Source organism: Mucilaginibacter ginsenosidivorax (assembly GCF_007971525.1).
GTDB lineage: Bacteria > Bacteroidota > Bacteroidia > Sphingobacteriales > Sphingobacteriaceae > Mucilaginibacter > Mucilaginibacter ginsenosidivorax.
The window spans coordinates 7,313,054-7,428,396 of the sequence record NZ_CP042437.1 but is presented as its reverse complement, the minus strand read 5'-3'; the positions used below and the strand labels follow the sequence as shown (position 1 = coordinate 7,428,396).

At 42.9% G+C, this 115,343-nt stretch carries 86 protein-coding genes, 2 tRNA genes and 2 other RNA genes (2 of these 90 running past the window's edge); 46 read left to right on the top strand and 44 right to left on the bottom strand.

Translation table 11 applies throughout. From position 1 onward, the window contains the following. The 5 genes from FSB76_RS30495 to FSB76_RS30475 form a co-directional block, all read left to right on the top strand. Nucleotides 1–1,615 carry the end of a PKD domain-containing protein gene (locus tag FSB76_RS30495; protein ID WP_147060279.1) on the top strand. It extends 2,513 nt beyond the left edge of the window, so 1,615 of the gene's 4,128 nt are visible here — the last part of the coding sequence; its start codon lies off the left edge, out of view; it ends in the stop codon at nt 1,613–1,615. 30 nt (nt 1,616–1,645) lie between these two features. Next, nucleotides 1,646–2,656, top strand: coding sequence for a PorP/SprF family type IX secretion system membrane protein (locus FSB76_RS30490; RefSeq protein ID WP_262713494.1), 1,011 nt, complete (start codon nt 1,646–1,648; stop codon nt 2,654–2,656). A gap of 43 nt (nt 2,657–2,699) precedes the next feature. Continuing rightward, entirely contained in the window at nt 2,700–3,146 is a 447-nt protein-coding gene (locus FSB76_RS30485; protein ID WP_147060275.1) for a hypothetical protein, read from the top strand. Between the two features lie 217 nt (nt 3,147–3,363). Then, nucleotides 3,364–3,996, top strand: a complete 633-nt coding sequence (locus FSB76_RS30480; protein ID WP_147060273.1) for an RNA polymerase sigma factor — start codon at nt 3,364–3,366, stop codon at nt 3,994–3,996. Further along, nucleotides 3,993–5,402 carry a hypothetical protein gene (locus FSB76_RS30475; RefSeq protein ID WP_147060271.1) on the top strand — a complete coding sequence of 470 codons (1,410 nt, stop codon included), beginning with the start codon at nt 3,993–3,995 and terminating at the stop codon, nt 5,400–5,402. The genes FSB76_RS30480 and FSB76_RS30475 overlap by 4 nt, the downstream gene beginning before the upstream one ends. 100 nt (nt 5,403–5,502) lie before the next feature. Here the strand turns inward: FSB76_RS30475 and FSB76_RS30470 are convergent, their stop codons facing one another. Both FSB76_RS30470 and FSB76_RS30465 read right to left on the bottom strand, forming a co-directional pair. After that, complete coding sequence (locus FSB76_RS30470; protein WP_147060269.1) at nt 5,503–6,099, bottom strand: 2OG-Fe(II) oxygenase; 597 nt, start codon at nt 6,097–6,099, stop codon at nt 5,503–5,505. Between the two features lie 355 nt (nt 6,100–6,454). Further along, nucleotides 6,455–7,135, bottom strand: a complete 681-nt coding sequence (locus FSB76_RS30465) for an NAD-dependent epimerase/dehydratase family protein (RefSeq protein WP_147060267.1) — start codon at nt 7,133–7,135, stop codon at nt 6,455–6,457. A 176-nt stretch (nt 7,136–7,311) separates the two neighbouring features. Here FSB76_RS30465 and FSB76_RS30460 point away from each other — a divergent pair, with 176 nt between their 5' ends. The 8 genes from FSB76_RS30460 to FSB76_RS30425 all read left to right on the top strand — a co-directional run bounded on the left by FSB76_RS30460 (nt 7,312) and on the right by FSB76_RS30425 (nt 16,832). After that, complete coding sequence (locus tag FSB76_RS30460) at nt 7,312–8,139, top strand: glycosyltransferase family 2 protein (RefSeq protein ID WP_147060265.1); 828 nt, start codon at nt 7,312–7,314, stop codon at nt 8,137–8,139. Nucleotides 8,140–8,154: 15 nt separating this feature from the next. Next, the gene (locus tag FSB76_RS30455) at nt 8,155–9,567 is read left to right on the top strand and encodes an oligosaccharide flippase family protein (RefSeq protein WP_147060263.1); all 1,413 of its coding nucleotides are present in this window, start codon (nt 8,155–8,157) and stop codon (nt 9,565–9,567) included. Between the two features lie 76 nt (nt 9,568–9,643). Further along, nucleotides 9,644–11,308 carry a hypothetical protein gene (locus tag FSB76_RS30450; RefSeq protein ID WP_147060261.1) on the top strand — a complete coding sequence of 555 codons (1,665 nt, stop codon included), beginning with the start codon at nt 9,644–9,646 and terminating at the stop codon, nt 11,306–11,308. Further along, entirely contained in the window at nt 11,298–12,266 is a 969-nt protein-coding gene (locus tag FSB76_RS30445; protein ID WP_147060259.1) for a glycosyltransferase family 2 protein, read from the top strand. Before FSB76_RS30450 ends, FSB76_RS30445 begins: the two co-directional genes overlap by 11 nt. Next, the gene (locus FSB76_RS30440) at nt 12,263–13,333 is read left to right on the top strand and encodes a glycosyltransferase family 4 protein (protein ID WP_147060257.1); all 1,071 of its coding nucleotides are present in this window, start codon (nt 12,263–12,265) and stop codon (nt 13,331–13,333) included. The genes FSB76_RS30445 and FSB76_RS30440 overlap by 4 nt, the downstream gene beginning before the upstream one ends. 1 nt (nt 13,334) lies before the next feature. Beyond that, the gene (locus FSB76_RS30435) at nt 13,335–14,468 is read left to right on the top strand and encodes a DUF1972 domain-containing protein (protein WP_147060254.1); all 1,134 of its coding nucleotides are present in this window, start codon (nt 13,335–13,337) and stop codon (nt 14,466–14,468) included. Further along, nucleotides 14,440–15,756: an O-antigen ligase family protein gene (locus FSB76_RS32590; protein ID WP_147060252.1), complete on the top strand. Its 1,317-nt coding sequence runs from the start codon at nt 14,440–14,442 to the stop codon at nt 15,754–15,756. The genes FSB76_RS30435 and FSB76_RS32590 overlap by 29 nt, the downstream gene beginning before the upstream one ends. Nucleotides 15,757–15,869: 113 nt before the next feature. Beyond that, nucleotides 15,870–16,832 (top strand): hypothetical protein, encoded by a 963-nt coding sequence (locus FSB76_RS30425; protein WP_147060250.1) that lies wholly within the window; start codon nt 15,870–15,872, stop codon nt 16,830–16,832. Between the two features lie 12 nt (nt 16,833–16,844). Here the strand turns inward: FSB76_RS30425 and FSB76_RS30420 are convergent, their stop codons facing one another. The 6 genes from FSB76_RS30420 to FSB76_RS30395 all read right to left on the bottom strand — a co-directional run bounded on the left by FSB76_RS30420 (nt 16,845) and on the right by FSB76_RS30395 (nt 23,665). After that, nucleotides 16,845–17,723: a DMT family transporter gene (locus FSB76_RS30420; RefSeq protein WP_147060248.1), complete on the bottom strand. Its 879-nt coding sequence runs from the start codon at nt 17,721–17,723 to the stop codon at nt 16,845–16,847. Nucleotides 17,724–18,061: 338 nt separating this feature from the next. Next, nucleotides 18,062–18,877, bottom strand: a complete 816-nt coding sequence (locus FSB76_RS30415) for a class I SAM-dependent methyltransferase (RefSeq protein ID WP_147060246.1) — start codon at nt 18,875–18,877, stop codon at nt 18,062–18,064. Continuing rightward, nucleotides 18,874–20,346 carry a B12-binding domain-containing radical SAM protein gene (locus FSB76_RS30410; protein ID WP_147060244.1) on the bottom strand — a complete coding sequence of 491 codons (1,473 nt, stop codon included), beginning with the start codon at nt 20,344–20,346 and terminating at the stop codon, nt 18,874–18,876. The genes FSB76_RS30415 and FSB76_RS30410 overlap by 4 nt, the downstream gene beginning before the upstream one ends. A 4-nt stretch (nt 20,347–20,350) precedes the next feature. Further along, the gene (locus tag FSB76_RS30405) at nt 20,351–21,400 is read right to left on the bottom strand and encodes a radical SAM protein (RefSeq protein ID WP_147060242.1); all 1,050 of its coding nucleotides are present in this window, start codon (nt 21,398–21,400) and stop codon (nt 20,351–20,353) included. Between the two features lie 3 nt (nt 21,401–21,403). Beyond that, nucleotides 21,404–22,153: a class I SAM-dependent methyltransferase gene (locus FSB76_RS30400; RefSeq protein ID WP_158643016.1), complete on the bottom strand. Its 750-nt coding sequence runs from the start codon at nt 22,151–22,153 to the stop codon at nt 21,404–21,406. A 12-nt stretch (nt 22,154–22,165) separates the two neighbouring features. Next, the gene (locus FSB76_RS30395; protein WP_147060238.1) at nt 22,166–23,665 is read right to left on the bottom strand and encodes a B12-binding domain-containing radical SAM protein; all 1,500 of its coding nucleotides are present in this window, start codon (nt 23,663–23,665) and stop codon (nt 22,166–22,168) included. 179 nt (nt 23,666–23,844) lie between these two features. Between FSB76_RS30395 and FSB76_RS30390 the strand changes: the two genes are divergently transcribed. Genes FSB76_RS30390 through FSB76_RS30380 form a run of 3 tightly spaced genes read left to right on the top strand, consistent with a single transcriptional unit; the run spans nt 23,845 to nt 26,866 of the window. Then, a complete protein-coding gene (locus tag FSB76_RS30390) occupies nt 23,845–24,582 on the top strand; it encodes a class I SAM-dependent methyltransferase (RefSeq protein ID WP_147060236.1) in 738 nt (245 codons plus the stop codon). Then, entirely contained in the window at nt 24,582–25,751 is a 1,170-nt protein-coding gene (locus FSB76_RS30385) for an amidohydrolase family protein (RefSeq protein ID WP_147060234.1), read from the top strand. Before FSB76_RS30390 ends, FSB76_RS30385 begins: the two co-directional genes overlap by 1 nt. Before the next feature lie 2 nt (nt 25,752–25,753). Beyond that, nucleotides 25,754–26,866 carry a glycosyltransferase family 4 protein gene (locus FSB76_RS30380; protein WP_147060232.1) on the top strand — a complete coding sequence of 371 codons (1,113 nt, stop codon included), beginning with the start codon at nt 25,754–25,756 and terminating at the stop codon, nt 26,864–26,866. On the opposite strand, the gene FSB76_RS30375 is transcribed toward FSB76_RS30380, so the two are convergent. The 3 genes from FSB76_RS30375 to FSB76_RS30365 form a co-directional block, all read right to left on the bottom strand. Further along, nucleotides 26,852–27,907 (bottom strand): glycosyltransferase family 4 protein, encoded by a 1,056-nt coding sequence (locus FSB76_RS30375; protein ID WP_147060230.1) that lies wholly within the window; start codon nt 27,905–27,907, stop codon nt 26,852–26,854. The two genes, FSB76_RS30380 and FSB76_RS30375, sit on opposite strands and share 15 nt — an antisense overlap. Then, on the bottom strand, nt 27,900–29,576 hold the full coding sequence (locus FSB76_RS30370) for an ATP-binding cassette domain-containing protein (protein WP_147060228.1): 1,677 nt from the start codon (nt 29,574–29,576) through the stop codon (nt 27,900–27,902). The genes FSB76_RS30375 and FSB76_RS30370 overlap by 8 nt, the downstream gene beginning before the upstream one ends. A 161-nt stretch (nt 29,577–29,737) precedes the next feature. Continuing rightward, complete coding sequence (locus tag FSB76_RS30365; RefSeq protein ID WP_147060226.1) at nt 29,738–30,271, bottom strand: OmpA family protein; 534 nt, start codon at nt 30,269–30,271, stop codon at nt 29,738–29,740. A gap of 323 nt (nt 30,272–30,594) precedes the next feature. Here FSB76_RS30365 and FSB76_RS30360 point away from each other — a divergent pair, with 323 nt between their 5' ends. Then, on the top strand, nt 30,595–31,605 hold the full coding sequence (locus tag FSB76_RS30360; RefSeq protein WP_147060224.1) for a fatty acid desaturase: 1,011 nt from the start codon (nt 30,595–30,597) through the stop codon (nt 31,603–31,605). A 147-nt stretch (nt 31,606–31,752) separates the two neighbouring features. Here the strand turns inward: FSB76_RS30360 and FSB76_RS30355 are convergent, their stop codons facing one another. The 3 genes from FSB76_RS30355 to FSB76_RS30345 form a co-directional block, all read right to left on the bottom strand. Further along, on the bottom strand, nt 31,753–32,640 hold the full coding sequence (locus FSB76_RS30355; RefSeq protein ID WP_147060221.1) for an Rpn family recombination-promoting nuclease/putative transposase: 888 nt from the start codon (nt 32,638–32,640) through the stop codon (nt 31,753–31,755). A 199-nt stretch (nt 32,641–32,839) separates the two neighbouring features. Continuing rightward, nucleotides 32,840–33,733, bottom strand: a complete 894-nt coding sequence (locus FSB76_RS30350; RefSeq protein ID WP_147060219.1) for an SAM hydrolase/SAM-dependent halogenase family protein — start codon at nt 33,731–33,733, stop codon at nt 32,840–32,842. Nucleotides 33,734–33,949: 216 nt separating this feature from the next. After that, complete coding sequence (locus FSB76_RS30345; protein WP_147060217.1) at nt 33,950–34,390, bottom strand: Hsp20/alpha crystallin family protein; 441 nt, start codon at nt 34,388–34,390, stop codon at nt 33,950–33,952. 135 nt (nt 34,391–34,525) lie between these two features. Here FSB76_RS30345 and FSB76_RS30340 point away from each other — a divergent pair, with 135 nt between their 5' ends. Next, on the top strand, nt 34,526–34,972 hold the full coding sequence (locus tag FSB76_RS30340; RefSeq protein WP_147060215.1) for an acyl-CoA thioesterase: 447 nt from the start codon (nt 34,526–34,528) through the stop codon (nt 34,970–34,972). Nucleotides 34,973–35,088: 116 nt separating this feature from the next. Here FSB76_RS30340 and FSB76_RS30335 read toward each other — a convergent pair whose 3' ends face one another. Further along, the gene (locus FSB76_RS30335) at nt 35,089–36,486 is read right to left on the bottom strand and encodes an FAD-binding oxidoreductase (protein WP_147060213.1); all 1,398 of its coding nucleotides are present in this window, start codon (nt 36,484–36,486) and stop codon (nt 35,089–35,091) included. A gap of 1 nt (nt 36,487) precedes the next feature. Then, nucleotides 36,488–36,847 (bottom strand): dihydroneopterin aldolase, encoded by a 360-nt coding sequence (gene folB / locus FSB76_RS30330; RefSeq protein ID WP_147060211.1) that lies wholly within the window; start codon nt 36,845–36,847, stop codon nt 36,488–36,490. A gap of 353 nt (nt 36,848–37,200) precedes the next feature. Here folB and FSB76_RS30325 point away from each other — a divergent pair, with 353 nt between their 5' ends. The 3 genes from FSB76_RS30325 (at nt 37,201) to FSB76_RS30315 (ending at nt 42,794) form a co-directional block, all read left to right on the top strand. Then, nucleotides 37,201–38,382, top strand: a complete 1,182-nt coding sequence (locus FSB76_RS30325) for an acyl-CoA dehydrogenase family protein (RefSeq protein ID WP_147060209.1) — start codon at nt 37,201–37,203, stop codon at nt 38,380–38,382. Nucleotides 38,383–38,467: 85 nt separating this feature from the next. After that, nucleotides 38,468–40,588 carry a tetratricopeptide repeat-containing sensor histidine kinase gene (locus tag FSB76_RS30320; protein ID WP_147060208.1) on the top strand — a complete coding sequence of 707 codons (2,121 nt, stop codon included), beginning with the start codon at nt 38,468–38,470 and terminating at the stop codon, nt 40,586–40,588. Nucleotides 40,589–40,715: 127 nt separating this feature from the next. Beyond that, complete coding sequence (locus FSB76_RS30315; protein WP_147060206.1) at nt 40,716–42,794, top strand: tetratricopeptide repeat-containing sensor histidine kinase; 2,079 nt, start codon at nt 40,716–40,718, stop codon at nt 42,792–42,794. On the opposite strand, the gene FSB76_RS30310 is transcribed toward FSB76_RS30315, so the two are convergent. After that, nucleotides 42,766–44,169, bottom strand: coding sequence for a GH1 family beta-glucosidase (locus FSB76_RS30310; RefSeq protein ID WP_147060204.1), 1,404 nt, complete (start codon nt 44,167–44,169; stop codon nt 42,766–42,768). The two genes, FSB76_RS30315 and FSB76_RS30310, sit on opposite strands and share 29 nt — an antisense overlap. A 418-nt stretch (nt 44,170–44,587) precedes the next feature. Here FSB76_RS30310 and FSB76_RS30305 point away from each other — a divergent pair, with 418 nt between their 5' ends. The 10 genes from FSB76_RS30305 to FSB76_RS30260 all read left to right on the top strand — a co-directional run bounded on the left by FSB76_RS30305 (nt 44,588) and on the right by FSB76_RS30260 (nt 51,498). After that, nucleotides 44,588–45,034 (top strand): DinB family protein, encoded by a 447-nt coding sequence (locus FSB76_RS30305; protein WP_158643015.1) that lies wholly within the window; start codon nt 44,588–44,590, stop codon nt 45,032–45,034. 45 nt (nt 45,035–45,079) lie between these two features. After that, on the top strand, nt 45,080–45,481 hold the full coding sequence (locus tag FSB76_RS30300; protein ID WP_147060200.1) for a hypothetical protein: 402 nt from the start codon (nt 45,080–45,082) through the stop codon (nt 45,479–45,481). Next, nucleotides 45,482–46,126 (top strand): SCO family protein, encoded by a 645-nt coding sequence (locus FSB76_RS30295; protein ID WP_147060198.1) that lies wholly within the window; start codon nt 45,482–45,484, stop codon nt 46,124–46,126. It abuts the gene before it with no gap. Next, nucleotides 46,123–46,539 (top strand): c-type cytochrome, encoded by a 417-nt coding sequence (locus tag FSB76_RS30290; protein WP_147060196.1) that lies wholly within the window; start codon nt 46,123–46,125, stop codon nt 46,537–46,539. Before FSB76_RS30295 ends, FSB76_RS30290 begins: the two co-directional genes overlap by 4 nt. 133 nt (nt 46,540–46,672) lie before the next feature. Next, an RNA gene (gene rnpB, locus FSB76_RS30285) (RNase P RNA component class A) lies at nt 46,673–47,060 on the top strand. 123 nt (nt 47,061–47,183) lie between these two features. Continuing rightward, on the top strand, nt 47,184–48,563 hold the full coding sequence (locus tag FSB76_RS30280) for a sigma-54-dependent transcriptional regulator (protein ID WP_147060194.1): 1,380 nt from the start codon (nt 47,184–47,186) through the stop codon (nt 48,561–48,563). A gap of 189 nt (nt 48,564–48,752) precedes the next feature. Continuing rightward, nucleotides 48,753–48,824: transfer RNA gene (locus FSB76_RS30275), tRNA-Phe, on the top strand. Nucleotides 48,825–48,831: 7 nt separating this feature from the next. Further along, nucleotides 48,832–48,914 (top strand) — tRNA-Ser (locus tag FSB76_RS30270). Nucleotides 48,915–49,054: 140 nt separating this feature from the next. After that, nucleotides 49,055–49,516: a hypothetical protein gene (locus FSB76_RS30265; RefSeq protein ID WP_147060193.1), complete on the top strand. Its 462-nt coding sequence runs from the start codon at nt 49,055–49,057 to the stop codon at nt 49,514–49,516. 347 nt (nt 49,517–49,863) lie between these two features. Continuing rightward, nucleotides 49,864–51,498, top strand: coding sequence for a hypothetical protein (locus FSB76_RS30260; RefSeq protein WP_147060191.1), 1,635 nt, complete (start codon nt 49,864–49,866; stop codon nt 51,496–51,498). Nucleotides 51,499–51,500: 2 nt separating this feature from the next. On the opposite strand, the gene FSB76_RS30255 is transcribed toward FSB76_RS30260, so the two are convergent. From FSB76_RS30255 to dinB, 5 genes are all read right to left on the bottom strand, one after another. Beyond that, entirely contained in the window at nt 51,501–52,367 is an 867-nt protein-coding gene (locus FSB76_RS30255) for a fructosamine kinase family protein (RefSeq protein WP_147060189.1), read from the bottom strand. A gap of 280 nt (nt 52,368–52,647) precedes the next feature. Continuing rightward, entirely contained in the window at nt 52,648–53,352 is a 705-nt protein-coding gene (locus tag FSB76_RS30250; RefSeq protein WP_147060187.1) for a LytR/AlgR family response regulator transcription factor, read from the bottom strand. Continuing rightward, nucleotides 53,349–54,380, bottom strand: a complete 1,032-nt coding sequence (locus FSB76_RS30245; protein ID WP_147060185.1) for a sensor histidine kinase — start codon at nt 54,378–54,380, stop codon at nt 53,349–53,351. Before FSB76_RS30245 ends, FSB76_RS30250 begins: the two co-directional genes overlap by 4 nt. A gap of 118 nt (nt 54,381–54,498) precedes the next feature. Continuing rightward, nucleotides 54,499–55,743, bottom strand: coding sequence for an acyltransferase family protein (locus FSB76_RS30240; protein ID WP_147060183.1), 1,245 nt, complete (start codon nt 55,741–55,743; stop codon nt 54,499–54,501). 213 nt (nt 55,744–55,956) lie between these two features. Then, nucleotides 55,957–57,141, bottom strand: a complete 1,185-nt coding sequence (dinB, locus tag FSB76_RS30235) for a DNA polymerase IV (RefSeq protein WP_147060181.1) — start codon at nt 57,139–57,141, stop codon at nt 55,957–55,959. 72 nt (nt 57,142–57,213) lie between these two features. On the opposite strand from dinB, the gene FSB76_RS30230 reads away from it, so the two are divergent. The 13 genes from FSB76_RS30230 to FSB76_RS30170 all read left to right on the top strand — a co-directional run bounded on the left by FSB76_RS30230 (nt 57,214) and on the right by FSB76_RS30170 (nt 72,007). After that, entirely contained in the window at nt 57,214–57,843 is a 630-nt protein-coding gene (locus FSB76_RS30230; protein ID WP_147060180.1) for a 2'-5' RNA ligase family protein, read from the top strand. Nucleotides 57,844–57,854: 11 nt separating this feature from the next. After that, nucleotides 57,855–58,475, top strand: a complete 621-nt coding sequence (locus FSB76_RS30225; protein WP_147060178.1) for a 2'-5' RNA ligase family protein — start codon at nt 57,855–57,857, stop codon at nt 58,473–58,475. Between the two features lie 7 nt (nt 58,476–58,482). Beyond that, nucleotides 58,483–59,055: a 2'-5' RNA ligase family protein gene (locus FSB76_RS30220; protein WP_147060176.1), complete on the top strand. Its 573-nt coding sequence runs from the start codon at nt 58,483–58,485 to the stop codon at nt 59,053–59,055. A 101-nt stretch (nt 59,056–59,156) separates the two neighbouring features. Next, nucleotides 59,157–59,690, top strand: a complete 534-nt coding sequence (locus FSB76_RS30215) for a hypothetical protein (RefSeq protein ID WP_147060174.1) — start codon at nt 59,157–59,159, stop codon at nt 59,688–59,690. A gap of 234 nt (nt 59,691–59,924) precedes the next feature. After that, nucleotides 59,925–60,023: signal recognition particle sRNA small type (gene ffs / locus FSB76_RS30210), an RNA gene on the top strand. A gap of 133 nt (nt 60,024–60,156) precedes the next feature. After that, nucleotides 60,157–61,128: a YpdA family putative bacillithiol disulfide reductase gene (locus FSB76_RS30205; RefSeq protein WP_147060172.1), complete on the top strand. Its 972-nt coding sequence runs from the start codon at nt 60,157–60,159 to the stop codon at nt 61,126–61,128. 568 nt (nt 61,129–61,696) lie between these two features. After that, nucleotides 61,697–64,834: a SusC/RagA family TonB-linked outer membrane protein gene (locus FSB76_RS30200; protein ID WP_147060170.1), complete on the top strand. Its 3,138-nt coding sequence runs from the start codon at nt 61,697–61,699 to the stop codon at nt 64,832–64,834. A 61-nt stretch (nt 64,835–64,895) separates the two neighbouring features. After that, nucleotides 64,896–66,713: a RagB/SusD family nutrient uptake outer membrane protein gene (locus tag FSB76_RS30195; RefSeq protein WP_147060168.1), complete on the top strand. Its 1,818-nt coding sequence runs from the start codon at nt 64,896–64,898 to the stop codon at nt 66,711–66,713. An 18-nt stretch (nt 66,714–66,731) separates the two neighbouring features. Continuing rightward, nucleotides 66,732–67,436, top strand: coding sequence for a DUF3823 domain-containing protein (locus tag FSB76_RS30190; RefSeq protein WP_147060166.1), 705 nt, complete (start codon nt 66,732–66,734; stop codon nt 67,434–67,436). A gap of 24 nt (nt 67,437–67,460) precedes the next feature. Continuing rightward, complete coding sequence (locus FSB76_RS30185; protein WP_147060164.1) at nt 67,461–68,609, top strand: hypothetical protein; 1,149 nt, start codon at nt 67,461–67,463, stop codon at nt 68,607–68,609. A gap of 86 nt (nt 68,610–68,695) precedes the next feature. After that, nucleotides 68,696–69,697: a family 43 glycosylhydrolase gene (locus tag FSB76_RS30180; protein WP_225976359.1), complete on the top strand. Its 1,002-nt coding sequence runs from the start codon at nt 68,696–68,698 to the stop codon at nt 69,695–69,697. A gap of 5 nt (nt 69,698–69,702) precedes the next feature. Further along, the gene (locus FSB76_RS30175) at nt 69,703–70,707 is read left to right on the top strand and encodes a family 43 glycosylhydrolase (RefSeq protein WP_147060162.1); all 1,005 of its coding nucleotides are present in this window, start codon (nt 69,703–69,705) and stop codon (nt 70,705–70,707) included. 28 nt (nt 70,708–70,735) lie between these two features. Beyond that, entirely contained in the window at nt 70,736–72,007 is a 1,272-nt protein-coding gene (locus FSB76_RS30170) for a glycoside hydrolase family 71/99-like protein (protein ID WP_147060160.1), read from the top strand. 367 nt (nt 72,008–72,374) lie between these two features. On the opposite strand, the gene FSB76_RS30165 is transcribed toward FSB76_RS30170, so the two are convergent. From FSB76_RS30165 to FSB76_RS30130, 8 genes are all read right to left on the bottom strand, one after another. Beyond that, on the bottom strand, nt 72,375–73,631 hold the full coding sequence (locus FSB76_RS30165) for a glycoside hydrolase family 71/99-like protein (RefSeq protein ID WP_147060158.1): 1,257 nt from the start codon (nt 73,629–73,631) through the stop codon (nt 72,375–72,377). A 149-nt stretch (nt 73,632–73,780) separates the two neighbouring features. Continuing rightward, nucleotides 73,781–75,991, bottom strand: a complete 2,211-nt coding sequence (locus FSB76_RS30160) for a GH92 family glycosyl hydrolase (protein ID WP_225976358.1) — start codon at nt 75,989–75,991, stop codon at nt 73,781–73,783. A 140-nt stretch (nt 75,992–76,131) separates the two neighbouring features. Next, the gene (locus FSB76_RS30155) at nt 76,132–78,681 is read right to left on the bottom strand and encodes a Kelch repeat-containing protein (protein ID WP_147060154.1); all 2,550 of its coding nucleotides are present in this window, start codon (nt 78,679–78,681) and stop codon (nt 76,132–76,134) included. A gap of 354 nt (nt 78,682–79,035) precedes the next feature. Next, nucleotides 79,036–81,180 (bottom strand): DUF5703 domain-containing protein, encoded by a 2,145-nt coding sequence (locus FSB76_RS30150; protein ID WP_147060152.1) that lies wholly within the window; start codon nt 81,178–81,180, stop codon nt 79,036–79,038. 180 nt (nt 81,181–81,360) lie between these two features. Then, the gene (locus FSB76_RS30145) at nt 81,361–82,437 is read right to left on the bottom strand and encodes a YncE family protein (protein WP_225976357.1); all 1,077 of its coding nucleotides are present in this window, start codon (nt 82,435–82,437) and stop codon (nt 81,361–81,363) included. A 269-nt stretch (nt 82,438–82,706) separates the two neighbouring features. Beyond that, nucleotides 82,707–83,693, bottom strand: a complete 987-nt coding sequence (locus tag FSB76_RS30140) for a 3-keto-disaccharide hydrolase (protein ID WP_225976356.1) — start codon at nt 83,691–83,693, stop codon at nt 82,707–82,709. Nucleotides 83,694–84,150: 457 nt separating this feature from the next. Further along, nucleotides 84,151–85,329, bottom strand: a complete 1,179-nt coding sequence (locus FSB76_RS30135; RefSeq protein ID WP_225976355.1) for a formylglycine-generating enzyme family protein — start codon at nt 85,327–85,329, stop codon at nt 84,151–84,153. Between the two features lie 26 nt (nt 85,330–85,355). Next, nucleotides 85,356–86,981, bottom strand: coding sequence for an arylsulfatase (locus tag FSB76_RS30130; RefSeq protein WP_225976354.1), 1,626 nt, complete (start codon nt 86,979–86,981; stop codon nt 85,356–85,358). Nucleotides 86,982–87,484: 503 nt separating this feature from the next. Between FSB76_RS30130 and FSB76_RS30125 the strand changes: the two genes are divergently transcribed. Then, nucleotides 87,485–89,248 carry an SMP-30/gluconolactonase/LRE family protein gene (locus tag FSB76_RS30125; RefSeq protein WP_147060150.1) on the top strand — a complete coding sequence of 588 codons (1,764 nt, stop codon included), beginning with the start codon at nt 87,485–87,487 and terminating at the stop codon, nt 89,246–89,248. A 31-nt stretch (nt 89,249–89,279) separates the two neighbouring features. Here the strand turns inward: FSB76_RS30125 and FSB76_RS30120 are convergent, their stop codons facing one another. From FSB76_RS30120 to FSB76_RS30090, 7 genes are all read right to left on the bottom strand, one after another. Further along, a complete protein-coding gene (locus FSB76_RS30120) occupies nt 89,280–89,906 on the bottom strand; it encodes a M15 family metallopeptidase (RefSeq protein ID WP_147060148.1) in 627 nt (208 codons plus the stop codon). 180 nt (nt 89,907–90,086) lie between these two features. Beyond that, entirely contained in the window at nt 90,087–91,229 is a 1,143-nt protein-coding gene (locus FSB76_RS30115; protein WP_147060145.1) for a VWA domain-containing protein, read from the bottom strand. Then, a complete protein-coding gene (locus tag FSB76_RS30110) occupies nt 91,219–93,480 on the bottom strand; it encodes a DUF5682 family protein (protein ID WP_147060144.1) in 2,262 nt (753 codons plus the stop codon). Before FSB76_RS30110 ends, FSB76_RS30115 begins: the two co-directional genes overlap by 11 nt. 156 nt (nt 93,481–93,636) lie before the next feature. Continuing rightward, the gene (locus tag FSB76_RS30105) at nt 93,637–94,713 is read right to left on the bottom strand and encodes an ATP-binding protein (RefSeq protein ID WP_147060142.1); all 1,077 of its coding nucleotides are present in this window, start codon (nt 94,711–94,713) and stop codon (nt 93,637–93,639) included. Nucleotides 94,714–94,724: 11 nt separating this feature from the next. Beyond that, nucleotides 94,725–96,206: a DUF5691 domain-containing protein gene (locus FSB76_RS30100; protein ID WP_147060140.1), complete on the bottom strand. Its 1,482-nt coding sequence runs from the start codon at nt 96,204–96,206 to the stop codon at nt 94,725–94,727. After that, entirely contained in the window at nt 96,206–97,513 is a 1,308-nt protein-coding gene (locus tag FSB76_RS30095; protein ID WP_147060138.1) for an SWIM zinc finger family protein, read from the bottom strand. The genes FSB76_RS30100 and FSB76_RS30095 overlap by 1 nt, the downstream gene beginning before the upstream one ends. 99 nt (nt 97,514–97,612) lie before the next feature. Beyond that, the gene (locus FSB76_RS30090) at nt 97,613–98,263 is read right to left on the bottom strand and encodes a fibrobacter succinogenes major paralogous domain-containing protein (protein ID WP_147060136.1); all 651 of its coding nucleotides are present in this window, start codon (nt 98,261–98,263) and stop codon (nt 97,613–97,615) included. A gap of 332 nt (nt 98,264–98,595) precedes the next feature. Between FSB76_RS30090 and FSB76_RS30085 the strand changes: the two genes are divergently transcribed. Beyond that, nucleotides 98,596–101,985, top strand: a complete 3,390-nt coding sequence (locus FSB76_RS30085; protein ID WP_225976353.1) for a DEAD/DEAH box helicase — start codon at nt 98,596–98,598, stop codon at nt 101,983–101,985. A 131-nt stretch (nt 101,986–102,116) separates the two neighbouring features. On the opposite strand, the gene FSB76_RS30080 is transcribed toward FSB76_RS30085, so the two are convergent. From FSB76_RS30080 to FSB76_RS30050, 7 genes are all read right to left on the bottom strand, one after another. Beyond that, nucleotides 102,117–107,426 carry an Ig-like domain-containing protein gene (locus FSB76_RS30080; protein WP_147060134.1) on the bottom strand — a complete coding sequence of 1,770 codons (5,310 nt, stop codon included), beginning with the start codon at nt 107,424–107,426 and terminating at the stop codon, nt 102,117–102,119. 283 nt (nt 107,427–107,709) lie between these two features. Further along, on the bottom strand, nt 107,710–108,549 hold the full coding sequence (locus tag FSB76_RS30075; protein WP_158643014.1) for a glycoside hydrolase family 16 protein: 840 nt from the start codon (nt 108,547–108,549) through the stop codon (nt 107,710–107,712). A 154-nt stretch (nt 108,550–108,703) separates the two neighbouring features. Then, entirely contained in the window at nt 108,704–109,759 is a 1,056-nt protein-coding gene (locus FSB76_RS30070) for a family 16 glycosylhydrolase (RefSeq protein WP_147060130.1), read from the bottom strand. 7 nt (nt 109,760–109,766) lie between these two features. Further along, nucleotides 109,767–110,663: a PKD domain-containing protein gene (locus FSB76_RS30065; protein WP_147060128.1), complete on the bottom strand. Its 897-nt coding sequence runs from the start codon at nt 110,661–110,663 to the stop codon at nt 109,767–109,769. A gap of 12 nt (nt 110,664–110,675) precedes the next feature. Then, nucleotides 110,676–112,772 carry a phage tail protein gene (locus FSB76_RS30060; protein WP_147060126.1) on the bottom strand — a complete coding sequence of 699 codons (2,097 nt, stop codon included), beginning with the start codon at nt 112,770–112,772 and terminating at the stop codon, nt 110,676–110,678. Between the two features lie 27 nt (nt 112,773–112,799). Continuing rightward, nucleotides 112,800–114,302, bottom strand: a complete 1,503-nt coding sequence (locus FSB76_RS30055; RefSeq protein WP_147060124.1) for a RagB/SusD family nutrient uptake outer membrane protein — start codon at nt 114,300–114,302, stop codon at nt 112,800–112,802. A gap of 23 nt (nt 114,303–114,325) precedes the next feature. Continuing rightward, nucleotides 114,326–115,343, bottom strand: the 3' portion of a protein-coding gene (locus FSB76_RS30050) for a SusC/RagA family TonB-linked outer membrane protein (RefSeq protein ID WP_147060122.1). The gene runs 2,105 nt beyond the window's last position; the window shows 1,018 of its 3,123 coding nt (coding positions 2,106–3,123); its start codon lies beyond the right edge, outside the window; it ends in the stop codon at nt 114,326–114,328.

The following is a 115,343-nucleotide window of genomic DNA, read 5'->3' as shown; positions in this document are numbered from 1 at the left end:
TACATCTAAACCAATAAACAGCGTTTTTTTGTGGGACTTTGGCGATGGTTCAACAGACACTGGGATTAATCCGCAACATACATTTTTGGCAAAAACAGATGGGCGCGATACTGTTTATCACATCAGCTTAAGTATTGTAAGCAATTGTAATATAGCTCCTCCCTATCTCGATTCGGTAAAGATAAGCCCTCAAAAACCTGTTGCAAGGCTAATTCCAGATAGAGTTGAAGGTTGCTCTCCATTTATTGTAACCGGCAAAAACTCATCGCCCGGCAAAAACTTACAATATACCTACTACCTGTACGATGGCCCCTTAATGCTGGAGTCAAAGGTGTATACCGATAAAAGTGATTTTAAATTTAACACCCCATTAAATACCACCCGTACAAAGCAATACACCATATTTATGGTTGCCCAGGATTACTGTGGTAATACCGATACTACCCTGAAACGTACCATAACGGTATCGGCGCCTACCATTACACCAGACATGTTTTTTCTGAATAATAAAAACAGTGGTTGCGCTCCTTTAAATTTAACGCTTGTAAATAATTCATCGGGCGGCGATACATTTTATTATACCATTTATGATGATAAATACGGTGTAGTAACCAATGTAGCAGCCGGTACCGATAATTTGCCCTATGTGTTTACAAAACCAGGCTTGTATTACGTAACCATTACGGCTTCAAGTAAATGTTCGTCAGGCGTCGAGTCATCAAAATCAACAAACCGGGTTATGGTATATGACATACCAAAGGCCGGCTTTCAAGCATCTGATACTACAGGTTGCCGAAGCGTTACAGCATCGTTCACAAATACAACCTATGCCGACCCTAATACGCAGCCGGTAGCCTTATCCTATACATGGTATTATGGTGACGGGACCACAGCAAACGGATTTACGCCGCCGCCACATACTTACAGTTTTAAAAAATCGCCATACACGGTTAAACTTGTAGCTATTAATCCGCTAACCGGCTGTGCAGACAGTTTGGTAAAAAAGGATTATATAAAAGTAACAGCGCCCCCAGGCACTGCCTTTACAGCAAACCCGGATACAATAACCAGTATACCAAATTATCAGTTTCAGTTTGTTGACCAAACAACGGGAACACCCGCCAACTGGGCCTGGGATTTTGGAGACGGAACTTTAAGCACCCGCCCTAACCCAACCCATACTTATGCCGATACCGGAAAATATAAGGTAACACTAATAACCAGCACTAAAGATTTTTGCGATAGCGCAATAACACACTACGTACGCATAACCGGTATCCCTGGCGAACTGTATTTACCAAACGCATTTATGCCAACCAGCGGTACAACCGAGCTAAGAAAATTTGCAGCTAAAGGATCGGGTATTAAACAATGGCACCTGCAAATATTTAATGGCTTTGGCCAGTTAATTTGGGAAACCACAAAACTATCGGCCCCTAAAGGCACCCCGGTTGATGGCGACGGCTGGGATGGTACTTTTAAAGGTGCACCGGTAGAGCAGGGCGTTTATGTATGGCAGGCTTCGGCAACGTTTATAAATGGCAGCGAGTGGAAAGGCATGTCGTACAACAATTCATTACCCAAACGAACGGGTGTTGTTCATTTAATAAGATAAATAATGCGCGTTTTGCTCAAAAGATATATCTTGTGGTTATTAATACTGTTGTGTGGCAAACTGGCTGTTGCCCAGGACCACATGTACTCGCAGTTTTTTAATTCGCCCGTGTATCTTAATCCTGCATTAAACGGGCAGTTCCAGGGCGATTTGCGGATGAACCTGATTTATCGCAATCAATTTACCTCGGTGCCCGGCGGGTTTAATTATCTTACTGCATCGGTTGATTACAATATTCCGCAATTTGGCGGCGGAATTGGTTTAATATTTACCCGGGGCAATGAGGGTACTGCCGGGCTCACAAAAAACAATATAGCCGGTATTTATTCTTATAGCGTTGGTTCTGATGATTTTGTATTGTCGTTTGGTGTACAGGCGGGAGTAACCAACCGCACAGTAGATTATGGTAAATTGGTATTTAGCGACCAGATTGACCCGCGTTTAGGATACATCCCCGGGTCGCCAACAAATGCCGAGTCGCCACGGTTCGACAACCGGTTTTATTTTGATGCCGGCGCCGGGGTAAACCTCGCCCTGAGCGATTTTAATATTGGCGGCGCGTTACAACATATCAATCGCCCAAATGAATCATTTACGGGTACACCCGCAAAACTGCCTATGCGCGGCACAGCACACGTAAGCTATCGATGGGACCTTAATAAAGATGAGAATCTTGATGAGGACGAGAAATCATTTTTCATTCCATCGGTTGTTTTTTATAAGCAGTCAACGGCACAATCAATAAATATTGGACTGCAATATAAAAGGCATAACCTCAATGCCGGTTTATGGGTACGTACTGCCGGATCGGGCGGGCCATCGGCTATTACATTTTCGTTAATATTCGATTTGTTTTTAAACAAAGAGAGCGGAGAGAAATTCAGGCTCGGTGTAAGCCACGATGCGCCAATTTCGGGACTCAATTACAGCAATACCAGTGGTACAACCGAAGGAAGTATTGGTTATGAAACCACCCTGCCCTCGCGCACTGATGCCTATCACAAATTTGAGGGGGCAAGGCGTTGTTATGATTTTTATTAAGAATTTTATTTATACCTTTATCAGTTATATATCCTGAATTACGATGGAGAAAATCTATCACAAAGCGAGACCTGACCAGTCTTATCTTAAAGACAAGCAACATAAAAAGAAAACAGCCATGATAGGTGTATGGATGTTGGTGCTTTTTGGAATTATTTTTATGATAGTGGTAATAAAATTTGCTACGTCTGGAGGCTCGTCTGATATGCTTACATTTACAATGTTCCCAAACAGCGATGATGCTTACCAGGTGGCCAAACAGTACATTGCCCCTACTATCAAATCGAGCAATCTTGCTTTTGCCGAAGACCGTTACCAGTTTGCAAAAAAGTCCGACTCGGTATTTGTCATCAAATCTTACGTAACATCAATTGATGAAAAGGGAGCAAAAGTAAAAACCAACTTCCAGATCACGTTAAAATACGACGGAGGCCCCAAAGCGGTACAGGATAACTGGACAATGATTGATATGAATGAGGTAGCAGAATAGCATTTCATTATTCAGGACAATTTGCGATATACAAAACATCTTAATAAAATCTTTTATACGGTTATTTTACTTTTCATCAGGTTAAAAAAGACAAAAGCGCCTTATATTTAAGGTAAATAAGCCATTCGAAAAAAAAGTTAAATACACAGGCAACCCTTTGCGCTATAAATACGTGTTAGCTGCAAACAGGAATTAATTAAAAAGGTAGCCCGTATATATGGGAGAAGCAGAACTACAACAATTAATTGCGGGCTGTTTACAGCAAAGCCGGAAAGACCAGAAAATGCTATATAAGGCATTTTATGGCTTTGCTATGAGTATATGCCTGCGATACGCCGGCAATAGGTATGAAGCTGCTGAAATCATGAACCAGGGCTTTTTAAAGGTGTTTACAAACCTTCAAAAATATGATACCAGCCGCCCTTTTATTGCGTGGGTTGGCAGGATTATGATGAACACATCTGTTGATTATTACAGAAGCAACCTGAAGCTATCGCTCACCGATGACCTTGACACCGCCGAAGACATCGGGCATAATGAACTCCCCGATCAGAAGTTAAATTACGATGATCTTATTGGCATGGTGCAACAACTGCCCAATGCTTACCGTACGGTATTTAACCTGTTTGCCATTGAGGGATTTTCGCACGAGGAGATAGCGTCGAAACTAAATATAAGTACAGGTACATCAAAATCAAACCTGTTTAAAGCGCGTGAAAAATTAAAAAATATGGTAATCAATTCCGGCAGGTTGCCGGAGAGTAATTCCGGCAGCGGTCAACATACTATTGTGGCTATTGGCACTATAAGCATCAGCATGTCGGTATTGATAGAATTAATAATGAAATGAAAGAGAAGCACGAAAATAAACTGGATCAATTGTTCAGGGACGGCTTAACCGGTCCTGAAGACCACTTTGCTTTTCGTGAGGAGGATTGGGAATCAATGGAACAGCTGTTGGATAAAAAATCCAACAAAAAGGCAGGGTTTATCCGCATCATGTATTATGCATCCGGTATTGCAGCATTATTGCTGCTTGCTTTGGGCTTATACTTTTACAATAAAACCGATAAAATAGATCCAACCAAATTACAGCAAGGCAACGCTAACGTTAAAACAAGTAACGATAAAAAGCTTATCGACCCGGCAGGTCAGCGGCAAGGCAACGGCACGATAAGAGATACAACTACAGGCCTTGCTGCAACCATACCGGCTACTGACACTAAGCGTGCGCAAGGGGGTACTTTATTTGGCAAAACAAAAAATATGGTGGTAAATGAGAGTATTGCTAAAAAGCAATCTTCAAAAATTAACACAGCTGCAGGTGGCAGGCTTTACAATAAGGCTGCAAACATGGCTTTCAATAGTGCTGTACCTGGAAACGCTTCGCCTAAAATTGAAACAAGTAACAAAGTTATGCAGGCTGACAATGTAACCCAGTTGGCCGCAAACAAAACACAACCTTTAACTCAACCAACCAAAAACAAAACGGCTGGCATTGATACACTTTTTGATGGCGGTAAAATAGCATCGGCAAATAATCAGGTAAAAAGCGTTATAACAACAAATCAAAATACGGATACGCTTACCGGTAAGGCTAAGGAGCAGGAAGCAAAAAAGCAAATGGCAATTGTTAAAGCATCAGCAATAAAAAACAGGCCACAGTTTTCTATCAGCGTGTTAGCCGCGTCTGACGCTAATGCGGTAAATTCATTTGGGCATAGCCAAACAGGCACTAATTATGGATTGCAGCTTTCGTTACGCCTTACAAAAAAGTTAACTATAAGCACAGGGGCAGCATACGCTATTAAGCCTTATTCATCAACACCTGCCAGTTATTCGTCTGCGTCTTACAATCCATCAATAACGCCTACTAATATCCAGGCAAACTGTAAGGTACTTGATATTCCTTTGAACCTCAGCTACCAATTGTATTCAAAAGGAAGCAATACGATTGGTGTGGGCACAGGATTATCGTCATATTTTATGCTTAAAGAAGATTACAGGTTTGATTATTCGGCCGAAAGCGGTTGGAAACCACATAACCTGGAAGTACGGAATCAAAACACTCACTTATTTGGCGTGCTGAACATAAATGTTAATTATCAGCGGAGAATAAACTCAAAATTTAGCGCGGTTTTACAGCCTTACATGAAACTGCCACTTACCGGTATTGGCAATGGCAAAGTTGATCTTAAATCAACCGGCGTTGCGCTTGGTGTAAACTGGAACATTGGCTCGGGCTTTAAGCCATGATAGATAGGCCGAGGTATTAAGTACTAAGTCGGATACTTTAAGTTGTAAACAATTTGGGGGCCTTGGAATTAGAACTTAATGCTTTTGACTTCAGACTTATTTAATGGTCAACCTTTAACCAGCCAGTAATGCTCATCCTGGATGTTTGTGTACATAAAACTTCGTGTACCAGTTCGTTACTTTTAAAGAATACCGTGCGGCCGTTTTCGGGGCCAATATTCTGCTCGTGATTTGCATGATGTATCCGCAATTCACCCCCATCAGCAGCTAACCAGCCAGTATTTAAATACATGATCATTGAATATTTACGGCTATCGTTATTCCTGAACTGATCAAGATGTTTTTTGTAGAAAGCCCCTTTTTCATACAACGTATAATGAAATTCATAACTTGTAATACCTGTATAACAGGTTTTATTGAGATAGGTAACAAAACTATCCATTAGGTCGAAAAAGTCATTTTCGCATGGAGTGTTATGTTTGCGGTCGAGCCAGTAAATATGGTCTCCCCTAACCTTGGTGTCGTGGTTCACGGTTTTATCGTTACCAGTTCCGGCAGATAACAACAAGCTTGATTTAACAAGAGCCAGCAGGTTTAGTTTAAGATCGGCAGCAAGCGTGTCGTTTAAAAAATGATCAGCAATGCCAACCTTATCAGCAAGATAACTATCGATAAGGCAATTGAATGAGTCTTCCAATAAAGGTGGGTTAGCATGTTATCCGGCTAATGCAGGCATGTTGTTAAAGATACTGTTTTCGGTTGGTCTTTCGGCAATATTACTTGGTCAACGCAGGTCAAACGCATAGAATTGGGTTAACATAACTTAACACATTTCAGATAAAATATTTATAAATTATTGATTATTAATAATTTATAAATAAACATGGTTAACACTAAACCGATGGGGAAATTTAGGCGCTTCCAAATACTTGTGCCCGTTGTTGGCAAATACATGTCTCTTTGGTAATTCGATCATTAACCAGGATCAGCCAATAAAATAAGATGTAGTTTAATGCTTATATCTTCCCGATGCTATAAGCTCACTCCTTTATCTATTTAGATACCTTTGCGCTATTAGCCAGCGCTATAATATCCTTTCCTTCTATCACTTTTTTGGGGTATGGGTGATCAACTACGTTTATCATGGCGGCAGCCAATTCCTCTAAAGTACAAAACCCGGCCGGGTAAAGGGCACGACCAACCGGGAACAACCAGTTGATATATTTATAAAAACTGTGGGCATTTTTCAGTCCCTTTATTGGTTTTATAAACCCTGGCCTAAATGCGTAAACCTGTTTAAAGGGCAGTTTCATCAGGTCGTTTTCTGTTTTACCTTTTACCGCGGCCCAGCCGTTGCCTTTTTCATTAGTATCTGTGCCCGCGCCCGATACATAGCAAAAAGTCATTTCCGGATCCTGTTTTGCCAATATTTGGGCTACATGCATGGTGAGTGTATACGTAAGCTTATAATATTCGTCTGCCTTTTTACCAACGGAAGTAACACCCAGGCAAAAAAAGCATGCGTTATAACCGGCAAGCTGATTGCTGATTGGCGAGAGATCAAAAAAATCGGCATGAATGATCTCCTTTAATTTGGGATGCGACACTTCCGACGCTTTCCGGTTAATCACTAAAACCTGGTCAACATCCGGGCTTTGTAAACATTGGTGCATAAGCCCCTCGCCTACCATTCCTGTTGCGCCTGTAACTATTGCTCTTATTCCTGTTTTCATGTGGTAAAATGTATTCGTATAAAATTAATGCTTTAAAATGAGGCCGGCGCCCGCTTTTGAAAATAAGTTTTTGGTACCTGGGCAACCCTCTCGCCTAAAATAACGATATAGTTAATAGATGCCCGTTGCTTCTTGTATCAATTGAAGCGAAAGACACCGGCTAACACTACTATAACATGAATCCAATTTCTGTTGTGATCATTACCAAAAACGAGGCTGGTACCCTTGTTAAAAGTATACCGCTGCTGAAACAGATCAGCGACGACATTATTGTGATTGACAATAACAGTACCGACCAAACCGTGACGATAGCTAACGCATATGGCTGTAAAGTATTTCAAAAAGCATGGATTGGCTATGGCGCCAACAAAAATAAAGGCATTCAACTGGCGCGATATAACTGGATATTAAGCGTTGATGGCGATGAGATACCCGACCAGGCCCTCATTGACTCAATAAAGGGAATGGCCCGGGATAATGATAAAACTGTTTACGATATAGCCTTTAAAACATATTTTGGCAAAAAGCTTATCCGCTTTGGTAACTGGGGTCGAGATCATCATATCCGCCTGTTCAACAGGCAGCATGTTAAATGGAACGAAACGCCGGTACATGAAACGCTGCAACTGCCGCAAAATGTTATCATAAAAAAACTGGAGGGCAACCTGCACCACTATTCAGTAAAAAACCGTGCGGAATATGAGAAGAAGACAATACACTACGCTCAATTAAGCGCCATAAAGTATCTGAAAGCCGGAAAAAAAGCGAGCGTGGTAAAGCTTTACCTGGCGCCGGTATTTCATTTTGTGAAAACCTACCTGTTTTTATTGGGCTTTTTGGATGGCAAAGAAGGCTTCATCATCTCGCGGACGGTATTTAAAAATACCTGGCTAAAATATTATTACCTTAGTAAAGCTACACAAAGCCTAAGGGATAAGCCGATATACCAGCATGACGTACCTGCGGTGGCATATAAACTTAATCCCCATGCACGTGTTGAATAAACCACAGCATTGTTCATGAAAAAAAAACTGGTAATTGATCTTTCGGCAAATACATTGCAGCTTGTCATCAACCAGTTGTTTGGCGTGGTTATTTTTTATGTATTATCTGTAAATTTGGATAAAAACAGCTTTGGCCAGGTTAATCTTGCCTTAGCCGTGCTGCTATCTGTATTCAACATCCTTTCTTTTGGTATCGATCAGGTAATTATTAAAAAAGTAGCACACGGCGATGATGCCCAAACTGTTTTGTCGCTTTATGCTTTCCATGTATTGTTTACAGGCGGCCTGTTTTATGGTATCCTGTTATTAGGCCGGGCGTTTTTTATACACGATAACGAAGTATACCGGCTGATACTGCTCCTGGGCCTGGGCAAGCTCATGATCTTCTTCTCTACGCCTCTAAAACAGGTTTCAAGCGGCATGGAGCAGTTTAAATCACTGGCTTGTATGTTGGTCGTATCTAACGTGACAAGGGGCACCGGTCTGCTTGTTTTGGCTCTTTTGCATCAAGTAAGCATCGGCACAATAATATGGGCATTTATTGGTGGCGATGTACTTGAATTAGCGGTATCCTTTTACCTTTTCAAGCGTTATGTGAGGGTGCCGGTACTTCCGGCTTGGAGAAAGTTACCGTATGTTGCCTTACTGCGCCAATCAATACCACAGGTTGGGGTAGTATTAATTACATCGGCCCTGGCAAGGTTTGATTGGCTGTTTATTGGGTTTATGGTATCGGCAGTTAGTTTGGCCGAGTATAGCTTTGCTTACAAAATATTTGAAATCTCTACCCTCCCATTGTTGGCTATCGCTCCTTTAATTCTTCCCCGTTTTACTAAATTATTTAAAACGGGTCACCATAGGCAGTTCGATTTTAAATTAATCATCAGAATAGAACTTGTCATAGCCGCATTTACTGCTTTGATTTTAAACATGTGCTGGAACCCTGTAGTTGACAAACTAACGCATGGCAGGTATGGCGCGGTTAATATAACCACCATTTTTATCCTCTCGCTTTGTTTGCCCTTTATGTATCTGAATAACTTTTTGTGGACTATTTTTTTTGCGCAAAACAGGTTAAAAATGATCTTTCAATCATTCCTGGTCACTTTTGCTGTAAACGTAGTTGGCGACCTGGTATTAATCCCTTTTTATAAAAACGAAGGAGCGGCACTTGCCTTTTTATTGGCCTGTCTGGTGCAGGCTGTTTTCTATCTCGCCAATCACAAATCGGGACTTAAAGGATCTTTTTATACACTCGTCATATGTACATCATGCGCCTTTTTTAGCGGCCTTACAGCCAAATCCTTGTTCCAAAACACATGGCTGGCCACAACTACCGCGGTAGCGTTTTATGGCTTGTCGCTATTAATTACCATGCAGTTAAAGCGGGGCGACAAACCAGGTATAACCAGGCTGCTAAACTGGTAAAATAAGACATCTTCTTGTTTTACACAGGCAACCAATGCGGTTTTCAGGTCGTAATGACTTTAAATGCCTCAGGATAATGTTGGTTAACAAAGCAATCTTTTATATCAATAAATTAAAGCAAAAAGTGGATTGGAAGCTACTGGCATTTTTGCTTTTGTTTTTAAATGTAAAAATCGGCATCAAAATTCCGGTTATCCTGCTGTTCACACTCCTGCAATTTAATTTCAAATTCGGTTTTCGTTTCAAAAACTCCCGGTTGCCCCTGTTTTATCCATTGGTAATAGCTATAGCGGTTATTAACTGGTTTATCGGCAAAAATTATACACAACTTAACTATACCGTTATGTTATTGGCCGGCATAGGGTTTTGGATATTATGCATCCTTGCCATTCACCAGGTAAAGCTGGCTGTTGAGCAAAACCAACCTGCCGTAATACATCAAACCATCTTTATTTTTTTTGTTATCAATGCATTATTCTCGGCTGGCAACCTGGTCGCCATATTTTTAGAGACCCACACTATAAACCCTTACACCTACCAGGGCCAGCTGCAAAAGTATTTTTTAAACACCGGCGATTACATAAGGGGAGTAACTTTTGATACCTCCACAACCAATGCTATGCTGAATGCTTTTGGCGTAATTTACTTTTTAACGCGCAAAAACGCCATTATGCTTTTTGTGTGCATGGCTACGCTTTTGTTCACGGGGAGTAATTTTATCAATATTGTTATAGTTCTTGTTTTTTTACTGCTATTTGTTTTCAAAACAGATCGTTATCAAAAAAGCCTGATTGTAATTTGCCTGGTTTTTTTAGGTGTGTTTATGGCGAAAATTTCGCCTCAAAATAACCAATATACAGCTAATGCAATTTCCATCTTGCTGCATAAAGATCCCAGCCCGCCCAAGCCCTCGGTGTGGGCAAATGTACCCGTTAACGGAAGGCCGGATAATGTATTAAGCTTTGATGAACGCCGTCAAAAGCAGGCCATCATTTTCAGGGATAGTATTTATAAGGCAACCCATCCCCAAAAAACTGTGATAATAAAGCCACAAAGCAAACCTTACGAAACCGAAGGTGGCCGGATAGCCATTAAGGGCCCGGATATCAATTCGGCACCTTATCAAAGCAGTACCCAAACCCCTCCCGAGCAAAAACAACTGGTGCAGTTTATTGATGAACACAAGGCGGCATTACCGGTTGCGGGGCAGGAAATTGTAGCGCCCAGGCAGGATAGGCCCGGCAAGCTTATTGGCTTTTTACAAACAACCAGCTTTTTGCATCACCATATTAATAAAATAATAACCGGCACGGGTATCGGCAATTTTTCATCGAAGCTGGCTTTTAGGGCCACCGGGCTTGGGTTTGCGGGCGGCTATCCGCATAAGTTTACCTATATCGGTCATGATTTTATGGTAAATCATCTCGACTTGTATCTCAACTATTTCAGCAAAAGGGCGGGCTTCCATTCGTTAACCAATAGCCCGTTTTCGGTTTATGACCAGTTGTTGGCCGAATATGGTCTTATTGGTTTAATCATATTTGCCGTTTACTACCTTGGTTTTTTTGCCAGGCATTATAAAGCTTTAACCTACGGCCTGCCCCTTTTGCTGTTAATGCTTGCCGCGTTTTTTATCGAATACTGGTTTGAACAGCTTTCGGTTATCGTGTTTTTTGAACTGTTGCTGTTGCTAAACATCAAGGAATCCCAATCACCTAAACCTTTGGCAAATGAATTTTAGCATCCCACAAATAACGGTACTGATGCCTGCCTACAATGCGGGCAAATATATCGGCGATGCTATAACATCGGTACTGGAACAAACTTTTACCGATTTTGAATTACTTATAATAAATGATGGCTCCACAGACGATACCGTTGACGTTGTCCGTTCGTTTGACGACCCACGGATTGTGGTAATTTATCAGGATAACAAAGGTATTGCCGGTGCACTCAATAACGGGTTGAAATATGCCCGCGCCCCTTATATAGCGCGCTTTGACGCCGATGATATTTGTTACCCCGAGCGGCTGCAATTACAATATGATTTTATGATAGCCAATCCGGAGTACAGCGTAATCGGGTCGGCCGCTGATTATATTGATATGGAGGGGCACTTTTTGTTTACCCATAAGCCCCCTGCTTTTGATAACAACGAGATTCAGCAGTTAAAATATTCGGTTTGCCCGTTCATTCACTCCTGTGTTTTTTACAAAAAAGATATGGTGATTAGCAAGGGCGGCTACAATGAGCATGCCTATACTTTTGAAGATCATTTTTTATGGGTTAATATTTTAAAAGATCAAAAGGCCTGTAACCTTGCCCAGCCTTTAATTAAAGTAAGATTAAACCCCGAATCGATCACTATTGACGAAAAATGGAGACCACGTAAATTCAGGGATATTAAATACGCCACGCTTAAAAGCCGCGTAATAAGCAAACGGGAAGGCAGTTTACTGGCAGAAATAGGCGAAAAACAATATTCAGCAAAAATAAAACATGGTTCTTATTATGCCATTTGCGGTAAAAAATTGCTGATTAATAATTTTCAGCCGCAAAAGGCCCGCGTTCACGTGGCCAGGGCTATCAGCATCTCGCCTTTAAGGTTAGATAATTACCTGCTATATATTGTAAGCTACCTTCCGGAACGAGTAATTAACTGGCTGCATAAATTGGTATCAGGAGGTGCCGCAATATGAAAGTTGCATTCGTCACCCGGTCAACCCTATATGCCGTGCCTGGCGGCGATACCGTACAGGTGGTACAAACTGCGCGCCATCTTACTTTTATGGGCATTACAACCGAAATAAAGCTGGCAAACGAGCGCATTAATTATAGCAATTACGATTTGCTGCACTTTTTTAACCTCACCCGCCCCGCCGATATTTTATACCACAGCCGCAAGGCCGAAAAACCATTTGTAATATCAACAATACTGTGCAATTACAGTGAATATGATCAGCATTATCGCAAAGGTTTGGGCAGACTTTTCAAATATCTGCCGGCAGATGGTGTAGAATACGTTAAAACCATGGTCCGGTACCTGCTTGGCCGCGACGAGCTGGCCAGCTTAGCCTACACCTGGAAAGGACAACGCAAAAGCATATTGGATATTTTAAGCCGCACAGCTATGATATTGCCCAACTCCAGGTCGGAGTATCAACGGGTATTAAACAATTACCCGGGCGAAGTAAAGCATATGGTAGTACCAAACGGCACCGACCAGCATTTGTTTAAATATAATGCATCGGTTACAAAAGATGATAAACTGGTAATTTGTGTTGCCAGGATAGAAGGTATTAAAAACCAGCTGAACCTGATAAAAGCGCTAAATAACACGCCTTACCGGTTGTTGCTTATTGGCACCCATGCTCCCAACCAGGCCGCTTATTACCGGGAATGTCGTAAAACGGCTGCAGATAACATCACATTTATTGATCAGTTACCGCAATACGAACTGGTAAAATATTATGAGCGGGCCAAGGTACATGTATTGCCAAGTTGGTTTGAAACCACTGGCCTTAGCTCGATAGAAGCTGCCCTGATGGGTTGCAGCGTGGTAATAAGCGACAAAGGCGATGTAAGGGAATATTTTGCCGGCGACGCATTTTATTGCGACCCGGCAATACGGCAAAGCATTTTGGCCGCCGTTGAAAAGGCCAGCCTGGCTCCTGTAAACGAATGTTTACGCGATAAAATTTTACAAAAATACACCTGGAACCAGGCTGCAACTCAAACTTTAAAAGCATATCAATCTGTATTATAACATGAAACTACGCATAGCCATATTAGGGATAAGGGGTGTACCGAATTATTACGGCGGGTTTGAACATATTTCAGAATATGTATCGGCCGGCCTGGTAAAGCGGGGCCACTCGGTAACTGTTTATAATTCGCATAATCACCCTTATCAGCAGGATAGCTGGAACGGTGTGGAAATAAGGCACTGCTACGATCCTGAGTACCTGGTTGGTACCGCCGGCCAGTTTATTTATGATATGAACTGCCTGTTAGACGCCCGCAAACGAAATTTTGACGTGGTAATGCTCATGGGGTATACCAGCAGTTCGGTTTGGGGGCAGCTTTACCCTAAAAACAGTACCATTATTACCAATATGGACGGCATGGAGTGGAAGCGGACTAAGTATGCTAAACCGGTACAGCAATTTTTGAAATATGCCGAAAAGCTGGCAGTTAAACACAGCGACTACTATGTTGCCGATTCAAGGGTGATAAAGGCGTACCTGAAGGATAAGTATAACATCAATAGTAAATATATTCCCTATGGGGCAGATATTTTTACTGATTTTGAGCGCGAGCAATATGACGTGAACGAAGCGCTTAAAGAGGACTATTTTTTGCTGATGGCGCGCATGGAGCCCGAAAATAATATTGAAGCCATCCTGGAGGGTTTCAACCAGAGCAATTCGGGGAAAAAATTTAAAGTTTTGGGCGATACCGGCAATCGTTTTGGCAAGTTCATCACCAATAAATTTGCCAACGATGAGCGCATACAATTTAAAGGTGCCATTTTTGATACACCTAAAGTACGGTCGTTACAAAATAACTCTTACCTCTATTTTCACGGGCATAGCGTTGGCGGCACCAATCCATCGCTGTTGGAGGCCATGGCCAGTGAAGCCCTGATAGCTGCGCATAATAACCCTTTTAATAAATCGGTATTAAATACAGATGCATTTTACTTTTCAAACGCCGCCGAAGTTACCCACCTGGTTGAGAATGTACAGCGTAAGGCGCCTGAAAAAAATATGGTAATGAATAACCTGTATAAAATTCAATACCAGTTTAACTGGGAACGGGTAATTGACCAATACGAGGAGTTTATCATCGAAAGCTATAAACATAAAAACTATGAAGCAATTATTGCTGATAAACGATAGTAACGTTAATAAGGTAAGTTACTATCATATCATGTTGCTGATGGCGAGCCTGCCGTTTGACCGGTTTTACAGCCATATTATACTTATTAGTTTTATTGTGCATACGCTTATCCATTTGCGAAAGGATAAGCTAAGGGCTGTTTTTACATTAAAAACCGCATTACTGCAGTCTGTTTTTTTTGTTACGCTTATTGCCACGGTTTACTCCCGGTACCCCGCCCAAGCTTTTAACGAATGGGTGTTGCGTTTACCGGTATTGGTTTTTCCGGTAATTCTGCTGCTTAATAACCTCGATATAAAAAAATACAGGGCTAATCTTTTATTGGCCTTTGGTTTAGTTTGTACGGCAACCATCATCTATCTGTATGTTGATGCCCTCATTACTATTAAATATTATCATTTGCCGTTTAAAACAATTTTTTCGCCGGCATTTACCAATCACAATTTCTCGGAGCCACTTGATATACATGCCACTTTTTTTTCCTTACAGCTGGTTGTAGCATTGGTGTACCTGTTAACATTATTGTTTAAACCGCTGCCATTACCTGTTAAATTAATTTACGGTGTTTGCAGCCTCATTTTGTTATGCGGGCTTATCCAGCTAAGCTCAAAATCAATACTGGCAGTTTTGTTTATAGTTATTAACCTGGTGCTGCCCTATTGCCTGCTCAACGGTAAAAACAGGCTGAAGTTTATAATGGGCGGCATTGCTATATCCGGGTTGGCTTTTATAATAGTTTTAAATGAACCTTCGTTCAAAGAACGCTATCTAACCAGCTTGACAGATGATTTTTCGGCATTCAAACCGGGCGAAAGTTCCGACTCGCGCCTGGCCCGCTGGCACGTGGTAGCCAAACTTATTAAACAGAAGCCTTTAATTGGTTATGGCTCCGGTGCTGAGCAGCCGTTGTTACACGAAGAATTTTTTAAGGCTAAAATGTACGACTCTTTTTTAGCCAATTTGAATTCGCATAACCAATACCTCAGCTTCCTGGTAAAATCGGGCATTTGGGGGCTGCTTGTTTATTTGGTAACACTTGGGTATGGTTTTAAAATAGCCATCCAAAAAAAAGATGTGGTATTTATCAGTTTTATGCTGCTGATTACCATTGTTTCACTTTCAGAAAATGTGTTGGATGCCGATAAAGGTGTTATGTTTTACAGTTTGTTTTTTGCATTCCTGTTGTTTTCTGGCGGTGAAGAGAAGCCCACAGAGATCGTCAGGAATAAAAGCCCCGAATATTTAGATGAAGTGGCAACCAACAGTTTAGCGATTACGTCATACTAATGTTGTGCCGCCTGTGAAATGGCGGATAGTTCTTAGTCGAAGGTCCTAAACTATAATCTGGTATAGGCGAGTTTAGGCTCAAGACTCAGAACTTACGACTTAATACTATAAATATGCAGATCAGGTCCGTTTTTAATCAACCAAGCTTCAATACCGTGTCAGAAATTAAAAAGAACATATTAACTACGCTGGCCTATTTTGACGCATTTAACTATCCGCTCACCCGCGAAGAGGTATGCTTGTTTTTGCCGGTGAAATTTGAGCGCAAAACGTTTGACGATGCCATGACCTGCCTGATTGAAACCCGGATGGTGTATCGTTTTGATAAGTTTTACTGTTTAAAAAATGATCAATACCTGGCACAGCGCCGCAATAAAGGCAACCAAAAGGCTATTGAAATGATTAGTACAGCACGCAAGGTTGGTAGCTTGCTTATTAATTTCCCTTATGTGCGGGGTATCGCTATTTCGGGCTCGCTATCTAAAAATTATGCCGACGACCAATCAGATATCGACCTTTTTATCATTACCGCGCCAAACCGCCTTTGGATAGCGCGTACGCTGATGCATTTTTTTAAGAAGCTAACCTTCCTGGTGAACAAACAACATTGCTTTTGCATGAACTATTATGTAGATGAACAAGCACTTGAAATAGCCGAAAAAAATATCTACACCGCTACAGAAGTTGTTACACTTATACCTATCCAGGGCGATACTACCTTTGCTGATTTTTTTGCAGCCAACGCCTGGACACGTAAATACCTGCCTAATCATATTATGCGGGTATCAACGGCTAAATCACTTAAAAAGAATTGGTTAAAAAGCCTGGTTGAATTTTTACTTAATAATAAACTGGGCGATTTATTAGACGATGGTTTCATGAATATCACATCGCGCAGGTGGAATGAGAAAACCAGGCAGCAAAAACTTAACGACCATGGCATTTTATTGGCCATAGTTGCCGAAAAGCATTGCGCAAAACCAGATCCGGGAAATTTTCAATCAAACCTGATTAAGCGCTTTCAAAATAAAGTAACCCAATTGCTTGCCGAAGACCATCATAGCGTAGCCAATTGATATACTATACAATTACTCTGAAACCTGCTGTACAGCCTTTATTTTAGATACCACAAGCCCGGTCACTACCAAAATTGTTCCGGCAATTGCATAAACCGATATTTGTTCACCAAGTAAAAGGTAACCAAAACCGTATCCAAATACAGGCGTAAGGTAAAGCCAAGTACCGGCAGTAACGGCATCCTGCCCAACAAGGTATAGCCACAATTGGTTGGCGATAAATGAGAGTACCACAATTAGCCAAAAAAGGGATAAAAACAGGTTGACGTTAATGTGGTGTACATGCTGTTGCCCAAATAGCGGGCAAAACGGCAACAAAATTATGCCACCAACAAATACCTGCCAGATATTGAACGATACATTAGGTAAGCTGATACTTAAGGTTGAGAAATAAACACTGCTTGATGCATAGGCAAAAATGTAAATAAGCAGCAATATAATGCCCAGCGGTTTTATGCTGGCATTAGGCAAAGCCGCTGCCGAAGCCAGCACCAGGCCGGTAAATGCTATCAGCATTCCAATAACTTCAAACCGGGTAAGTTTCCGTTTAACAATTATTGACGAAAATAAGGCGATTAGTAAGGGAGCAACCGCTATAAACAACATACTGATGCCAGCCGATGCGTATCGCTGGGCGGCAAAGAATGAGCCCAATGTTAAGGTAGTACATAAAAAGCCGTAAATGACGATGCTTTTCCATTCATTTTTTAACGGCCAGAAACGTTCTTTTCTTACCAGGCCAAAAAAGGGTCCGAATATGAAGCCTGTGGCAATAAACCGGATGCTGGCCAATATCAATGCATCTGCCGAGCGAATTCCGAATTTTACAGCGACAGAACCGGTTGCCCAAAGAATACTAAACAATAAACCGGGAAGGATTTTTTTTAACATGGGCGTATAATATGGCCGCAAAGGTAGAATAAACGCCAATTTAGACACACGAATGCGCACGTATTTTTTCGAATTTCGCCAATTACATGGATGGGTCCCGGGCTACCCGAATAGATGTTATAGACAATGAACGCTAACGTAAATAGTTAATTCTCAGGTTTAGGGCCTAATTGTGCAGGCGGGGCAAACGCATTTAAAGTAGGTTAACATAACTTAACACATTTCAGAGATGATGGTATATAACTATCTGATAATTAATATCTTGTATTTTAACAAGGTTAACATTAAAATGACGTAAATTCGTGAAATTCGCATAAATCCATTCAAATCCGTGTGTACTATTTTTTCTCCAGCGAAATGATAAAGTAATCGCCGATATACTTCCAGGGCCAGGTGCTTTTTAGCCGGTCTTCTTTGTTCCTGAAAAAATCATAAGCTTTGGGATGCTTTTCGGCAAAGCCCTCTATGTATGATGGCGGTACTATAGTACACAGACCCTCAACGCCTAATACCTTAAATGAATTTTGTAAGGTATTGATAATGAATGATGGCTTATAATAAAAACACTTAAAGTAAGCGCCTTCGATATGGGCCGATCTACCTTTGTTACTAAAAAAACGCCTGAATGCCGTTTTAAACCGTCCTTTAAAAACAAGCAATGTTTCCCACAGGCAAAATGGCGATATAATAACTAAAGTTACCTTACCGCCGGGTTTTAAAAGACTATCAAATGCTAACAAAACCTTTTCCAGCTCGCCGGTACAATTCAAGCCGCCGAAGTTGGAAAATATATGGTCATACGGGCCTCTTTGTTTTAGCTGATCCAATTGGGTAAATGAGCAAATTTCGGTGCTTACATTATCTTTATAAGGCATAGCTTTTTGCCTTAATTCATGTTGCATCCCAGTTGATATATCTGTAGCGTGAACGTGATACCCCTGTTGGGCAAAAAACAGGGTATCCTCCCCTGTACCGCTGTTCAATTCAAGTATGCTGCCTGCCGGCTTTAAATATTGAAGTACATGTTCCCTTACCCTGGCCCTTTTGTAATTGATGATGGTATTGCCGGAGTAAATTTCATCAAATACTGCAGACTGCCGGGTAAAGGCATCTGATGCGTTAGCTTCATTATTTGCAAGGCTGATTTCGCTCATAGTGCTTTCTCCAGTTTTTGAAGCTTAATACTTTCTATTAGGGTTGCCGGTGCATGATAAATAAACGATGCGGCCTTCCTGATACGTTTCAAACTGGGTTGAAAAGGGTTTTTCAGGAGTTTTACCAGACTGTTTTTAGCCAGGTGGGCATGATAGTTTTGATGCACATAGCGGTGTAGTTGTTTATAGTATGCTGCGCTAAATGTGTTGCTAAACATCAGCGCCATCTCGTCAGAGTCTGTCCAGTTTGTTTTTTGGCGCAGGTCGGCCTTTACTTTTTCATAAAATAGGGTGCCAGGTAAAGGGTACGATACGGATATCCCGATTTCATAAGGCAACAAGTGGTTGATCATGTTGATGGTAAGCGCGATATCATCTTTTGTTTCGCCGGGATAACCAAACTGGATAAAGAAGGATGGTTTAATGCCATGCTTTTTCATCAGTTGTGTGGCTGTGGCTATCTGTTCAATGGTGGTGCCTTTATCCATCGCGTCCAGTATCTTTTGTGAACCACTCTCGGCGCCTATCCATACATTTTCGCAGCCGGATGCGGCCAGTGCCGCTACATCTTCATCATCCAGCAACAAATCCGCCCGCGACTGGAGTTTGTACCTGAACTGCAGCCCCTCCGTTTTTACCAATTGGGCAAACTGTTTTACCCAACCGGGTTTTAATCCAAAAATGTCGTCGCAAAACCAAATATGGTCCATGTTGAACATGGTTTTCAAAAGCTTAAGCTCGGCAATCACGTTTTCGGGGCTGCGGGAGTTATAACGGTTTCCGTAAATGGGTTTAGCACACCAGTTGCATTTAAAAGGGCAGCCACGGGTTGTGCCAACGTTCATGGAAAAATATCCTGCATGTTTAAGCCAGCTTTCGCGGTAAGGGGTAATATCCACCAAATCCCAGGCGGGCAGTGGCAAAGTATCGAGGTCTTTGAGCACCGGCCTTGCAATAGTTTTAAAAGGCAGGCCGTTTTTGATATAGGCAAGTCCTTGTATTTGTTCAACGCCCTCAACTCCGCCCTTGATGGTATTGGTAAGTTCCAGTAACGTTTGCTCGGCTTCGCCGATAATTACAAAATCAGCACCTTCGTTTAAATACTCCTTATACCGGTCTGTAGAGTCGGAACTGGATACAATTACAGTGCAGCCATACTCTTTGGCCAGCTTGCACATTTTAAACGCAGCCTCGCGCATATTGGTGAGGCACATTTTGGTGAGATAGTTAAACCCATCGTCATAAATTACAAAAAAGCCCGGTTTATTTTGAGCTATGGCGGGTATAACATCATGTGCAGAGTGCGAAAACATGTTATCAAAAAACGATACGTTATAACCATGCATCCGCATATTAGCTGCAGCATATAATGTACCCAGCGGCGCATAAGGCTGCCCTGTTGCCCATTGCTTGGGATCGAATCGTAAAAAGTAGGAATGAGTGAACAATATATTATTTAACTGCTCCATAAAATTAAGATAGACGGGTTAATGGCGACAGGTTAAGTGAGCAAACACATTTTAAACAGGTTGGATGCGTTGACGTATTTAATGATTTGCGGAACGCGATTGCGTCGGGGCTATTTAAAATTACCTGGAGCGATGAATCCCTGATGTTGCCCATCGGCTCCAAAAAGAAACAAGGCCTAACCGTTCCATCGGCTTCGACTACGGTTGATACCCATGGTGCATTGCATTTTTTAAACGGAAATTCATTTAAACCATAAAAAGCCGCATAATAATGGTAGATATCCTGTATCTTCTCTTTGCTTTCGGCAATAAAACCGTTGTGAAACTCTTTGTCAAATTCTTCAAACAGGTAACTGATCACTTCGCAAAGCTCCGGTAATTCCTTTTCCGATACCAGTATCTCGTTTTGTTTAGGCTCTGCCCAGGCTTGCTGGCGGTTAAATGCATGACTGCTTACATCAGCAGGTAAAAAACTTACCTGGTTAAGGCCCATCTTTTTGGCTTCGGCAATAATATTGGCCCAGTTGCGGTAATTTAACCGGTGTATCACAGTTCGCCCGGTTATCCGGTAAGCAGGGTTGAGTTTTTTGATGTACTCCACTCCTTCTTTCAGCTTTTTAAAGGCATTTGGTACGTTACGGATGGCATCATGCAGCGGCTCGTCGCCGTCAATAGAGACAATTACCTCGCTAACGTATTTCAGAATATCGCCGGCATTATTTTTTATAGATAAACCGGTAGTCAATAACACCACGCTGATGCCTGCATCCTTTAAAATCCGGCACAAGGTAAAAAAGTTAGTGTTCAACAAAGCTTCGCCTCCTGACATCAGCACCTGGGTTGTGCCCAATGATTTCAATGATGCTAATAATCCGGTAATATCAGCTTCGGTCAGTTGCTTCAGGTTTTTATTATCCTTCCAGATATCGCACATTACGCAACGGCAGTTACAGGCGCTGTGGGGCATTAATATTACAATAGGCAAGGCCGTTACCCTGTGCGTTTGCAGGGTACGGTAGCGCTTAAAAGTATGTAATACGTTTTGCCCGGTCATTGGTCAGGGTTTAATTTTTATCCAGTAAAAAATGTTTCTTTTGATGATTTTATTCAAAAACGAGGTGGGATTAAACATCACCTTGTGTTTAAGGCCCATCACCTGTTTCAGTGGATGATGAAAATAGTACTGCGCCATCTCCGGAAAACCGATAGATGTAAAATAATCCTTGCTCCTTTCTGCTGCAATTTCAACCTCACCGGAATGATAGAAATGGGTGTCGAGTACGTGAACACGCCCGGCGGAAGTAAGCAAACGGAATGCGTCGGCCATAACGTCCTTAATGCAGGGGAAGTATTGGATAGAGGCAGCAAATATGATGACATCAAATTGAGTTCCTTCGGGAAAGGAAGTACTGTTAAAAGGGCCGTGGATAAATTTAAGGTTCTTTTTTTTGAACACCCTGTTTGCCTGCTCAATTTCAATACCGTTAGGATCAATCCCGGTTATTTTGGCTTTAGGGATACCCGCAAGTTTGGCCGAAAGCCAGCCGTTACCGCAGCCAACCTCGAGGATATCCAATGAGCGCCGTTGTTTTTTTAAGAAAGAAATTAACCGGTCGGCCGAATGCTTTCTCATTTTCCATTCCTTGTAGTACTGATGACCAGAATCAATTTCCGGCAGGCGCGCTACTTGTTTGTTTGTATATAGCCTGCCTTCTTTATCGCGCACGGCAATATACATGGCCTCAAACGCTTCAGGGGCAATTGTGGCTACATTAGGGACAATATCGTTTATGTTAAGCTTCGACAAATTATTAACCATTTAAAATCCGGATATTTCAGGTTGGCGGTATTTCCAAAACCGCTGTAGTAATTTTATTTCGTAAGGGTATTTATACAGGTTGGCTTTGTACCGTAAGTTGGAAATGAATTTGATCGACTTCCGCTTTAAGTCATTTAACCTGATATCAGTCACGGTTGGGTACACGCCGTTTAGCACTGTTTCAAAGTTGCGTATCTTATCAACCATTTGGGGTTTTAGCCACGGGGTAAGTGGGTTTTTGCGCAGGTCGAAACTTTCCCATGCGGGGCTCATCCAATCTTCCAGACTTTGAGGGTACTGAAAGCCCTGGTCTAAAACCTGCTTATACAATTCAGAACCCTCGGTAGGTACGGGGGTGTAAGTATATAAAACGATCTCGGTGCGCGGGTTTACTGTTTTAACTTTCTTGATAAAGTCAATTTCAAAATCAATCTGCGCCTGCACTTTCTCTGGCGTGGGTGCCGGTGTACCCAGCACAAAGGAATATTCGGGAATAATATCAAATTTCTTCAATCGTTCCGCAAACCGGATAATCTGGTCGCCGGTTTGTGTGCCCCCTTTATCCAGTTGTTCCAAAACCTCGTTACTCCCGCTTTCGGCACCAAAAAATATAATTTTGCATCCGCCACGGCGTATTTGCTCTAATGAGGCATCGCTGAATTTATCCATGGTATCAATACGCGCCATTCCCCACCACGACATATTTTCGGGTTCTATTAATTTGGCAAATTCAACGGTCCGTTTCTCTGATACAAAAAAATTATTATCATGAAATTCAATGGCATCAGCGCCCCATTTATCCTTGATGTATTTAACATCTTTGTAAACCTGCTTTGCCGATTTAGCTTTCCAGCGCGCTTCATATATAGGCACCACGGCACAAAATGAACAGGTAAACGGACAGCCAATACTGGAATGGTAGGCCATAGTTCGTTGTCCTAAATAGGTTTTGCCCAAATATTTTTCTATCGGGTAAAAAGTACCCAGTTTATCGTAGGGTAATGGCGGCAGCGAATCCTGGTCAAGTAAGTCTTCTTTAATGGTTTTGGTAATTTTACCGTCGGCTTTATAAATCAGGTTTTTAATAAACTCATAAGGTTCGTGGTTTTCCAAAGCGTCAATCAAGCGGGGAAATGCTTTGTCGCCGGGGCCGTTGATGATAAAATCTACAAAGCCCGAATTCAATACCGCCTTGGGCTGACTGGACGGAAAATATCCTCCCCAAATCATGGTGGTATAGGGATATCGTTCTTTGATGATTTTTGATAGCGGAATAGCTTGCCTTAATTGCGGGCCAGGCATCACTGTAAATCCCAGGTAACCAAACTCGCCTGTTTTTAAATAACTTTCTATTTTACTTAGCGGATCTGTTTCGCAATTACCATCAACAATTACCCAATCGTACTTGCCCTCAACAGATGCGGCAATATTTAAAATAGAATTAGGAATGCGGTGCTTATAAAAAGCGCTTTTAGGGTTATAAAGTAAGATCTTATTCATGTGTTATTGGCAATTAATGGCGGCGGCGGATGTTATTTCCGCCGTCGCCAACCCAGATCAACATTAAACTATTCATAATACATTACGGTGGCAAAATAGCAGAGGTTGCCTGCGACAAAATAAAAAGCACGGGGCAACCCTAAGGTTCGCCGGGCCGTTATGTTATAAAAAGGCGCACAATGCTGGCAACTGTTAAAAACTATATAAAAAGCAAAATAACACCCCCGGTAACCGAAAAAAGCGTGGTAGAGGCCTACGATTTGTGGGCTTCTGACTACGATATGCAGCCCGGCAACCTCATGCTGCACCTTGACGGGATACTTTTTAAAGGCTTGCTGGAAGGCCTGGAGTTGAACGGCAAACTGGTAGCCGATATAGGCTGTGGCACCGGCAGGCAATGGCCCGCCATATTTAATAAAAAACCGGCGGCGTTAACCGGTTTTGATGTATCTGCCGGGATGTTAAAAAAACTGAAGGATAAATATCCTGACGCGTATATACGAAAAATTACCAATAACTTGTTTTCGGATGTTGCCGACGCTTCTTTCGATATTATAGTTTCAACACTAACCGTTGCCCATATTGAAGATATAGACGAGGCTATGCACGCCTGGAGCCGTTTGCTTAAAGCCGGCGGCGAGATCATTATCACCGATTTCCATCCGCATACACTGGCATCTGGCGGCAAGCGTACCTTTAAACACGGTAATAGGTTAATGGCGGTACGTAATTATATACACCCTATTTTTACCATTAAGGAGGCGCTTATAAGCAATGGTTTTAAACTGATAACACAGCAGGAAATTAAAATTGATGAAACCATGAAGCTGTTTTACGCAGACGCCAACGCCCTGCATGTTTACGAAAAATACCTGGGCTTCCCGGTTATTTATGGTATTCATTTAAAAAGAGACTAATGATACTGGGGAATGTGGTAACTGCCGACGGCGGCCAAACAGTTGATATTAAAATTGAAGGCGACAAGATCGATACCATAAGTTTATTGGCCATAAACGCAGATGATCAGTTATCGCTTTATTTTGAAGACTCCATCATTTTCCCCGGCCTTATCAATTCGCACGATCACCTTGATTTTAACCTCTTCCCGCAGCTTGGCAACCAGATTTATAATAACTATACCGAATGGGGAGCAAATATTCACCGGGGGTTTAAAAAAGAAATTGCAGCAGTGCTTAACGTGCCCCGCCATCTGCGGATACTTTGGGGGATATACAAAAACTTATTGTGCGGCGTTACAACTGTGGTAAACCACGGTGAGCGGTTGAACATTGATAATGCCCTGTTGAATATTTTTGAGGAAAAACAAGACCTGCATTCCGCATCGTTTGAAAAGCTCTGGAAATTAAAGCTCAATAATCCATTAAAACGCAAATTACCTGTAGTTATCCATACAGGTGAAGGATCAGATAAACTGGCCTCCCGCGAAATAGATGAACTGATTAGTTGGAATAAATTTGGCCGCCCCTTGGTTGGCATACACGCGGTAGCCATGAGCAAGCAACAGGCCCCCTATTTTAAGGCTTTAGTATGGTGCCCCCAGTCGAACTTTTACCTGTTAAACAAAACAGCCGATATTCATAAACTAAAACCGTTCGCCGATATTCTTTTTGGAACCGACTCTACCCTTACCGGCAGTTGGAATATATGGGACCACATCAACATGGCACGTAATACTGGTATGCTAAGCGACCAGGAACTGTACCAATCGCTCAACAAAACTGCCGCAAAAACCTGGAATATGAATACCGGCGAAGTTATTGCCGGCAAATACGCCGACATGGTTATCGCGAAAGCCAGCAGTGGCAATGACTATAATGACGCTTTTTTTGCCACCCGGCCGGCGCATATCCAAATGGTCATTCACAGGGGAAACATCCGGCTGTTCGACCAGGCCCTGTTCGTTACATTAGCAGGTAGCTTAAAGGGAAAATCCTTTAGTTTGATAAAATTGGATGGAGCCTATAAATATGTTGAAGGAAATATCGGGGAGTTAATGACCTCCATTCAATCGTACTTGCCGGGTGTTGTTTTCCCGGTTACCTTTATACAACATCAAATTATCTAAAATTGATAAAACTGGTTGATCTTGTTTACTATTCACACCTAAACTATACCCGGCCACAGGACGTAGCAGAAAAACACGGCCCGGCGCTGGCCTTTGCTCCCTACCTTAACAATAAGCTTGATTTTACTTTTGTAAAGCACTCTACCTTTGAACAACATGTGGTGATGGATGGAGTGCCCTATTATTTTTTTAAAGGCAAAAACAGGTTCTGGTCGATAACCATAAAAACGCATCGCTTCATAAAGAAACTGAAGCCCGATATCGTGATGGTACAAGGTCTGGTATTCCCGTTACAGGTAATGTTTTTAAGATTGTTTTGCGGCAAAAAGTTTAAGCTGATCATACAGCATCATGGCGAACTACCTTCAGGTGGCTTAAAAGGCCGCCTGCAAAAAATGGGCTGTAATATGACTGACGCTTTCCTTTTTACCTCGGCCGGGAATGCGGATGCCTGGAAACAAAAAGGCATTATTAAGCCCGATGCCCGGATATTTGAGTTATTAGAGGCTTCTACAGCCTTTAAACCTATTGATAAAGAGCTTGCTAAAAAGCGCACCAGGATTACCGGCGATGCAAATTTTATTTGGGTGAGCCACCTAAATAAAAACAAAGACCCTTTAACCGTTTTAAAAGGTTTCCGGGATTACCTGCCTGCAAACCCGGGTGCAAAATTGTACATGATTTACCAAAGTGAAGCACTTTTAAGCGATATAGAAGAGCTGATAACATCTTCCGCCCAACTACGGGATGCCGTTATTTTAGTAGGCGAAGTCGCAAATAACGATTTGCCTTATTGGTTTAGCGCAGCAGATTTTTATATATCGGGCAGCCATAAAGAAGGAAGCGGCTATGCGTTATTGGAGGCTATGGCCTGTGGTTGTATCCCTATTGTTACCAGCATTCCATCGTATCAAAAAATCACCGTCAACGGTCAATATGGTTTTTTATATCCCGCAGGTGATGCCGATGCTTTGGGTCAAATTCTTAATGCGCTTGAGGGCACAGACTGGAAAAAACTTTCGGCAGCTGTTTTAAATCATTTCAACAAAAAACTAAGCTTTAAAACCATAGCCGACGATTTGGTTGATATTTGCCATCGGTTAATCCATAAATAAGCCGGTAACGCGGGCCGCTATCTCTTCGGTGGTGTATATCAGCACGGGCTCATGCTTCAGTTGCTTATCGTTCAAGAGCGCTTTGATAATAACAGGCAGGTCTTCGGCATTGCCAGGAACGTGGTGTTGTGCGGGCCTTACATTCATTCCGTTAACCAGGCTCACCACCTGGCAGCCTGCATATAAGGCCTCGCTTAAAACAGTACTATAACCCTCATAAGCCGATGTATGCAAAAATATTTTAGATCGCTGCATCATTGCCAACACCTCCGGGTGCGGTAATTCACCTTTTAATTCGATGTTATTTTCAAGCCCAAGCCTGTTTATTTGTTTTCTCAATTTTTCCATCTCCGGGCCTTTACCACATATTACTGTTTTTAGCTGCGGGAATTCTGCAACAAGGTTTTTGATAATATTTACAAAAAGGTCATATTGTTTAAGCGGGATGAGCGAGCCTGCACCCATAATGTCGATATCCCGGTCGACCACCCCGGCACCAAAAAGCGTAACATCAATACCAGTGGGGATAACATGCGCCGGCTGAATACCATAGTTTATTCTGAATTCCTTCGCCAAAAAATCCGATATCGCTATTACCGATTCTCCATTGGGTTTTATCCTGTTTACATACTCATTACCTGCTTTTGCATCCTGCCCAAGCAGCCACGGATAATGTGGTAAACCGTATTTTTTTGCGAAGCGGTTGCCAATAAAGGCGCACTCCCCCATCCAAAAGCTTAGCAAGCCCACAAGTTTGTACCCGGCATTCAGCTCTGTTAAGGTTTGCCATACCCGCCGCCATGTTATCAGCCTGAAAAGCTGCCCCTTCCCCTTACCCGCAACCGCAATAACCTCAACCCCATGCCAGTAATACCTTGAAGCCTTAAAAGGGTATTGAAAGCTAATTACGATGATATGTAATAGTGGATTGTGTTGTTTTAAAGCTTTTACAAAAAGCTGCATAGGCGGTAAACAAGTGGTATCGTTACCGTTTGCGGGGAAGCCCGGGGTTAATATGACCAATGCTGCAGGCTTACTCATTTATTAAGGGGATTATTTTATTGCAATAGCCCAGGCTTGCCATGTTGTGTGTTATAAAAAATATGATCTTACCCTGGGCGGTTAACTGCTTTAGCTGGATAAGGATAGCCTCTTCGGCCGGCTGATCCATTTCGCCAAACGGCTCGTCCATAATCAGCACATCAAAGTCGTGGTATAACGCTCTTGCCAGGGCTATGCGCTGCCTTTGTCCGCCGCTCAGGTTTTTGCCGTTTTCGCGCACTGTTTTATTGATGCCTTCCGGATAGCCGGATAACAAAGGGGCAAGTCCGCAAAAGGATATGGCCTCATCCAGTTTTGCGGTATCATATTCCTGATCATCAGTAAGGGTTATATTTTTGAGGATGGTATCGTGAATAAAATAGTTTTGTTGTTTTACATAAGCTATTTTATTCCAGTACTGCTGTCTTTTATGTGTATCTGCTTGTTTACCATCTATATAAATATAACCCGATTGAGGCGTTAAAAAACCAAGCAATAAATTAATGATGGTTGTTTTGCCACTCCCGGAAGCTGCCGATAAGCCAACAAAATCGCCCGCGAAAACATCGAAGCTAATGCCGGATACCACTGGTTGCTCTGCGTAACTAAAATAAACATTGTGAAATCGGATAGAACTGATGGGTTCGGCAATATTAAGCATACCCGCTTTTGGCAACGCGCCTGGTTCTTTTACAGCAAGTAAATCATTCAGCGTAAATTCATAGGTTTTTATTTGCCCTATACTGTTCAGGATTTTAATAATACCGGGGATAATTTTGTAAGCAGCGGTAATAAAAACGCCAATGGTAAGCACATCAACCACGGCTCCGCGTACAGCCCATTTATTTACCAGCACAAGGATAAAAAAACCAAAAATAGCAAAAATCTCTACCAATCTTGCCGGCAGCCCCTGCAGGGTTTGTTGCGTTGCGATATTGTTATTAAGCTGCTGCTGGTAACCGGCGTACCTATCGGCCAGGAATGTGTGCTTGTTGTAAATGTTACTTTCTATAAACCCGGCTAACGATTCCTGTAAATACTGAATACTTTTTTCGCTCGCAATTTTTGTTTGCTCGCGCACCTGTTTTGATTTCCGTTTGATAAAATAAGCCAGGATAACTATGGGTGGTAACAACACCAGCAGTAATAAAAAAAACAGCAATGGCTGGTAAATTAATATAGCTCCGATAGTAAATAAAATGAGCAGGCTTTGCGATATAATTTGCTGTACATTATTGAGGATGTAATGGCTAAATTCGATAGGTTGCTGGCTAACCTGGCGGATGTGTACAGATGAATCGACATTGACAAATTTGATATACTCATCCTTCAGATAATGAAGAATATTCCTTTTCGATAATCGCGATGCTACCCCGTAAAAAAAATGATGCTGAAACCGGGTAATGAGGTAGCCCAGCCAGTTTTTGCCGCAATACAGCAACATAAATAAACTGATTGGTAGTATAGATTGTTGCTTAAGCCAGCTAAGCTGTAAAAAATGATGTTGAACAGGGGTGCCCGAGCTGTAAAGCCCTATGATGATAAGCAATGCGCCTAAAAAAGCAATATCAAGCACGCTGATAAACAGATCGAGCAGGATGAGCCTGTACAACCTGTTTTTTTCGTTTACGCTAAGCAGCCTGAGTATTCCGTTAAAAATGTGTTTCAAAATGCCGTAATGACAAAGTCTTTTAGTACTTCATCATTACGGCATAGGGCGGGTAATGGTTGCCCGTTGTGTTAAGTCTATTCTGTGGCCGGAGAGCAGAGTCCGAAATATTATTTCTCATTCAGTCCGCCGACCACAGCCCCTGATCCCAGACCTCAGAACTATTGCACAAGTTTAATTTCCACCCTGCGGTTCAAAACACGGCCTTCTTCGGTTGAGTTATCGGCAATAGGTTTGCTTTCGCCGTAGCCTTTAACCGCCAGGTTATCCGCACTAATGCCGCTGTTTACCAGGTATGTTTTAACCGAGTTGGCGCGTTGGATTGATAATTCCATATTGCGTTCGTCGGTACCTTCTGCAGACGAGTTGCCATTTAAAACAAACTTTACAGAGGCATCTTTTTTCATTTCGATAACGGCCTGGTCAAGCGCCTGGTATGAGGCGGTTTTTAACACTGCCGAATTAAATTCAAATTGGATATTAGTAAAATTATAATTTGGTTTTGCAGGTGCTGGTGGCGGTGTGGGCGCAGGAGTAGCAGCAGGCGGCGGTGTGGGCTTGGGTGCAGGCGCGTACATTTTCTCAGTTTCAACAGGAGCAGGTTTTTCGGCTAATTTCTTGGCTTTACAAGCCGGAAAAGTAATGGCCACTAAAGCAATAAGCGATAAAAATAAAGGGGCTTTTAAAAACTTCATAGTTGGTTTTGATTTTTCGGTAAACATAAAAAAATATTCGCCACATGGCTTTAATACACGTATGGCATTATTAAAAAAAGGAATTAAATGACAATTTGTTTAGCACGCTGCATTTGTCCTTAACTGCCAGTTAGAACGGAAAATTGCCCCGATAAGTATTATTAACCTAAAGCGCCTTGCATATTAATTGAATGTGTATTGCGGATTAAGCGTAGTGTTTTTGTTAACAATTAAGTATTTCTACGCAGTTAAATACCGTACAACTACCGGGAGTAATGTAAAATGGATTATGTTATTTAGTGATAATCCTAAAACACATCAATATGAAAACCGATACTCCTTTTGAGCCAATTGAAACGCCGGATATTCATTTTTTACGTCGGATAGAAGTATTAAAGAAACACCCGGAGGTAAAACAATTAATGGGGTATGATCCCTGGGCAGCAGTGCTTACTTTTTTTATTGTAGCAGGGCAAATTAGTTTTGCCTGGGGTGTAAGTGTCTGGTTCCCATCGTTTGGGACGTATTGGTGGCAAATTATCCTGCTGTCATACGTGGTAGGCGGTACCATGAACCATTGGTCGGCTATGGCGGTGCACGAAATGGCGCATAACCTGATGCTGAAAACGCCTGCGCAAAATAAGGCGTTGGCCATATTTGCCAATATCCCGGTTTTGGTGCCGGGGGCTATAGCTTTTCGTACACACCATATGAAGCACCACTCCCACCTGGGTATTGAGGATGTTGATAATGATTTCCCCAGCCATTGGGAAGTGAAAATGGTGGGTAAGTCGGGCATCCGTAAATTTATCTGGCTGTTTTTTTACATATTCTTTTTGTTTTTAGTGAGGGGATTTGATACCAAACCAACCAAATGGGAATGGGCCAACATCATTACGCTGATTATCACCGATGCGTTGATTTTTGTGTTTTTAGGGAAAATTGCCATCATCTACCTCTTCCTATCTACCTTGTGGGGGTTCAGCCTGCACCCGGCAGCCGGGCATTTCATTCGCGAGCATTTTATATTTGAAGAAGGACAGGAAACCAATTCATACTATGGCTGGCTTAACTGGGTTTGCTTTAACGTAGGCTACCATAACGAGCACCACGATATTATGAACATACCGGGCCGTTATTTGCCTAAGTATTATAAAATTACCAAAGAGTTTTACCAGCACCTGGATTCCACCCATTCCTGGACCCGGATGTTTTATGATTTTATTACCAAGCCCAATTTAGGCGCCGATAAACGCTACGTGCGCACAGAACAAATCAGAAAACAAGGCATAAAAATGGCCGAAGAAATGAAGCGAAGCCGGGAGATGGTGTAGTAGTGAATGGAAATAAACACAAATGGCGCATCTTTCGATATGTCATTTGGATTTGCAACACACTGATTTAAATTCTTCCATGGCTGTACCTGGCAAAAAAATGTCAAGTATCGGGTTTAGGTTATTATATATTGAAAATATCTTCCGTTATATTTTTTTACTTAAATCTGCTCTGATCTTTTTAACCAGGTCTACAGATACTTCAGCAACACCTGCGGTTTGCTCGTCAGATAAACCTAACTGGACGATAAGGTTTTTAATTACTTTAACTTTTTCCTCTTCACGGGCTTCTTGAACAGCGTAGGCTAATATATTTTTATTATCCCACTTATGTTTTAAGCTGCTATCATACATCGTTTTCTCCTCCTTTGTCAAGTTTGTATATTCTGCAATACTGAACAATTTTTCAAATATTGGCTTCCGTAAATAAACCGGTAGTCTATCCATTTTTGGCATGTTCTTTAAAAAATACAGCCATTTGTCTAAATCCGTGTCTAAATCGTTATCCGCTTTTACAAATTTACTTAATTCTATAAATGTATAACCCAGTTTATCATAAAATATTTCGCCGGTTTCCCTGTTGCAGAGGCAAATATCATACAGGTATGCATCGGCGTGACTGTTTTCTAATGTAAAATCTTCAAGTAAGGCAATCAAATATACTTCGGTGATGTTATAGCCCCAGTCACTTCGTCTACCTTTTGGGGCCTGGTCGCTGATTAAACGCGAAGTATAAAACAAAACCCTTTCCGTAAAATATCCCTGTTTTGCCCTTTGTACCTCAATTAAAAAACGTTCCCCCTTATCACCAGTACAAAGCAGGTCAAATATAGCTGAGCCTTCATCTTTTAAATCGCCCGGATGTTCATTCTTATTGTAGACTAAGTTAATAATATGCTTGCGTCCCCTGAACACCTCATTCAAAAAGGAAATTAACAAGTCTTTATTAGGTTCGCTGCCAAATATTTTTTTAAATGCAAAGTCAACTAAAGGGTCGATGTATTTTCCGGGGACAGGTGGCGTAATTTTAGGCATAGCCAAAGATAAAAGTTTATTACTTATTCACAGTCATTGCGAAGATTGCCCAAGGGGAGAGTTACTCCTTCCGGTCAAAGGCTAAACTCTCATGGCCAAAAAAAGGAAAAATAATTCTTAAATATGTCTGCGTTTTGGGAGGCTTAACTACACTCTTTTTCAAATCCTCCCTACCGGGGAGGATTTAGGCGGGGCTTCGCTACTTCCTGCTCACCACCACGCTCCAGTCGCTTCCGCTGCCAATTTTATAAATATCGGCAAAACTGCCCTGGTTTAAGGCAAAAGACAGCTGCATTAAGCTATTCATGTATGCCAAAGGCTTGCCTTTTGCAACCTCGCCAAAAGTATCACTATATGGAGCATCCCCCTCGAATTTCTTTTCGCCATTTTGATAAATTACCAGGTGTAGCATGTCGCCTACCTTAACATTCAGTTGTTTTACCAGGTCGTCGCCAATGTTGGTCCACAGGTTGCCATACTGGATATCAAGAATATCAATAGTCCCTTTCAGGGTTCCGCCTTCCAATACTGCTTTTTGATACGGAATTTTTACCACTTGCTTAGGCAGTTCGGGGCCAACTTGTTGATAAGTAATAACGCCGGCCGCCAGGCGTGCGGCTGTGTAGGCATAGACATCCCGACCATGAAAGGTGTATGATTTTTCGGATCCTTTACGGCGGTTGCGGGCTTCATCAATTTGCCTGATCTCGGCTATCCCCAGGGATTCAGCTATCAGCGTCAAGGTGCCGTTATCCGGCGTTACAATATACTGGCCTGTTTTGGTTTTCAGCACAACAGATTTACGGGCAGTACCCACCCCAGGATCAACAACCGAAACAAATACCGTACCTGCAGGCCAGTAATTTACGGTTTGATAGAGGCGATACGATGCTTCCCATATATTATAGGCGGGAATTTCATGTGTGAGGTCATAAAGTTTTAAATCGGCAGAAACGCCGGTTGCAACACCCTTCATAGCCGAGACAGCTCCATCTTTTACACCAAAATCAGATTGGAAAACCACAATTTTGTTTTGGGCATGGGATAAATAAGCTACAGAAATTAAAAGAACGGTAAGTAGTTTTTTGATCATGTTAAAAAAATTATTGTTAACTCCGCGACACGTCTTATTCTGATGGCGAGTTTGCAGATACACGCTTTGGCAAATGGGCGACTATCGCACAGCGTAAAATACAATAAAATATTAAAAAACATGGCAATGCAGGCAGCCCAAAAGGCAAAAAAAAGACCGCCCCTTGCGGGAACGGCCTTCAAACCAAACTAACTACTTTATGAAAACAGTCTTTAATTATTTTACAGCTATTTCTCTTGATTGAAATTTAGCTTCTTCTTTTTTTGTAATGGTCAAAGTCAGGATACCATCGGTATAGTCTGCTTCGATTTTTGAATGATCGGCGCTTTCGGGCAAGGTGAACGACCTGCTGAATGAGTTGTAGCTGTATTCACGCTTGCTGAACTTTTTACCTTCTTCAACGTTTTCAGTTTTCTTTTCAGAAGAAACGGTTAATACGTTTTTATCTAAACTGATCTTCAAATCTTCTTTCTTCAAGCCGGGTACAGCCAATTCAACCTGGAATTCATTTTCAGTTTCGCTAATGTTTACGGCAGGTATACGGGCTACCAATTTGTCGCCAAGGAACGAATCATTTAAAATTGAATCGAATACATCGTTAAAGAATGGGCCTCTTGCGTTATTTTTTAATCCGTTGTTAAATTTTACTAAAGTCATGATATGTATATTTATAAGTTTTTGTTTTTGTTAACTTCGTGATGTATTAATCAACTGTTATACCAACAGGGAAAATCAATAATTTAAATGACGTTTTGTCACTATTAAAGATTTTTTACCGACAAAATGACACAAATGGCCGAAAAACTCACTGATTACAAATTTAAAACTGACATACCTATCCGATTTTCGGATATTGATTCATTAGGACACGTTAACAACGCCATATATTTAACCTACTTTGAGATAGCGCGCACCAACTATTGGAAAGATGCCATTGGCTGGGATTGGAATAATGCCGGCATTATTATAGGCCGCTCGGAGATCAATTACCTAAAACAAATTACCGTTCAGGATAAGATAGCCTGCTACGTGCGTACCATACGAATAGGTAACAGCAGCTTTGATGTAATGCACGTTTTGGTAAAAATAACCCCTCAGGGTGAGGAGATTGTGACAACCGGTAAAACCGTATGTATCAGCTACGATTATGCAGCCAACAAATCGGTATCCATACCACCGGATGAGCGCCGGAGCATGATTGCTTACGATGAGCCGAGATTGATATTGAATACGAATTAAGAATCGATTTGAATATTTGAGAACTTGAAGATTTGAAAATGACAGAATCGAAAAAGAATTAATTCGAGAATTTAAAGATGATACAATCAGACGTTAATCATTTTCAAATTCTCAAATTAAAATATCTTCCCCGGATTTAAAATTCCCTTCGGATCAAATACGCTCTTAATGCCTCGCCAAAGGGCAAAATGTACCTCAGAATATTTTATCGGCATAAAATCCCTTTGCACCAAACCTATGCCGTGCTCGCCTGACAAGGTGCCGCCCAACCCCACCGTGAGTTCAAAAATCTCTTTGATGCCGAATTTGAGTTTACTATTCCAATCCTCGTCGCTCATATTGGCTTTAATAATATTTACGTGAAGGTTTCCATCACCAGCGTGGCCATAACAAACTGATTCAAAGCCATATTTAATACCTATTTCTTTTATTCCTTTAATCAACCTGGGCAATTCGGCACGGGGCACTACGGTATCTTCTTCTTTATATATGGAGTTTGATTTTACCGATACAGCCATAGTCCGGCGCAGCCGCCAAAGCTCCTCTTTTTGTGCCGACGAATCGGCAAAGAGCACATCTTTGCAATCATACGATTCCAACACTGCGTTAATTTTTTCACAGTCGGCAAAAATCACATCCTGGTTATTGCCATCTACTTCAATCAGCAAAAAGGCCTGGATATCATCTTGTAAATCAAAGGCGATATCATCATGTTCTTTCACCCACTCCACTCCTCTCCGCTCCATAAACTCCAATGCCGATGGTACAATGCCGGCACGAAATATGGCAGAGACGGCCGCGCAGGCAGCTTCATTAGTGGCAAATGAGGCCAGCATCAAAGCATCCAACGTAGGCAAAGGAATCAGCTTCACTACAATTTTGGTAATAATACCCAGCGTACCTTCCGACCCGATGAACAGCTGGGTTAAATTATAACCCGACGCATACTTAAGCGTATTTGCACCTGTCCATATAATTTCGCCTGATGGTAAAACCACCTGCAAGTTCAATACATATTCGCGGATGGTACCATACTTAACCACCCTTGGCCCGCCCGAGCCATGGGATACGTTGCCACCTATGAAGCAACTTCCTTTACTTGCCGGGTCAACCGGGTAAAGCAAGCCTTTGGCAGCGGCCTGGTTCATAAACTCTTCGGTAATAACACCTGGCTCAACCGTTGCCTGCAAATTAGCCTCATCAATCTCCAGCACTTTATTAAAGCGTTCCATGGCTATCAGCAAACCGCCTTTAATGGCCAGGGCACCTCCGCTTAAACCCGTGCCCGCTCCCCGCGGCGTAACAGGGACCCGGTTTTCACTGCAAAGTTTCATCAATGCCGAAACTTCCTCGGACGTTTGCGGCTGGGCAACTACCTCCGGGTAATAAACCAGGTCTTCAGTTTCATCGTGGCTATATTTTTCAAGGTCGTCATGCTGGTTGATAACATTACCCGCGCCAACAATAGCTATGATGGCATCCAACACCAACGGTGTTATTTTATTGTATTCCATTTTACTGCTTGTTATAGTTAACTGTAACAGCCGAGTGGGCAACCCTACCCAACAACGGTGGATTTAATTTTTTTATTTCTACCCGGATGCTTTCCACGTACGGGTATTTTCTTTTTATTCTGTCCAAAATAGCTTGTGCCACGGTTTCTATCAGTTTGCGGGAATGTTTCATTTCCTCGCAAGCCATATAATATACCTTTTCGTAATCAACGGTGTGTTTAAGTTCATCGTCAGCCGGTTCAGTCCGGGGGATAAAATCAACTGTGATATCTACCAGGAAACGGCAGCCTATTTTTTGTTCTTCGGGATAAAATCCATGGTATGCAAAAAATTCTGCACCCTGCAGGGCAATAGTAGTCATGGTTCAAAAGTAGCAGATTTTGTTGGTTTATAAATTGATTTATTTTGTCAAAAAAACTATTTAAACCCTTAAATAAATTGAAATTCACCGGGTAAAAGTTCACGTTAATTAGCGTTTATTTATATATTATATGATAGCTCCATTAAACTTAAGAAGTTGTTAAAACCGCCATATAAAACGCAAAGCTATGATCGTTAGATTTTTTTTGAAAAATTAAATTTGTCAAAAACCATGTTTAAACAATCTAAACATAGTTTTTTGGCATAAAGTGGCTTCCGGTATCCAAAAACGACGATTTTAGCTTTGTTTTGTCCACTTTAAATGCCATATATTTGCCCACCAAGTATAACATTATGGCTAAAACAGATCTGTACGAATCGCCCAATTATTATCAGTTAGATGAATTACTTACCGAAGAACATAAGCTTATCCGCTCGTCGGTACGTGACTGGGTAAAAAAGGAATTAAGCCCGATAATTGAAGACTATGCTCAAAAAGCAGAGTTCCCGATGCAGCTGGTAAAAGGCCTTGCCGAAATTGGCGCATTTGGGCCAACAATACCGGTTGAGTACGGTGGCGCAGGTTTAGACTACATGGCCTACGGCATCATTATGCAGGAAATTGAGCGCGGCGATTCGGGCATCCGGTCGGCATCATCTGTGCAGGGTTCATTGGTAATGTACCCTATTTATGCCTACGGCTCTGAAGAGCAACGTAAAAAATACTTACCTCGCTTGGCATCCGGCGAAATCATGGGCTGTTTTGGCCTCACCGAACCAGATCATGGATCAAACCCCGGCGGGATGACTACTAATATTAAAGACGCCGGTGACCACTATATCCTGAACGGCGCCAAAATGTGGATCTCCAACGCGCCATTTGCTGATATAGCCGTTGTATGGGCGCGTGATGAGGATAAGAAAGTACGCGGATTGATAGTTGAGCGGGGTATGGAGGGCTTTACTACCCCTACAACGCATAACAAATGGTCGTTAAGGGCTTCGGCCACAGGCGAATTGGTTTTTGATAATGTTAAAATACCTAAGGAAAACTTGCTACCAAACGTGGTAGGCTTAAAAGGCCCGCTTGGCTGCCTTAACCAGGCACGTTACGGTATTGCATGGGGTGCGCTGGGTGCAGCTATGGATTGCTATGATACCGCCTTAAGATACGCTAAACAACGTGTTCAGTTTGGTAAACCAATAGCAGCTTTCCAACTACAGCAAAAAAAACTGGCCGAAATGATAACCGAGATTACAAAGGCGCAGTTACTGGTTTGGCGCTTAGGGGTGCTTAAAAACGAAAACAGGGCCACTGCCGCTCAAATTTCAATGGCCAAGCGCAACAGTGTAGAAACCGCTATTAATATAGCCCGCGAAGCCCGGCAAATGCTCGGGGGTATGGGCATCACTGGCGAATACCCTATTATGAGGCATATGATGAACCTTGAATCGGTAATTACCTATGAGGGAACTCATGATATTCACCTGCTGATAACAGGAATGGACATTACCGGCGAGGATGCCTTTAAGTAGATTAATGGCCGCCAGGGTAATTATTAAGCATTAAATATATAATTGGTGTTTTCCAAACACTATATTTGTTTCTGCTTTATAGTTAATGTCTTCAATTAAATCTATTGCTTTTAACAATAAATATTATCCGCGTAGCATCGGGTTACGTGCAGTGATTTTTGTTGTATTGTTTTTTTGTGCCTGTAGCTACAATAATAAAGATGATGGCAATTATTCCAAACCGTTTACAGCCATTTTTGATACGATCAATAATTACCAACAATTAAAGAGCCGTCAGTCTGCGGGCACCCGGTACCTCGATTCAGCATTTAAACAAATTAAAAACCCTTTTACAAATGATAGGTTCCGTTTTTACGGCCTTCATTTTGTGTACGAAAGGAAAGTTACCCATAACTCAAAAAAGGCCCTTGCTTATGCAGACAGTATGCTGGCTGTGGCTAAACAAAGTGTTACCCGGCATCAATACCAGGTTAACTATGCCGAGGCCAATTTTGCACTTGGCGACGCCTATTTTGACCTATCGCAATTTAGCAATGCATATAAGTGTTTTTACCAGGGTTATTTTATAGGTAAAAGGCTGCTTAATAACCAGATATTGGCCGAATATACTTACAGAATGGGAATGGTGAGTTTTAAGCAAGCGCACTATCTTGATGCAGCTGCCTATTTTAAACTGAGTTATAACCAAAGCCAGAATTTTAAAAACGGTTTTAAGACATTTTATCAACGGCAGGAGTTGCTGGATAATATTGGCGAAAGCTATAAAAATGCAGGAAAAACAGATAGTGCAGCTATCTACTTCAAAAAAGCACTTGAATATATTGATAGCAATAATGCAAGATTTAGCAACCTGGCCGGAATGCTGGAGATTGCCCGTGGCGTGGTTTATGGCAACCAGGGAGATATGGCTTTAATGACTGGGGATTATGCGCAGGCCGAGCAAATGCTCAAAAGCAGCATCGCCATAAATTTAAAAAAAGGGAATGATAATAAAGACGCTCAATTAACCGAAATAAAGCTGGCGCGGATGTACCTGGAGCTGAACCGGCAAAATGATCTTTACCTGTTGCTCAAAAAACTGCGCTCCCAACTGGATAGCCTGCCTAATAACGATGCCGAAACCAGTTGGAATTACCTGATGAGCAAATATTGTCAGCAAAAAAATGATAGCAAAGGAGCCCTTATCTATTTAAAAAGATATTCGGCCCAAAAAGATTCATTGGTAAAATTAGACAATTCGCTTAAGCGCACGGATGTAACAACCCAACAAGCTAATTACGACAAGCAAAGCGAGATAGACAGCCTGAAAGATTACAATAAGCGACAACTGATTTTCATTTATTTTGCTGTTTTATTATCCATTATGGCTGTAATTATCATATTCCTGATTTTCAGAAACATGAAACAGTCGAAAAGAGATGTATTGGCCATCAAGGTGTTAAATGACCAAATAAATTATCAAAAGAAAAACCTGGTAAAAACCCTAAATGAATTGCATAGTGGCAGCCGGGAAAAAGACCGTATCCTGAGAACCGTGGCACATGACCTCAGGAACCCGCTTGGGGGCATTGCCGCATTGTCTGCAGCCATGATTGAGGATAATTATACGCCCGATCAGCAGGAAATGCTCACTCTTATCAAAGAAACCTCGTACAATTCGCTCGAACTTATAAATGAAATATTAGAAGCTACCAACTCGGGTACGGCGGCTCTGAAAAAAGAATGGGTTGATATCAACGCACTGACAGCCAGTAGTGTAGAGTTATTACGCTTTAAGGCTGCCGATAAACATCAGTCGATAAATCTCAACCTGCCTCCAAATCCGGCCCAGGTGTTTATAAGCCGCGAAAAAATATGGCGTGTTATCAGTAACCTGGTTACCAATGCTATAAAATTCAGCCACGATGGTAGTAGTATTACAGTGGGTGTTAAAAACCAGGAAGAGGGCATTAAAATTATTGTAAAAGATAGCGGAATAGGCATTCCCGACAAATTGAAACAACAGGTTTTTAATATGTTTACTGATGCCAAACGGGTTGGCACCGCAGGCGAAAAATCATTTGGGCTCGGCCTGTCTATTTGCCAGCAAATTGTAGAAAAACACCACGGCCGCATTTGGCTGGAAAGTACTGTAGGCGAAGGCACAACTTTTTATGTTTTCCTGCCTTTTGAGGATAAAGAAACTGTATTGAACGCCGTTTCATAAACCTCCATTACGTGTATTAGTGTTTTATCACAGATAAATTAAATGTAAAAATGCTGCACTGAAATATTTTATTTAAGTTTAACCAGTATTTTATATACCTAACCCAGGCCCTGGAGTAACTAAATTAATGTTCGAGTCAAAAAGCATAATCCAAAACAGGTTTTACAGCATATTACTGTTTAATTTTTTTTTAACCTACGTCAGTATTGCTTTTTTTTCCTGCAACAGAACTACAAATACCATATTATCTTCAAAAGTATTTAATAAGGTGCTCGACTCGGCAAACCGCATGAGCGATAATGGTCAAAAAAATTCAGCATTGCGTTATCTTGACTCGGCATATCGGCATTCAAAAAATCTCGATTTGCTCCAGACGTACAACTACTACAGGTTTAATTACAACTATTTTTATTACAACAAACCCGACAAAAACCGGGCAATGCTTTATGCCGATAGCATGCTTAATTTGTTTGATACACCCGGTAAAAAAGAAAAATACACTACAGAATACGGTCAGTCGTTTTTTTACAAAGGCGATGTTTTATTTGATCAAAACAAGTATAACGAAGCCTACGTAAATTTTTATCGCGGCAAGGTAATTGGGAGTAATGGACTGGATGAGTGCGTATTGAGCGATTATAGCTACCGCATGGGAATGATCATGTACCGGCAGGAGCATTTCAGGTTGGCAGCTGCCTATTTTAAAAACAGTGCAAAAGAAGGTGCCGCATGTTCAGATAATTTTGGCAGTTTTTACCGTATACAGGAACTAACCGACAATGCGGGCTTAAGTTACAGTTCTATAAACATGACGGATAGTGCACTTTTTTTTTATGAAAAAACACTTAAGTATATTGATGAACACCAGGCATTATACCGCGACAGGCAGGAAATGCTTGATGCAGCCCGCGGGGTTGTATACGGCAACCAGGCCAATATTTATATCGGGCTTAAAAATTACAATCAGGCAAAAACATTACTAAAAAAAAGTATCGGTATTAATTTACGAAAAGGCTACGATAACCAGGATGCACAATATACCGAATTGAAGCTGGCTGCTGTTTATAATACTTTGAACCAAACCGACTCGTTGATTAATATATTAAATGTAATAAAAAAGCAGTTTGATTATTTAAGCCAACAGGATGCCTGGGCCGATTGGAACAACCTAATGGCTGAATATTTTGTAAAGAAAAACAGGCATGACGAGGCCCTTAAATATTTTATAAAATATGACGCCTTAAAAGATTCCATTAATCAAAAAAACAAAGCGTTAAAGGAGGCCGATATTGCCGAACAAATAAAGCGGTTGGAAAAAGACAATGAATTTGACAGACTTAAGAAAAATAGCCAGCAGCAAAATATTTACCTGAACGTAACCGTAATTTTTGTTGTAATGCTGGTGATGATTATATCGCTGATATTCCTGAACTGGCAAAAATCAAAAAAGAACATTGTTACCCTGGGTGGGTTAAACCAACAAATAAATGATCAAAACACCCACCTTGAAGATGCCTTGAACGAGCTTAAATTAAACAGCCGGGAAAAAGACAGGATTTTGCGTACAGTAGCACATGACCTGCGAAACCCTATTGGCGGCATTGCTTCGTTAACTACCGCTATGGAAGAAGACGATTACACCGACGAGCAGCGGGAAATGCTCAACCTGATTAAGGAAACTTCTTTTAATTCATTAGAACTGATAAACGAAATATTGGAGGCTACCAATACAGTTAACGCAGAGTTAAACACAGAGCCCGTTGAGATTAATGCTTTGCTCACCAACAGTGTGGAACTACTGCGTTTTAAAGCTGCAGAAAAAAATCAGGTTATCGGTCTCGGGTTGTTAGCAAAACCGGTTGAGCTAAATATAAACCGTGAAAAAATATGGAGGGTTGTAAGTAATTTGATAAGTAATGCCATTAAATTCAGTCCGGCCGGTGCCACGGTATTGGTTAAAGCCGAAGAATTTGAAAATGAAGTACAAGTCTCGGTGAAAGACAACGGCATTGGAATTCCCGATAAACTAAAAAGTCAGGTTTTCAATATGTTTACCGATGCTAAACGTCCGGGAACCGAGGGCGAAAAATCATTCGGGTTGGGGCTCTCCATATGCCAGCAAATCATCGAAAGCCACAAGGGACGTATTTGGTTTGAAAGCGATACCGAAAATGGCACTACATTCCACTTCTCGCTTCCAAAGTAAGCTCCTGTTGTTTAATTGGCCTTTTTAAAAATTCTGCAAACCATTTACCGGATGTTTTAATAATCCGCTTTTGTGTGGTATGATCTACATGTATAAGCCCAAAGCGTGGATGATATCCCTCGGCCCATTCAAAATTATCAGTAAGCGTCCAAACAAAATAACCGTTAACGTTACACCCTTCATTTTTGGCTTTCAAAACCTGGGTTAAATAATCCTGTAGGTACTGCAGTCGTTTAGGGTCGTTCACTTCGCCATCAGTAACCTCATCTGGGAAAGCCGATCCATTTTCTGTAATAATTATATTTTTTACCTGCGGGTAAGCCGCAAACTTTTTTATCATGTGATAAATTGCCGGGGGGTGAATTTCCCAACGCATTGCTGTTAATTCAACCTTACGGTTTTCGGCTTTAACAATGCTGGCGCTCACATAAGGGGTAAAAAAAGAATATTTAACAATTTCGCGCGTATAGTTTTGTACGCCAATAAAATCGAAATCAAATTTCATATTGTCTTCGTCGCCCGGCAATATATATTTTTGAATTCCCTTTAAAACAGGCAAATCTTTCACCGGGTAACCCAGCCCTAATAAAGGTTCGATAAAAAGGCGGTTTATCAAAGCATCAACCCTGACTGCCGCCGCCACATCACGTGGTTTATCTGTCAATGGCTCTACCAGCGAACACGAAAATGTATTACCAATTTGCGCATCCGGTAACAACTTGCGCAGTATTTTTGCCCCCGCAACAATGCTTAAAACAACGTGGTGTATTACCGACGTAAAACTCCGGATGCCACTACGGCCTGGCGCATGAATACCAAAAAAGTAGCCCGCTCCTGTAAAAACAACGGGCTCGTTCATTACCATCCAGTATTTTACGCGGTCGCCAAAACTTTGCGCACATAGGGTAGTAAATTCGCCAAACCAGGCAATTACATCCCGATTTGCCCACCCTCCTTTTTGCTCAAGCACCAATGGCAAGTCCCAGTGGTATATAGTTACCCAGGGTTCTATACCCTGCTCAAGGCAATAGTCAATAACCCGGTTGTAATAATCAATGCCGGCCTGGTTAATTGTGCCGGTACCATCTGGCAACAAACGTGTCCAGGATATGGAAAAACGAAAATTTGGAATATTTAGCTTTTTTATCAGATCGATATCTTCTTCGTACCTGTTATAAAAATCGCAGGCGTGGCGCGCATGATCATCATTTAATATCTTGCCTTTTTTTTCGGTAAAGTTATCCCAAACAGATTGGCCCTTGCCATCGGCATCATGGGCGCCCTCAATCTGGAACGCAGCAGTAGATACGCCCCAATTAAAATCGGGGCCAAAAAGTTCTCTGTTCAGAGCTGTATGCTGTGGAGTGAATTTCATTAAATGGACTACGAGGGTCCAAAATTGCAATAATATTTACGAAAATGGGATATAAAGTTACAATATTAATGAATGAAAGATGATTTCATACTTTTTAACATCATCCATTCCTTTATACCGCTAATGAGCCTTGAAAACACGTTGATAAATTTCATGACCTTGTTTTTTATTTATCTAAAGGTACTGTGCAGATATATTGTAAATGTAACAACTATATTATCAAATTGTTAAACACTAATTTCACTAACGCGAATATTATCAATTGAATCTAATTTCACTAATCAAGGCGGTCAGCGCACAGGCAACATCACTTAAATGATGAAATGATGCTTTTATAATTTTTAATTCGTGTCTATTCAATTCGTGGAATTCGATTCAATTGGTGAAATTAGTGTCTATGAAAAACTATTTTATAAAAATGTTTAAATACAGCTATTTCGCTAACCATGCTTTGTTAAAAGCAATTGCAGAAGCAGGCAATCCCAGGGGGCCTATAAAGTTGATGTCGCATTTGCTTGCCGCCGAACGCCGTTGGCTGGATAGGGTAAACGATGTGGAGCCCTACCCTAATGCCGAATTATGGCCAAAGGATTATACTATTGAGCATTGCATGCACCTGGTAAACGAATATCATGAAGAGTGGCTTGGTTTCCTGGGTAAAATTACCGAAGAAGGTTTGAACAGGGTTATTGTTTACCAAAACGCATTGGGCAATAATCAAACTTCGGTAACCGACATTCTTATTCACGTAATTAACCATGGTACGCACACCCGGGCGCAGGCCGGTCAGCAATTGAAACTTAGCGGTGCCGAAACCTTACCAATTACTGACTATGTTTATTATTTAAGGCAACTAAATAGCTAACATTAATGGGTTTATTTACAATATTTGCCAATACAAAACGCAACCATGAAAAAATATATCGGGATTGTATTAAGCCTTACCATTATACTGGGATGTGCCGATAATAAAAAACAGGAAAAATTACTATTAGATAGCGTTATTGCCGTGCATGACAAGGTAATGGCCAATGACGAGCACTTGATGAAAAACAAAATGTTGCTGGATAGCCTGGTTAAAAACGTACCCGACATTAACGATTCGGCAAAGGTATGCCTTAAGCTGGTTGACGATGCCGACGGTGCCATGAGCGATTGGATGCATAAGTTTGATGTGGAGAACAAAGGCAAATCGCACCAGGAAATTATTGATTACCTAAGTGATCAAAAAAAGAAAATCGCGGCTATTGATGTTCAAATCAGCAATGCGATAACAGAATCAGACAAATATCTTACCCCCAATAAAAAATAAATGCGCAAGTTAATTTTGGGCATTATCGTATTATCGGTTTTAAATGCCTGTAACAACAAACAAAACAAACTGCCTATTTTAGGCAACCGCGAACCTGTTACTAAAACTGTAGATGGCAAATCGGTTGTAGATACAGCATACGCTACTATTCCCGATTTTAAATTTGTGAACCAGTATGGTGATACCATTACACAGAAAAGTCTGGAGGGGAAAATTTATGTAGCCGATTTCTTTTTTACTACCTGCCCTTCTATTTGCCCGGTAATGCACCGCAACATGCTCAATGTGTATAAAGAGTTTAAGGCCGACAATAATTTCCGAATCATATCACACACCATCGACCCTAAATATGATACCGTTCCGGTACTTAAACGCTATGCCGATAAAATGGGGCTAAGTGGTAACAACTGGTGGCTTTTGCATGGCGATAAAGGCAGCACTTATACTATTGCCAAAAGCTACCTGCAAACCGTACAGGAAAAAAATCCCGCGGGCCAATACATTCACGATGGCTTTTTTATACTGATAGACAAACAAAAGCGCATTCGTGGCACCTACGAAGGCACCGACCCCAAAGAGGTTGATAAATTAATTGCCGACATAAAAATATTGAAGGCCGAACCAGAACAAGCCACTACGAAATGAAATTGAAAGTAACAGGTGGTATTTTATTACTGTTAATGGTAGTGATGTTTTCATGTCAGAATGATGGCCAGATTGAATTTAACCGCTATTATTCGGGTGGCAGCGCCATTTACCTGGCGCATTGCGCCAATTGTCACGGCAACAAAGGCGAGGGCCTGCAGGCATTGATACCACCGCTTACAGATTCAGCATATCTAAAAAAGAATAAAAACGTTTTAGCTTGTTTTCTTAAAAATGGGCTGAAAGGGAAAATCAGCATCAATAACAAAACTTTTGAGGGCGAAATGCCGGCTGATAGCCTCGCTCCCATCGAAATTGCCAAGGTTCTTACTTACGTTACCAACTCATTTGGCAACAAATCAGGCACAATTAATTTGCAGCAGGTACAGGGCGATCTGGCAAAATGCCGGTGATCAGGTTCGGGGTGCCGGTTGCCAGGGTCGGGTTTCTGGCGGATAATTAACTAATGCTCATTTTTTTTGCAATACACGAACCTGGCTCCCCGAACCCCGACCCTGATAATAGCAAGAAAATCCTTACCTTTACCCCGCAAAACGTTCTATCGCTGCTAATTTATTAGCGGAGGAAAGTCCGGGCAACACAGAGCATCCTGCTTCCTAACGGGAAGGCGCCGGCAGCCGGCGACAGCAAAGTGCCACAGAGAAAATACCGCCACGGTGCAAACCGGGGTAAGGGTGAAAACGTGAGGTAAGAGCTCACGGCTTTTTCGGGCGACCGGAGATGACGGTAAACCTCAGGAGTTGAAAAACCAAATAGGTCTTGAAAGTGGGGCTGCTCGCTCCCGCTCGCCAACTTGTTGGCGACGTTAAGATGGGTAGGTTGTTTAAACCTGTCAGCAATGGCAGGGCCAGATTAATGATAGAAGTTGCCTTTACGGGCAATACAGAACCCGGCTTACAGATTTGCTGCTGAATTATATAACCCTTTCCTGCAAACAGGAAGGGGTTATTTTTGTTAAAAGCAAAAAGTGTTTGTTTTTCTATACAAATCTATATATTAGCAACAGAACAATTACTACCTATTACATATATAAAAAATGGCAAAAATTTTAATTATTGATGACGAACGGGCAATACGCAGCACTTTACGTGAAATTCTGGAATATGAAGACTATGAAGTTGAAGATGTAGATAACGGCGTTGACGGCCTGCAACTGATTGAAAAGAAAGATTTTGACCTGGTACTTTGCGATATAAAAATGAACCGGATGGATGGCATGGAAGTGCTTACCGAAGGTTTGGCACTAAAACCAGATTTGCCTTTTATCATGATAAGCGGCCACGGCACCGTTGAAACAGCCGTTGAAGCCAGTAAAAAAGGCGCGTTTGACTTTATATCGAAACCGCCTGATTTAAACCGGCTGCTTATTACCGTACGTAACGCGCTTGATCGCGGTAGCTTGGTTGTAGAGGCCAAAGTATTAAAGCGGAAGGTATCTAAGGTTCGCCCGATATTAGGCAACTCGCAGGCCATTCTTAAAATAAAAGAGACTATAGATCGTGTTGCCCCTACCGATGCCCGTGTACTGGTTACCGGTGCAAATGGTAGCGGGAAAGAATTGGTGGCCCGCTGGCTGCATGAAAAATCGCATCGCTCAAACGCACCCATTATTGAGGTTAACTGCGCCGCTATCCCGTCTGAATTAATTGAAAGCGAATTGTTTGGGCATGAGAAAGGCTCATTTACATCGGCAATTAAACAACGCATAGGTAAATTTGAATCGGCAAACGGTGGTACACTTTTTCTTGACGAGATAGGCGACATGAGCCAATCTGCCCAGGCCAAAGTATTGCGCGCCTTGCAGGAAAGTAAAATAACCCGTGTGGGCGGAGAAAAAGAAATTGATGTTGATGTACGCGTTGTAGCAGCTACTAACAAAGACTTGCTCAAAGAAATTGAGGCCGGAAATTTCCGTATGGACCTTTACCATCGCCTCAGCGTTATATTAATTCATGTACCGCCGTTGGTTGAAAGGAAGGATGATATTGCATTACTTACCCAAAGTTTTCTTGATGAGATATGTAATGAATATGGTATGCCGGTTAAAAAGATATCAGACGCGGCCCTTGATGCTCTTAAAGCATTACCATGGACTGGAAACATCCGCGAATTGCGAAACATGGTTGAACGTTTGATAATTTTAAGCGATAAAACCATTACCGACAACGACGTGCGGGCATTTGCCAATCCATCGGCACCGGTTGCTGCTGTGGCAGATAACAATACCGCCCCGCAAACCGATTTCGATCAGTTCAATAATTTCCAGGAATACAAAGACTTTGCCGAACGGGAATACATCAAATTCAAGCTGGAAAAAAACAATTGGAATGTATCAAAAACTGCTGATGATATTGATATTCAGCGTAGTCACCTGTACAGTAAGATTGAGAAATTTGGTTTAAAGCGCGGCGAATGAGAAAACTGGTATTGTTTTTAATGCCGAAATTGTTTTTTAATACAAAAAACACTAAGTTTGCGTCATGAATTTAAACAGGTCATTTAGTAATTTCTTTAGTTCGGTTGAAAAATCGTTCAGGGAATAGCTATATACCTAAAATATATAATATAAGAGCCCTGTATCAAACGATATGGGGCTTTTTGTTTTGGTAAAGTAACTCAGAGGTAGAGTGGCACATTGAAGATGTGCAGGCCGCTGGTTCGATCCCAGCCTTTACCACAAAAAAAGAAGATTGGCCGAGAGGTAAGGCAGCAGTTTGCTAAACTGTACAAGGTAATACTTGCATTGGTTCGAATCCAATATCTTCTGCCTGGGTAGATAGCGTCCATGGGGACAAGCGGTCTTGAAAACCGTAGCGGCGTGTAAGCGCAGGGTTCGATTCCTATATCTACCGCAACTGCATTGGTTTTATTCGCTGTAAAATAGTAATATTGTGCAAACCAACCATTATGAAGCTTTATTATACCTTATTAATCTGCGCAGCTGTACTATCGTCATGTAAGCAAAAAGAGACCCAGGCAAATCCAAAACCAGATCAGCCGCTTATTGGCACGTGGCGTTTAATTAACAGCAAAAGCATCGCAAAAGGCGATACCGTAACCACTACCCCGTCAAAAGATGAAGAGATGGTTAAAATTTTTAACGGTACCCACTTCGCTTTCTTTACTCACGATCTGATGCATGGTAAAACCGCAAAGCCTGTTTATAGTTCGGGTAGCGGCACTTATACCCTTGCAGGGAATGATTATGCCGAACACCTGGCGTATTGCGATGCCCGTGAATGGGAAAACAGGGATTTTAAATTTACCGTTCAATTTAAAGGAGATACACTTATACAAAGCGGTGTTGAGAAAATAGATAGCCTAAAGATAGACCACATCATTATTGAAACCTATGTTAAGTTAAAATAGAAAGACATATGATTTCCTAAAAAAAGCTCAAAAGGAATTTTGGGCTTTTTTTATGCTGTTACTTCTGTGATGTTATAATAAACAATTAACAAGGCGATAAATAAATGTATCAAATAAAATTTGCCGGGCAAATGAGGTTGCGAAACAAATACTACTGCTTAAGCGTAAAACTCAACAATCTTTATAACAATTAACCTTTAAACCCAGTCCGGCTAATGGCTTACTTACCGCGCACATCCCCATGCGGGTTTCAATATATGGCTAAATACTTTTGCGCTGTTAATCCATTTTTAAACCGCTTCAGGCGGTATTTTTCATGACCATCCCCCTCAGTAAAAAAGATAAAAATGATTTATCAATTTAAATTCCATTTGGCCGTAGCCATAAGCGCTATGTTTTTAAACAACTGTCGGCCCGATAAGGTTTCGCCTAAAACCAGCCTAAATATTAAGGATACCGTAGCTATCGATCATTCGCTAAATGATACAACTAATATAGCCAACCCTACTCCGTTGAAAAATATGTTTGGTATAAACTCCTATGAGTGGAATTTTTTACAGGACCCGGCTAACCCCAATGTAAAAACAATTTACGAGGCCAACATGTCGGTTATCAAATCATTCAGCGCTGTAAGGCACTACATGAACTGGAATAAGCTGGAAAATACGAAAGGCGACTATACTTTTAACCCAACCAATAACGGAGGCTGGAATTATGACCTGATATATACCCGCTGTAAGCAGGAAAACATTCTGGTATTGGCCGATATGAAGAATTGTGCCAGCTGGTTAGTTAACACCTACCCTACCGGGATGCAGGATTTAGATAACGTTCCCATACCTTATGGCCAAGACAAAACTGCTCCGGAAAGCTATATCGATCAGGCCAAAGCCGCATTTCAATTTGCGGCACGATACGGATATAACACCGCTGTTGATCCGGTACTTGTGAAAGTAAACTCCAAACCACGTTGGCCTAATGATCCGCCGAATGTGGTAAAAATTGGCATGAGCCTGGTAAAATATATTGAGTGTGGTAACGAATGGGACAAATGGTGGAAGGGGCCGGCCACAAAACAAACACCGGAAGAGTACGCGGCCAATTTATCGGCTTTTTATGATGGAGATAAGGGCCGCCTGGGCAACAACGCTGGTGTAAAAACTGCCGACCCCGGCATGCAGGTGGTGATAGGCGGTCTTGCTACTTGTGATGCTGCTTTTGTACAAAGGATAATAGATTGGTGCAAAACCAACCGGGGGTATCGTACTGATGGCAGCGTTAACTTATGCTTTGATGTTATCAACTACCACTTTTATAACAACGATGGCGATATTTTAACACACAGTAAAGCCACAACCGGAGTAGCTCCCGAATTATCAAAAGCGGGTTCACTCGCCAACGCCTTTGTTAAACTGGCAAATTCACTAAAAAACCCACCAGAGGTTTGGGTTACCGAATCTGGTTACGATATTAACCAGGGAAGTTACCAAAAAGCAATCGCCATTGGCGATAAACCGGTTTTGATAACCCAGGCCGACTGGATATTAAGAACGTCGCTGTTATACATAAGGCACGGCATCAAACGCGTTTTTTATTACCAGTTATTGGATGATACGCCTGATTCAAATCTTCAATACGCTACTTCGGGTTTAGCCACTGATGGTAAACGCAGGCCCGCCGCCGATTATTTATTACAGGTTAATAAACTAATGGGCGATTTTACCTACCGGTCAACCATAAATGCTGATCCGATAGTTGATAAATATGTTTCGGGGTCAAGGCAAATGTATATTTTGACAGTGCCAGATCAACGACAGCGAACTGCAACATATATGCTTAACCTGGGAACACCCAAAGCTAATATTTATACTTTGAAGCCGGGATCTGAGGCAATGATATCCTCACAAGTGAATACAACAGCCGGCAAACTTTCGGTCAAAGTAACTGAAACACCCACATTTATTGAGGGTATAAGTCAATGATTTTATAAAAGGGCAGTAAGATTATCGCGAACCAGTTTAATATAACCGCCGCCAAAAAGATTTACGTGCAGCAATAGCGGATACAAGTTCCACAACTTAATCCGTTGTTGCCATCCTTCCTGCAGTGGAAAGTTATGATTATAGGCTTCATAAAACTGCCTGTCGAAACCACCGAATAAGGTTGTCATAGCTATATCAAACTCCCGGTTGCTAAAACTAACAGCCGGATCTATCAGGTAAGGCTTTTCATGAACATCTATCAAATAATTGCCGCTCCACAGGTCGCCGTGAACAAGGGCCGGCGGTTCTTCAGTAAACAAACCAGGAAGTTTTTGATAAAGTAGATCAAATAAACGTAAATCATTATTTGTAAGCAGCTGTTTTGTTTGAGCTATCCTTATCATTGGTTTTAAACGCTCTTCTATAAAAAAATCGTTCCAATACTTATGAGGCTTATTGCTTTGCCGAAGTGAGCCCATGTAATTATCGGTGTCGAAGCCAAAACTATGAGATGTATGCCTATGCATTTGGGCAAGTTGCTCGCCCAGCGTATCCGATGCTTTTTGTGTACTATGCCCTGGCGATATCCATTCTATCAATAAATAGCTTTCGGTATTAGTCTCGCTTTGTAACAAAACTTTTGGCACAGCTATAGTTTGGGTATTGCGGATAGTTTCCAGGCCTTGTACTTCAAGGTTGAACATGCCTGGAAAATTAAAACGGTCATTAATCTTCAGGACAAAATTATCGCGGGTAGCTTGCAGGTGGTAAACATGGTTTATGCTTCCACCACTTAAAGGTAAAATGTTTGAAATTTTGGTGCCAATCTGCTTTTCAATTACGAGTATTACATCATTAACGTTATGCATCCTATCCTGCTTTTTTTTACAATAATTATTAACGATTGAGTTTCCGTAATTATGTTGAGCTTGCCTTAATCACAATTTAAATTAAAGAGGAAATTCTGTATTTGCACCAATAATACAAGCAGAACTTTGTACCCTAATAAGAAGCTAAATACAGGTATAGTATTGTGCTACTTTAATTAATACATTGAACCGGGTTTTGTAAGGCGTATGTTGCGAAAAAAACAGGTCATAAATTCTGGCCTGGTCAAAAACTTCATAAGTTTGGGGTTACCACAGATCATTATTTATTCCCCCTGTTAATCAACAGCTGCATTACCTGTTCGCGTAGCTGCCTGCTTATAGGCACCCGGTGTGCTCCTACATCCAGAATATTGCCATCAATTGAGCTTACCTTATCGTATGCCACAAAGTACGATTTATGAGTTTGCAAAAACTTACGTTGCGGTAATCTTTCGCCAAAAGCTTTTAATGTACTGTGGGTGATGATCTTTTTATTGACGGTTTGTATTACCACATAGTTTTCCATACCCTGCACAAACAACACCTCATCAAAAACAACTTTTTCAAGCTTGCCTTCGCTCTTCACAAACATATATCCAATTTCAATACCGCTACTCCCCTTTTGATCAAAATAATCTTTGGCCTTAAACGCCGCTTTCATAAATCGCTCAAACGAGATGGGTTTTAATAGATAATCCAGTACATCAAGGTCAAAACCATCTGTGGCATATTCCTTGAACGCCGTGGTAAATATCACCTTTGGCGGATTTTGCAACGATTTTATAAATTCAACCCCTGTTAAGTGCGGCATCTGGATGTCTAAAAAAAGTAGATCGACGGGCTGTTGCTTCAGCATTTCACTAAGTTCCATCGCGTCCTCGCATTGCGCCTTTAAATCAAAAAAGCTGGTCTTTTCCACATAACCCTGCAAGCCCCTGCGCGCAAAAGGTTCATCATCAGTTATTATACAAGTTATTAAGTTCATAGGTTAAATTCTACCACTAATTCTGCCGAAAAACGATTTCCTTCACGACCAACAGCTAACATGTGTTTATCCGGATACAATAGCTGCAAACGGCGTCGTAAATTCTCTAACCCAATACCAGTATAGTTTTCGTTAGATTGTATTTGTGCCGGTACATCATTAACTGTAGCAAAAATAAATTTCCCGTCATTAATATTTGCACTAATGCTGATTTCAAAATTGCCACCCGCGTATTTGAAAGCATTTTCGACCAATGGAAGCAGTAGTAATGGGTAAATTGGCTGGTTTGTTAACCTTTCATCAAAACAAACATTAAGCTTCAATTTACTGCTGGCCCTTATTTGCTGGAAGCGGATGTAGTTTTGCAGGTATTCCAATTCGTGGCTTATAGGTACCTGTTGCTGCTGATCGTAAAGTTGATATCTTAACAAACTGGAAAGTAATTCTGTACTTTGCTTGGCCGCCGGCACATCCTCATCCATCTGAAAATAAATGGTGTTTAAAGCATTAAATAAAAAGTGCGGATGATATTGGGCTTTCAAAAACTTAAGTTCGGTTTGTAACTGGTCAGTAGTCAACTTTTCCAGTTGAACCTTGTTGGCAATGTAGGCCTTTAACCATGTGCTGCTACGTGCTATCCCATAATAAATAATGGCATATAAGGTTGGTATCATGGTAAGGTCTGCCAGATCACCCCAGGATAGGCCGTCGTCAGTTAATGCAGCCATTGGAGTAAATATCAGGTTCACCAAAACCAGGTTAGCAAACACCAGTATAATTAATTCTCTCACTACTCCCCGATAATTAAACTGCAGTGGCCAGCGCCTGTCATAAAACCGAAAGAGCCACTCAAATAAATATATGCCTGCATACCCCACCAATACACTGCAGCTCATTTCAAGGACATTTAAACCCCAATCTCTTTTCCAAAACATTTCATCATGTTCAGTATCATGCAGCAGCCTTACGGTAAAATATACCAGCAGGCCATATAACGCGGGAGAAATATATTTGCTGAAAAACCTCATAGAGAAAAAGAGTCAAGAGTTAAGAATCAAGATTTAAGACTAAGGCCGTAATTTGATGTTGTTTAAGGTATGATAATTGTTTTTACTATGCAAATTTGCTTACTTGTCGCTCCCGAATTCAGACCGGGGATGATGCAAGCGGCTCCTGAATTATTACAGATCCCGGATCAGTGTTTTTGTCTTGATTCTTGATTCTTAACTCTTGACTCTCTTTCTCCAAAGGTTTCATACCAAATAGGAACCGGGTTAAAGCGTAGGGCCGTACAAATAAATGGTAAGTAAGCACCGTTACAAAAAAGGTAATGCCCACAGTGTAAATATATTTTGAAAGAATACTTTCATTTTGCATTTGTACAATGTAATATACAACCAAAACGATCACCGTTTGATGCAGGATATAAAACGGATATACCGCCTGGTTAAGATAACTGAGCGTTTTATGGGGGCGGTTAAGGTAACGTTTACCATAGCCCACTAATGCCAATACCCAGCCCCATGCAATTGTTGGCCTTAAAGCAGTAAAGGCATATGAAAACCCAATATTTTGAAAATGCCAACCGGGATGCTCTGGTTCAATGCCATTCCAGCGCATTACTTCCCAGGTTACCAAACTCAAAAAACCGATAGTTAAAGAAAAACGGCGGTTACGCTCAAGGCTATCCATTAGTTTGGGTTGTACAATACATATAAAGCCGGCCAGCACAAAAAACAGCCAGTAAACAAAATAGCATCCGTCATGAATCAGGTCGTTTGTTTCGGGTAATTGCCAGCTTAAAAACGTAAACCAAATGATACCTGGCAACATGAGCAGGTAAACCCATTTACCATGGGCCAGGGCTGCAAGTTTAGTTTTAAAGCCATCGCTTTTAGGCGAAACCATCCAGGCAAATACTGGTGCAAATATTAAGTCGTAAATAAACAGGTAAGCAATAAACCAAAGGTGGTGCCAGCTAAAACTGCCTTTAGGGTAAGGCACAAAATTAAATACACTTGCGTAAAAGTGCCAGTAGCTGCCGTGGTAACCATTTGCCAGCCGCTCCATATAAATTTGAGGCGGTACAATGATAAACATGCCCACGAGTAATGGAATAAACAGCCTGCGGAAACGTAAGCCGATGAAGTTTAAAGTAGATCGCCGCTGCATCATGTAGTAACTCACGGTACCAGAAATAAAAAAGAGCAGCGGCATGCGAAAAAGGTGCAAAAAATGATTTGATTCCATCATCAGGTTACTGGTTTGCGCATTTTTTATATGCCAGCTATCTTCGGCCACATAAGGCATGGCCGAATGAAAAAATAATACCCCCAGGATTGAGATGATCCTTAACCAATCGAGGTAAGTTTGTCGTTGTGTGGTTTCCATAAAGCTTTCTTTTTTATCAAAAGAAGCAACTTGACGTAACCCTTTAAAATTACTTTGACCAATGGTAATAAACCTTTGACCAACGGCGTGGGGAAGAGGCAAGAATCAAGAGTCAAGAGTCAAGAATTAAGACAGGAGAATTGCATGATGCAAAAACATGTTTTTTTTCGCAAATCAAAAGCACTCTCCTTGGGAGAGAGTTGGATGAGGCTCTTACCCTTTCAAAAACGGGTTAAAATTCCTTGTACCAATTTCCATACCTGCCGCGCGGCAAATAGTTTTATCACCAAATTTAAAGTTGATGTTATCCATGGCCTGGTACAGGCGAATGCGTTCCTCATTATCTTCAAAAAGATTAATCTGGTACCGGCCGCTGGCCAGGTTACTCAGCCTTACCCCTATCAGCCGGATGGGCCGGTGCTGGTTCCAGGTTTTTTTCAAGAGGTTTTTAACACCCGGCAACAGGACATGCTCTGCCGCTGTAAGGGCTATTTTTTGTTGCTGGGTATGGGTTTCAAAATTGGCATACCTTATTTTTATAGCCAGGCACGATGCCAGTTTATTCTCTCGCCTAAGTTTGGATGACAGCTCTTCGGTCATTGAAACCAATATCGTTTCAATCGTTCGATGGTCATTTACATTGATATCGAATGTATGTTCTGTCGAAATAGATTTACGGTCGGAATGTGGGATGATCTCACTATGATCTATCCCATGCGCTTTTTCCCAAAGGAAAATCCCTGCTTTGCCAAAAACAGTTTCTAAAAACTTAAGGTTGGCGCGTTGCAGGTCGCCAATTTTTTCAATACCGTATTGATAAAGCTTTTGAGCTGTGCTTTCACCAAGGCCAGGAATTTTGTTGATAGACAATGGCGCCAGGAATTTTAACTCTTCGCCGTGCTTAATAAACAGCTGCCCGTTTGGTTTTGAGGCGTTGGTAGCCATTTTAGCCACCGTTTTGCCCGATGCCATACCGAATGAAATAGGCAGGCCCGTTTCTTTAATAATACGTTGCCTAAGGTTTGATGCAACCTGGTAGCAATCATAAAATCTATCCATACCAGTAAGGTCGATGTAAAACTCATCAACCGACGATTTCTGAAATAGCGGCACCGAGTCCTGGATAATATCCGTAACCTCTTTGGATGCCTCGGAATAGCGGCCATGGGAACCGCGTACTATAGTGGCATGCGGGCAAAGCTTCATGGCCTGTTTCATTGGCATGGCCGAGTGAATACCGAATTTACGGGCCTCATAACTACAGGATGCAACTACACCCCTATCAGCCGAACCACCAATAAGCACAGGAATACCAATAAGCGCCGGGTTAAACTTACGCTCTACCGACACAAAAAAAGAATCGAGATCGATGTGTACGATATGTCGTTTTTGATCCATGAAACAAATTTGCTAATTAATTTGGTATTTTGCTAATTATATTAGTATTTTTGATTCACAGAAATTTAGAATATGAGGATGTACGAAGATCATTTAATGCTGCTTTCGCCACCAGAGATAATCAGGGCCGAAATTGCACGCTATAAAAAAGCATCGGCAAGGCTCATTGGAGATTATCAAAGCATGAACTCGCCTGCTCATATTTCTATCCAGCATAAGGAACGTCAGAAACCGTTCATGACCGATAGGAACATTGAATTCTTAGAAACAGAATTGAGAAGCTTGCCGCCGGTATTGCTGCATATTGATGGTTTTGGCAACTTCCCCCATCTGCACGGTAAATTCACCATTTATGCCGCTATACGGTCGACACCGGCAGTTGATGATTGGTTTAGCCAGCTAAAGAAAAAACTAAAAATAAAAAAAGCACTTACGCCGCATATAACTATTACCAGGAATATAGCAGAAAAGGATTTTAATATTCTGTGGCCTCATTTCAGGCATAAAAAACTGGTTGAGCCATTCTGGATAAACGCGCTTACCATAGTTAAACGAGATACGTTTGACCCATATGCCAAATGGGAGTTTTTTAAAGCCTTTGAATTTAAAAATGAGCAAGGCTTTATTGGTACCGAAAACATTGAGGCCGGCCGGATTGAAATGGCCGGCCAGGATCAGACCAGTTTATTTGAAACAATTTAATCAGCAATTATATGAATTCGCCATTTTTTCACTTCGTATTGTCCTTGCCCGATCATGTTAATACCGAGATTGTTAAATTGAAAAATGAAGCCCGGCGGGTAATCGGCGATTACCCCGGCATGGGGTCGAAGCCCCATATAACTACCAACAATTATCCAAAGCACCCTATTCATGTGCATGACCATGGCTTTTCGATGTTTGAGCGCAGGTTAACGGCTTTACCGGCAGTTGTTTTTGAGATAGATGGCTTTGATTGCTTTAACGAAAACAACGGCTATAACAAAACCATTTACGCCAAGCTGAAGATAAGTGACCATAATACCTACTGGCTTAAATTATTGTGGGATATAGTAGGCAAAGGCAGCGGAACACCACACATTACCATAGCACGCGGACTTACCCCTGAACAGTTTAATTTACTTTGGCCCTATTTTCAAAGGAAAGAGTTAAAAAAAAGGTTTGTGGTATCAAAATTTACCATTTTAAAAAACCTGGTTAACTCCGGCACGTCTGTGTATCGCGAATTTGAGTTTAAAGGTTCGGCCGATTCATTAAACAGCGTTTACCAGGATTATTTAATGCGGCATGTAAAAAACACAACTGCCGTTAATAAACAAATCAGCCTTTTTTAATTTGGATATGAGCCTTAAATATTATCTGACTGTATTGTCTCCGCCAGATCGTATTGATCAAAAGATAAATGCTTTTAAAAAGGCGTGTTTTAACCGCATAGGTAATTTCCAGGGGATGAATTCGCGTGCGCATATTACTTTGGATATTAACAGCGATGAAGTAGATCCCGGCTCACAAAAACCCAAACTTATCGGCCCTTTTTATGATATGGTCGATTTTATAATCAGGCGCACTATAATTGTACATAACATCAGGATCACCGGGTTTAACTTTTTCTCGCACGGGCCAGCTTTCCGTACCATTTATGCCGAAATAGAACTGGATAAAGAAACATCCGATTGGTTTACCGCCATTAAGGATTTGCTGATGATAAAAAAGCTCCATCCACACATTACCATTGCGCGTAAAATACCGGTAGAAGCATTTAATATGCTATGGCCGCATTTTGTAAAAATTGAATACAAAGATGAGTTTTTAGCAGATGGTATAACCGTGTTGGAAAAAGAAGTCGACACAAAATTTGATAGCTATAAAGTATATAAAAAAATCCCTTTTGACAGAAAACTGGCCGTGGCATAAAAACTTGATATTAAATAAAAAACCTAAACCTTAAAATGAAACCCTGTGGCTTTAAACCTATAACCTTTTATTAATTATTACTTAACCCTAAAAATTTCACAATGAAAAAAATTTACCTCTCGGCTATTTTAGCCGCCGGCATTGCGATTTCTGCAAATGCCCAAAAATTAGAAAAACCAGAGATCGATAAGATCAAAGGTGATACCACATGGAAAACATCCGACGAAAGAATTTACACACAGTTGGGGTTTGCAACAGGCAGGTTATTATACGTTTATGCCGAAAAAATAGGAACGAGTTACGTGCTATGTTTCAGGATAGATAATATGAACGGCCCGCGGGTATGGTCTGTCGGGCCGGCCAACATTACCAATATTAAGTTTACTGATAACAGCGTACTCGACTTAAAACCAGATGCCGGTGGTGATGCCCATGTTACTTATGGCTCGCAGGCCGACCGCGTTATTAATCTGGTTTATTATAAACTGGAAAAAGATGATATCGAAACATTGAAAACAAAATCAGTATCAATTATCCGGATTGCGACTGATGGTGCCGCTAATTTCGATTACGAGATAAAACCCAAAAACGCTGACCTAATTAAAAAAGATCTTGAATTGATATTGACAAAGTAAAAAATAAAGGGGCGGTTAAATAACCGCCTTTTCTATTTCTGCCCGTCAAAAAACGCTGTAAGTTTTTAAAATACGCAGTTTTCTCGCATTCAAGGTCGGCAAAGAGCTGGGGTTTATGGCCCCTGTAACAAGGAACGGACAACAAATAAAAATCTATTCCTTTAGCTATCAGCGGGTAAGCCTTTTTTAACAATTTATTAACCTGATACGCATCCTTTTTCTATATTTGCCCCGGGGTAAGTCTTTTACGGCCAGCTCCTCTTGAACTCCCCCAGGGTGGGAACGCAGCAAGGGTAGAGAGTTGAGCGGCGCGATAAAAGTAGCTTACCCTTTTTTTTGTGCCTATATTTTTCCTGGCAAAAGCAATCCCCAAAGGGATATCAAAAAAATCCGAAATCGAAAATTCGAATTCCGAAATCCAAAATCACCCCACAATTCTCTCTTAAAAACTGCCTATCTTAGCGGCATGCTCGATATACTCATTATAGGCGGCGGCCCCATAGGTTTAGCTTGCGGACTGGCGGCCCAAAAGGCAGGTTTAAGTTTTATAATTGTCGAAAAAGGCTGCCTGGTAAACTCGTTATATAATTACCCTTCTACGATGACTTTTTTCTCAACTTCAGAGAAATTAGAAATTGGCGGCGTACCTTTTGTAACCGTTCATAACAAACCCACCCGTAATGATGCTTTGGAATATTACCGCAGGGTTGCACTATCCAACAATCTTCCGCTTCATTTATTTGAGGAGGTAACCAATGTAAAAGCCGAAGACGATGCCTACATTATAACAACAAGCAAAACAATATACCGGGCAAAAAGGGTTATCGTATCTACCGGCTTTTATGACATAGCGGTTAATTTAAATATCCCCGGCGAAGACCTTCCCAAAGTAAAACACTATTACCAGGACCCGCATTATTATACCTCGCAAAATGTAGTGGTGGTTGGCTCCAGCAACTCGGCCATTGATGTGGCCCTGGAAACTTACCGCAAGGGCGCCGATGTTACCCTTGTGGTGCGTGGAGCCGAGATTAGCAGCAGGGTTAAATACTGGGTACGGCCAGACATCATTAACCGAATAAAAGAAGGCAGCATCAAAGCTTATTTTAACTCCAATCTTGAAGCCATCCGCGAACATGAGGTTGATATCAAAACACCAGATGGATTAATTACAATCCCCAACGATTTTGTAATGGCCATGACCGGCTATAAACCCAATTTCGATTTCCTGAAAAAACTGGGCATTATACTGTCCGAAGATAAATTCATTCCCCAATACAACCCCGAAACTATGGAAACCAACATGCCTGGTTTATACCTAGCTGGTGTGGTTTGCGGCGGCTTAGACACCCACCTTTGGTTCATAGAAAACTCACGGGTGCACGCCGATATAATTTTGGAGGATATTGTAGCAAAAAAAGCAAGGCAGATTATTTAGTTTGCCCCTACCGGTGTTAGTCAATAGTAGTAAGTCGTAAGTCTAAAGTTGATTTTTTTCTTTTTTGCTTAAGACTATCAGGCAATTCATCATAGATGTGACACTACCTACATTCTCATCACAGAAAGCCTTCTCCCCTTCGTATTGATCTCATCAAGACCTGCAGAATTGATTGCCCTATAATTCACTGGGCAATATTCGTTTAGTAAAACAGCCCGATCAATTCATGGCAAGGCTTTGTTAAAACTAAAAAGCCAGTCAAAATCTCAAAAACCGCAATCGATTGCGAAAAATATCTCAAAAGCGTTCTTTTTAGTGTTTTTACAGCTAAAATTAATCTATTATTTATTTTTTATTAATGATCGCCTCTTCTTTTGTGTCAGTAAAATAAACCAATTATAGCACCTGCCAGCCTTCATAAAGGTTCAGGTGATTTATTAACCAACCAAATTAACACCATGTATCATTACGCACCTAACCCGCCGTAAGTATGCCGCTGCACGCGCTATTTATTGCCCTAACACGGTAACCCAAACCAATTAAACTTAACTATTAACAGAGAGACAATATGAAAAAACTTAGATACTTACTTATACTCCTCTTCCTTTTTCCGCTTAGTTTGTTAGCCCAGCAAACTTCCATCAGCGGAAAAGTCATTGATTTAACCGACGGGTCGGCACTTCCGGGGGTAAGTGTAAAAATTAAAGGTACTACAGCTGGTGCTATAACCGATATAGCAGGAAAGTTTACGCTGAATGTTGCAAATACCAACGTGGTTTTGCAGGTATCATATATAGGCTACCTTACCAAAGAGGTAATTGTAAAAGATATAAAAGGCGGTACCATCGCATTAACTGCAACTAATAAAACGCTTGATGAAGTGGTAGTTGTAGGTTATGGTGTACAAAAAAGAGCCACCATTACCGGTTCTGTATCAACACTTCAGAGCAAAGAGATTGTAACCACCAAAAACGAAAGCGTTATAAATATGCTAACAGGTAAAATACCTGGAGTGCGAATTGTTCAAACAACTGCCGAGCCGGGATCTTTTGCCAACAATTTAAATATAAGGGGTTTCACAAGTTCGCCATTGGTGGTAATTGATGGTGTAATTGGTGGCGATCAATCGACCATAGGCCGGATGGACCCAAATGAAATTGAAAGTGTTTCTGTACTTAAAGACGCGGCTGCATCTATATACGGCATAAGGGCTGCAGGCGGCGCCATTTTGATAACGACCAAAAAAGGTGGAAAAAACGGGAATATCAACATCAATTATTCAGTTAACAGTGCTATTCAAACCTTTTTAGGAATGCCCCAGGGAGTAGGTGCTGTAGACTACATGATGCTTACCAATGAAAAAGTTAAACGCGATTTTGCTAACAATTTTGTATCCAATGTAACGCCACAATATTCATATGCCGATATGAAACCGTGGCTTGATGGTACTTATAAATCGGCCGACTGGATAGGTATGGTATTCAGGAAAACAGCAAACCAATTACAGCACAATTTAAATATTGATGGCGGAAACGACAAAATCAGCTATTTCTTCAATTTTGGTTATCAAAAGCAAGATGGCGTTTTTAAAACCGGCGATTTAAATTATAATAAATATAATTTTCGCTCAAATGTTACTGCCAGTATCACAAAAGGTTTAAAAGCACAGGTACTAACATCGGCCTGGATGGATGAAAAAAACCAGCCTTATACCGACGAATGGACCGTTTATAAGTATACCTGGAACCAGATACCCATTCACCAGATTTATGCTAACGACAACCCATTATATCCTGCTGTAATGGACGACAACATGAACCCTTCCATCATTACCGATGCCAATAAAGTAGGATCAAAAAGAAGCAGAAATAAAAGTATTACCAGCCAGTTAAACTTAACTTATGATATACCAGGCATCAAAGGGTTGAGTGCCAAAGCTTTATTTAACATTGATTATGGTGTTAACGACTACAATCAAATAAAAAAGACATTCTCTTTATATACTTACAAAGCAGCCGACAATACTTACATACCAAGTGTAGTAAATTCACCATCGGGCATAACCCGCGCTTATTATACCCACTTAAATACCCTGAGCCAGGTTACTTTAAATTATGCCCATACTTTTTTTGAAGACCACAACATCACAGCCATGGCTACCTATGAGCAAAGCCATGAAACTGCCGATAACTTTAACGCTTACCGGGATACCGAAATTCCGGTAAATTATTTATTCGGTGGCCTTCAAAATTCCAATATGTACGGTGGTATGGATGCCAACGCTTTACAGGACCAGGCACACAGAAGTATTATAGGGCGTTTTAATTATGATTTTAAAGGAAAGTATCTTCTCGAATTCAGTTTTCGCCGGGATGGCACCAGTTTGTATAAACCAGGCGCCGATCAATATGGTTTCTTTCCGGGAGCATCGGTGGGCTGGGTTTTAACCAAAGAAGATTTTATTCGCAAACTGGTCTCAGATTACACCCTTTCCAATTTAAAACTCAGGGCTTCGTACGGCAAGGTTGGTGACGAGCAGGGCAACGCATTCAATTATGTTAACGGTTACACTTACCCTGTAAACAGCTACATTTTTGGTGCAAGCGCGGTAAATGGGTCGGCGCCAAAGCTTGGTAACCCTGGTTTAACATGGCCAATAAGTACTATAAAGAACATAGCCGTTGATTTTGGCTTGTTTGGTGGAAAACTGGACGGAACTATTGAAGTTTTCAGAAATGACAGAACCGGGTTACCGGCCACCCCTACGGTAGCTTTACCTGGAACGGTGGGCGCCGCTGTGCCACAAATTAATTATGAAAGCGACCGGGTACAGGGTTTGGATTTTAACCTGTCGTACAGGAACACCTTTGGCCAGTTAGGTGTAAACCTTACCGGTAACATAGGAACAACCCGCCTAAAGAAAATGAAAGTTCTGCGTAGTAATTCAGGTAACGAGTATTTAAACTGGAAAGAGAACCAAACAGACAGGTATCAGAATGTTTGGTGGGGCCCAGAGTACGCCGGGCAGTTTACCAGTTACGGTCAAATATACAATTATGGTGTAAACACAGGCGGAGGCAATAACAACACAATACCCGGTGATTATTATTATAAGGATTGGAACGGCGACGGAGTTATTGACGACAAAGACAGCCATCCTATTGCAACCACAGACATTCCGCTGTATAACTACGGTTTTACCGTAGGCTTAAGCTATAAAGGTTTTGATATGAATATGCTGTTGCAGGGTGCTGCAGGTGTTTACGTACAATATGGTGAACAATTTGCAGAACCGCTGATGTATGGCAGGAGCGCCTTAACACGTTTCCTTGACAGCTGGCACACTGCAGATCCGTCGGCAAACGTTTTTGACCCCAATACAAAATGGGTGCCTGGTTATTACCCCGCAATGGGATCGCCTGTGGCACAGGGCACTAAAGCTATACAAAACGCAAGTTACCTGCGCGTAAAATCACTGGAATTTGGTTATTCATTATCTCCAGCTATACTGAAAAGCATAGGCGTTAGAAAACTGAGGGTATATGCAAACAGCTACAACCTGCTAACATTTACCGGGTTGAAGAATTACGACCCTGAGCACCAGGGCCCCAATCCAAGAGATAACGGCGATTTCAGCAAAGCTTTTGCAGGCTACACCTACCCGATGAACCGGACTTTTAACCTGGGAGCCAACGTTTCCTTTTAAACCGCTGAGCATCTCATGAGCGCCTTTAAAAAGCTAATTATTAACGAATAACTATTGACACATGAAAAGTATACATAAATTTATTATAGCAATAACTGTCAGTGTGGGAGTTTCGATAACTTCCTGCCAAAGGCTGGATATTGCGCCAACCAATATCTTTACCCCCGATATTATATATGACAGCGAGGCCGGTGTTAAGTCGTTTTTAGCAACGATATATCAAAATTTGCCTATCGAAGATTTTAAATACCGGCCAGATCAGGGATTTAAAACCGGAGGCAACGACTGGGAAAACTTTTACAATTCGGCCTCGGTTACAGGCGAAGAAGTTGGCCCCTTTGGCGGGATGGACATTGGTGGTGGCTTTGGCTACTGGCCATATGGCGATATCAGGAATGTGAATACGCTGATAGCCGAACTGCCTAAACATGTGGCTAAGTTAAGCCAGGCAACTGTTAATACCCTTTTAGGCGAAGCCCATTTTTTAAGGGCATACTATTATTTTGGCCTGGCCAAACGTTATGGCGGCATCCCTATTATAACCGTACCGCAAGATCCCGGAGCGCCGGTAACAACACTCCAGGTACATCGCGATAAGGAACAGGCTGTATGGGATTTTATTGGTACCGAGCTTGATTTAGGTTACCAGATGATGCCCGAAACCAGTGATGCAGGCAGGGCCAACAGATATGCTGCTGCTGCCTTAAAATCAAGGGCAATGCTTTACGCAGCTTGCGTTGCCAGGTACGGTTCGGTAAACTTTGTTGATGGCCCGGCCCGTGCGCAAGGATTAGTTGGCATCCCTGCTGATAAAGCAACTGCTTATTTCCAGGCGGCTTATGATGCCGCTAAATTGCTCGACGGTCATTATTCACTTTATAATGCAAATTCAGATAAAGTACAAAACTATGTCGACCTGTTTTTGAAAAGTGGAAGCCCGGAGAATATTTTCATAAAACAATATTCTATAGCTACCCACACTGCCCATAGCTGGGACGCTACCATGTCTCCGCGTTATATGACAGCCAATGCGCTATCGCGTTCATACCCAACGTTAGATTTTGTACGGCTTTGGGGAGAATTACCGGTAACCAATGGAGATGGCACCCCCAAACGTTTCGATAACCGTGCGCAATTGATGCAGGGCCTTGAGCCAAGATTGTTAGCCACGGTTTATTTCCCGGGCGCAACTCTGAGGGGGCTTTTGTTTGATATGCAGCGGGGTATTTACCCGTCGTTTAGCGGAACAGCCGCCGCCGAAGTTGCTAAACAGGCCAATTCCCGTTCATACATACTTGCAGGCGATACAAAAACATTGTACCAGGGTAAACAGGTAATTGGCTTTACCGGTCCATGGACAGGTGGCGATGAACTAACCCGTACAGGCTTTTATGTGCGCAAATATGTTGACTATAACAAACCCCAATCGGCCGTTGACCTGAACAGAAGCGAGCAACCATGGATAGACCTGCGGTATGGCGAAATATTGCTGAATCGTGCAGAAGCCGCCATGGAATTGGGCAACACCGCCGATGCCCTAACCTCAGTTAACCTGATCAGAAACCGGGCCGGCGCAACACCTTATACCTCTATTGATTTAAATAAAGTTCGCAACGAAAGGCGTATGGAGCTTGCATTTGAAAACCAGTACTATTGGGATTTAAAAAGATGGCGCACCGCCGATGTGGTGCTTGACCGGGCTCACTTTAAAGGCCTGATGCCGTACTATGTGTTTAATGAAAACAAATACATTTTCCTTGCCGAGCCTGAATTGTTTAACCGTGAATATTCTTTCCAGAAGCAATTTTATTATGAAGGAATTCCGGGCGGCGAAATCGGAAAGAACCCTAACCTGCTCCCTAACAATCCAAATTATTAAGAATTTAAAATTTAAGAGATGAAAAAACTGATTAGCAGAATTTTGGTGGGCGTAACTATACTTGCAAGTTCTGCATGTACAAAAACCGACAACTATGATGGCCCTAATGCCTCATTTCAGGGCAATATAATTTCGTCAGAGGGTGGTAATTTGCCAACATCGGGCGGTAGCACCACAATAAAACTTCAGCAAATTGGCTGGACTACCCCGCAAACTATTCCAAGTAAGTTTGACGGAACCTTTCAGGATACCAAGCTTTTTAAAAGCGCATATAAGGTTGTGCCTACCGGTGGCGCTTTTTGGCCTGTTTATGATACCGTAACGGTGAATATTGCCCAGGGTACCAAACACGACTTTGTTGTTACACCATACATAGTTATCAAAAATTTTACTACAAGTTTAACAGGCACAACTTTAACCCTAAAGTTTGATATTACCGCCCCTGTTGTAGCAGGGTTGCCAACTATTAAAGATGTGCAGCCTTATGTAAATACAACAAAGCTGGTAGGCACAGGAGCCTCTATCAGAGACTTCTCGGATTTAAATGCCGTAACCATCAATAAAGAATTTATTGACCTGACTCCCGCTCAAAAATCAATCACCTTAACTGTGCCCAACCTTATACCGGGCCGCACATTTTTTGTACGTGCCGGGGTGCGTTTAAGCGATAGTTTCAACAGTTCAAATTTTTCAGAGATAGTACAGATAGACGTTCCTAAATAATTTAACCTTAAACCAAAAAAGGAAATGAAATTCATTAAAACAACGATGGTATGCGCCATCCTCATGGCAGGCTTTATAATTGCGGGCTGTCAAAAAGAAAAATATGTTTCGCGGGATACGTCGGGCTTAAAACCACCGCCGCCGGTTGATACCACCAAACCGCCCGTTGTTGATACATCAGTTGTAATTGACAATGCCGATAAGCTGGACGGCTGGTCAAGCGCCGGCGACGCTTCTTTAGCAACTACAGGGCAGAAAGAAGGAACTGGTTATATTAAAAACAGCATTAAAGCCGGAAGCGACTTTATGCAATTTATTAAAACCTTACCCGCCCCGGTTAACACCAAAGTAAGCCTCACCACAGGCGAGTTGGAGTTTTGGTTTTATGTTCAGGATGTATCCTTATTGAAGTTAGACGGCCAGATACAGTTTAGCAGTTCAGGCGATCCGGATAAAAACCGCATTGGCTGGGCCATGGACAAAATTATCCCAAACCTGAAAAATGGCTGGAACCATCTGGAACTTAAATTTATAGACGGGCAGACAACAGGTGACGGTGGGCCGGATTTAAAAGCTATGAACTTTTTCAAGATGTTCTTTTGGAGCGCGGCTAAGGCAACTGCAGATCAGCAATATGGTATTGACGATATAAGAGTGGCTGCCGTACCGCCGCCGGCTGATGTTGTGGTAGATAATTGCGATAGTAAAGATGGCTGGGCAAGTGCCGGCGATCCGACTTTGGCTACTTCGGGGCAAAAAGAAGGCACGGGCTATATCAAAAATAACATCACTATCGGCAATGATTTTATGCAGTTTATTAAACCACTTGCCGCGCCCATTAATACCAATGAAACGCTGGCAAGCGGCGAATTAAAATTCTGGTTTTACGTTCAGGATGTTTCCCTGCTGAAATTGGATGGCCAAATACAGTTTAGCAGCTCCGGCGATCCGGATAAAAACCCTATTGGCTGGGCCATGGATAAAATTATACCTACGCTTAAAAATGGCTGGAATCATTTAGAACTTAAATTCTCTGACGGACAGACAACTGGCGACGGCGGACCGGATTTAACTGCCATGAACTATTTCAAAATGTTTTTCTGGTCGGCGGCAAAAGCCACAAGTGATCAAACTTACGGAATTGACGATGTGCGGGTTGTAGCCAAGCCATAATGTTTAAACCACACCCCAATCAATACAATTAATTTACAATAATACCGGGGAGAGTTTTCTCTCCCTGGTATTTTAACTTACTACTAATGAAAATCTACAATTTGTTAAGTCCGCAAAGGAAAAAAAAGCCAACCCATTTGTTTACCGCGATAATTACAGGCCTTACTATTATGGCTTCATCGCACAGCTTTGCCCAGGAACAGCAATCAACGCAATCAGTAGGCAATCCCTTTGTTACTGACATATTTACCGCCGACCCATCTGCCCATGTGTGGAAAGATGGCCGCCTGTACGTATACCCATCGCATGACGTAGCCCCGCCGCGCGGCTGCGATTTGATGGACAGGTACCACGTATACTCAACAGATGACATGGTGCACTGGAAAGATCATGGCGAGATATTAAACGCAAGCCAGGTTGAATGGGGCCGCCCCGAAGGTGGTTTTATGTGGGCGCCCGATTGCGCATACAAAAATGGCACTTATTACTTTTATTTCCCGCATCCAAGCGGTACCGCCTGGAACAGCACCTGGAAAATTGGCGTAGCTACCAGCAAAAAACCGGCAAGCGGGTTTAAATCGCAGGGGTATATCAAAGGACTGGAATCGATGATCGATCCATGTGTATTTATTGACGATGATGGCCAGGCATATTTCTATTATGGCGGTGGCGGCACCTGCAAAGGTGGCAAGCTAAAAAGCAATATGGTTGAAATTGACGGGGAAATGCAAAAAATGGAAGGCCTGGAAGATTTTCACGAGGCTACCTGGGTACACAAACGGAATGGCATTTACTACCTATCCTACTCCGATAATCACGATGTTAATGGAAAACACAACCAAATGCGTTATGCAACCAGCAATACTCCATTAGGCCCCTGGGTATCAAAAGGTGTTTATATGGATCCTACTGATAGCTATACCAACCATGGTTCCATTGTTCAGTTTAAGGGGCAGTGGTACGCGTTTTATCATAACAGTTCACTCTCTCACCAGGATTGGTTACGATCTATCTGTGTAGATAAGCTTTACTATAATGCCGATGGCACTATTAAAAAAGTAATACCAACCGGCGCTATAAAAAAGTAAATAATATGAACGGGAAGACAGTTTGTACAATCCTTTTAACAGCCCTGGTGTTGGCGTTAAGCAATTGCTCAAAAAAAAGCAACACTACCAGTGAAACCCCAACAGTGGTTATTGAAGACCCTAAGGGCGACGGTTTTAAAAACCCTTTTATTACCGATATATACACTGCCGATCCATCGGCACATGTTTGGGCTGATGGCCGGTTGTATTTATACCCTTCTCATGACATCGACCCTCCGCGCGGCTGCGATTTGATGGACAAATACCATGTATACTCCACCGATGATATGGTACACTGGCGGGATGAAGGCCAGGTATTACAGGCAAGTGATGTTGATTGGGGGCGCCCCGAAGGTGGCTTTATGTGGGCGCCAGATTGCGCTTATAAAAACGGCACGTATTACTTCTACTTCCCGCATCCCAGCGGTACCGAATGGAATACCACCTGGAAAATAGGCGTGGCAACCAGCAAAAGCCCTGCAAAAGACTTCAAATCGCAGGGGTACATCCATGGCCTCGAATCGTTGATAGATCCCTGTGTGTTTGTTGATGATGATGGGCAGGCTTATTTATACTACGGCGGCGGTAACATTTGCAAGGGCGGCAAACTAAAGGATAATATGATGGAACTTGATGGCGAAATGAAAACCATGCAGGGCCTTACGGACTTTCACGAGGCAAGTTGGGTGCATAAACGGAATGGTGTGTATTACCTGTCATACGCCGACAACTTTAACGAGGCGGGTAAATTCAATAGAATGCGCTATGCAACAAGTAACAACCCACTTGGGCCCTGGACCTATAAGGGCGTATACATGGACCCTACCGACAGTTTTACCGACCATGGTTCAATAGTTGAATTTAAAGGGCAATGGTATGCTTTTTACCATAACAGCTCGCTTTCGCACAATGATTGGCTGCGTTCTGTTTGTGTAAACAAGCTTTATTACAACGCCGATGGTACCATCAGGAAAGTGATTCAGACGGATATTAACGGAGTGAAAAAATAAAAGATATAAACAAATAAAAACAAGGGACATGAGAAGAAGATCATTTAACGCGTTGCTACTAATAACGCTGATAGCGGTGAGCAGCAACTGTTCAAAAAAAAGTACCAACACCCCAACCCCACCGGTAACACCAACAGATACCATCGACCGTACCCCCTCGCCTGTTGGCGATGTAGTAGGCAAGGTAGTAGTAGGTTACCAGGGTTGGTTTGCGGCAATAGGCGACGGATCGCCGATAAACAGATACTGGCACTGGGCGCAAACCTGGGAACAGCAGCCATCAACAACTAATAAGGCCATATCAGCCTGGCCCGATATGCGCGATTATACCAATAAATTCCCAACACAGTTTGCCAATTTAGGCAACGGGCAGCCGGCTACTGTGTTCTCTTCGTTTTCAGACCAAACTATAGATACCCAGTTTAAATGGATGAAAGATTACGGTATTGATGGCGCTGCTTTACAGCGTTTTAACCCCAGCGGGTTGGAAGGCCCAGTACGTGATGCCATGGCAGCCAAAACCAAAATAGCAGCCGAAAAAAATGGTGTTAAATTTTACATTATGTACGATGTAAGCGGCTGGACAAATATGCAAAGCGAGTTAAAAACCGATTGGACGAACAAGATGTCGCAATACACCTCGTCGCCCGCCTATGCAAAGCAAAATGGCAAACCTGTTGTATGTATCTGGGGATTTGGTTTTTCTGATAACAACCATGACTTTACCGCAGCAAATTGCCTTGATGTAATTAAATGGTTTAAAAGCAAAGGTTGTTATGTTATTGGAGGTGTACCTACAAACTGGCTTACGCAAACCAGCGATTCGCGCCCCGATTTTTTAAATACATATAAAGCGTTTGATATGCTTTCGCCATGGATGGTTGGCAGAATTGGCAATGCCAACCAGTCCGACGGCTTCTTTGTAACCATTAATAAGGCCGATCAGGCCTATTGCAATGCCAACGGCATTGATTACCAACCCTGCGTACTGCCAGGCGATTTATCCGCCCGTCAGCGCGCCCACGGCGACTTTATGTGGCGCCAGTTTTACAACATGACCAGGGTTGGTGCACAAGGGATTTATATCTCGATGTTTGATGAATATAACGAAGGCAACCAGATAGCCAAAACTGCCGAAAGCCAGGCATTTATACCGGCAGGCTCGGGCTTTTTAGGGCTTGACGAAGACGGCACTGCCTGCTCTGCAGACTACTATCTGAGGCTTACCGGCGATGGGGCAAAGATGTTCAAAAAAATAATTCCGCTTACGCCAACAAGGCCTACAAAACCTGTTTTGTAACAAAAGTTACCTATCAAAAAGAGGCCGCCGAAACCAATAGTTCCGGCGGTTTTTATTTTAAAAGTTATTGGGAAACTATTTTGAGATTTTTTTTGAAAAACACTGCCGGATACCTTATATTTTTTTTTGTTTGTGCAGCCAAAGTACACCCTTACAAGCAAATAAAGAAATATTAAAAAAGTTCCCCAGGCAGTGCTTTCATCTGCATTTAGCCCAGTTTTTTTAAGTAATTCACTTGTTCCCAAAACTTCCTGATCGTTTGTTGCTCAAAATGCCCCCCCTTAATGAGGGTTAAAAAAAAGTGCGCCCGTATCTCACCCCGGGCACACTGGTTACCAAATACCTGGTAACATCAACTAAACCCCGGTTATTTTTTTACCGGCGGTGGTACATTTCCCTGTAAAGGCAGCTGCCGCCTAAGCATTTTGGCGGCATAACCCGTTAGGTATAAATAGTAATCATTAGGAATATCATCTTCATATTTAACAAACGTGCTAAGCCCAACCGGAGGATTCTTAGACGCTTTAAGTATAGCTGTGCCCTCATCAACCTCATCAAACATGGCCACATATAGCATGCTTGCCCCACCATTAATCGCACCGTTAATTTGCTTCCAGTAAAAGCTTCCCCGGTTGCGCGGGATTTGGTTTTGAGGTGCCCGCGGATTCATATTATGCCAGCTGAACCCCGGGAAAATTGTAGGCACATACTCAACCTTGTTTACTTTGCACCAGGCAATATCATCCACTATCCGGGACTGAAATTTGGGATAAGCTTCTTCGTTAAAACGGCCTACAAACCAGGGATGTACAATATCCACCTTACGCAGCAGATCATGCAGGTGTTGATCTTTCTCGGTATCGTTTCCAAAATCGCGCCAATAGGTTGGTACTCCAAGCAGCACGGCACATCCGCCATAAACCGGGTCATTTTTAAAAAAATCGACGATTCGTTCAGCTTCGGCAAGGCCATATTTCCTATTGTCGTTAAAACCTACACCCCAAACCGCTATCAGGGGCTTCCCGTTGTGGTATAGCCAGGTTTGCTTGTTGCCGCGGTTGGTTAATTTCATGCTGTCAACCAAATGTTTCCAATCCTTTATTACCAGTGAATCGCCTCCGGCGTCCATCCCCGACAGATCGTACATTACCGAAATTGCCCTATGGTATTTTTCTGAAAACTTAAGTGCGTTGCCCAAAACCACATCATTATGGTTGCGCCCCCTGCCCCGCTGCACATCGCCGATAAAGCGCTGTACAAATACACCGTCTACGCCATATTGCTGCATCCATTCAAAATGGGTTTCAACCGAAGAGGCATCGTATGAACTATAGAGGTATGTATCGCCGTCATCGGCCAGTTTAAAGGGCGATTTATAGGTCTTTTTATATTCGCTCACATCGGGCCATATATCAATGTTGGTGAAACCAGGTTCAAACTTGCCATGTGATACATAATGGTTCCATCCCCGGCCAGCCCCATCTTCAGGAGCATTGAACCAACCCTGGTAGCCAGCCATTACCAACCCCTTATAACTTTTAAATGCCGATGTTTTGCTGTGTTTCTGGCTAAAAGCAACAGTGCACAACAATAGTAACAGGATAGTAAATGCTCGTTTTTTCATCAGGATAGCGTTTGATATGTTGTACTGCTGTCATCCTGAGGAACGAAGGATCTATTTTATACCTTGCAAGTCCACTTTACAAAGTTCGCGAACAGATGCTTCCTACCTCAGCATGCCAAGGTTTTAGGGGAATGTTTTAACTTATAACATCAGATACCCCAGTTTTTATTCGGCTTTGGCCCCATTTCCAGTTCGAGCGTTCCGCCGGAAATTAGTTGTTCATGCGTAAACCATGGTTTATTCAAAACTTCGCCGTTAAACTTTGCGCTTTGGATATACTTATTAATCACCGAGCAGTTATTTGCGATCATCTTAAACTGCTTACCATTTGGCAAACTAATGGTAACTTTACTAAATACAGGGCTTCCAATAGTATATACAGGTTTGCCGGGGGTAATTGGGTAAAAACCCATAGAGGAAAATACCACAAAGGCCGACATACCGCCGCCATCTTCGTCGCCAGGAATACCGAATATGTTATCCTTATACCATACGTCCAATAAAAAGCGGATTCGTTTCTGGGTTTTCCAGGGCGCTCCTGCATAATTATACAAGTACGGAATATGGAAACTTGGCTCGTTGCCCATAGAGTACTGCCCTACCAGGCCTGTGGCGTCTGGGAATTTAGCCCAAAACTGGTACTTACTGCGATCAAGGCTCTCGCGAAAGGTTTGATCCAGCTTAGCCTCAAAATTTGGTTTGCCACCCATTAAACCAATCAATCCAGGTATATCGTGCTGTACCTGCCAAAGGTAAGTCCACCCGTTGTTCTCATCATAAAAGTCGCGCCCGCCAAGGCCGCCATCAAATTTGGGGTCTATATTTATCCAGTTGTCATCTTTATCCTTTGGGATAAACATCTTTTTGTCATCGTTCCATAGATTTTTATAGTTAGATGCTCGTTTTGCAAATATCGAATGATCATTTGTCTTATTCAGTTCAGTGGCCAATTCTCCAACAGCCCAATCATCATAGCTTCCACCCAATGTAACAGCTACTGCCTGTCTTTTCTCGAATGAATGTACCAGGCTTACGGTTTCCTTTTCGCCTTTTTGCAGGGCAGGGAAATATCCTTTAGCATAGTAAAAATCGTCCAGTTCACACTTAGCGCCGTTTTCCCAGGGCAGCATAGTGGCCTGTGTTGCATTTTTCAGAATACCTTCATATGCCTTTTCTACATCAAAACCACGAATGCCTTTTCGGTAATCATCTAAAAACATCACTGTAGAGTGGAAACCATTCATACAGGGGTTGTCGCCAAACAATACCGGGAAGGTAGGCATCCAGCCGCTTTGCCGGTACATATCCACATAGGAGTTTAACATATCCGATTCCATGGCCGGGTTTAGTATTGATCTGAGCGGATGCAATGCCAGGTAAGTATCCCAAACCCAGTCATCTACATAAAAAGGCCTGTTGCTTTCATGTACCTTTTTATCGTAGCCACTGTAATAATGCCCATCCTCATTAATATCAACCATACGCTCATTGCTTCGGTACAACGCGGTATAAAATGACCGGCGTTGGGCTACCGTACCGCCTTCAACCTGCACCTGGTTGATGACCTTTGCCCATGAGTTTTTAGCGGCCTGCATTAAAGTTGCGAAGTCGCCTCCGGTAAATTCATCCTTAAAATTTTGCTTTGCCTGTTGTGCGCTTACATAAGATATAGCGTACCTGAATTCAATATTATCCGGAGCATCGCCTGAAAATGTAATAAATGAACGGGCATCCTTACCTTCAATTGATGTTTGTTTGGTTAAAACGCCATCCTTAATTACTCCAGCTATTCCTTTAGCACTAAACTGACCATAAACATATACTTTAATGTCGTCATGATAGGTTTCAGTGCCGGTTACTTCATTACCGCCAGTAAAATTCCAACTGGCGGCACCATCATTATATACATTAAAGAGGATGCTTTTAACGGCTGTTTTTGCAGGAAAGGAGAATCTGTATATGCCCACTTTTTTGCCTGGTGTAAACAGCACAGTAATATCCTTATCAATAAGATAGGTGGAATAGTACCATGGCCGTGTTATTTCCAAATCGTGATCATAAGGCATTTTCTGATCCCAGGAGTCGGCAGTAAGTGGTTTATCATCCGGTTTTATGGCAAAAACTTCGCCCAGCCTGTGCGAAACCATATTGAGCGGAAAGCTTGAGATTTGATCATCAATATAATCGGCCCGTTTAGGGTACATCCTGATCATCTGGTTGGGCAGGTGCATGGTGGGCCGGGTGGGCTCCAAAAGTTGGCCCACATTACCAATGCGCGGGTCAATGTATTCTAAATTACCATCGGCGCTTTGCGCGTAACTTGTACCAGTGAGTGTAACACTCAATAATGCACATAACATAACCGACTTTAACAAGCGGGAAAAATGATTAACCATCTCAGAAAATTTATATTTGGTTTATGATGCCAAAATTGCCTATAATGCTTAATGAACTATTAATAATTGATTAATCAGCAGGAAAAATAGCTTTTGTAACACATTTATTCGAGAATTGAATTAAAATCGCGGTCAAAAGCTTCTCCATAAATTGTTTTATACTCTTTATTAAAGCTCTCGAAAGTATTTTTTGCCAGCGAATGTTTACCAATGTGCGCAAGAGCTTTACATTTCAATATCATGGCCTCCTCGTTTACGGGGTCGAAGTAGAAAATATCATTGGCCAGTTTTATTAAAAACTCAGGATCGTCGGCAATTTGAACACTGTTTGCAAATTGAATATAAGAGTCGATGATTTCGTTAGACACTTCGGATTTAAAAGCATCAAGCCACTCATATTCGATGTTCGACAAAAAATTGCCCCTTTGGGTAATATGGGTAAGCTGGATTATTCGTTGCTTATTCAGCCTGGTTTTGTTGCATACAATATTCAGGTAATTGTGATAATCAACCAATATATTGGTGTAATCAATCTCTATCTTCCAATAACCGGTATCCTTTGATAAATGGCAATGCCCCATTTTATCGAGCAGCGATTTGAGTTTTGCAATATTTACCGAGCGATTGTTACGTGCGCTTTTTTCTGATTTATCAAACCAAAGGATCTCGTTCAACTTTTCGGAACTTACCCCCCTATCCCGTTTTACCGAATACAGTAATATAACAAGGAATAACTCTTTTAATAAAGGTGTAAAATATTTGGTTATCTCGTTACCATCAGGCGTAAAAAGCTGAAGATCGCCAAATAAAAATATCGCGTTCTTGTTACTGTTTCGCAAATGTTCACCCTCTTCTGCAACATCAGGCACGGCATAATGGGTAATTACAGGTAAATCATTAACAACATTAGACGGTATCGGGGGGATTACTTTTTTACGCCGACGGATACTAACAGTAGCGAACGCTAAAACTACACCAGCAGCGCATAAGCCGCCTATCCATAAGAAATAATTGACGTGGCTAATCTCAACAACCTTATCTGCCAATGGCTCCGGCGGGCTTAACAATGAATATATCTTAATTCTTGTCCGATCATTTTCCCTGAAAAGCGTTACAGCCAAAAACTTACCGCTGTGCGGAAAATACCCCAAATCGGCATAGGAGTGAATATCATGAAAAAGAAAAGGAATAGTATCACCTACCAAATGATAGCTTGCCTTATCCAACGATCCCTGGATAAGCTGAATACTTGAATTGAATTTATGCTGAGGGAAAATGAGCCCATAGTACGACCGGCTTTTTTCGTTGATGACTAAAGAGTTTGCAAATACAAAATCCTCATCTTTAACATCGATAGTAAACAGTTTTTTAAAGGATTTGTCCTTTACCGAAAACCGCATCATATCGTATAAATTACGCGGGTTCACTATCTGCTGCCCTGAAGCACTGCCGTAACCACCTATTACATAGGCGGTATCGCCGGTTTTGTTAACACCCAGGCCCGCCAGGTAACGCGGAGTAAAGGTATCGCCTTTCACCGTTATTTTTTTCCAGCTATTGGTAACTACGTTATAACATTTCACACTATCTTTATAAATCAGCTGGCCATAGCCGCCAATAGTATATATACAACTATCTGTTTTATTGTAAAACTTATTCAGATGCCCGTTATTGGTTGCCAGGCTTTTGAATCCTTTATTCCACCGCCCGGTTTTAAAATCATAGGTAGCAACGGCCATCTGATCGATATACAAATAATATAGTTTGTCGTTACCAAACAGCGCCTGGTCGCCAGGCACCAACAATTGCCTGCCCGAATGGTAGGCTGTGCTTTTTAATTGCGGAGTTTTATTCACCGAAAACGTGACTAATGAATCCTGTGAGATTATATTAACAGCCTCATTGGCTGCGTCAAAGGCAATACTGGCATCTCCCGGCACTGTAAACTCCTTTTCCATTTGCCAGTTACGATGGCGTGCTTTTATCCATAATGGGTTTGTTATTGTTCCGTTATTTTGATTCACGCTTTCATTGGCTACACAACCCTCCCATTCGTTAAGTGGCCAGTTAGCCAACAGTGTGCCGCTTTGCGTTACATTAACATCCCTTAATTTTAACGGTGGAAGATCGGTTGTCTGGTATTGGCGGTAAGCATTGGCACCAAAAAGCAGTTTGTAATTTCTACTTTGCTGCAGGTGTACACCCGACTCCGAAAATGACTCCCGCCCGGAGAATATGGTTATCTTATCATACTTATAGTCAATCAACAAGCGTAATTTGTTCCAACGCTCAAACAACAGTTTGTCGTCTATATTAAAGGAGATTTTTGAAAGCCGGTCGCCAATGATGATCTTAAAATGCCGGGTGTTGGCCTGGTTATCATATACTAAATCAATATTTTGTTTATGATCATCAACAATCCTCAATATATAACCAAAATAGATTTCATGATTGGGCATAAAAGACAAATCGAATGAAATTTCGAGGTTTTCTTTTGGGGAGACATTACTCAGGCTTAAATCTAAAGTTGTACGTTTATCCTGCACCACTTCGTGGCTATAAAACCCAAGCCCATACGATTGCGCATTAACTGGCAATACAAATAGGATATTTAATATAATAACCGTTATAGTTCCCGATAAAAAAAATCTCATGTTGGTAAGTACACATTAAGCATTAAAACTTATGTACCCGGCGTATAGTTTATAATTCAGGTTATAAAACATGCAGTATAGTTAAGTTACATGTGATGCACCGGCTAAATTACAATAAAAACCATACAGATTCAAGGAATATAACTTTATATAAGGCCATAATGCCATTGAAATTTGAGCCAGATAACTGGCATAAATTTAACAAATAGCAATACTTATTTAACATTAATTTGCCTATTGTTTAGCGCACCTGGTGTCCGGCTACCTGCAAAACAAAATCAACAATAAGAGTTGGATTTGGCAGACTGAGAGGGTGGGATTATTCTCACCTACACTAAATTTCATCCTGTTTTATTATCGTTTCGTCATATCAATTACGTCGGCTATGCGGCTTTCAGGAATAACTTTCAGATTAATGAGCTTCCCATTTACAACCTTTCCTTCTACAGTTGTGTTATATGGCGCGTTGAGTTTAAAATCGGCATCCCAACCAAGTGGCCATGCAGGTAAAAGCATTATTTTTTTACCATCAACCTGCATTATCATTTGCTGCAGTCCGTTTTCGCCATTGCCGCCGTTATCTTCATCGGGCATATAATCATTGGCCTTATCCCAAAATGCAGGAAACTTAAGGGCAGGGTCTTTACGTGTAAGGGCAAAACTCACATATTCTTTAGCCACATCGGCCTGGCCTAACATAGCTGCCTGTATGGGGTCTTGCACCCAACAGCCTTTTGAACGCTGTTTACGTGTATTAAAAGTATTTACAGCTACGTCCAGGTCCGGCTTTCCTAAGCCATAGATACGAAACGGGTATATCGCATATAATTCGGGGTTTTCACTATTGAATGATTTTGCTGTTTGAGGACCTGTATAAGGCAGCAATACCATTTTCTCATTAATATTAAATGTCGGCAATGGTGGCAACTCGTTATAGAGTTTTTTCCATTGCGAAAGTATTTTTTCGTCTACCATACCGGCGGGTAACTTTATCATCCGGCTAAGCACAGCATGCAGGCCGGCAATATCAGGCGCAGGGTTGTGTACCTTCCAAAACATTTCTATCGCGTTATCCGGATCGAGCAGTAGTTTTCCTGTGGTGTCGCGGCTAAAATGCTGGTCAAAAAACTGCAGCCCGGCGGTCGCAATTGGCAATAATGTTTCCCTGGCAAATTTAGTATCACCTGTGTATTCAAAGTAGTCAAGCATCATCATGCTTAACTCCAGTATGGGCGTAAAGTAGTGATTGGTATAATTTGCTTTCACATCGGGGCCCATAAAATTCAGGCCACCCCAAAAAGGCGAGGTCTCTGCAAAATACGCACCTTCATGATGATAATATTGCTGAACCTGCGCGGTATTAGCCGGCAAAATATTAGCGTACATTTTAAACAATGGCCGCATCATATCAAAATCGCCGGCCATAAGCCTCGGCCAGTACATGGCCCTGGTATTTTGAAACCAATACTGCCCACCCCATGCACGGAAGTCGGCATTCTCATCTTTAGCAGGATTGTCTACTACGAAAATAGACCCATTGAATTTTATAGGATACGCTCCCCTGCCCGCGCATGCGGTAACAAAGCGCTGCAAAATATAACCTTGTGTAACATTGTAAGCTTGGGCATCGCCGCTGATAAATACCCGGCTACGTTGCCAAAACTGTCGCCACCATTGCTGGTGGGTCAGCCGCGTCTGTTCAAGTTTTAGTTTTTCAATCTGGCTCACTTTCTCTTCAAGATCAGATAACCACTGATGGCCACTGGTTGAAACCGACGTTAAGGGATAAATAGAGATCAATTGTGATTTAACCTTTTTCCCTGACTGTAGCGTTACGCTATCAATATTAGCGAGTCCTTTTCCTTTAATGATAGCCCCAAATGTAAGGTTGGCCAAATGAGCATCAGCAGTAGACAAATTATGATGATACCACGCAATGCGGCTGTTTTGATTGTGTAAGATGGTATCTGTTAAACCCGCACGCCAGTTTTCGAGTTTTACCTTTACAGTTGTTAAGCCCGCACTTTGTGTTTCCACCCTTATTACCGGGTTATTGGCGTCAACCCAAACACGCAAGGTTACTGCCGAGCTGCCTTTTCCTTCCTGTATTACTATTTCGCCTGTTTTTAGCTTAAGCACCTGCTTAAAATTCAAACTATTAGCAAAAGCATCAGGGCTTACAGATACTCTAATAGCGCCCAGTTTCATCAAAACCCCACCCTGTTTCATCCACTCATCCTTTTGGGCGTCTAACTCGCCTCCCCAGGCATCGGTTTTGCTGATGTAGAAAACCAGGTCGCCACTCTTCTCGACCCAAAGGTTCAGGCCAATGTCGCCGTTTCCCAAAGGCATCGATTGGGCCGAACCAGGTCCCGGTGTATCCCAGCTTACATTATATTTATCAAGTAACGTATCAACAGGAAATTTCGGTTTAGCAAACCCTGTAGCTATCGTAAAAATCAGGAGTATATTAGTTAGTATGAAGGCTTTCTTATTCATTGAGTATTAATTGTCAATACAAATAAAGCTACATAACTTAATAAACCATTAAAAAAGCATTAACAATGAATGCCTGGCTTACCCAGACTGCTCATCAGTAAAAATAAGCCGGCGCGATTAGTTTTTTTAGCTGCAATTCAGATTGTAATAAACAGTTGGAAAAGGCCGCTGTAATAGCTACTACGGCCTTACCGCCCAGGCCAATCCATCCGCCCCACGTATGTCGATATGCCCGGTTACTTCCAACGTTTTCAGGTTTATTACCGCAACATAGTTATCGCCTGTGCAACCTATAAACGCGCGCGATCCGTCATCATCTACCAGGATGCCCGCTGCTCCATGACCGGTATTAATGCGTTTCAGTTCCCGGTGCGATGCTGCATCGTAAATGAACAAATCACCCGTTCGAAGGCTCGTAATCAACACCCGCTTGCCATCTGGCGTAAATTTAAGCCGGTTAGCCCCAATAACTTTGGCGTCAATTGTACCCGTTAGCTTTTTTGTAGCAATGTCGATGATAGAAATAGTACCATCATCGGCACCGGCTGTCCACAATTCACGGCCATCAGGAGATACGTCAAATCCTTCAGATCCTTTAGCTACCTGAATAACAGTTTGCACCCAGTCTTGATGTGCCGGCGGTGTGAATCCCATTGGAGAAGGAGCAGGTTTGAGCAGGCTATCTATCAAAATACTTACAGTTCCTGCCGAAACGTTTGTGGTGTAAACTTGTTTCGCGTTACTGGTTACGTAAATCATATGTGTTCTGTCCTGTCCCGTTCCCATAGCCCAATCGAATTTACCAGTGGCGGGGTCATAGCGCCCAACAGCTTTAGTCCCCTCTGCGGTAAACCAAACCTTTCCCCCGGCAAATGCGAGGCCGTGCGGCCCCATGAATGGCCTGGTATCAATAGCGGGCAATGGCTTTTGGGCCACCAGATCAACCACACTTAGTTCATGTAGGCTCCCGCCGCCGTAAATCGAAACATAAGCTGTCTTCCCATCGGCTGATGCAATAACTTCATGAGGGTCTGAACCAACAGGAACACGTGCGATAACCTTCAGTGTAAGCGGGTCGATGATCGCCAGGATATGGTCGGCTTTTGATAATGCGAGGAGTGAACGCGGTGGTGTAGCCTGCGCTATGCATCCTGTTGCGGCAAAAGTTAATGCAGTGAACAGCAGACCTACGGAAAGTAATTTAACCGGGCTAAACTTCATATTTTCGAGAATTTGGGTATACTTGGGATGGTGCATATGATTCACAGATTGATGTAAATTAATAATTCGGCTATATGTGGTTATCGCAACAGATCAGACGCAATGATCTGCCAGGAAACAAATATAACTAACCTCCATAAGCTTTCATTACTCGTCCTGGATGAATCGACGATAGCCCAAATACCACAGACGGCTGGTTACTTTTCATAGACCAAAGCCAATATCAAATAGTAAAAATATAGTTGGGATCGAAACTACAAAGCCTTTCCGGGGATGGGAAAGGCTTTGTAGGTTACCTGGATTTCTTATTTGACAGGCGTTATAATAATATTCCTGTAATCTATCGGCCCATGATCGCCCTGTATCAATATTGGGCCGGGCTCGCCTTCCTGGCTGTTTATTGCTCCGCCGGTTATTCCGGGGATTACCTGGTCGCATATTACCGTTTTTCCGTTGGCCACAATAGTTACCATTCTGCCAACCAGTGTAATGTCATATGACTGCCACTCACCTGGATTTTTCGCCATCATTTTATTGGGCGGCAGGAAGCCATAGATTGAACTGAACTGGTTGTTTATAGGTTCAGGATCGCCACTTTTTGTATCGATAACCTGCAATTCATACCTGCCCCTCAGGTAAACGCCGCTATTGCTTCCCTGCGGATATCTAAATTCAATGTGGAGTTTAAAATCAGTAAAAGTTTTGTCAGTGATCAGGTTAGCTCCTGAATGCGGGCTTCTTAAAATTCCACCCTCGGCTATCCACTGATTTTTGCCGTCGGCATGCCAGCCCTTGGTGTCTTTTCCATTAAATAATTTCACAGGCGAAGCCCAAACCGGGCTTTTAGCCCTGATAAGTACAGGAGCGCGAACACCCGTAAATTCATAGCTTAGGCCGTCGGTAAAAACCATCGTGCCCTTTAGCTTATCGCCGCTCACTTCAAATTGAAAATCCATGTTGCGGGTTCCTTCCTCCCATTGCGGAGGAATAGAAAAGCTATATTTACCGTTATCGGGCTTAACTTCCGAAATCGGGCGGGCGCTTCCAAAAGCATACACAAAGCGGCCAATCAGTGTGTGAGTGCCTGATTTTTGCACCTCCAGCCACGAGGGTAAACTTTTACCTCCTTTGGTTATGGTGATATCCCACCTGCCAATTACATCAGGATCTTTCTTTGGTTCCGATTCACCGGCTGATACTTTAAACGCCGAAAGAACTAATAACAACAGCATAATTTGTATTTGAAAAAAATGGCCAATTAACTTGGTGCTCAACATTGTAAGGTTTTTCATACTTTACTTTAGCTATTTATAGGTTTAAAATTTTCGCTTGCTTGCGATGATGCTTGAAAGTTAGTTTTTTTATTTTTCTTTATCTAAATTATTTGATTGACACCCCGGGGCAAACGCATTTAATTGGGTTAACATAACTTAACACATTTCAGAAAAAATATTTATAAATATTTAACAATCAATATTTTATATTTTATCATGGTTAACATTAAACTGATGTATCCCGCAAGTCAAACGCATCCTATATTTGCGCCTGTTGTTGTCCAATACTGGTGCTGAAGGGACTTTGAATAAACAGGATCACGCAACAAAAACAAGGTGTCGTTTAATGCCTATATCTCCCTACGCCATAAGCTCGTTCCATCAGCTATACTCTGTTAAATGTACAAAGCCCGAATAAAAACTTTCGTTTTAATCCGGGCTTTGATGCCTGTGGCAATTATACTATTTATAGCTTTTATTTATCGGCTACGCAACGAAAACCAAGGTGCTCCATGCCGCTATCCTCGGTACTTTTCATCCGGCGGGCAACACGGTAACCCGAACAATAACTATCGTTGCACAGGAATGATCCGCCACGAATTACCCTCTTAATAGCATAAGGCTCATCGGGGTCAAAGCTTTTTGTAGCCCCTGTTGGATTTTTAACGCCCCCCGGCCTGTTAATTGTTTTGTAGTAACCGTTATTATAATAATCGGCGCACCACTCCCAAACATTACCTGCCATATCGTATAAACCATAACCATTAGGTGCAAAGCTGGAAACAGGTGCAATTCCATAAAATTTATCTTTAACGGTATTATTATCGGGGAAATGGCCTTGCCATGTATTGGCTTTTATCTTACCGGCATCAACAGGCTCGTTACCCCAGGGGTAAACCTTGTTTGGCAGACCTCCACGCGCAGCCCACTCCCATTCGGCTTCTGTAGGTAAACGTTTGCCCGCCCATTTGCAATATGCTACAGCATCGTACCATGAAATGTGTACTACCGGGTAGTTATCTTTCCCCTCAATGCTGCTTTTAGGGCCATGCGGATGTTTCCAATTTGCACCTGTTTTCCAAACCCACCACTGACTATAATCATTCAGATCAACCGGGTGATTGGGCGCGCTAAACACCAGCGATGCAGCTACCAGCAAGCTGTCGGCCGGCTTGGCTGTTCCGGGAGGTAATTGTTTTTTCAACTCGTTCCAATCCGGTTTTTTTTCGGCCGTTGTAACGTAGTGCGTAGCTTTTACAAACCTGCCAAACTGGGCATTGGTAACTTCGGTTACGTCTATCCAAAAACCGTCTACCGTAACCTGGTGTTTTGGATATTCATCTGGCGATGCCTGTTTATTATCGCCCCCCATTTGAAAAGTACCTGGCTTAATAAAAACCATTCCCTGGTGAGTGTTGTTCGCGTCGGCTTTTTCTAACAAAGCGGCCTGGCGCCCGGCCAGCGACGGAAAACGTGCCGGGATATTAGATTCGCAGCAAATGGCCTTTTTTTTGACTGGTATTGCCGGCTTAACAACAACGGCTGCGGCCACCGGTTTTGGTTTGCACGATGATGCCGAAAAGCCAACTCCTAATATCATCAGGCCTAAGCCTGCGCTATATATTTGCCTGGTTTTTATTCTTAATCCCTTCATTACCGGCTCAGTTATTTTATACACTTTTAATTTGCTTTAATATCCAGTATTGCTTTGGGTTTTATCAAATTAAAATCCAAAACTACATTATTTGCGTTTACCCACTGCAGGTATTCTAATGAAAGCTTTCGCACCACATCTGGGTTCTTAGCTGCTAAATTATTTGTTTCTCCGCGATCGTTATCAATATCGAACAGCTCCCATTGATTCACCGGGAATACGGATACCAATTTCCATTTACCTTCGCGGATAGCGCGATTACCCCATAACTCCCAAAAAAGCGGTTTGTCGCGGTTCAGCTCCTCGCCCTTAAAAAACAAGCCGGCAAGACTTTTGCCAATCAACGGGTTGGTTTTGGTGCCGTTATAAACCACCGGGTATTTTGCCCCTGCCACATCGTAAAATGTAGGTGCCAGATCAATAAGGTGGGCGGTACCTCTTTCAATTGTATTTGCCTTTATTTTACCGGGAAACCAGGCAATAAGCGGCGAACTCATGCCACCTTCATAAAGGGCACCCTTAAATGAGCGTAACGGCGAGTTAGATACAAACGACCAGTTTTTTCCCTGCGATTCAAAAGATCCGGATGTACCTACCGGGCCTATATTACGGGCCGCGTGTACTTTACCATGTGCCACATCCTCGGCTGGCGCGCCATTATCTGATATAAATACAATGAGCGTATTATCGTCCTTTTTCAGCTGTTTTAACTTATCAAGTACTTTACCAACATTTTGATCCATACGGTCAACCATGGCAGCATACACCTCCATTTTGGCTTTCCACAGCTGCTGCTCGTCGTAGGTGAGATTATCCCAGTTGGGTACTTCGGCATCCCGCACGGCAAGCGGTTGGTTAGGTTCGCGTAATCCTAAAGCAACCTGGCGGGCAATGCGTTCTTTACGCAGCGAATCCCAACCAATGTTATACCGTCCTTTGTATTTGGCAATGTCCTCAGGTAAGGCCTGTAATGGCCAGTGTGGCGCGTTAAATGTAAGGTATAAAAAGAACGGTTTATTGGTTTTGCTTTGCTCATCTAAAAATTTAGCGGCATGATCGCCAATTTCATCCGTCATATAGTAACTATCATCGGGTTTGTGCCAGCGCTTGTTATCTTCTTCAATTATTACCGGGTATTTAGCCCCGGCAAGTGGCATATAGCCGGCATTAAAATAATTCGCAGCTCCGCCAATAATGCCGAAGAAATGGTCGAACCCTCTTTGGTTTGGCCAGCTGGTACTATCGTTGCCCACGTGCCACTTGCCCGACATTAAAGTACTATATCCGTTTTGTTTGAGAACTTCGGCCAACGTCAACGATTCCTTATTCAGGTAGCCCTGGTAAGCCGGCAAACCCAGGTTTTGGTCAAAATATCCAATTCCTGCCTTATGCTGATCCTGGCCTGTTAATATGGATGCCCGGGTTGGCGCGCAGATGGCGTTATTGTAAAACTCCTTTAAACGAAGCCCCTGCGAAGCCAGCTTATCCAGGTTGGGCGTATGAATTTCAGAACCATAGCTGCCCAGATCGGCATACCCCATATCATCAACCACAATAAGGATGATATTTGGCTTTTTCTGCTGCGCATGTACCCGCCAGGTGCTCAGGCCAGTTAAAAAAAATACTATAAAAGCAATACTTAGTTTTTTCACTTATATGGTTAATTTGATGGTGATATGGCACCTATTCATAAATTGTTAGTTTGGCTATGCTACGCCTGGTTTTATGTAATTTTTGCTAAACACATTATTCAGATCATCAGTGGGTGATGTATTATCCTTTGGGGCTGCCATCAAACAATACCTGCAAATTTTATTTAAAATGAATTTTTTAAAGACTGCACACCTCTTCCAACGACAGAAATCAGCATAAAAAATAACAGGATCTGTTGAGGGATCAGCAACAACAACAATAACCGCACATGAATTGTCGCGGAGTAGCAGGAGAGAATTTATTGAACCCTATTCCAGGATTAAAAAAAGTATTCATGGTGGTGTTTTTACGTCGCAAATATAAAATTATTTCTATAAACTACTATTCCTATAGGAATTATATTTATTTAGATTAGACAATGTCCCCGATCAGCCTCCCTTCATTTTTAATATCAATTTTATATATTTGAAAACCAATTACATAAACCTGAAATAAGCCCGCCATGAAACCAATAAAAGTATTACTTCTTTTTGTGTGTTTTATATCCAGCCTCGCCGTTTCCGCACAGTCGCCGGCCGAAAATTATCCTGTTGATCCGGCATCAATTGATCAAACTGGCGTACCCAAGGGCGATATGATGGAATTTAAATTCGATAGCTCAAAGATATTCCCCGGCACCACGCGTAAATATTGGGTTTATGTGCCCGCCGCGTATGACGGTAAAAAACCGGCATGTCTGTATGTTAACCAGGATGGTATCCAGTTTAAAGCCCCGGTTGTTTTTGATAACCTTATTTACAAAAAAGAGATGCCGGTAACTATTGCGGTGTTTGTACAGCCAGGTAGCATACCGGCCGAAGATGCCGACAACGCATTAAACCGCAATAATCGTAGTTATGAATATGATGGACTGGGCGATAATTATGTTAAATTTTTAATACAGGAATTACTCCCCGAAGTTGAGAAGCAAAAAACCAAAACCGGAAAACCCATCCTGCTTTCAAAAAAGGCCAACGACCGGGCCATAGGCGGATCAAGCAGCGGCGCTATAGCCGCCTTTAACGCAGCCTGGGAAAGGCCAGATCAGTTTAGTCGTGTATTTAGCTCGATAGGTACTTATGTGGGTTTTCGTGGCGGCGAGCGGTTCCCTACTCTCATTCGCAAATTTGAGCCTAAGCCAATAAGGGTATTTTTGCAGGATGGAACAAACGATTTAAATAACTACGTTGGCGACTGGTGGATTACCGCTCAAATGATGGAGCGGGCGTTGCAGTTTGCCGGTTACGAGGTTGAGCACGCCTGGGGCGATGGCGGCCACAATGGAATCCATGCAACGGCCATATTTCCGCAAGCCATGCGTTTTTTATGGAAAGATTATCCCAAGCCGGTTGCAAAAGGCCAATCAAAAAATGCATTTACCAACACCATCATTATACCGGGCGAGGATTGGGAACTGGTTGGAGAAGGTTATGGTTTTGCCGAAGGAACAGGCGTTAATGCCGCAGGAGAGGTATTTTACCAGGATATACCTAATGCGAAAACATACAAAGTGGATTTGCAGGGACACTTAACCCAGCTTAAAATAGATTCAAAAAAGGCCAGCGGCACAGCCTTTGGCCCCGATGGATCGCGTTATAATTCGGCGACTGCTACCAATCAAATTCTAAAATACGCCGCTAATAATATTGAAACCGTAGTAGCTGATGGCATTAATGTAAACGACCTTACGGTAGCTAACAACGGCAATATTTATGTTACCGCCCCCAACGGCGCCGAAAAGCCAGGCAAAATTTACCTGGTAAAACCCAATGGCGAAAAACTGGTTGTTGATGAAGGCCTCAAATTTCCTAACGGACTGGCCCTTAGTCCCGACCAAAAGGAATTATATGTTGCGGAGAGTGCAACCCATTGGATATACGCTTACCAGGTTAAAGCTGATGGCTCATTAACGGCCAAGCAGCGTTTTGGCTGGCTGCATGTACCCGATAATGCCGAAAACGCCTGGGCCGATGGTTTAAAATGCGACCGCAACAACCGCATTTATGCCGTTACTAATATGGGGATCCAGGTGATGGACGAAATAGGCCGCGTAATTTCGATAATCCCCGTGCCCTTAGGAAAAACTCCCGCCAATATTTGCTTTGGTGGGCCTAATTTTGATGTACTATATGTTACCTGCCAGGATAAAGTTTACCGCCGTAAAGTGGGTGTAAATGGGGCTAATTCGTTTGATAAGCCATTTAAAGCGGTTACACCTAAAATTTGAACCAATGCTTGCGACGTGCGCTTTACGTTTTTTAAATCTTAAATTTTCCTTCGGCCGACCATTGATGAATAGTTCCGTCGGAAACTTCGAAGTGCATTGTATCATGGAAACTTATTCCGGAATACCAGCCGGCTTCGTTAAAAAGAGGTAGTAATACTTCAATATATTTAGGTATGGTTGAATGTGTATCGCCCAAAAAGTCCTGGGTAATTATCTTAAAATCAATAGCAGTACCCCAGGCATGATTACTGATTTGTGTAGACGGAGGGCCCTTTGGCGGCTTGCGGTAACGAACATTTAGCATATTATATGCCGAGCTAAGTACACTTTTAAGATCATGACCCGCAGCTTGTTCCTGCATAAAGGCTTTTGTAAGTATAGCATTAAGGCTTTGAACAGAAGGCTTAATACCGTTAGCGATAATTAAAGGGCTGATATTTAAGGTGGATGCAAGCTTCTTTACCAGTGGGCTTGCTTTACCGGGCTGATCAACCGTGGTAAGTGGTAATTGGGGCGAACCGAGGACAGATATCATAGTTGCTTCCTGTGCCGAGCGCAACCCAACATTAATGGGGAGCAAGGTATCTAAATCAACAGGTTGCAGATACCAGGCTATATTTTTAGCCTGATCGGGGGTGATACTTGGTTTCTTTGACATAAATTGAGGTTTAAGTAGTAATAAACAGCGCAAATATTGAGTTTTAATAACACTATTTAAAGTTTTAAAAATCAATATCTTATACTTTACACCTAAAGTAAACAAAGATTTAATTTATGGCAAACAATATTTTATTTAAAATTCTGCTTATAGCCAGCATTATTGAACAGCATTACCAAATCATTTCTTTAAAACCAGGTCTTCTTTAGCAGCCCACAAAGCAACATCCTGTTTAGTAAGCGCTGCTGCCATTAAATCGGGGAATTTATCAGGCGTGCAAGCAAAAACAGGAACACCCAAATCGGCCAGGAACTGGGCGTTCCGGTGGTCGTAGGAAGGTGCGCCATCATCGCTCAATGCCAGTAATACAACTAACTGTACGCCAGAGGCTACCAATTCTACCGCTCGCCGGCGCATTTCGTTTACGTTGCCACCTTCGTAAAGGTCTGTTATTAAAACCATTACGGTATCGGTTGGTTTGGTTACTATTTGCTGGCAATAAGTTAGTGCAGCATTGATATCGGTACCTCCACCTAACTGCACACCAAACAAAAGTTCAACCGGATCGGTCAGTTCCTCGGTGAGGTCGGCTACAGCGGTATCAAATACAACCATTTTGGTTTTAATAACTGGTATATAGGTCATTACGCTACCGAAAATGCCGGAGTATACTACGGATGAACCCATTGATCCACTTTGATCAAGGCACAAGATAACATCTTTTAGCGACGATCTTTTACGCCCATACCCTACCCTGTTTTCGGGAACAATGGTCTTATATTCAGGCTGATAATGTTTTAAGTTTTTGAGAATTGTGGCACCCCAGTTAATTTCACTGTGCCTTGGGCGGGTGTTGCGTACACTCCGGCTCAGGCTGCCGCTAATGGCCTGGCGGGTAGGTTCGGCAAGCTTTTTTACCAGTTCGTCAACCACTTTGCGTACTACCTGGCGGGCGGTATCCTTGGTTTTATCGGGGATAACCCGGCTCAGTGTCATCAGTGTTGCCACCAGGTGAACATCAGGCTCGATGTTTTCGAGCATCTCTTTTTCAAATAACATCTGGGTGAGGTTCAGTCGCTTAAGCGCGTCCTGCTGCATTACTTGTACAACACTTGATGGGAAAAATGTGCGAATATCGCCCAGCCAGCGGCTTACGTTTGGCGAGGAAGCGCCCAGTCCGCCGGTCTTGTCACTGTCATATAATGCCTCTAAAGTACGGTCGACTTTCAGGTCGGCTTCTTCCAGTTCAAAGCCGGTACCCTCCTGTTGGTGGCCGCCCAAAATCAGCCGCCATTTGCGTAAATGCTGTGGTTCAGTTTCCATTTTGGGGGGTGCTATTGTTTATAGATAAACCTAATAATTCCATGACCACCGGGATACCTTTCAATGCCCGTTGGGTATCCAATCCGGCATCGTTGGTTAACCGTTGCTGCACCGTTGACGCACCAAACTTCACCTTTTCCCCCAGCTTCCTCCGTTCGGGGCTGGTAAAGTTGGAAAACGTGCGGCGGAGCAGCGGCAGCACCTGCATAAATACCTCATCCGTTAAACCCAACACCCAATTGTCTATCACGTGCCAAAGATCCAGATCGAGTAACAACAAAGTGCCGCTGCCTTTTAAAAATCCCTCGAGCCAGGCCGCAGCAATATCCGGCGCAGTTGCCGACGACATGGCGTAGCCGAAGTATTGCATCAACTGTTCGCCCTCTAATAATTTACCATCATTGAGCAGCCGGGTACTGTAGCCCCCAATTACCGGTGATGTATTTTTATTGCCCGCAATCACCCGTAATGTTTGTTGCCAAAGGGCGGTGATCTCTGTATCCTGTAACAGGTTAATGCCGTCGTTTAGTTTGTAAAATAGTTCCAGGAGTTTTTGGGCGGCATCTTCATCAATGGCTACACAGGCGCTGGGCAGGCTGATGCAAATACGGGTGATAATACTGATGATAATAGTTAATACCATCGTAGCATCCGTTTTGCGCACGTTGCCGTAACGGGCCACGGTGATAAGCCCCGGCACTACCTCCATTAGCTGAATTACATCGGCTGAGGCGGCTGCTAAATCGTTTAGCTGAGTGATCAACGACTCAATCGCCCCGGGTAATTCGGCGGGGATGCTTTTTTCAAGCAAGTCGCTGATTTCATTAAGTTCTTTGGCTTCAGTGGCGCGGTTAAGCACGCTGGCAGCGGCTGCTTCGGCAACGGTGTTGCCCAGGTTGCCCCGCTCGATGATATCTACCGAATAACCGGGATCCCATTGCAGGCGCCATTGTTCTTTGAAGGTGCCCTTGCCGGTGATATATTGCTGGCGGCCCCAATCAATCCCTAACAGTAAAAGGCGGTGCAAAAATACGCTTCGTTCCAGGTCGGTATCTTTACGCAGGTCCAGGGTATAATCTTTGTAATCGGCAGTGGCGGGAAGCCGGAGTTTCTTTTGCAGTTTTTCAATATCTAACTGTAGCGGCGGCTTGGGGATATCCGCCGGCACCTCACCTATCTGGTGGCCAACAATCAACTCTTCATGTACCAGTTTCAGTAAAATACTTTCGCCGTTGCAAAGCACGCTTAGCGTAGCCTCGTTCAGTTCCTCCAACCCAACCTTTGGCAGACCACGTAGGGAAGCTAAAGAGCCTGCTAAACGCACCGCTTCAATAATATGGGCAACCGAGGTATCCATCTGCTGCTTGCGAAACAATTGGGCAACATGGGCCATCCACAATGTGCCATCATCCGCGGGGTGGTGCCAAACGTGGTTGTACCATCCTGGTGAGTTTATCCCCGCACCATAGCCGCTGTTAAAGCTCAGGCGGTTAAATGTCCAGGGAATCCAGGTGCATTCGGTTTTTACTTTGGGCAGGCCTTTTAACAGTTCGTTATCATCTTTTTGCGACGATTTGCCTTGCAGCGCAGGCACATGCCATGCACCACAAATAACGGCGATGGTGTGGAACATCTCCTTTTCGGCCTGACGGATGGTGCGGCGCATATACGCTTCCCGCAGTTGTTCCAATTTTTTATCTTTTTGGGGCAGGCTTTCCCGAAGAGCCTGCATAGCTTCGGCTACGGCGTCAAATACCTCATCGTTGTTTGAGCGGTATTCAAACATCTGCTCCCACCACTTTTCATCGTCGGCAAAGCCGGCGGCATCTGATAAATAGCTTATCGGCGCTTTATACAGATTTTCGAAAGGCTGCGCATCGGAGTTAACCGCATCCGGTTCAATATCCTGCCGGGCAACAGCATGCTCCTTCTCTACCAGCGTCTGGTTACCCGCCGGCAAATCCATAAACCGTACGTGGATGTTATTCTTTTTAGCATAAATTATAGCCTGCCACTCCGGCGAAAAATCGGCAAAAGGATAAAATACCGACTGCCGCGAATCATCGGGCTGAAAGCATAGCAAAGCCACAGGAGGTTTTAAACCCTCGTGCCCTACCCATTGCAGCATAGCATCGGCTTCGGGCGGACCTTCAACCAACACAATATCCGGCTTTACCAATTCCAGGAACGCCTTCACATTCCGTGCCGAACCGGGGCCATGGTGCCTGATACCTAAAATACTTACTCCCATTTTTGAGCTATCAAATCGATGATATTATATCAACAATTAATATCGAACACCGAATGTCCAATATTGAATAATGAATGAAAAACTTCGGTATTGGACATTCAACATTCATTATTCGATATTATTTACATTCCTCATTTTGTTATAAATCTTTTGGCTTTACAAGTCCCGGCAGGCGCGGTAAATATCGCTCCAGTCGTTGCGGGGTTTTACAACGGTTTCCAGGTACTCCTGCCAAACAAGTTTGTCCTGCACGGGGTCTTTAATTACCGAACCGATAATGCTTGCAGCCAAATCGGCGGCTTTGATTTGCCCGTTGCCAAAATAGGCGGCCATTGATAAACCACTGTTCACTACTGATATTGCTTCGGCTGTGCTTAGCGTGCCCGATGGCACTTTAATTTTTGTTTTGCCATCCAAAGTAACGCCGCCGCGTAATTCGCGGAAAATGGTTACTATCCTGCGGATTTCCTGTAATGCCGGTGGTTCGGCAGGCATTTCCATTACTTTTTCAAAGCTCTCTACCCGGCGGCGCACAATGTCAATTTCTTCTTCAATAGAATCTGGCAAAGGCAAAACCACGGTATTAAAGCGGCGTTTCAGGGCGCTTGATAATTCATTTACGCCCTTATCGCGGTTATTGGCGGTGGCAATCACGTTAAAACCTTTTACAGCCTGCACTTCCATATTCAATTCGGGAACGGGCAGTGTTTTTTCCGACAGGATGGTGATCAGCGTATCCTGTACATCGGCGCCAATACGGGTCAGCTCTTCCAAACGCGCTATTTTACCGTCTTTCATGGCACGCATTACGGGCGTTTCTACCAGTGCTTCCTCTGTTGGGCCTTGCGCTATCAGGCGGGCATAATTCCAGCCGTAGCGTACAGATTCTTCGCTGGTGCCGGCAGTTCCCTGGATGATTAGGGTCGAATCGCCGCTCACTCCTGCCGCCAAATGCTCGCTTACCCAGCTTTTGGCGGTTCCGGGCAAACCGTAAAGCAGCAGGGCGCGGTCGGTAGTCAGGGTTGCTACGGCAATTTCCATTAAACGGCGGTTGCCGATGTATTTTGGCGATACCTCGAAACCGTTTTTCAGTTTGCCGCCCATAAGGTAGGTAACCACGGCCTGTGGCGATAGTACCCAGTTTACCGGGCGCTTCTCCGAATCCTGCTTTTTAAGTTCTTCCAGTTCCTGTGCAAATAATTGCTCTGCATGCTGACGTAAGATCTGTGACATGTTAAATTATTTTATGCGTTAAAGGCCAGCAGCGTTTGTTGCTTTAAGCCGAGTAATTTAATTAAGTAATTTTTGTTTTTATCCCAGGGAGCCTGGTGGTTCAGTTCTTTGGGCTCTATCCTTTCCACGTGACCCAGCATGCCCACCGGGATCAGCCTGATCATCCGGCCAAAATCGCCACGGTTATATTGGTACGGGTGTGCCGCCATATGTACCAGTGCTGCTTTTGCAAACTCAATTCCCCATTCCTGTTGGCACCGTAAAGCAATTTGCACGGTATTAGGGGCATCATTGTCCATAAACATGAAAAGGTATTTATCGCGCTGTTGTGCGGGTAGTTTATTCACAAATTCGGGATGAATCTCGGCTTTGTAAAAAAAATAAGGGATCCAGCTATCAGCATTAAACCTGATAACCGCCTTAGCCAGAGCCCCAATTTGGGATATGGCATATTTTTCAAAATAGCCCACCACCTGCTCGGGCGTGGCATCAAACTGTTTTTCCCAAAACGAAGGCGGTACCGAAGCCATCAATTGGTAAATGATATAACCCTCATCATTTACCGAGCTTTTTTGCCCGGCCAGTTTTTCTATCCCCGATTTAAAAATGCTTTCATCAACCGTTGCCGGTAATTCCTGCCGGATAGAGATTTTGGTCATCATCCCCAGCATGGCTTTTTCCTTTTTCAGGGTCACGGCTTTGGCCAGTAAATCTTCGTATTGCTTTACGATGGACGAGCCGGGAATATGCTTCAGCAAAATCAAAGCTTCGTCTTTAACCTTCTGCCCTTTCTCGGCCAGCAAACTTTCCAGCCAGGGCAAATCGGCCGGGCCGGCTTTTGTTTTCAAAACTTTTAACAGCTCCACTTTGCTTGCCGCGTTTTCCTGCTCCCAGGTTTGCTGCAGCCATTCCAGTGCTTTTTGAGGATCGTTTTGTCTCACCTTCCTGAGTACCTCCGCTCTTTCGGTCGGGTTACCAGTTTGCCAAATATCTTCATCGGGCAATACGTTAAAATAATCCCAGGCGGGGTTCAGCCTGCTCAGCCAAAGGCCGCGGTTACCGCTGCATTCGGTTATTGACGGTCTTAATGATTTATCTTTTTCGGCTTTCTCCAACAGTACAGGCAAAACATCCGGCAAAAATAATTGCCCGGCTTTGTGACATAAGGTTAGCCAAAGGTCCAATAAGGCATCGTTGTTTTCGTCGAGTATGGCGTTTAAAACCTTGGCCGCGTTTTCAGTACAATAGGGTTTTGTTTCGGGTTGGGCTACGTTTTGCGGCAGGTCTCGCTTTTGCAATGGGGTAAAACCACATTGCCTGTAATTGTATATTAAAGCTGATTTTTGCAGGTATTTTACTTCCTTATCTAAAGTGTCGGCGCTATCAATCGCGTTAGCAGCAATAGCTACCTCGTCCGGCAAATCGGCATTGCCCGGCATAGGTTTATCGGTGCCCAGCATGGCGGCATTTATAACGTGTTCCCAGGCCTTCATCAGATAGCTTTATAGTTGTTTTGATGCCAAACCCCAAGCGGGCGATACTCATTTTCTTTGCCAATAACGGTCATGGTGAGTGCCTCGCCGCCGCTTATGGCCATCAGCTGCCATATGTTTTGATAAGCCGACGCTATTTTGCATAGGCCGCCATCTTGATCCTGTAGCCACCATTGTTTTTGATACAGCACAGGCTTTAGCCCGGCCACTACGAAAGGCATCTCGCCCCTAAAAGGCAAACGGCTGTTCAGATCCGACTCCTGCCCTGCCACCTGCTGCCAGCCGCTATAACTTTGTATCGCGGCCAAATCAACCGGCCTTACCGCATTGTAATTTTTAATAATGGCCCGGTAAGGCACCGCAGAAGGGAAATAAGCCAGCTCGGCCTCTAAAAACATGCCGGGGCTTAAAGCCAGCTGCCCAAACTGCCCCCTTGCTATAAACTGTAGCACCAACGCGTATTGATTGGTTTTAATGCCATACAGCCAGTTTTGCTCCACGGTAAGCTGCTGTTCATCGCGGCTATCCTTGCCAATTACCAGCCAGATATCTGTAACGCCGGTTTGCTGTTTCAGTTCCTCCTGGCTTGTGGTAAAGCCAATGGCCGTGCGGATATCTTGTTGTAATAAGGGATTAATATTGGCTAAGTGCTGGTAACTTTCGGCCACAAGGTATAGTTGCAGCAGTTTATCCATAAAGCTGCTTTGCCAGCCTTCGTTCCAAAAATTGGTGGCAGCCAAAGCCCTCACCATCCCGGCTAAGCCGCCGGCCTGGGAATCAACCATGCGGCGTGCCATGTTTTCCCAAAAGCTGGCCCCTTTTTCGGGCATGGTTAAAATGCCGCCGCGCACAATGTCTTTTATCCAAACCTGTAATTCGGCAATGCCGCCGCTTACTTTTTGCTCCCGCGCCTGTTGCCGTTTGGCCTGGGCATTTTCATCAACGGGCTTTTCGGCTTTCTCAACCTTCTTTTCTTCTTTTTCAGATCGTTTGCTTATCCAGTCGCTTACCCAGGCCGGCATATCGCCATTGGTAAATAAGGCCGGCTGCCGGGCGCACAAAAGCAACAGCCCCAAACCATGCTTGCACGGAAACTTGCGACTTGGGCACGAACATTTAAAGGCTATGGAAGTTAAATCAACCTGGGTTTGATAGGGTTTACTGCCGCTGCCCTGGCATTCGCCCCAAAGCGCCAGTTCATTAATGCCTTTGGTAACCCATTTAGCCGGACCGGCCAAATCGCGACCCGCCTTTTTTGAAGCTTCATCGGGCGCAAGGGCGTATATCTGGTCTTCTGTTAGCTGCAAAACGGTGTTATTTGTTGTGAGTGTTTAGGTTTTAAAAATAGGAAGAAAATTAAAATATTGGCAAGTGAAATATCTTTTCACAGCATAAGAAATCTCTCATTAATTATCCTTTACAAAACGCATAAGCGCTGTTGCAATACTATCGGTACCATCATTTACACTAACAATACCTGCATATTTGGGGTTCAGCTTGTAAAACAGCACATTATGAAAATCACGGTCGCCTACGTATTTAGCGGCAAGATAATAGCCGCTGGTCGGGTCGCGTCTACCGCCATCAGCTGTCTGCGGCCTCATAACGTAGCCAGACGGCTGACCGTTAAAAAACAGGGCATTTGTACCCTCTACAGTGGTCCATTGAAAGTTACCACAAATTTTTTCGATACCACCTCCGGCGACAGCTACATTATTTCCTCTAAAATCTGTTGTATATTTAAAATTAGCGGTTAGCTTATTAAAATCGGCAACGGTGGCTACACGCCACCCGGTTGGCAAAGTATCGGGTCTATTGCCTAATGCAAAATAATAATCGCCATTGCTGGTCCCATATGGTCCATCTACCGGGTCGTACCTGTAATGATAACTTTGCTCCGTCCAGGTCTGCTTTCCTATCGTAACAGTCCTGTAGTCAACATGAGCAATTGTAACCTTGCCATAATTGGGCTGAGGAGAAACAACCGGCGCAGCCGACTTTTTACACGCCAGCGCGGCCATCAAAATTAATGCGGATATAAAAAAGCAATACTTCATGATAAGATTTGATTGTGCTAAAGATAACATTATGATATGTAAACCATCCAACGTCGGGTACGATATTTCGCCGTTATATGTACCAAGCCAACTGCTCTCTAAAATCATAGCTTTCCAATCAACGGATTGAAAGCCGTTGCTACAAAACGTTCCGGGGCTACGCCCCTGCCGATTTCGGAAATAATATTCATTCTGTGCTGTTCGATTTCCGGACAGCACGTTCGGCACACGCAATATTTATGACAGTGTTGTTATTAAAAATTCATAGCACACATACCCCTACTTTCCGCAATTGTTAAGATATTTACCCAAAACACACCGGGGGAATTATATTGGATACTGTAGCTATTTATGAGGATGATGAACATGAAGGCCATACTTATATTTTAGATCTGCCTTTTGCAGCCATTACCGATACTGCTATACTCCAGCGGTCGGGCGGTGGTTTTGATAATCATCCCTCCTATTATAAACAGATCATCCCGGAGGTAATCGATATCGACAGCGGCGTGTTTTACCACGAGTTTGATGGCGATAACTTCCCGGAGGTTACCGTGGTGCAAAACAACAGCCAGCTACAGTTAATCTGTGGCTGTAATGCCAGCCACGGCAGGCTTTGCGCACATCAAACCGCGGTACTTACCGCCCTTGTTAAAAAGAACGAGCTGTGCATCTATTTTGATGCCCGCCTGCGCGACGAAAAACTACGGAAAGTTGCCTTTGATTACGGCCTGGAAAATGAGCCCGACCTGGATCCGTTTTTTAAGGTGATGTATACCGATAAACAAGCGGTGATTGTCCCGCGCCTGCCCTCGCTCATCCCGGTTACCAAAGATAGTCTGGCCCAGTACGGCGAAATGCTGCTGCCCACCGATGCGGCAATTACTGATAAGGCGGATGGCAATACCGGCCAATCGATGTGTATTGTATTAAAACAGCACAAATATTATAAATACCTGTTTGTGGAGCTGTATAGCGCGCAAATTACCAAAGAGGGCAAAATTAAAAACCCGCTTACGCTGATAAACCCATTAGACCAGATATGGAGTACGGACGACCATGAGCAGATCAAGTTTTTTACGGGGATAAATAAGTTTCAAAACCATATTAACAGTAAACGGTCGGCAGCCGATATATTGGCCTTAAAAGCTATTATCAAAAACCCTTTGCAATACGATTTTTATTACCACAACACCGAGGCATCTGATAATATTACGGCGTCATCCATTGTGCCGGTTAAAGTGGGCTTGCTGCCGCAAAACGTAAACCTGGATATTAAACCGCGCGGGCCTTTTTATGAATTTTCGGGCCAGCTTAAAATTGACGACGAGGTGCATCAGCTTAAAGACCTGGGTATCCGGTTCAGTTATTTTATTTTGGCAAAGGATAAACTTTACCTGGCCGATAACCTTCAGCTATTGGGCATTATCGACCTGATGCGCAAACGGCCCGAAAACCTGCTTATTCACCACTCCAAATACAAGGAGTTTAAAACGCAGCTGCTCACCAAACTGGAAGACAGGATCAGCATTGCCTATCAGCATATAAAACCGGCCACGCAGGCCCAGTTAAAACAACAGGGCTTTGATACCGAAACAGAACAAATCATTTACCTGTCGGATTTTGGCAGCCATGTGATGATTATTCCCGTAATGCGCTACGGCGAGGCCGAAATTCCCGTACGCACCAAACGCACCATTCACGGGCTTGACCATAAAGGCAACGAATTTATTGTAAAACGCGATGACGATGCCGAGATAGCCCTAACCGCCTTATTGGTAAGGCAGCACCCCTATTTTGAAGAACAACTGGACAACGATCTGCATTATTTTTACCTGCACAAAAGGCATTTTTTACAAGAAGAGTGGTTTTTAAATGTATTTGAAGACTGGCGGCAGCATGGCATTACCGTTTTAGGCTTTAACGAACTGGAGGGTAATAAGCTAAACCCTAACAAGGTAAACATCACCATCAGGGTATTAAGCGGCATCAACTGGTTTAATACCGAAATAGGAATTCGCTTTGGCAAAACCAAAACCAGCCTAAAACGGGTACAAAAAGCGGTACGCAACAAAAGCAAATACATACAGCTTGACGACGGCACCCTGGGCATTTTGCCTTTAGATTGGATAGAAAAATTTACCAAGTACTTTAACGCCGGCGAAGTAACCGACGAGGACATTTTAAGCATCCACAAAATAAATTATACCGCCATTGCCGAACTGTTTGACCAGCAGGTGATGGACGAAGAGGTTAAAGCTGAATTATATACCTACCGTGAAAAGTTAGCCAATTTTGATAAGATAGCGCACGTAGAGGTTTCGGCAGATTTGAAGGCGACCCTTCGCCCTTACCAGCAGCAGGGGTTAAACTGGCTAAACTTTTTAGACGATTTTAATTTTGGCGGATGCCTTGCCGATGATATGGGCCTGGGTAAAACTATGCAGATCATTGCGTTCATATTATCGCAACGCCAAAAACGCGAACGCAATACCAATTTGCTGGTGGTGCCTACATCCATCATTTTTAACTGGCAGGCCGAGGTTAAAAAGTTTGCCCCATCCATCAGGATGCACACCATTTACGGTGCCGACAGAATAAAAAGCACAGTGGATTTTGATGGTTACGAAATTATCCTGACATCGTACGGTACCTTGCTGGCCGATATTAACTTTTTAAAGCATTACCAGTTTAACTACGTTTTCCTTGACGAATCGCAGCAGATCAAAAACCCCGATTCGCAACGGTATAAAGCTGCGCGTTTGTTAAAATCGCGCAACCGGATAACCATTACGGGGACCCCTATCGAAAATAATACTTTCGACATTTACGGGCAGTTATCATTTGCCTGCCCCGGGTTGTTGGGTACAAAACAATATTTTAAAGAGATTTATGCCGTGCCCATTGATAAATTCAAGAGTCATAAACGCGCGGCCGAACTACAGTACAAAATAAAACCCTTTGTTTTGCGTCGCACCAAGCAACAGGTTGCCGCCGAATTGCCTGAAAAAACCGAGATGGTTTTGTATTGCGAGATGAAGGAGCAGCAACGCAAAATTTACGATGCATACGAAAAGGAATTCCGTGAATACATCTCGGCCACTACCAGCGACGAATTGCGAAAGACTCCGATGAATGTGCTAAAAGGCTTGACCAAGCTACGGCAAATCTGCGATTCACCCTTACTGATTGAGGGAGGGAAATTGCCGGGGAATGAATCGGCAAAGATTGATATGCTGATTGAGCAGATTGAGAGCAAACAGCATCAGCATAAAATATTGGTATTCTCGCAATTTGTATCGATGCTGGAACTCATCAAAAAAGAATTGGTAAGCCGTAAAATTGAATTCAGCTGGCTCACCGGCAGTACCCGTAACCGCGAGGCCGCGGTGAACGAATTTCAAAACAACCCGAAGATCAGCGTATTCCTCATCAGCCTGAAAGCAGGTGGTACCGGCCTTAATTTAACCGAAGCCGATTACGTTTACCTGGTAGACCCTTGGTGGAACCACGCTGTTGAAAACCAGGCTATCGACAGATCGCACCGTATAGGTCAAAATAAACACGTAGTAGCCGTAAGGATGATTTGCCCCGATACCGTGGAAGAAAAAATAATGCAGATGCAGGATTTTAAACGCAGCCTGGCCGATAATCTGGTTAATACCGACGGCTCGTTTTTACAATCCATGTCTAAAACGGATTTGCTGGGGATTTTGGGGTGATCTGAGGTCTGTCGTCTGAGGCGTGTGACCTGTGGTGTGTGGTGTGCGAAAAAAAAACTTCTGACGCGTTTGTTTTAACCATCTTAATATAATCCAACACAGACCACACACCCCAGGTCACAGACCTCAGATCAACGCAAAACCGTAACATATCCTGTAAACCTTTGCCCGTTCACCTTAGTATCTACAATAAAGTAATAAACCCCCACAGGTACAGGTTGGCCGTTTGATTTACCGTCCCAGGGTACTCCATAACCTTTGGAATGGAATATCAGGGTTCCATAACGGTTAAACACATCCACTGTCGAATTTTCGTAAGCTACAAGCCCTGTTATCTCCCATGTATCGTTAGTACCATCGCCATTGGGCGAGAAAGCATTGGAGACCGAAAGTGTTGGCGATACCACAATATGGGTTTTACCGGTAGTTACACAACCTAAACTATCGGTGATGGTTAAGGTATACGTTGTATCCACGCTTCCTGTTATTACCGGCTCTTTAATATGAATATCGCTGATATTATAATTGGGCGCCCATAAATATGCAACGGTATTATCATTTACCGACGGATGCAGCGTAATCGTTTTATCTTTTAACACATATCTTGTTTTTTCGGTAGTAAGCGCGGCCGGGCCGAAGAATGTTATCTTAACCGAATCAGATGGCGTATAGCACTGGCCCGAGTTATCTACATTAAAAGTTAACATAACTGAACCATTCTTGATATCGTTGGGACCCGGCGAATATGATGCATTAACCTGGTTGCCTGAATGAAACTGGCCATCGCCTTTAGCCGTGCTCCAGAAACCTGTAGCACCCGGCACCAGAATTTTACCGGCCAATTGTACCAATTGATCCTGCGAACAAACATTCTGGTCTTTACCGGCATCGGCGCCCGGCTCTTGCCCATATACAATATTTAGGGTTGAGGTTGATATAGTACAATCGTCCTTGCTGGTAGATGACAGGGTTATGGTAACATTACCTACGGCCTTTTCTTCGGCCGATGGGATGTATTGCACATTATCAATGGTGGTTGAAGATGGTAAAAATTTCCCCTTCGGATTGCTTGACGACCAGATACCTGTTGTAGTGCCACCAGTTACCGACCCTTTAAGCGGAATTGATGTAGCGTTAACACACACCAATAGTGGCCCGGTAGCTTTAGCCAGTGGCGGTTGGTTTACCTGCACCGTGGTTACACCGGCATCACTTGTACAGCCCCCAACCGTAACAAATAAGTTATACGTACCTGCACTTGCAATAGTAGCGGGGACATCCGGGTTTTGTGATGTTGATGAATAGCCATTAGGTCCTGTCCACATATATGTGGCGCCGGCCAAAGATGGCGTACGTAAATTAATGGTGTTGCCCAGGCACACCGGCGAATTACTGTTTGCAGGCGGCACACCGGGCTTGGGGTTAACTTTTACCGGATGCGTAAATGGGAGGCCGGTACAACCATAGGCAATCGGCGTTAAAATATAATTAACGGTCACAGCCGATATTGTTGTGTTTATTAAAGTCTCATCAATCAAAGCGCTGTTTCCGGTAGCTGCCGCGTTGCTGATACCCGGTACCGCCGCCCTGCTCCAGGTAAAAGTTGCAGTGGGCACATTTGATGTAATAGTATAATTTTGCGGCGTTTGGTTACATGCCAGGGATGTAGTATCGCTGGTAATATTAAGTGCCGGGTTAACAGTAACCACCCAGCTAAATGGCGCCCCGTCGCAATCATTTGTTTTATAATTAATAGTATAAACAACGTCAACCGGGGTTGTATTTGTATTATATAAAACCTCCCTGATAACATTTGAGGCCTGCCCGCTTACGGCATTATTGGTAATGCCGGGCACCGCGGCCCTGCCCCAGCTAAATGAGGTGTTAGCAGTGTTAAATTTTATTGTGTAATTGGCAGAGGTGCCATTGCAAATTGTATCCTTAGCCCGGCTGGTTATCAATGGTGTGGGGTAAACTGTAACAACATAATTAATAGGCGTGCCTGAGCATGTGCCACCTATTGGTGTTATTGCGTATGTTACATTTATAGGATTGGCCGTGGTGTTGATTAGCGTTTCTGAAATTAAAGCATTGGTTTGGTTTGATACTGCCGGGTTACTGATGCCTGCTACAGCTGCCCGGCGCCAATTAAATGTAGCATTTGGCAAATTGGCTGTTATAGTATAATTTAAAGGGTTGCCGCTACAAATAAAACCGCTTGAGGTACTGGTGATATAGGGTATTGAATTAACTATAACAACTACCTTTTTCATTGCACTTACGCATTGCCCAATTACACTTTGTACATTATAAAAGGTGCTGGTGTTTAATGGCGATGTTGTAAAAGTAGCTCCCGTAGCCACGGTTTGCCCGCTTTCGTTAAACCACTGGTAGTTGCCAACAGAACCGCTTGCAACAAATTTTGCGGTGCCACCTGCGCAAATAACAACCGTATCTGCCGAAGTTGCGGGTGTGGGCGGTACATCATAAATGGTAACTGTTACTGCTGTACGTGGACTTTTAAGCCCGTTTACAGTGGTTTGGACATAATAGGTTGTGGTAGCCGTTAGTACAGGAGTAGTGTAAGTTGCACCTTGCTTTATTGACGAACCACCGTTAGCTACATTGAACCAATCATAGTTCCCCCCCGGCGCAGTAGCCGTTAGTGTAGCACTGCTGCCCGTACAAATCTGGACATCTTTGGCAGTAGGCGCCGGCGGAGGCGTGTTAAACAAAATGGTTACCGTTGCCGATGCTGCATTACACGCCCCGGCGGGCTTATTTGAAACTAAAGTGAGCACAGCCTTGCTTTCATCAACTGCTGGTGTATAAACAGCGTGCAGGTCGTTAACGTTCGAAAATTTTCCTGCCCCGCCAGACCAGGTACCTCCTGATGCACCGGTTATGCTGCCATTTAAAGTTACCGGGGTATTTAGCGGTACACTCTGATTGCCCCCGGCGCTAATTACAACCGCGTCATCAATGGTAATTTTAAAAGTCGACGAGTCGCCTGCAAAACCGCCGCTGGGAGGTATGGTATTTTGAATAGTATATGTTCCTTTGGTTGTATTTTTCAAGTCTATTTCGCCGGTAAAACTATCTACAAAAGTTAATCCGGCCGGCGATGCAGTGAAAACACCTGCGCTGGCACCGGCTGCAAATTGAGGTTTAGGGTTAGCCCCGGTTTTACATATAGGGGTATTGTATGTAAAAGCGGTATTGGGTTTATCGGTAATGGTTACAGGAACAGAATAGGTTCCCGAGCAAGTTCCGCTACTGGTATAAACAATAATATAACTGCCTGGACTGCTTGCGCCCACATTGATTTGCCCTGTGGTGGTACTTATAAATACGATACCCGAAGGTGCGCTGAAGGTGCCACTACCAGATGGATTGATAATAGTGGGCGTTGGATTTGCGCCTGTTGTTGCAAATGTCGACGATGGATAAGCAAACGTAGTACCGCTGTTATCAACATTAACGGTTATTGGAGTACGCGCGCTGGTGCAGGCTCCCGACGTGCTCTGCAGATAATAAGTTGTATTGGCAGATAATGGTGGCGTTGTATAACTGTTACCTGTATGCAAAGATACACCTCCCGAGGGTACTGCATACCAGTCGATACTTTCGCCTGCGGGTACGCTGGCTGTAAGATTGGCAGTGGTACCGGGGCAAATTGTAGGCGACGGCCCCGCTACCGGCGATTGTGGCAACGGTGTAACAGTCACCTTTACCGGAGCAGGTGCGCTGGCGCAGCCATTCACCGTAAGTTGTACAGTGTATGTTGTTGTAGATGTTAATGCCGGGGTGGTAAATGTTTGCCCAAGCTGTATAAGCGTATTACTGCTATCATACCATGCATAATTTCCGGCAGGTCCGCTTGCTGTTAATGTTACAGGGTTTCCAGAGCAGGTGCTGGTATCACGTATTACCGGTTGACTTACCTGGCCTAATACAGGTACCTTTACCGCGGTACGGGCGCTTGTGCATTGCCCTACTACTGTTTGTACATAATAGGTAGTGGTGGTGGTTAACGCCGGCGTTGTGAATTTTCCGTTCTGGGTAACCGGTAATGCATTATTATCTGTAGCAGTCGCAAACCACTGGTAGGTACCTCCTGGAGCGGTAGCGGTAAGCTCGGCTGTGGAACCGTAACAGGTAAGGGGTGGGTTTAATACCGATGGCGCCGGAACAAGCGGCGCGACCACAACATTTACCGGGCTGAGCGTACTGTTACAGCCTGAATTAACGGCCATAAGATAGTAAGTAATATCATGGGTTAATGGTGGGGTATCATAGGTAAGGCCTTGCTTTAAAAAATGTTTACCATCTGCATCAGCATACCATTGGTAGGTGCCTGTTGTGCCTGCAGTAAGGTGGGCACTGCTATTATAACAGCTATTTACGGTTTGTTGTGGCGGGGCTGCGGGTATAGGCGTTACCGTAACTGTAACCGGTACACGGGAACTCTGGCAATCATTTAACGTATTTTGTACATAGTAGGTGGTATTGGCAGTAAGCACCGGAGTTGTATAATCGGGGCTTGATATTAATGGGGTGCCGCCCGATGGTGTATCAAACCAATCAACTACACCAGATGGTGCATCGGCATGCAAAGTAATTACAGAACCTGAACATACCGGGTTATTATTAGTAACAGTAGGCGATTGCGGCGCCGAGGTTACCGTTGCCGATACGGCAGTACGCTGGCTTGTGCAACCGTTAACAGTTGAGGAAACATAATAAGTTACTGAATTATTTAATGATGCTATGGTGAGCGTTGGGCCGGAATTAACCACGTTTGTTGACGTATTTGAGGTATACCAGCTATAATTGTCACCATCACTTACTGATAGGGTAACCGGGCTGCCTGCACAGGCTTTAACATTGTGGGCCGTCGGTTGACCTAAAACATTAACATAGACCGCAACCCTGGCGCTTGTACAGCCGGCAGTGGTGGTTTCAACATAGTAAGCTGCATAAGCGTTAACAGGAGGCGTATCGTAACTAATACCGGTATGAAAGGGACTGCCGCCGGAAGCCTGTGTATACCATTGAAAGCTATCTCCGGCCGAGGTAATCTGAAGATGGGCTATTGTTCCCTTGCAAAGTGTACCTCCACCCGTTACTACGGGTGCGGCTGGCGTTGGTGTAATACTCACCGTAATTGTTTTGCTGGCTGTGCAACCAGAAGTTTTGTCGGTGACGGTTACCGTATAATTACCTGCTTTGTTTACATGAATTGGGTTAACAGTTTCGCCGGTACTCCAGGCATAATCATAGCTGCCGGTACCACCAGAGGGCGTAGCTGTTAAACCAATGGTGTTACCTGCACATATGCCCGGCTCGGAAGAAGTTATAGATACAGATAAAGAGCATGACTGACTAAAGCCACGCAGGGAAGTAAGCAAAAAAATTAAAAAAAGTAGACGGATCTTCATTAACCTCAATATCTATTAGTTTCAGCTTTATGATAATAAGGTTCGGTTTAAATAATACTTAAACCGGTAAATTATTTACAACCAATAACATAGCCTACCACACTGTTTTTATAGAAATCAAATCTCAACCTTTATACGAAAAAAAAAGAAAATGGTTTGCCGCTTCGTAAAATTTTTCGCTTAATTTTTCATTTTTTATAGCTGAACCGCCTGTTAAATTTCAAATCACAAAAAAAAACCGACTGTAGCAGCCGGTTTTAAATTCAAAAGACTTTGTTAAATGTTACTCTTTTTGAGTTACCCTAACCCAATCAACCAGCATCTTTGCTTCACCGTTTTTAACAAGATTAACTGACGATGCCGGCATACCGTTATACGGCGATGTTACACCATTTATTTTTACAGGATAAGCACCACCTAAAGCATAGTTCAGGATAAGGTATTTTTTGGTATCAAATGCCCACTTGCCATAATGATTTGTCATTTTTTTATTTACCCTGAACATCAATTTGCCATCGTAAATAAAATTCAAGGCATCGGGTGTCCATTCAACAGCATAGGTATGCCATTGGGTAACATCGTTTCCGGCTGTAAAATACTGCCGGTTTACAAAAGGAGTTTCGCCAAAGTAGCCGGGGCCGTGCACGGCAGCACTTGCCCAATCCTTTTCGCCTACGTATTCCATAATGTCAATTTCGCCACACTCGGGCCAGGCGCCTTTACCCAGCATCCACCAGGCGGGCCAAAGTCCGGCGCCATCAGTAAGTTTAATCCTTGCTTCGGCTTTGCCGTAGGTAAACTCAAATTTATTTTCGGTAGTTAATCGAGCCGATATAAAATCAAAATTTTGTCCGTCTTTTGTTTTAAAACCTGGCATCGATTGTGGTCTTATTACCAAAGCGCCATTTTTAGCTCCTTCGGCTGCTGCGCCGTTTACCAGGAAGGCCGTAGTGTTGGTATCGATGTAGGCCTGCAATTCATTGTTGTTATGCTGACCTGTTATTTCGGCCCCCCACTTACTGCGATCCAGTTTCTTTTCAGAGAAATCGTCAAAAAAAATTACTTTTTCTGCCGTTTTTAATGTCGATTTTTTCTTTTGAGCAAAGCTCGGTGTTGTTGGCATCAGCATAGCACAAAGCGGCAGAAAAAAACAGTACCTATACTTTCGATAGTTTATCATAAATTATGATTAAGTGAATTTTTAATTAGTTGTAGTATTAATTACAACACCATCTACCCAGGCTTTATGCGCAGGTAAATGGCGTTGCAAGTTAAACTTATTGGTAAAGCCGGATATAATCAACTTCCATTTGTGCGTTATTAAATGCAGGATCAACCGCGCCTCCAAAATTACCCCCCATAGCCACATTAAGTATGATAAAAAATTTGTGGTTAAATGGCAAGCTATTGTCATTAGGCACGGTAAAATAAACTACGTCATCAACCATAAATTTGATAGCCGCTGCCGACCAATCTATAGCATACCTATGAAAATCGGTAGTGGCGCCTGTAATTACCGTAGTGCCTCCTACAGAATTGCCGCCCGAATGGCCCGGATAATGTACCGTACCATAAATCTTATTCAAATCGCGGCCAAGGTGCTCAACAATGTCTATCTCGCCGCAACCGGGCCAGGGATTAGTAGCAATATCATCGCCCATTGCCCAAATGGCAGGCCATGTACCAGAGCCGGCAGGCATTTTGGCCCTTATTTCTATCTTACCATACTTGAACGAGAACTTGTTAAGCGTCAAAATTCTTGCCGATGTGTAAGCGCTGCCCATATAATCCTCTTTTTTGAGTTTTATCTTCAGTGTTCCGCCCGATATGATAACGTTATCGCTCCGGTTGGTGTAATATTCAAGCTCATTATTGCCCCAGCCATTATTGTTTCCCAGATCATATCCCCATATTGCCGAATTTGGCGCACCGTCGGTATTGAACTCCTCGGCCCAGGTGGCCCCTGCCCCTGTTCCGCCTCCGGTGTCTGCGGTTAATGAAACCGTTACCTGGATAGATTTGACGGCTGTTTGCCCTGTACCGCTTTTTGCCGTAACTTTTACCGTATAAGTACCCGCTGCCGGATACTTATAGGTTACTGATCCTGAAGCAGATGTTTGAAAAACGCCATTACCAAAATCAAACTCATAACTTACCGCATTGGTGGCGGTAGCGTTAAACGTTACATTGCCACTGGCGTCCGTGCTTACGTTTGATGTCATATCCAGCCCGGTGGGTGGATTATTTGGCGTACCCGTACCGCTGCTTTTTTTACTGCAAGCGGCAAATGATGATGCCAGTAGAATTAATATTACCACTTTTAAAAATTTCATATCCTGGTTATTTAACTTTTAATTTTTGATACCATGCCAGTCCGTCGATACCGATGTTGCGTAACGATATATTGGTATCGCTGATTGATAAAATCTCGTAGGTATTGCCGCCGGTACCAAAGTTAATTAATCCATTACCCGGCACAACAAATTGCACCATGGTTGAATTGCCTGAATTTGAGCCGGATGAAGCATCCATAAATACCAGCTTTTTAGCGCCTGTTTCATCAATAGCATAGCAATTATCGCCACCACTTACCCCGTAGTGCGCGGTTGACGCAGCTATTACAAATGATTGCCCTTTGTTATCAATGGTCATGATGATGTTTCCATTGGCATCTTTGGTAAAAGTTATCTCGTCGTCATACAAACAATCGGCACGCTGATTTGGCGAGGCTGCATAGTAATCCGGGGTAAACGTATTGGTTGGCCCCACCCCTACATGCCCGGGCGCTGTTCTGTCGGTTACCCAGGTACGCGATGAGCCGCCTGTTAAGCCCGAAACTATTGCCGGCGGAATAGTATAGGCTACATAAACTGTTATTTTTTTGCTAATGGTTGACGTTACACCACCGGTACCCACGGCATTCACCGTAATGGTATAATCAAATGTGCCGGGGTTATTGTATTTGTAGGTGATAACACCCGATGATACAATTTGCTTGTTACCGTCGCCAAAATCAATGTTATAGGTAATAGCGTTGCTTGAAGTTACGGCTATAGCTACAGTGCCGGCACCCGATCCCGCTGGATTTGCGGCATCGGCGCCGGTAATAGTTGCCGTTAATTTAAGATCTGCCGGCGTTTTGATACTGCCGAACTGATATTTTTGCTTTGTACAGCTGCTATAAACTATCGCGGCAGCGGCAAAAAATATGGCGATTAATTTTATATTGAATTTCATGATCTGTTAATATTAATTAAGTGAAATATCATCAAACAACCAGGTGTAATTGGCAGATCCATCGCCACTTGTTCCGTTATCAAATATCAGCACTACTTTTTGGTATGATTTTGCAGTGTTGATGGTGCTGTAATCAAACGTGAGCGTTTCCCATTCATTGGCTTTGGTGGTGGTTACTTCTTTTTCGAAGCTTGTACCGCCGTCCGTCAGGTTTTCAACTTTCAGTAATACTTTGGCGCCCACTCTTGGCGAGTAAACTTTCATTGTAAAAGTTTTCTTTGTCGAAAAATCAATCGGGTTTGGTAATGTAATATAGCTGCCGCCATAGGTTTCGCCAGGATTTTTAACCATTTTACCAACTTTGGCGCTGGTATTTATACCCGATGACTTTGGGTTGGCAATTACAGTCACAGTTCCGCCATTAAAATTGGTAAACGCATAGCTTAACGTAGCTGATTCAAAAGTAAGCGGAATGCCCAAAACTTCAGGCCCCGAGGCGGCCATCTTGACATCATCCCAATAGAATTTTTTACCGTTACCTGCATTACCAAAATCAAAGAAGATGGATGCCTTATCATAAGTAGTGGCGTAGTTAACAGCAGGTGTACCGGATGCGTTTTTGGTAAAATCGAAGGTCAGCGTTTCCCAGCCATTAGCCACAGTGCTTAACACATCCGTTTCGACCGAATTGGCGCCATTGGTATGATCTTCCAGCTTCAATTTGATATCAATACCAGCCGCCGGCGAGTAAACCCTTACCGTCATTTTGTTGCTTGTTGCAGTTAGCGGCACTTTTGCAAGGAAGCCGGCCGGTGTACCAATGGTTACACCTGCCCATACTTCGGCGCCGTTTGGCTTGGTTGTAAGTTTTACTTTATTGGCCGCGTTGGTTGGGTCAATGGCATCGGTTGTTTGGTTGTTGCCAAAATCGGTCATGGTATAGTTAACCGTGGCATCATCAAATGTAACCGGCAGGTTTATCTGAGTTAATGCAGGGGCCGATGGAACAAACTTAAGATCATCGGCATAATAGGCCTTGCCATCGCCGTTTACGCCAAAATTAAAGAACAATGATGCTTTGTCATAAGTATATGCCGCGTTTAATCCTGGTGTGCCGGCGGCAGGCGAATTAAAGTCGAATGTCAGCGTTTCCCATTTATTGGCAACGGTTGTTTTAACATCGGTTTCAACAGCATGGTTGCCGTTGTTATGGTCTTCAATTTTTAGTTTAATATCCAATCCTGCTGCAGGCGAATAAACCCGCACGCTCATTTTTGATGAAGCGGCAGTAACAGGAATTTTAGTTGCGAAACCTAAGGAGGTACCGATGGTGGTACCAGCCCAAACTTCAGCTCCGGCTGTTTTAATGGCTTTTAAAACTTTATTAGCCGGGTTGGCCGGGTCGGCAGCTACCGATGATTGATTACCGCCAAAATCGCTCATGGTATAATCGTAATTAGGATCATCAAAAGTAACAGGCAAATCTATTTGCTTGCCCACTTTTATGGTATCAAGCAAGGTAGTTGTTGCTGCGCCGCCACTAAGGGCCACAACCCTAACTACATATACACCTGCACCGGCGTAAGTGTGGGTTAAAGTTTGCCCTTCTAAAAATGATTTAAAAGGCTCGGGGTTAACGGCTGTCGAATCGCCATAGTAAACTTTAAATAAGGTTTCGTAGGTGGCAGATGCCGATACATTAATACTTAAACCCGATGTAGTTACTGTTGTCTTCAAATTTTCGGGTGCACGGAACGATACCGTTAAAGGCTGAGTAAATTCGGTTGTTTTACCATTAAGGCCGTGGCCTACAATTTTAACCGTATAATTGCCTTCGGCATAGGTGTGCTGTACGTTTTTGCCCGACTGCACTTTTACATAAGTACTGCCCGCATCGCCATAATAAACATCGTACGATACCGCTCCTTCGCCATTTGGCGTAATAGTTACCAGGCCCGAGTTATCCTGCGTAATATCAAACAGGACAGATAGCTTAGCAGGTGATGTAATACCATTTACAAAAGAAGTATCGGTATATGATTCTTTTTTGCAACCCGCGGTAACAGCCAGTAATAACGCTATGCTATAAAAATATTTTCTTGCATTCATGATCGTTAGTTTTAATAGTTAAATGAATTAATATCCCGGGTTTTGGGTTAAGCCCGAAACATCCACTTCTGACTGCGGGATGGCAAATACCTCGTTTTTACCGACCTTAAAACCCGGAATTTTTGCGGCGGCCTGCCCTGTTCTAACCAAATCAAAAAACCGGTCGCCTTCCATAGCCAGTTCCAGTCTTCTCTCGTCCCATATAGCCTGTTTCAACGCTGCACCGGTTAAGGTGACATTGTGGTTAGCATCGCCAAATGCACGCTGGCGTACCTGGTTCAGGTAGCCCTGCGCCTTTACATCGTTTGGCGCGGTAGCGCGGTTGTTGGCTTCGGCAGCCATTAGCAATACTTCGGCATAGCGGATAGTGCGGAAGTTGTTTAAATAGTTCAACTCCACCTGGCCCGATGTTTCGCCTTTGCGGGGTAAATATTTGCCATTATACAGGCCGGTATTTTTATACGGCGCTACCTGGTAAGTAATACCTAATGCAGGATTGGCGTTTTTGTAAGCCTCGATATCAAAAGTTGTCACTGCTTTACGCTGATCGCCTGCGGAATAAGCCGAGGCTAAATTTTGCGATGGCAGGTTGGTGCTCCAGCCTGCTGCATACGGAATATTGCCGTTTAAACCGCGGATACCACATTGCTGTACCGAGTAGTTGCCCTGGCCGCGGGTTACACCACCCCAGTTGTAATACGGCGATCCGTTGGTGTATTGGATCTCGAATACCGATTCAGGTCCATTTTCGCCGGCTGCAAGAAATATCGAATTAAAATCGGCCACTAACGAGAAAGCGTTGGAGGTAATTACACTTTCTAATGTCGACGCTGCCTGGTCAAATTTGTTTTCGTAAAGGTAAACCTTGCCTAACAATGCCTGCGCGGCATATTTGGTAATGCGGCCTTTTTGTGTTTGTACAGCAGGTAGTGCAGCGATAGCACTGGTTAAATCGGCCTCAATTGCCTTATAAACATCGGCCTTAGGCGATCTTTTTAAGGTACGTGAATCGGTTACACCCAGGCGCTTATCAGTAAACAACGGAACGTCGCCAAACATGCGTACCAGCGAAAAATAGTAGTAAGCCCTTAAAAAGTAAACCTCGCCGTAAAGGGCATCCTTGCCAGCAAAAGTAACCGTTTGGCCTGCCAGGTTTTTATCTTTGTATTGGGTTAAATAATTGGCCCGGTTAACGCCCTCGTAGGCCACCTGCCATAAATCGGTCATGGTTGAGTTAATGGGAGTGTTGGTATAATCATCTATCTGCTGTAACGACAACACATCGGAAGCGCTCTCGCCGCCGGTTACCGAATTATCTGAGGCAATATCGCCCACCGGCACCATCTGATTTAGCCATTGCAACGGCGAGTACGCGCTAATTACCATGGTGCGGTAATCAGTCTCCGATTTTAAATAGTCCTGCTCCGTTGTCACAAAATCTTCGTGTGGATTGTAATCCACAAACTTTTTGCAGGATGCAAGTATGGTAACCAGGGTAACCAAACTCATTAATATATATTTCTTCTTCATTGTAATATGATCTATTTAACTGATTATAATTTGATATCAAGGCCAAATGAATAGATGCGTGGTTGCGGGTATTCGCCACGATCAACACCTGTATCCAGGATACCGCCTGATATTTCCGGATCATAACCGGTATACTTGGTTATTACAAAGGCGTTTTTAACCTGGCCGTAAAGGCGCACACTGTTAAACACCTTTCCGGTTATTGATTTAGGGAAGGTATAGCCCAGCTGCAGGTTTTTGATTTTTACAAATGAACCGTTCTCTACATACCTGTCAGATACGCGGATGTTGCTGTTCGGATCGGTAAATGAATATCTTGGATTATGGGCATCGTTTGTAGTTTCCGGACCGGTCCACCTGGCCAGTACGCTGCGGAATTTATTGGTATAGTTACCATTACGTTCGTAAGCCCTGTAAATATCGTTACCGATAGATGCATAAGTAAAGGCGCTGAAATCGAAGCCTTTGTATGATGCACTCAAATTCCAGCCTATAGTAAACTTAGGGAAAGGATCACCAATTTTAGTTTGGTCGTTAGCATCTATCTTGCCGTCTTTGTTTACGTCAACATAACGAATATCACCGGGTTGTGCGCCCGATTGGGTAGGTGCATTGGCAATGTCGGCAGCGGTTTGAAATAAACCATCTGTTTTATAGCCGTAAAAATAGCCGGGGGTAAATCCTTTCTGGAATACGGTTACTGTTTGCGACTGACCGTTAAAATAGCTGCCGCCGTATATTTTGGCGCTGTTATCGGTATTGGTGGCGGTAACCAGGTTTTTTGCGGTAGTAAATGTAAACGTATTACCCAGTTTAAAATCCTTGTTTACAGTTTCATTATAGCTTAGGGTAATATCAAAACCGTTGGTTTTGGTTGAGCCAATATTAGCGGTAGGTATCGGCACGGTACCCAGGTATAATGAAGCGTTTGGCGTAAATAATAAGCCGTTTACTTTTTTCTGGTAATAATCTGCCGAGATATTAAGCTTGCTGTTAAAGAAATGAATATCAAAACCTACGTTTGATTGTAACTGGCGTTCC

Excerpts from the sequence above, each read along its gene's own strand:
- FSB76_RS30115 (WP_147060145.1), bottom strand. The coding sequence starts at position 91,229 with ATGGAAACTGAACCACAGCATTTACGCAAATGGCGGCTGATTTTGGGC.
- folB (WP_147060211.1), bottom strand. The coding sequence starts at position 36,847 with ATGACTACTATTGCCCTGCAGGGTGCAGAATTTTTTGCATACCATGGA.
- FSB76_RS30475 (WP_147060271.1), top strand. The coding sequence starts at position 3,993 with ATGAAAGAGAAGCACGAAAATAAACTGGATCAATTGTTCAGGGACGGC.
- FSB76_RS30160 (WP_225976358.1), bottom strand. The coding sequence starts at position 75,991 with ATGTTATGTGCATTATTGAGTGTTACACTCACTGGTACAAGTTACGCG.
- FSB76_RS30350 (WP_147060219.1), bottom strand. The coding sequence starts at position 33,733 with ATGATCAAAAAACTACTTACCGTTCTTTTAATTTCTGTAGCTTATTTA.
- FSB76_RS30105 (WP_147060142.1), bottom strand. The coding sequence starts at position 94,713 with ATGTCACAGATCTTACGTCAGCATGCAGAGCAATTATTTGCACAGGAA.
- FSB76_RS30170 (WP_147060160.1), top strand. The coding sequence starts at position 70,736 with ATGAGAAGAAGATCATTTAACGCGTTGCTACTAATAACGCTGATAGCG.
- FSB76_RS30485 (WP_147060275.1), top strand. The coding sequence starts at position 2,700 with ATGGAGAAAATCTATCACAAAGCGAGACCTGACCAGTCTTATCTTAAA.
- FSB76_RS30250 (WP_147060187.1), bottom strand. The coding sequence starts at position 53,352 with ATGAACTTAATAACTTGTATAATAACTGATGATGAACCTTTTGCGCGC.
- FSB76_RS30405 (WP_147060242.1), bottom strand. The coding sequence starts at position 21,400 with ATGACCGGGCAAAACGTATTACATACTTTTAAGCGCTACCGTACCCTG.
- FSB76_RS30260 (WP_147060191.1), top strand. The coding sequence starts at position 49,864 with ATGATTTATCAATTTAAATTCCATTTGGCCGTAGCCATAAGCGCTATG.
- FSB76_RS30355 (WP_147060221.1), bottom strand. The coding sequence starts at position 32,640 with ATGCCTAAAATTACGCCACCTGTCCCCGGAAAATACATCGACCCTTTA.
- FSB76_RS30195 (WP_147060168.1), top strand. The coding sequence starts at position 64,896 with ATGAAAAGTATACATAAATTTATTATAGCAATAACTGTCAGTGTGGGA.
- FSB76_RS30190 (WP_147060166.1), top strand. The coding sequence starts at position 66,732 with ATGAAAAAACTGATTAGCAGAATTTTGGTGGGCGTAACTATACTTGCA.
- FSB76_RS30075 (WP_158643014.1), bottom strand. The coding sequence starts at position 108,549 with ATGCCAACAACACCGAGCTTTGCTCAAAAGAAAAAATCGACATTAAAA.
- FSB76_RS30375 (WP_147060230.1), bottom strand. The coding sequence starts at position 27,907 with ATGAGTAAGCCTGCAGCATTGGTCATATTAACCCCGGGCTTCCCCGCA.
- FSB76_RS30340 (WP_147060215.1), top strand. The coding sequence starts at position 34,526 with ATGGCCGAAAAACTCACTGATTACAAATTTAAAACTGACATACCTATC.
- FSB76_RS30395 (WP_147060238.1), bottom strand. The coding sequence starts at position 23,665 with ATGAATAAGATCTTACTTTATAACCCTAAAAGCGCTTTTTATAAGCAC.
- FSB76_RS30425 (WP_147060250.1), top strand. The coding sequence starts at position 15,870 with ATGCAGATCAGGTCCGTTTTTAATCAACCAAGCTTCAATACCGTGTCA.
- FSB76_RS30295 (WP_147060198.1), top strand. The coding sequence starts at position 45,482 with ATGCGCAAGTTAATTTTGGGCATTATCGTATTATCGGTTTTAAATGCC.
- FSB76_RS30410 (WP_147060244.1), bottom strand. The coding sequence starts at position 20,346 with ATGGAGCAGTTAAATAATATATTGTTCACTCATTCCTACTTTTTACGA.
- FSB76_RS30345 (WP_147060217.1), bottom strand. The coding sequence starts at position 34,390 with ATGACTTTAGTAAAATTTAACAACGGATTAAAAAATAACGCAAGAGGC.
- FSB76_RS30305 (WP_158643015.1), top strand. The coding sequence starts at position 44,588 with ATGTTTAAATACAGCTATTTCGCTAACCATGCTTTGTTAAAAGCAATT.
- FSB76_RS30315 (WP_147060206.1), top strand. The coding sequence starts at position 40,716 with ATGTTCGAGTCAAAAAGCATAATCCAAAACAGGTTTTACAGCATATTA.
- FSB76_RS30245 (WP_147060185.1), bottom strand. The coding sequence starts at position 54,380 with ATGAGGTTTTTCAGCAAATATATTTCTCCCGCGTTATATGGCCTGCTG.
- FSB76_RS30135 (WP_225976355.1), bottom strand. The coding sequence starts at position 85,329 with ATGAAGGGATTAAGAATAAAAACCAGGCAAATATATAGCGCAGGCTTA.
- FSB76_RS30365 (WP_147060226.1), bottom strand. The coding sequence starts at position 30,271 with ATGAAGTTTTTAAAAGCCCCTTTATTTTTATCGCTTATTGCTTTAGTG.
- FSB76_RS30080 (WP_147060134.1), bottom strand. The coding sequence starts at position 107,426 with ATGAAGATCCGTCTACTTTTTTTAATTTTTTTGCTTACTTCCCTGCGT.
- FSB76_RS30100 (WP_147060140.1), bottom strand. The coding sequence starts at position 96,206 with ATGAAGGCCTGGGAACACGTTATAAATGCCGCCATGCTGGGCACCGAT.
- FSB76_RS30110 (WP_147060144.1), bottom strand. The coding sequence starts at position 93,480 with ATGGGAGTAAGTATTTTAGGTATCAGGCACCATGGCCCCGGTTCGGCA.
- FSB76_RS30165 (WP_147060158.1), bottom strand. The coding sequence starts at position 73,631 with ATGAAAAAACGAGCATTTACTATCCTGTTACTATTGTTGTGCACTGTT.
- FSB76_RS32590 (WP_147060252.1), top strand. The coding sequence starts at position 14,440 with ATGAAGCAATTATTGCTGATAAACGATAGTAACGTTAATAAGGTAAGT.
- dinB (WP_147060181.1), bottom strand. The coding sequence starts at position 57,141 with ATGGATCAAAAACGACATATCGTACACATCGATCTCGATTCTTTTTTT.
- FSB76_RS30390 (WP_147060236.1), top strand. The coding sequence starts at position 23,845 with ATGCTGGCAACTGTTAAAAACTATATAAAAAGCAAAATAACACCCCCG.
- FSB76_RS30415 (WP_147060246.1), bottom strand. The coding sequence starts at position 18,877 with ATGAGCGAAATCAGCCTTGCAAATAATGAAGCTAACGCATCAGATGCC.
- FSB76_RS30290 (WP_147060196.1), top strand. The coding sequence starts at position 46,123 with ATGAAATTGAAAGTAACAGGTGGTATTTTATTACTGTTAATGGTAGTG.
- FSB76_RS30325 (WP_147060209.1), top strand. The coding sequence starts at position 37,201 with ATGGCTAAAACAGATCTGTACGAATCGCCCAATTATTATCAGTTAGAT.
- FSB76_RS30385 (WP_147060234.1), top strand. The coding sequence starts at position 24,582 with ATGATACTGGGGAATGTGGTAACTGCCGACGGCGGCCAAACAGTTGAT.
- FSB76_RS30090 (WP_147060136.1), bottom strand. The coding sequence starts at position 98,263 with ATGAAGTATTGCTTTTTTATATCCGCATTAATTTTGATGGCCGCGCTG.
- FSB76_RS30200 (WP_147060170.1), top strand. The coding sequence starts at position 61,697 with ATGAAAAAACTTAGATACTTACTTATACTCCTCTTCCTTTTTCCGCTT.
- FSB76_RS30320 (WP_147060208.1), top strand. The coding sequence starts at position 38,468 with ATGTCTTCAATTAAATCTATTGCTTTTAACAATAAATATTATCCGCGT.
- FSB76_RS30175 (WP_147060162.1), top strand. The coding sequence starts at position 69,703 with ATGAACGGGAAGACAGTTTGTACAATCCTTTTAACAGCCCTGGTGTTG.
- FSB76_RS30280 (WP_147060194.1), top strand. The coding sequence starts at position 47,184 with ATGGCAAAAATTTTAATTATTGATGACGAACGGGCAATACGCAGCACT.
- FSB76_RS30420 (WP_147060248.1), bottom strand. The coding sequence starts at position 17,723 with ATGTTAAAAAAAATCCTTCCCGGTTTATTGTTTAGTATTCTTTGGGCA.
- FSB76_RS30300 (WP_147060200.1), top strand. The coding sequence starts at position 45,080 with ATGAAAAAATATATCGGGATTGTATTAAGCCTTACCATTATACTGGGA.
- FSB76_RS30240 (WP_147060183.1), bottom strand. The coding sequence starts at position 55,743 with ATGGAAACCACACAACGACAAACTTACCTCGATTGGTTAAGGATCATC.
- FSB76_RS30120 (WP_147060148.1), bottom strand. The coding sequence starts at position 89,906 with ATGTCAAAGAAACCAAGTATCACCCCCGATCAGGCTAAAAATATAGCC.
- FSB76_RS30220 (WP_147060176.1), top strand. The coding sequence starts at position 58,483 with ATGAGCCTTAAATATTATCTGACTGTATTGTCTCCGCCAGATCGTATT.
- FSB76_RS30445 (WP_147060259.1), top strand. The coding sequence starts at position 11,298 with ATGAATTTTAGCATCCCACAAATAACGGTACTGATGCCTGCCTACAAT.
- FSB76_RS30140 (WP_225976356.1), bottom strand. The coding sequence starts at position 83,693 with ATGAAAAACCTTACAATGTTGAGCACCAAGTTAATTGGCCATTTTTTT.
- FSB76_RS30060 (WP_147060126.1), bottom strand. The coding sequence starts at position 112,772 with ATGAATGCAAGAAAATATTTTTATAGCATAGCGTTATTACTGGCTGTT.
- FSB76_RS30465 (WP_147060267.1), bottom strand. The coding sequence starts at position 7,135 with ATGAAAACAGGAATAAGAGCAATAGTTACAGGCGCAACAGGAATGGTA.
- FSB76_RS30215 (WP_147060174.1), top strand. The coding sequence starts at position 59,157 with ATGAAAAAAATTTACCTCTCGGCTATTTTAGCCGCCGGCATTGCGATT.
- FSB76_RS30310 (WP_147060204.1), bottom strand. The coding sequence starts at position 44,169 with ATGAAATTCACTCCACAGCATACAGCTCTGAACAGAGAACTTTTTGGC.
- FSB76_RS30205 (WP_147060172.1), top strand. The coding sequence starts at position 60,157 with ATGCTCGATATACTCATTATAGGCGGCGGCCCCATAGGTTTAGCTTGC.
- FSB76_RS30185 (WP_147060164.1), top strand. The coding sequence starts at position 67,461 with ATGAAATTCATTAAAACAACGATGGTATGCGCCATCCTCATGGCAGGC.
- FSB76_RS30360 (WP_147060224.1), top strand. The coding sequence starts at position 30,595 with ATGAAAACCGATACTCCTTTTGAGCCAATTGAAACGCCGGATATTCAT.
- FSB76_RS30480 (WP_147060273.1), top strand. The coding sequence starts at position 3,364 with ATGGGAGAAGCAGAACTACAACAATTAATTGCGGGCTGTTTACAGCAA.
- FSB76_RS30055 (WP_147060124.1), bottom strand. The coding sequence starts at position 114,302 with ATGAAGAAGAAATATATATTAATGAGTTTGGTTACCCTGGTTACCATA.
- FSB76_RS30435 (WP_147060254.1), top strand. The coding sequence starts at position 13,335 with ATGAAACTACGCATAGCCATATTAGGGATAAGGGGTGTACCGAATTAT.
- FSB76_RS30440 (WP_147060257.1), top strand. The coding sequence starts at position 12,263 with ATGAAAGTTGCATTCGTCACCCGGTCAACCCTATATGCCGTGCCTGGC.
- FSB76_RS30255 (WP_147060189.1), bottom strand. The coding sequence starts at position 52,367 with ATGCATAACGTTAATGATGTAATACTCGTAATTGAAAAGCAGATTGGC.
- FSB76_RS30225 (WP_147060178.1), top strand. The coding sequence starts at position 57,855 with ATGAATTCGCCATTTTTTCACTTCGTATTGTCCTTGCCCGATCATGTT.
- FSB76_RS30180 (WP_225976359.1), top strand. The coding sequence starts at position 68,696 with ATGAAAATCTACAATTTGTTAAGTCCGCAAAGGAAAAAAAAGCCAACC.
- FSB76_RS30450 (WP_147060261.1), top strand. The coding sequence starts at position 9,644 with ATGTTGGTTAACAAAGCAATCTTTTATATCAATAAATTAAAGCAAAAA.
- FSB76_RS30150 (WP_147060152.1), bottom strand. The coding sequence starts at position 81,180 with ATGAATAAGAAAGCCTTCATACTAACTAATATACTCCTGATTTTTACG.
- FSB76_RS30065 (WP_147060128.1), bottom strand. The coding sequence starts at position 110,663 with ATGAAATTCAATATAAAATTAATCGCCATATTTTTTGCCGCTGCCGCG.
- FSB76_RS30230 (WP_147060180.1), top strand. The coding sequence starts at position 57,214 with ATGAGGATGTACGAAGATCATTTAATGCTGCTTTCGCCACCAGAGATA.
- FSB76_RS30265 (WP_147060193.1), top strand. The coding sequence starts at position 49,055 with ATGAAGCTTTATTATACCTTATTAATCTGCGCAGCTGTACTATCGTCA.
- FSB76_RS30460 (WP_147060265.1), top strand. The coding sequence starts at position 7,312 with ATGAATCCAATTTCTGTTGTGATCATTACCAAAAACGAGGCTGGTACC.
- FSB76_RS30155 (WP_147060154.1), bottom strand. The coding sequence starts at position 78,681 with ATGAGATTTTTTTTATCGGGAACTATAACGGTTATTATATTAAATATC.
- FSB76_RS30335 (WP_147060213.1), bottom strand. The coding sequence starts at position 36,486 with ATGGAATACAATAAAATAACACCGTTGGTGTTGGATGCCATCATAGCT.
- FSB76_RS30070 (WP_147060130.1), bottom strand. The coding sequence starts at position 109,759 with ATGAAATTTTTAAAAGTGGTAATATTAATTCTACTGGCATCATCATTT.
- FSB76_RS30125 (WP_147060150.1), top strand. The coding sequence starts at position 87,485 with ATGAAACCAATAAAAGTATTACTTCTTTTTGTGTGTTTTATATCCAGC.
- FSB76_RS30455 (WP_147060263.1), top strand. The coding sequence starts at position 8,155 with ATGAAAAAAAAACTGGTAATTGATCTTTCGGCAAATACATTGCAGCTT.
- FSB76_RS30145 (WP_225976357.1), bottom strand. The coding sequence starts at position 82,437 with ATGCACCATCCCAAGTATACCCAAATTCTCGAAAATATGAAGTTTAGC.